This is a genomic window from Metabacillus sp. 113a (assembly GCF_050107635.1).
Taxonomy (GTDB): domain Bacteria; phylum Bacillota; class Bacilli; order Bacillales; family Bacillaceae; genus Metabacillus_B.
The window spans coordinates 284,390-399,732 of the sequence record NZ_JBNILJ010000001.1 but is presented as its reverse complement, the minus strand read 5'-3'; the positions used below and the strand labels follow the sequence as shown (position 1 = coordinate 399,732).

Here is a 115,343-nt window from a genome sequence, read left to right as displayed (position 1 = left end):
CCGCTTCGCCTGCATCATAGCAGTCCTGAAGCTTGTATTCTGACTCTGCCGGGTTTGAAGAACTGCCCGGCAGGCTCATGCCCAGAGCTTCGATAGCTGATGCCATTGTATTTGCTGTATACATGCCTCCGCAGGAACCTGCTCCCGGACAGGCATTGCATTCAATTTGATGAAGCTCTTCCCGGCTGATATCACCTTTATTGTATTGTCCGACTCCTTCAAACGCGGAAACGATATCGATGTCCTTCCCGTTCAGGGTGCCTGGCTTAATTGTTCCGCCATACACGAAAACAGACGGTACTTCGGATCTCGCCATTGCAATAAGGCAGCCGGGCATGTTTTTATCACATCCTCCAATAGCAACGTAGGCATCCAGATTTTCAGCTCCAGCTACAGTTTCGATTGAATCCGCAATAACATCCCTGCTCGGAAGGGAGTATCTCATTCCCGATGTCCCCATAGAGATCCCGTCCGAAACGGTTATGGTATTAAAAATCATTCCTGCGCCGCCTGCATCAGCTACTCCCTGTTTTGCCCGAACCGCCAATTGATCAATATGTATGTTGCACGGAGTTACCTCGCTCCACGTGCTCGCTACGCCGACCATTGGTTTTTGGAAATCTTCATCCTGAAATCCGACAGCGCGGAGCATAGCCCGGTTTGGAACTCTTTTAGCATCTTCACTTAAATGTCTGCTCTTTATTCTTAGATCTTTTTTCATTCCTTCTTCCCTCCTGCGATAATCGATTGTGTATTACTATAAAACGTTGATTTCCATATTGCAATAATATTCTAATAATTTTTAATAAAATGTTAATTTAATAACATAAAAAAAGAGGGCGTTCCAAAAGCTGTATTCTTTTGGACTCCCTCTTTTTCATAGTAAAGCAGCTGCATCGGACCGGCGGCTTAGGCTCCAGTCGTCTCGCTTACCTCTTCGCCCGCTGTTCCATGGGCTCTGCTGCACCTTTCCAGAAGCGTTCTATGCAGACGGGCAGATCAGCCCCTCTTCTCCCTTACGATTCGCTTGCTTTCCGGCTTTCGGTCATTTGCTTCCATACGGACCCCATAGCTTCTTCGCCGCCTTCAATTCGTTCGATGGCAAGCTTGATTTGCATGCTTACTTCAAATTCCGGGTCATCCTGGGCTGCTCTCAATGCCGGCAAAGCCTGCTCATCCCCCACTTCATATAAGAACATAGCCGCTCGCCAGCGGACGAGCTTGTTTTTATCCTGAAGAGATTTGATGACGGCCGGCATTGCTTTAGGATCTCCAATATCAGAAAGGCAGTCCCCCGCCGTCCTTCTTACCGTCACTGACTTGTCCTCCAAAGCCCGATATAAAAGAGGCAGCACAGCCGGATCCTCTATCATGCCAAGATAAACGACTGCCAGCCTTCTGATCGAGGCTTTTTCGTCACCGAGGGCTTTTTCCAGTACATTTAAGTCATCCGCAGAAGGATTCATCTGCTCCAAGTGTGCATACCGGGAAGTCCATTCAGGTTCCTCCATCATCTCAATCGTTACTTTGTAAGCTGTGCGGCTGATTGGCTGCACTCCTTCTTCTTTATTAAGCATTTGCTGAGCCATTCTTTTAAGCCGGTCATCCTGATATGCAGCGGAAAGCTCTTCGACAATGTCCCCGCCAATTTCATCCATATCTCCATAACGGACACCATGGTCTTTCCAAACCCGATCCAGCACCACATTGGATGATTGCTGCTGAACACTGAAAATAGCCTCCTGGAAACGCTGCGGGAGTGCGAAACGTTTCTCTTCCATACCATCTGTCAGCTTTACCTGCATCGGGATGCCATTGAACATCTGCACAGATGCTTTTATTTCTCCAAATCCTTCCGCTGCTTCACCAGCTTGAACGGTTTTTTCAGAATCTTCACCAAAGCAGGACCTTACTGAAAATAAGATGTCTTTCCAATCAAATCTGGAATTCCGTTCGACTGCGAGAAAATCAGCCACATGATAGACCCCTTTGACTCCGTCAACCTGGAGAATATCCTGAATTACTTTAGGCGCGTTCTCTTCTCCGCCTTTTTTATAGTTATTGCTTGTCCCTTTTGGAAGCTCCTCTGTAAGGATGATCTTCATCGTGTTCGGACTCGGTGTCGGTTCAATCGTTTTTATATTCATCCTGGTAACCCTCCTAGCTGAAATTTTCCTCTATTTTAACATAAGCGATCCGGTGAAGCGGACCTTAACGCCCCCGTTTTCAATTCACGGAAAAACGTTTCAAGATAAAGCTCCATAAAAGCATGCCTTGCTTCCGCTTCTTTTCTTCCAGCTTCTGTATTCATCAGATTCTTCAGTTTTAAAAGCTTATCATAAAAATGCTGAATGGCTGAATCAGGCTTGCCGGGATCGAAAATCGGATTGCCTCTGCTTCCGGCATACACAAATGTCCTTGCAATTCCGATTGCACCGATTGCATCAAGCCGGTCTGCATCCTGAACAAGCTTTCCTTCTTCTGTAGAAGGCACATCAGTTCCTGATCCGTTGAAAGAAATTTTATCAAGTATATGAAAGATATGGCTGATTTCCTTTTCTTCGACGCTGTATGAATTCAGCCACTCTCTGATTTCTAAACCACTCATCCTTCTGGCTTCTTCCAATTTCCGGTCCGGCAAATCGTGAAAGAGGGCTGTCATCTCAATAATAAACCGATCAGTTTCTGTTCCACAGGCCAGTTGCAGCGCCAGGTCCCTGACTCTCTCTATATGCCGCCAGTCATGGCCTGAACCTTCGTCCCCTAGCAGCTCTTTGACCATCAAACGGGCTTCTGACAGGATATATTGCTTATCCATAACGGTTCCTCCAATTCCCTTAATGCACTTTAAGGCTCTTAATTAAGCGGAGCCGGCTCGTCAGCGAGCAGTTCCTTTATACGCCCTTCGATGTCCTTAGGATTTGTATTTGGTGAATACCGTTTGACAGGCTTTCCGCTCCGGTCAACGAGGAACTTTGTAAAATTCCACTTAACTCCCTCTGAGCCGAGCATTCCCGGAAGCTCGCCCGTCAAGTATGTAAAGAGCGGATGCGCATTTTTCCCATTTACATCAACTTTCGCAAACATAGGAAATGTTACTCCATAGTTCAGTTTACAGAAGGATTCGATTTCCTGCCCGCTCCCGGGATCCTGATTCATAAACTGGTTGCAGGGGAATCCGAGAACTTCCAGCCCTGCTTCGGAAAAGCTGGAGTAAAGGTTTTGTAGCCCTTCAAATTGAGGGGTAAATCCGCATTTGCTCGCCGTATTGACAATTAAAAGCACTTTTCCTTCATAGTCGGATAGCTGCTGTTCTTTTCCGCTAATCGTCTCAGCCTGGAAATGATATACGTTCAACCTTTACCGCCCTCTCTCATCATTAATCACCTGGATCGTTCGAAGTACTGTTTCCACAAATCTGGTCAAATCTCCTGCATGTTCCTCGGTCAACAGGCGGCCGAAACGAAGAGTGGCCGTTTGTTTATATTCCCTGATGCCGCTAAGCGGGTCATAGGCTATTCTCATTGATATTTGAAAATCTTCCTCCCAGAGCTGTCTAAACTTCTCTGTTTCCTTTAAAGGATTTTTTTCTTCCTGCACATTCTGGATAAAACGAAGTTCAAGTGAACACCCTGCTGATGGTGATTGGCGGAGGAGCTCTGCTTCCAGCTGATCCAAATGAATAGAAAGATGAATGACAGCGATGGCCTCTGATTGCATGCCTGCTTCAGCGAACGTGATGCTCCATGATCTGGACATATCCGCGAGATTTACAAGATCTTTTCTGGACGTTACCTCAACCATTCCATCCAGATCCAAATCATAGACCGCCCCTTCAAGCAAGAACTTCAGGTTATCGAATACAGTCGGATCAAACATTAGAATAATCCTCTTGCACGCCCTGAGGAATCTACGTCCATTTCCAGCGCAGCCGGACGTTTGGGGAGGCCGGGCATTGTCATGATATCTCCGGTCAGAGCTACAATAAAACCCGCACCTGCTGAAAGCTTTAGCTCCCTGATGGTAACCGTGAATTGTTCAGGCCTTCCGCGTTTTTCCGGATCATCCGATAATGAGTATTGGGTTTTAGCGATGCAAACCGGAAGATGGCCGTACCCGGCTGCTTCTATTTCCGCAAGCTGCTTTTCTGCTTTTGATGTCAGTACAGCATCTTCTGCACCATATACTTTAAGGGCAATTTGCTGAACCTTCTTTTTAAATGGATCTTCCGCCTTGTACAGGAATGACAGATTTGAATCCTGGTCCGCAAGGGCTGTCACAAGGGATGCAAGCTCAACTCCGCCTTCCCCCCCTTTTTCCCAAACTTCAGCAGGCGCGCACGGATGTCCGTTATCCGAGCACCATTTAATAAGCAAATTCAGTTCTTCCTGTGTATCAGATGTAAACTTATTGATCGCAACAGCATAAGGAAGACCAAAATCTTTTACCGTTTCGATATGTTTTTCGAGGTTTTTGCATCCTTCAAGGACCGCAGCAGGATCGGACTTTCCGAGTTCATCCTTTTTTACGCCGCCATGCATTTTAAGAGCTCTTACCGTTGCAACAATCACAACGGCAGCGGGCTTCAGTCCTCCTGCAGCAGATTTAATATGCAGAAATTTTTCTGCACCAAGATCCGCCCCGAATCCTGCCTCTGTGACAGCGTAATCCCCAAGCTTAAGAGCAGCTTTTGTCGCAATAAGGCTGTTGCATCCATGTGCAATATTGGCAAAAGGCCCTCCATGAATCAATGCAGGTGTATGTTCAATTGTCTGAACAAGATTGGGCTTGACGGCATCTTTTAAAAGGAGCGAGAGGACACCCTCAAAGCCAAGATCCCCTACAGTAACTGGTTCTTTAGCTGCCGTATAGCCGGCTATTATTTTTGAGAGACGCTCTTTCAAATCCTCCGGGTTACGGGCCAGGCATAAAACAGCCATGACCTCTGAGGCAGCCGTTATATCAAATTGGTCTTCTCTCACTGTTCCATTCATAGCTCCGCCAAGTCCGGTAACGACGTTTCTAAGCGCCCGGTCATTCAGATCGAGCGCCCGCTTCCAAACAATTCTGCCAGGATCGAGGCCAAGATCATTTCCTTGATGAATATGATTGTCAATAAGCGCAGATAGGGCGTTATTGGCAGATGTAATTGCGTGCATGTCCCCAGTAAAATGCAAGTTGATTTCATCCATCGGCAGCACCTGGGAATATCCCCCTCCCGCGGCGCCTCCCTTCATTCCCATTACAGGGCCCATCGAAGGCTCCCTCATGGCAATTACCGCTTTCTTTCCAAGCAGGCAAAGCGCCTGGCCTAAGCCTGCCGTCACTGTTGACTTGCCTTCTCCGGCGGGTGTAGGATTAATGGATGTAACGAGAATAAGCTTGCCTTCTTTTTTGGCCTCAAGCTTTTTAAGAAGAGAGTCCGAGAGCTTTGCTTTGTATTTTCCGTATAATTCGAGATCATCCTCATCGATTCCGAGTGAATGAGCAATTTCACGTATCGGTTTCATCGCTGCCCTGGAAGCGATCTCCAGGTCCGTTAAGCTTTTTTCCTTGCCAGTCATACCTTCAACTCCATTTCAGCGTACTTGCATCATTTTATCATTAGTCATTTTTGATCACAAAGCATTGTACATTGAAACATAACCTGCAGCCATTTCTCTGTGATGAAGGTTTATCACTATTGAAACCGCTTTTTGAAAAGCAGCATGCATTTCGCAAGAATTCCTATAGATCGGAGTGTTTCAGTTGCCCATTAATATCCCTTCTAATCTGCCTGCAAAAGCCATTCTTGAGAATGAGAATATTTTCGTTATGGATGAACGCCGCGCTGCTTCCCAGGATATACGACCGCTTGATATCCTCATTTTGAATCTTATGCCCCAGAAAGAAAAGACAGAAACACAGCTTCTCAGGCTTTTGGGGAATACTCCGCTGCAGGTGAACATCACGTTTTTGCATATGAAAACCCATAAGTCGAAAAACGTAAAACCACAGCACCTCAAAGAGTTTTATACCACATTTGATCATATTAAGCATCGCAGCTTTGACGGGTTGATCATTACCGGAGCTCCGGTAGAACTTTTGCCTTTTGAAGAGGTCTCCTACTGGAATGAGCTTCAGCAGATCCTCAAATGGAGTACCGGCCGCGTGACCTCAACTCTGCACATATGCTGGGGAGCACAGGCCGGACTGTACTATCATTATGGAGTTGAAAAAATTCTGCTTGAAAGCAAATGCTTCGGCGTTTTCCCCCACATTGTAAAAGCTCCTTCGGAAAAACTTGTCCGGGGATTTGATGAGGAATTCTATGTTCCTCATTCGAGGCATACAGATATATCAAAAGAACAAGCTGCACGGCAGGGTGACCTTATTGTTTTATCCGAATCGGAAGAAGCCGGTGTATGCCTGCTGATGTCGAAAGATGGCAGGCGGGTGTTTCTAACCGGCCATCCTGAATATGATGCCGGTACTCTTGACGAGGAATACAGGAGGGATTTGGAACGGGGGATGTCTATCTCAAAACCGCTGCATTATTATAAAGAAGATAATCCTGAAAAGGGACCTTTGTTCAGATGGAAATCTCATGCAAGTCTGCTTTTCTCCAACTGGCTCAATTATTACGTTTATCAGGAGACGCCATTCAGCTGGGATGAACAAAATGGGAAATGATAGGAAAAAACAAAAATGTGTACCATCAAATTCCTGTATTTGTTAAAATGGATAACGAATAGCGCTGTGTAACCGAAAATAACAAACACTTTACATTATTTTTATAAAATTGGAATGGGGATATGGTACTCTATATAATAAATTAATAGTTAGAGAGATAAAGGCTCATTTCGTACGTACCCCTGAAAAACGGATAATGCCACGCCGCCAGCGGAACGGAGCAATCCTTAAAGCACAGGTACAGAGAATGCAGAAAGTTAAATGGTGAGTTTTTTATTTTTGATTGAGGTGAAAACGTTGAGATCTAAACAAAAAGTTTTGATTCTGACGGCCAAGTATGGAAACGGGCACGTTCAGGTAGCAAACACATTGGTGAATCATTGCAGAAATAAAGGGATTGAAGATGTCATCGTTTGTGACCTTTACAACGAATCACATCCTGTTTTTTCAGAGATCACCCAGTATCTGTATTTAAAGAGCTTCTCAATCGGAAAACAATTTTACCGTTTGTTCTATTACGGAGTAGACAAAATGTATAATAAGCGAATGATGAACCTTTATTATAAAATGGGCCATAAGCGGCTTCATGAAATCATTATGCGGGAAGACCCGGATGTGATCATTAACACATTTCCGATGATTGTCGTTCCGGAATACAGAAGACGGACCGGAACCGTCATTCCAACATTCAATGTGATAACAGATTTCTGCCTTCATAAAATCTGGGTTCATGAAAACATTGATAAATATTATGTAGCGAACCGGATTGTAAAAGAAAAGATTGTCCGCCTCGGAATTCAGCCATCCGCCGTCAAAGTGACAGGCATCCCCATCCGCCCTCAGTTTGAAGACAGGCTGAATGAAAAGGAGCTTGCGGAAAAGTACGGACTGGATCCTGATAAAAAAACCCTTCTGATCATGGCCGGTGCTCATGGAGTATTAAAAAATGTCAGAGAGCTGTGCCAGTCTTTTTTAAAGCATACTAATCTGCAGACCGTTGTTGTCTGCGGGAAAAACCAGGTGCTTAAAGACAGCCTTACACCTCTTGCTAATGCCTATCCTGATCAGATCAGAGCACTTGGATATGTAGAAAGAGTTGACGAACTGTTTCGGGTAGCCTCCTGCATGATTACAAAGCCTGGAGGAATCACGCTGAGTGAAGCCGCAGCCATCGGCCTTCCGGTTATTCTTTATAAACCGGTGCCCGGACAGGAAAAAGAGAACTCCATCTTTTTTGAAAACAGCGGTGCAGCCATCGTCGTAAACAAATATGAAGAAATTCAGGAAAGTGTAGATTACCTGCTTACTAACGGGCAATTGCTTTCCAATATGAAAGAAAATATTAAAAAGCTTCACCATGCTGCCTCTGCCGATGTCATCTTAGATGATATTATTGAAGAAGCATACAGAATTACAAAAGAGAACCAGAAAAAGATGGTTGGCTCGGTTAATTACTGACCGCAGTACGATCACAGTTGGAACTTAGGATGCCGGGGCAACGACTTGCTTCTCGGAGGGAAACAATGGATACAAGCACTCACATCGCAATGGGTGCCGGACTTGCAGGCTTATCTGCCCTTGATCCGGCAGTAGCAAATGACTCTGCACTCGCCCAGGCTGTTCTTGCAGGTACAATACTGGGCTCCAACGCACCCGATTTTGATTATGCCGTCAAGCTCTTTAAAGGAGAAGGCGCGTATTTGAGGCATCATAGAGCAGGCTCTCATTCCATTTTTGCATGGTTACTATGGACCCTCCTGCTGACCGTCTGCATCCTTCCCTTTTTTCAAGGGGTGCCTGTGCTTCATTTGTCCGCCTGGATTTTAGCAGCTGTTCTCATCCATGTTTTCGTGGACCTGTTTAATTCCTATGGGACCCAGGCAGGCAGACCCTTCTATAAAAAATGGATCACGTTTGATGCTGTTTATATTTTTGACCCCTTTATTATGGTTCTTCATATCATTGGCTTTGTCTTATGGGGAGCCGGGTTTTCCTCAGGGATCGTATTTGCTTTTGTTTATGCTATTATGCTTCTTTATATCATTCAAAGAGCCTTTGCCTCCAGGTCTGTACGCCATAAGGCAGCCAAAAGCCTGGAGTCTGACTTTTTCAAAACAAAAGCGATTCCGACTATTCGGTGGGGAATTTGGAATGTTTGCGCTGAATCTGATCGGGAGTTCCGGACAGGAGAATTTCGCAGAGGAAAAATAGAATGGGTTCATACGTTTAATAAGGTTGAAGAGGATGAGCCCATTGTCCAGTTTTCCCTTAGAGATCAAAATGTTCAGCACTTCCTTGTGAATGCGGAATGGGCCCACCCCATTCTTATTAAATCAAACAGCGGATACGAAGTAAGGTGGTTCGATGTCAGGTACAGAACGAAAAACCATTATCCGTTCATGACCATTGTCAGGCTGGATCACGATGGGACCATAAAGGCTTCCAAAACTGGATGGCTCCATCATGTAAAGACTTTTGACAATGCAGGATCCCTTTATGAGTCCGTTTCCCACTAGAGAAAAAACCATGCCGAACTGGCATGGTTTTTTAACATTTAACTTTGCTGGCTTAAATAAATTTCTTCGAAGGGCTGGACAACTACAAATCCTTCTCCTTCGAATTTCATCTGAATCGACTCTCCGCTGCCTCTTCCAAGAAAGGTTTTTAAGGACACATCTGTTACGAACTCCGGCTTAAGTCCTCCTGACCAGGCTACGGTTGCGTTAGGATCGGTATAAACCGGGCGTCCCGGCTCTGCAAACAATGTTAAAGGTTCATAATGTGAGGTGATCGCCACTAATCCGTTTCCTGATAAATGGATATTAAATAATCCTCCGGAAAGCATACCGGCCACTTTCCTCATCAATTTGATATCCCAGCTGACTGAAGGTTCGAATGCAAGCAAATCGTTGCCGTTTACCGTAATGGATTCGTTCTGAAGCGATAGAATGGTGATCTTTTTCCCTTGATCCGCTAAGTAAAGCTTGCCGTTCCCATTGGCTTTCATCAGAGAGGACCCTTCGCCTGTAAATGCTTTTTTCAAAAACTTGCCAACGCCATGCTCCAGGACCCCCTCTCTCTCAAATTTAACCTGCCCATTGTAGGCAATCATCGCACCGGCTTTTGACCAGACCTGACCATTTAAATTCACTTCCAGCATACGCGGAGTTTCCAGCTCGAAAAAGCCCTGTTTTTTTTCTGATTGTTTCGTGCTCTCTACAAACTCCCTGATTGAGTAGCGATCGTCCATTATTTTCTCCCCTTTTCGTTTTGAAGCATAAATAATGTTAAAAATGATAGTGCCTGGCGCAATTCAAAGCTTAAAGAACCCGTGAGTCCGCTCGTAACTCCATCTTTATATACGTGGTGCTCAGCCAATGGTTTCAAATTGTTTTCTTCTGCCAGCCTTACAAATTCCCATGGCATCATCGTATTGCATACGGATGGTTCGCTGTTGAGCCTCGGGTAGCTCTTCACTCTCGGACCCGCTGTCGGCCCCAGGATCCCGATGCATGCATATCCTCCCGGCTTCAGCACTCTCCCCAGCTCATGGACCGCCTGCCTTGGATCATCTGTCCACTCCAGGCAGTTAATGACCATCAATGCATCTGCAGCATTTTCCTTTAAAGGCAGGTTCATAACATCCCCCATAATGAATGAAAGATTATCCATTTCGCCTGAACCCTTTGCTATGGAAATCATTTCACTCGAGAAATCAACCCCTGTTACTGAATAACCGTGCTGCGCAAGCTTCATTGACCCATAGCCGTCTCCACATCCGATGTCAAGCACTTCAGCCGGTGGGGATAAATGTTTTTCAAAGAATGGGATAATTTCTTTTCTGCTTCCGTTCTCCCACATATCCATGCTGCGTGCGTGCCAATTTGCTGAATGACCATTCCATAGCTGCTCTGCCTCCCGGCTCCAGTTGAATCCGCTCATTTTTTTCATATGTAGTTTATTCCCCGCCCTTCCCTTACCACTTCTCCGTATGGGCACAAATCCCCTGCAAAAATGAACCATAAAAAAAAGGAGCCTACTGCTGCTCCTTTTTGGGCTCCTCGTTTATAACTAATGGTGCTGCTTCGACATTATACATTCCTGCAGTACAGACTTTTGTATCATTTTTCAAAGCTTCTTCCAGTTCTTTGTTCGCTATATAGGATTCCTCTTGGTATCCTTTAGCCATTTCTGATCGCCTCCCTATATTAACGATTTAAGAATAGCCCGGTTTGAAATTAACATGCCCGGAAGTCAATATTTTATGAGTTCACTGCTGTTCTTACCAATTCAGAAAATTTCGCGAAAATCTCCTTCCCGCTTCTTGACTGCCCGCTTTTTTTTTTGTATATTAAAAGCATCATTAGGCTGGGTGTGCAAAAAAAGGTATAAAAGCATTTGGCATAATGGTGAATACTTTTTTTAGCGCTGTTACTGCGCTACAGAAATTAGGAGGATTATGTAATATGCAAAACGGTAAAGTAAAATGGTTCAACAATGAAAAAGGCTTCGGATTTATTGAAATGGAAGGCGGAGACGATGTTTTCGTTCACTTCACTGCTATTCAGGGAGACGGCTTCAAGTCGCTTGAAGAAGGTCAGGAAGTTTCTTTTGAAATTGTTGAAGGGAACCGCGGACCTCAAGCAGCAAACGTAACAAAACTATAATCCATGAGACTGACCAATAGATCAAAAGAGACCGGGTATCCGGTCTCTTTTTATTTGCTGTTAACCATTAAATATTCAATAGCCTTCACATTTTGCTTGATCTTCTTTTCAACACGCGTAATTTCTAAATGATTAAATACGTTGGCATGGTTTGCAATATATACAAGCTTATCCAGATCCTGATAGATCTCTGTGAACGCCTGTTTAATATGTTCTTCAAGGTGTTTATTTTTCACGCTCCCTAATTGCTCCCTTCTGGGTCAGGTTAAAAACTGTTCCTGATCATCCCTTCTTTTTACAAAAAGTCGTTCTTATGAACTATTTTTATCCGTTATAACGAATATACCAGTAAATTCATCTTTTTGCACCCTTTAAGTCACGATTTCGCATATTTTTTTTCCATCAGCCTCATATTATTATTGGAGGTGCATCAAAATGAACCAAAACAGCGAATACAATGGCTACAATGATTTAGCACAGGTTAAGCTCGCGATTGAGGCTTCCCAGAAAATGACGGGGGCCGGAACGATGAGCATGGACCCAGAAGCCTTAAAGCATGCACAGCAATCCATTGAAAATGCAAAAACCCAGCTGGAGCAGGTTAAGCTGACAGGGGTCGATCAATTATTTCTCGATAATCAGCGAAAATTACTCGATCAGTGCGAACATCAGCTGAATGAAGCACAGAAAAAAGGGACTGACCAGTAAGCCCGTTTAACTCTTTTTTGATTTTACATTTCACTTTTTCAGCTCTGCAGGCAGTGATACTCAATCTTTACGCAAGGTCTTGCCGCTGCCCGCTGCACATGCATCCGTACATGACCTTTCGCTTCAATCAGCCTGACGAGACATTACCACAAAGAAAACCCCCGGTTTCCGGGGGTTTTGTTACGCCTATTTTCTCTCGGCAGGACTAATAAGAACGCCCCCCGTATCGTCAATCAGGAAAGTTTTTCTCCCAGCTCTTTCAATTTCAGCCCGACTGTGCATTGACTGATGCAAAAAGAGTGAGCGTATGTTTTTCCTTGCTCTTTTCGAAAATGCTGCTTTAAGAGGCAGTCCACACAGTACGTATCAAGAAGTTCTCCGATTTCATCCAGTTTTTGTTTCCTCTTCATTTTGTTCACTCCAATTAATCCAGTTTAATTTGGCTGCTGACTTCTACACCAAGGACTGCCTGTTTGGCAAGCTGATCTGCCTCTTTGTTCTCTTTTCTGGGAACAGATTGGAAATCCCCCGTTATATGAGCGGCAGACAGGACTGCCTCAATGCGGCCGATCCACATCTGATGCTGCTCTTCATAGCAGGGCCATTCACCGGAGAGCTGGTTTATTACAACCAGTGAGTCTCCTTTAAACGATACATCCTGACCCTTTACACCAAGATCAGCCAATCCATTTGCGGCAAGCAGCAGTGCAGCAAATTCTGCTTCATTGTTTGATGATAATTCATCTATTTTCCGGTTCATTCTTATCCTGAATTTTTCTTTTTCTAACGTATAATAAATAGCAGCACCCGCGCCGCTATTGCCCGTTTCCTTCTCATAGCTTCCGTCAAAAAATACAGTTACGGAAGAAGGCTCGCTCTCAAGCTCCTCCATAAGTTTTCCCAATTCCTTTTTGCTCCAGGCTGTTCCTCTGGAATCCAAAAACTCCAATGTTTTCGTCCTGCCTGTCTTTTCCAGATCGTGCGAAAGCATGAGAGCCGAATCTGCTTCCAATTCGTCGGATTGAAATAACACGGTTTGTTTCGCTTTAGGGGACTGGTAGGTCCAATTTATTCTGACTCTCATCGCATTTGCCTCCTTGAGACATGAAAATCTTAAGACTTATTGTATATTCTTATGCTACACTATGGAAGTGTTTTGCATGCCGCATTTTTACATTTTAACATGCTTTTTCATTAAATGCAGACCGGCATAGTTTTTAAAGAAAGGCTGACTTGCATGATCGAAGTTTACATTGATGGAGCCAGTGCAGGCGATCCCGGCCCTTCAGGAGCCGGCATTATCATTAAAAACAGCGGAAAAACTGAATCTTTTTCCTTTCCATTAGGCGAAATGTCCAATCATGAGGCTGAGTTCCACGCGCTTGTTTTAGCTCTAAGATTGTGTATGGAACGGGAATTCAACACTGTTTCTTTCCGGACAGACTCACAGATTGTAGAAAGAGCCGCAGAAAACCGATATGTCAAAAACAAACGCTTTACCCCTTTGCTGGAAGAGGCCTTGCTGATGATAGACCGGCTTGATCTGTTTTTTATTAAATGGATTCCGTCCAAACATAATCCAGCTGACCGTGCGGCGAAGGAAGGGATACAAAAAAACAAAAAATAGCCAGCTGCCGCTGGCTTTGATTTTCTTAGTTATGCCTGGTATACGGGCCATTATAAAAGCTTGAGGGATTGGACTTTCCGCAGCGCTTCGGCCTTGGTCCGAACCTGCCCTTCCACAAAAGCCTCCAGAAGAGACAAGTAGAAGGAGCCTTCAAAAGATTTCTGTATCTTTAAGGTATGCTCAATTGCAGAAATGACCTGGCTGTCTTTAGCTCCGGTAAAGCTTTTGCCGAAGTAAATAAAACCGATTGCTTCATCTCCGAATTTAAACCCTTTCCAGTACATTTGATCCAGATACTCTGCCAGATCGTTAGCCATATCAGACATCCGCCTCCAGAAAGGAAATAACTGCCCTCTAGAATAGTACGTCAAATTTCGCAAAACTACCAGATTTTTTTATTAAAAACTGTCGAAGATTGGCGCCTTTGTCCTGATCATGGACTGATTGATTCTATTTAAACGATAACTGGAGTGCGGGGAGATCCATTTCACGCCATCCCTGTCCTTGGCTGTTTAAACGGCTTCTCTTTCTGCCGCCCTTTTGATGAGCCCGTCCATCCCTCTGATTTCCGCATTAAGCAGCCACGCTTGAGCCATATTAAGGTTAATGCTGAGCATGGCTTCTTCTAAAGCATAGTCCAGCGGAACCTGACAGTGAATTTCAGCGAGCGATCTTGATAAATGGAGCATCTCCATGTCTTCTTCGATTTTCTTTCTTTGCGAAGGAGTGAGCATATGGAGGCTTTCAAGAAGCTGATCAACGGACTGATGCTCCTTGATCAGCTTGTACGCTGTTTTCTCTCCGATTCCTCTAACTCCCGGATAATTGTCGCTTGAGTCTCCCATCAGGCCTTTTACATCAATCAGCTTAGAGGGGTGGATGCCTTTTTCCACCTGAAACGATTCCACACTGTACGGGAGGTATTGCCCCATGCCTTTCTGGAGAAGGATGACCTCAACATTCTCATCAAGCAGCTGAAGAAGATCCCGATCCCCCGTCAGAATTTTGATGCTCATCGTATCTTTTAATTGGGAAGCAATTGTCCCGATGCAATCGTCCGCTTCATACCCCTTGACCCCGATGTTCGGAATTCCCAGGGAAGCAGCCGCTTCCTTTGCCATATCAAACTGGGGAAGCAATTCAATTGGCGGTTCATTTCGGTTTGCTTTGTAATGCTGAAAGGACTCCGTTCTGAACGTTTTGCTTCCCATATCCCAGCAGCAGATGACCTTAGAAGGCTTAAAGGCATCAATGCCCATAAGCAAATGCTTCAAAAAGCCGCTCACTGCATTTGTAGGCACACCTTTGCTGTTTACCATAAAATTGCCGTGGACGGATGTCGCAAAAAACGCCCTGAATAGCAGGGCCATTCCGTCTACAAGCAGTATATCTGTTTTTCGTTCCATTTTAATCCGCTCCTTTGCTCTCGTATTGCAATTTTACCACAAATCCTTAGAAGGCGCGAAATGACTATCCATTTCCGGGAATAGCATTCAGGAAGGTGAGGATAATTTTACCAGACATTCCTCTAAGGTTTTGTTCTGCTCGGAATCACGTTGCGTTCAAAAGAGTGAGTGGACTTTCATGGTTCCCGTCAAACAGAAAAAAAAACCAAACCCGGTCAGGATTTGGTCTTTTTTGTATTGCTGAGCTTTGCTGCTTCTGCTTCAGCGTAGGAAGCAAATTCATGATGCAAGCCATTTTTCTTTTTTGCATTATTATTGGCCATTGCATTTGAGTTGGCTGCTTTTGTTTTGCCCACTGCGTAACCCCCCTTTCAAAGGGAATTAACTCTATTGTGTGCAAAATCAGCCTGTATGGACCGGTTATTTCCTCGTTTCCACAAACTCCCTGACCATTTCAACCGTGATTAAACGACGTGGCGGGAGATTTACTTTACGAGCGAGGGCATTCATTTTCTTGGATAGTTCATTAATTTCAGTAACGGTAAAAGGCTCCTGCTTCTCGCATTTGACGATTGCTTCTTCAATTTTTTCTTCCCGCATAGCATCTAACTGTGCAAAATAGCGCACTTCCTCATGCTGGGTTTGTGAATGCCTGCTGATTGCTTTATGAACTTCTTCCATTTAGGATTCCCCTCTTTTTTTCATTAAATTTATGACGGATGGCTTAGGTTCCCAGCATGCGAACGAATAGTGAGGCTTCGTTTCATATCCGAGTCTGCTGCAGAAATAGTTCATGCCGCCTCCTGTCATTTTTACAGGCTGGAAATGCACACATGCTGCACAGCACTGATAGTCTGTTTTTTTTACAGTCATAGATCCTCCATTATGGCAACCGCCCTGCTGTGGATCTCCTTCATCGTTTCGGGCTTGGAACTATCCGAATACAAATCCTCAAAACCTCTGCAATGGGATTCAGCATCCTTTTTAAATTTTTCTTTGACCATATTTGCCATTTCTTCAAGCTTTATCTCATAAAAATTTGCAAAGCCGGTTTCGGTTTCCGCCAGCCTGTCAGTCAGTTCTCTGTGAATTTTCTCCCATACTGCAACGCTCATCGCTGCCCGCTCATTTTTTTCAAAAAAGGCTTTTGTGCTTGTGAATAAGCTGATTTCCTTCTTAAAGGCAGATGCGTTCCCTTCGAGTATATTTCCAAGAGGGGGCGTTTCCATCTCTTTAAATTCCGGAGAGGTCAAGCGGGAAAGATTCATAATGGAAGCCAGTCCTGCTGAGAGTTTTTCTGTCATTTCCCCTATCAGCTGTCCAGATTTCTTTTCCATTCTCAGAGTGATTGCCTGAAGTTCCTGCATTAACCGGTGATTAAGTACTTGAAGCAGTTCTTCCATCTGCTCTGCCAGAATCAGCTTGGCAGCGCCCTCCTGATTGAAAATACCAGGATGGAAGTGGGCTTTGAACAAATCTGGAAATTGCAGGCCGAGCCGCTGAATCAAATAGTAAAGCTGCTCCTTTATTTCCTGCCCGGACCTCCTGCTGTATGGAAGAATGCTCACAGATTCAAGGTACCGGACACCGTCTACAAGCTCCATTTGCTTTTGTGCAAATGCCGCCTTCTTTTCATCACTGCTTTTATCTGCTTCTTTCTTATATTCCTGCAGCTGGCTTACTGCCCCGTTCATTTCGTCTTTTAGAGAGGTAACTGCAGTCTCTACGAGATCGTGTTCAATAAAGCCCGACAATTCGTTTTGAAAGCGTTCAAAATCGGACGGTACAGAAAGCTTTTTTCCTGCAAGTTCATATAGGCTGGAAATCCCGAACATTCTCGGAGTTCGGACTCCCTCGAAAGCAAGCTGGGATTCAATGTATTCTTTCACTTCGGCAGCCTCTTGACCGTTTTTAGCCAAATCAATGGCATTGATCAGGAAAAACATTTTATCGAGGGAAAAAGCGTCTTTTACCCGGCCAAGCTGCTGAACGAATTCACGGTCCCCTTTTGAAAAAGGATGGTTGTAGTAGGTTACATAGAGAAGCGCGTCACACTGCTTTATGAATTGGAAAGCAACTTTTGTATGCCGCTTGTTAAGTGAATCCGCACCAGGCGTATCAACAAGGGAAACCCCTCTTCTCGTAAGGGGGCAGTCATAATAAATAACCGCTTCTTCCACAAGTGCAGCTAATTTTTCGTCTGATACGTATGGACTAAAATGGGTAAGATCCGTCCAGAGTACAGATTCGTCTCCCCACTGCTCTTGCTGCAATCCTGCTTCATATACCGCTAGTTTGTCTTTCCTTTTTGAGTCCAGCGCCCCTCCGGCAAGCAAGGCTCGGATATCCTCCAGTAAAGATGAAAACGAAGGCTGGTCCGTGAAGGGCCCCGCCGGGTGAATTTCCTTTAATTCTTCCATTAGCTGCAAAGGAGTCTTTCTTTTGATGGCAACACGGCCATGGACATGTTCATCCGTTACCGGCACGATCCTGTTGATGGCTGCAGTCGTCGGATTAGGGGAGGATGGCAGAATCTTTTCGCCAAGCAGCGCGTTTGCCGCTGCCGATTTTCCGGCACTGAATGCCCCGAACAATGCGATTGTAAAGGTCCTTTGCTCTACCCGGCCCGACTTTTCTTTAATCAGCCTGATTCTTTCCTCTAGCCCTTTTACCCCTTCTGTTACAGCCGTTAATGCACGTGCGCGGTCTAAGACTTTGTTCGTCTGAATGGACTTGCTGATTAGCGGAGCCCGTTCCTCCCTGCCGTTCTTGACAGCATCTGTTCCCTTGACCGTGGAACGAAGGGGGGAATACCGGGCCATGTCCTTGTTCTTTCTGCTTTGAATCCACTCTTTGGCATCGGCAGCAGCCGGAATCTCCCGATGCAGCACTTTCAGCATATACTCCTTTTTCTCAAGAAGCTTTAAAATGGCCAGCAGCTTTTGATCATTTTCTGCCGCTTCCGTAAGGAGAGAACCCATCCGGGCAGCAGACTCTGGATTACTTGACCTTTCCACAGCTTTGATCTCTATGTTTTCAAGGATGGAAAGCGCCTGTTTCTTTGCTTCGTTTTTAATGATATCTGCTGTTTGCTTTGAATAGTTCATCACAAATTCTGGTGTAGGATCTGCTCCCGGCAAAAGTCCTTTAGCCGCCGCTGTTTCCATATGGGGTGTGACGAATTCGGAAATGTCAGTCCCCGACTGCTCTTTTACACCGAGGAGCCCAGCCGTTTTCAAAAGCAATTCCTTAAGATGCCAATCGATTTGAGAAGCAGTAAGCTCCTTTAAGGACGCAATAAATTCATCTTGCCTTGCTTTGATTGCCTCTTCGGTCTTTTTTTTCGAGAAAAACAACCCGGCCTTAAAACCGGGCCGCTTGGATTCAATATACCGTTTAGCCTGCTCCCTCACTTCAAAAGGGGTAATATTGGCATTCGACAGAACCTGAGCCAGTTCAGATTTCGCCTGACGTACAGCAGCCGCAATCTTTTGCTTTTGATCCGTTTCGCTGTCTTTAATCCGCTGAATTTCCGCTGCCAGCTGATTGCCTCTTTCTTCAAGGGAACGTCTTTCTTCTGTACTGACGTTTTCACGATCTTCCAGAACCCGGATATGCTCGGTTATTACGAGCTCAGCCTGGCTCGTTTCGCTTCTTACTTTAGAATCGGCCAGCTGCTCCTGAAGCGTTTGCTTTACTCTTTTTAATTCATTGTGCTTATGGCCGGGTTCTTTCATGGTGGTGTAATAGATGCGGCTCTCTCCCAAACCGATAGCTGCAAAGCTACCGGCAATCCTCTCTTTAAATTGAGAAAATGAAAGCTCCTGCTCCTGATGCTTATCAATCTGGTTCACGATTAGAGCCGCTTCCTGGCCATCATCTATGAGCCTTTTTACAAATTCAATCGTTCCTGCTGACTGAACGTGATTATAATCGGTTACATAAAAAATAAAATCTGCTGCATGCAAGGCAGATAGAGTGGACTCCATATGGGATGAATCATTTGAATCAACCCCTGGCGTGTCAATAAGAGCTACCGACTGGGGCAGCTCCTCCGATGGCTTCCATAGATGAATTCTTGCAATCTCTTCCCCTTCCCTGCAATAGCGCTGCAGTTCGTCAAGCTCAAGCTCCGGATTCGCTTCAGCCTGTTCGCCGGAGTGCAAGTCAAGTAAAATCCTATTTTGCCCGTTCCGGACGTAAACAAGATTTGCACTTGTAGGAATCGGGCTTGCAGGCAAAATTTCTTCCTGAAGCAATGTGTTTATGAGAGTGGATTTTCCTGCTGAAAAATGACCGGTAAACGCTACTTGCTTTTCACCGCTCATGGCTTTTAAAATCAGATCGTCCAACTTAGCTGCCGATTTTACATCCTGTGAGCCGCTCATTTCATTTTGAATTGATACTAGCGGCTTTAGTGCTGAATCCTGCTGATAGACTGCCATGAAACATACCCCTTTGAATGTTCATTTCCTTCTATTTTACAGAAAAGTTCGCATATAGGCACCTGTTTTATGCGTTTTCCGAAAGAAGTATTCCTCTCCAAACGGAAGAAGGGCTCAAATTCGCCGTGCGGAATCCGGACAGGCCTGCTTTCAGGTTGGCTCCGGCTGCTTTTTAAGTCCTGATTTCCGGTTGAGGGGCGGCAGAAACCATGCACAGATAGACTTTAGCCTGAAGGTTCTTAGCGGGTCTTTTCAAGACAAATTTGGCGGCCTGAAAGCAAAAAAAAACTGCCTGCAGGCAGCCATACTTTTATCATGCAGTGAATACTTTCTTTAAAATAAATCGGGTTAATCCTGTGTACAAAAATGCTAAAAAGGCTATAGCTGCCACAATCATAATGACCCCCCAATTGAGAACGATTTTCAACCTGCTTTTACAGTATCACGGATTTTCAATGCAAGCAATCATGATTCAGATTCCGGCTGGCTGTTGTTCAGCCTGAAAGCAGCTGTATAATCTGTATGCTCCTTTAATGCCTGCTCTTCTGCAGGGATTCTGACGGAAAGCATCAGCGCATTTAGAGCTGTAAACAGGATGGCTGTGCCATATGCCTGAAAAAGGAGCGGAAATAATAGGATTTCGGCTGTTACTGCCACATAATTTGGATGGCGAAAATAGTGGTAAGGCCCCTTTACGACGACGTTTTCCTCCGGCATGAGGATAATCTTCGTATTCCATCTTGTTCCGAGGGTGGCAATGGCCCAATACCGTATGACCTGTGTGATCAAAATTAACGGGACGATGATGCCCCATAACGGAGAAATGGTCCTGCTGAAAAGAAAAATTTCCCCTGCAAGCGTAAGCAAAAAGGCAGCATGCAGAATGACCATATACGGATAGTGGTTTTGCCCATATTCTACACCGCCCAGGCCTTTGAGCTTCTTTTCATTGCTACTGGCGATAACCAGTTCCGACAAACGCTGCAAAACCATCACCGTTAACAGCAGTATTACCGTCATTCCATTTCCTCCCATTTAATCAGAAGCAGCTCAGCGCAAAATCCGGGTCCGAGGGCTCCGGATAAGGAAAGCGCCGGCCGCGAAGATTGTTTCTCCTTCATTGCCCTTTGAATGACATAAAAAACGGTCGCCGAAGACATATTTCCATGCTTTCTTAAAATTTCCCTGCTGTGCAGGAGTGCATCGTCGTTCAGATTCAGTGTTTTTGTATAGGCATCCAGTACCTTTTTTCCTCCGGGATGAGCGAGAAACATGCCAATCTGCTCCTGAGAAACCCCCTGGTCCTCTAAAAAGGTCCGGACGTTTGGACCAAGCCAGTTTTGGATAATCGCCGGGATATCCCTGGAAAAAACAACATGCAGCCCGTCATTTTTGACATCCCAGCCCATTACCTCTTCTGAATTCCTCATAAAAACAGACTTTGAGGCTTTAAGGTTTGGCATAAACCTGAGCTTAGAAAGCTCCAGCAGGTGTGACTCGCTGCCTGCTACAAGCATACAGGCAATGCCATCGGCAAATAAGGAGGTTCCGATCAGATTGCTTTTGGACAGGTCCCCTCTTTGAAAAGTGAGACTGCATAATTCTACGGACAGCACAAGAACACAAGCATCAGGGTATGCTTTGCAGTAATCAAGCGCCCTTGCAAGCCCTGAAGCGCCTCCAGCACATCCCAGCCCCCACACCGGAATTCTTTTAACGCTTTCCTTGAAGGGCAGATGATTGATTATTTTCGCATCGATGCTCGGTGTGGAAAGCCCTGTGCTTGAAATGAAAAAAATCGCATCTATCTCTGAGCAGCTGACACCGGAATAAAGGAAGTCCGGATTGTTGAGCGCACGGTCGACAGCCACAGTTCCATGCTGAACAGCATGCGTGCAATAGCGGCTGTTTTTCTCCTCCAATGAATGTTCTGATGAATACCATTCCATCGGCTCCACAAATTGCCTGGATTCAATTTCTCCATTTTGAAACGCTTTAAGAAGTCTTGGGAGATCTTTAAAGGACCCACGGAACATTTCTTCCGCAAATTTCGCTCCAGTCTCCTGGTTTATTTCATAAGCAGGCGTTGAAGTTCCGCAGGAAAGTATGTATCCCATATATGCACAACCTTTGATTAGAATAAGGATACTATTTCCATTCACTCCCCTTCTCATTCAAAATAAAAATCCGGTTCTCTCATCTGTCAGATGAAAGAACCGGATCAATATCTGGTCACTGCCCTTTAAAAAAAATAAGCCATAAAAATTTCGTCATCATACCGTCCATTCAGGTATACTTGTTCCTTCTGTATCCCTTCTACTGAAAACCCTGCTTTTTCATAAAGCTTCGCGGCAATTTCATTGCTTTTAAAAACAGTAAGGCACAATTTGTGAAGATTATGAAGTCTGCACCACTCCAAAGTATAAGCCATGGCCTCTTTTCCAAGGCCCAGGCCCTGTGCAGAACCCGCAAGCCACGTCCGGAACAGGCCTGTATGACGCTTCATTTTTAAATCTCCCCGGATGACTCTCGCTATCCCCGCTATTTCTCCGTCCAGTTCGATTACAGCATACATATTATCTTTCGCTTTCATTTCTGCAATAAACGCGCGCTCTTCGTCAAGAGACCGCACTTTTTCTTTCTGTATGTAAACACCGGATTGAACGACTTCTATTGCAGCCGCAATGATACCGGATGCATCTTCTTCATGAACCGGGCGAATCGTGGCCGTCCGGCCGTCTTTTACGTTAATCTGTTTTATTGGAATTTCCATCAGCATTGCCGATCAGCTCCTTACTCAATCTTATATTTGCCCTGCAAGAACACAATTATGAAACAATTTTCGACAAATTTCAAGCGAAAGCAGTGTTCGAATTATCCGGAACTATGGTATGATGAAAACGAAGAAAATAAGTCGGAGGAACTATTTTAATGACAACTACCGCTTATGATATGATCATTTCTAGTACGTTTGATTCAATTAAAACCATGATTCCCGGCACGTTTCTTGATTTGGAGATCAGCCGTTTTGCTGCGGTTGAAGTTGGGATTATCGGGGAAGTAAAAGGCAGTCTGCTTATTGAAGGCGACGAGGAAATTTTTAAAGATTTTGGTTTAAAATTATATGGGATGGCACTTGAAGGTGAAATGCTTCATTCTTTTATTGGGGAATTTGCCAATATGGCCGCCGGCCAAATGGCGACTTCTCTATCTTCAAAAGGCATTAAGCTCGACATCACAACGCCAAGACTTGTTGGAAAATCGGATGCCCACCAGTCACAAGCTGAAAAACAGGAAGGCTCTCTGAAGGTTTCATTTACAGCGGAAAACAGCCTATTTGCATAGGATATGGGGCAACCCTAAATGCGGAAAATTCTGCAGAGCAGGTGAAACAGTGAGGCCATCTGACTATGCAAATGGCAGCCTGGCATACTATCATACGAGCTTACATGGAAAAAGCATCCGCATTGTTCCGAACGGATGCCTTTTTTTATTAGCTCTGTTAAACTTGGCTGTTGATTTCCGCTGCAGGCGCTCGCTTATCCTTGGGCGGGGTCTTACCTGTCCCGCTGCTCTTAGCTCGGAGTCTCACGCCTTCTGCTCCAATCAACAGGTGTGAAAAATCAACACCATGCTTTAACATAGCCTTTATATTGAAAACTCATCGCTTAGCTTATTATCGTTCTTATTTAAAGCCGTCTCTTTGGTCATGAATATCACGAGACTCTGGTATTATCCATGCGGTTTGATTCAAACCGGCTTTTGCTTTTGTCATCAGGCCGCATATTCAGCAGCAAATTCAGTAAAATGGCGGCTGTACTTCCAGCCACAATCCCATTGCTAGTCAAGATTTTCACTGCTTCAGGCAGCTGGGCAAACATGTCCGGAACGGCTGTAACCCCCATGCCAATCCCGATTGAGCATGCAATGATCAATAGATTCTCCTGGGAAGTAAAATCAACTTGGGACAGCATTTTAATGCCGTAGGCAATGACCATTCCAAACATAGCGACCATCGCTCCTCCAAGGACAGGAGCTGGTATAACCGTAGTAAGCGCCGCAATTTTGGGGACTAGCCCGAGAAGGACCAGCATCATGGCGGCAGTAAAGATTACCTTTTTTGTCTTAATGCCTGAAAGCTGAATGAGGCCTACATTTTGAGAGTATGCCGTATAGGGAAATGCATTAAACACTGCGCCAAGGATATAAGCCGCTCCTTCTGCCCTGTATCCCCTGGCAAGATCCTTTTCACCGATTTTTTTCCCGCAAATATCTGCTACTGCCGCATACACTCCTGTTGATTCAATCATGCTGACGATTGCTACAAGAATCATCGTAAGGATGGGGGCCCATTCAAAGGATGGAGCTCCGAAGTAAAACGGCTTTATTCCGGACAGCCACGAAGCGTCCTGCACCGCCTGGAAATCAGCTTTTCCCATCCATGCACCCGCTATCGTTCCAGCGGCCAGGCCAATCAGAATGGAGATGGAACGGATAAACCCTTTTGTAAATTTGAACAAAAGGATGATGGAAAAAAGAACACCAAAGGCAAGCGCAAGGTTAGAAGCCGCACCAAAATCGCTGCTTCCCTCTCCCCCTGCCATGTTCCCCATCGCAACGGGAATCAGGGTGATTCCGATAATTGTTACAACAGAGCCAGTTACTACCGGCGGGAAAAACTTTGCGATTTTGCTGAAGACACCTGCCATCAAAAGAACAAAAAGTCCGGAAGCGAGAATAGCCCCGTATACAGAGGAGAGGCCGTATTCCGAGCCGATGGCAATCATCGGCCCTACCGCGGTAAAGGTGCAGCCGAGGACAACGGGCAGGCCGATTCCAAAAAACCTGTTCGTGTAAATCTGCAGCAAGGTCGCAGCCCCGCACATGAAAATATCGATGGATACGAGATAGGTCAGCTGCTCGCCATTTAACCCGAGAGAACTGCCGACGATGAGGGGAACAATCATCGCTCCTGCATACATGGCTAACACATGCTGAATCGCGAGGGAAGCCGTTTTTCCTGCCGTCAGTTTCATAGCGCCGCTTCCTCCTCTGCAAAGGATACCTTTCCGTTTTCAAGGGATTCAATACGAGCCAGTGATTCGACTCTGACGCCGCCCTCTCTCAAGGCTCTTCCCCCCTCCTGGAAAGCTTTTTCAATCACGATGCCAATCCCTGCAAGCTTGGCTCCTGCTAGTTCCGTGATCTGTGCCAGTCCTTTTGCTGCTTGTCCATTGGCCAGAAAATCATCGATAATCAACACACAATCCTTTTCATTCAAATGTGAACCGGAAACAGCGATCACGTTCTCTTCCTGTTTTGTAAAAGAATACACAGATGCTGTTAATAGCTGGTCAGTCAGAGTCAGGGACTTTCTTTTTCTTGCAAAAACAATGGGAACGCCAAGGTGTAAGCCTGCCATAACCGACGGTGCAATGCCGGATGATTCAAGGGTAACTATTTTGGTGATTCCTGCATCTTGAAACCGGTTTGCAAATTCCTTGCCGATCTCGTGCATCAGCAAAGGGTCAATTTGGTGATTTAAGAAGGAGTCTACCTTCAGAACCTGTTCGTTTAAAACAGTTCCATCCATTATGATTTTCTCTTTTAGCAGCTGCATGTGTAAAACTCCTTTTCCATTCATTTTGCCAACAGAACAAAGGCACTCGATGGATAATGAAGACCCGCCTGCCTTACACTTTTCCACCAGGTCCTCTTTGACGGTTTCCCGGGCATCAAAAAAGGCATCGCCTACTATGAAGTAAGCAATGCCTTTAGAGACCTGAATAAAATCCAGGCCGGTCCGCACTTAAGCTTACTCATAGTCAGATCGTTTGCGGCAATCCGGTAGAAACTTGCAGGCCATATTCCTGCGATTATATGAGTGCTGTTCTGTTTAAGTTAACTAGGATTATAGCATTGATTGCAGCTGTTGGAAAGATATCCGAACAAATTTATACTATCAAACTTAAATCGTTCGGATTTTTGATCATAAAACGACCATTATTGGATCGAATATAACGCAGTATATTTTTCTTTTAAATAATCAATCAGGTAGTCAGGATTGAGATTCTCTCCGGTTACTTCCCAAAGCAGGTCAAGAGGTTTCTTCGTTTTTCCGTACTGATGAATCCGGTTTGTAAGCCATGATAAAATCTGCTGCAGCTCTCCTTTTTCGATCAGTTCCTCGAGATTCGGCAAATCCCTCAGCATGGCTTGACGGATTTGTGCTGCATAGAGGAGACCCAGCGCATAGGAAGGAAAATATCCAAAGCTTCCTCCGGACCAGTGGACATCCTGAAGCACCCCTTTTGCATCATCCGGCGGAGTTACTCCGAGATACTCCTCATATTTTTTATTCCAGACTCCAGGCAGATCCGATACGGCAAGTGTTCCGTTAAACAGTTCTTTTTCAATCTCATAGCGGATCATAATATGAAGCGGATACGTCAGTTCATCCGCCTCAATCCGGATTAAAGAAGGCTTGGATTCATTTATAGCGAAATAAAAATCCTCCAGGGACACATGTTCAAGCTGCTCCGGAGAAAACTCTTTCAGCTTCGGGTAATATCTTTTCCAGAATCCAAAACTTCTTCCTACAAAATTCTCATAAAACAAGGATTGGGATTCGTGGATCCCGTAGGACGTCCCGCTGCAAAGAAGCGTTCCTTCCAGATCCGGGGAAATGTTTTGTTCATATAGGGCATGGCCGCATTCATGAATGGTTCCGAAAACCGCTGTCCGGAAATCATATTCATCATACTTTGTCGTCACCCGCACATCGTTTCGGTTAAGTGAAATCTGAAATGGATGAACCGTTTCATCCAGCCGCCCGGCAGAAAAATCATAGCCCAGCTCTTTCAGGAAAAATCCGCTGGCTTTCTTCTGCCCTTCAGCTGGAAAAGACTGAGACACAAACCCTGTGTCCGGCTGTTTATCCGCTGCTCCAATTTTTTGGACTAGCGGGACTATATTTTCCCGCAAGCTTTTAAATACCCGGTCCAGGACATCCGTCGTCATCCCCGGTTCATAAAAATCCAGCAGTGTATTATATGGAGTCCCCTCATAGCCCCAATACTGGAGAAATTTTTTGTTCATATCTACCAGTTTTTCTAAGTAGGGGGCAAATAGAAGAAAATCAGACGTCTCTTTAGCTGTTTCCCACACAGATTCAGCCTTTGTTTGAAGCATTACGTATTCTTCATATTCCTTTTCCGGAATTTTTTTGAATTTGTCATATTCTTTTTGCGACTGTTCCACAGCAGCCGCGGTTTTAATGGATAACCCCTGCTGATGGCTAAGCTCTTCAAGGAGTTCTTTCATTTCCGGGGAGGTTTTTAAGCGAAAGACCTCGGATGAGATCACCCCGATCGTTTTTGAGCGCTGATCTACTGCTTTTTTGGGCGCTCCTGTGCGTAAATCCCAGAACATGACGTTCAAGGCTTCATTGTAGCTCTCTATTTTCTGCAGCAGGTCGTAAAAACGGTTTTCAATACTGGTCCTCTCCACGTATGTAACCCCCTCTTTTATTGCGGGAAAATTCCCACTATCAGCTTAATCCAATGAAGAAACAGGTGTCAATCTATTCTTGGCGCTTGATTAAACAGTGAGAGAAGAAAACATTCACCTTCAGCTCGAAGCAATTCCCCCTCTACGCTATTTCTAACAAATGCAAAAAAAGCCCGGGAACGCTGTACGAGCAATCCCGGGCTTTTTTAGAGCGGTTTATAAATCCCTATAAGGGATGCCTTTACTCAGGCCTCAACTTATAGTCTCTTCTGTTACAGGGGCAACTGGTAAAACAGCCTGAACCGCTGAAAGGGTTTCTTGGCTTAATCCGCTGTCAATAAAGATCAGCGCAGTTCCTGAATCTGCTCCTGAGCGGATTAATCGGCCAAGTCCCTGGCGCAGCCTTAAAATCATATAGGGAAGATCCACCTGGCTGAATGGTTCTTTCGAATGATTCCGTTTGGAATTAAAAACCGGATCAGCCGGAGGGAATGGGAGCGACCATATGATCAGATTGGATAATGATTCACCGGGAACATCGAGTCCTTCCCAAAGATTGACCGCGCATAGTACAGAATGGGTTTCTCTTTGAAACTTTGAAACCGTTTCACTAATCTCCCGATCCCCCTCAAAATAAACAGGGAATTCAAACCCTTCCTGATCCATTTGAAGCCTGAACCAGTTCATTTCTTTGAATGAAGGGAAAAGAATGAGCGTTTTACCGGCAGCTTTGTTTAATGAAGCTTTTAGCTTTTCAAGCTTTGCTTCCTGTGTCTCAGTATGGCAGACAGACAGCTCCATCTGATTATCATAATCAAAGGGTGAGTCCACTGTAAAGGATAAGTAATCCGAAATTCCAAGACTGCTTGCCATGTAATCAAACGATTTCGCGCTTGATAGTGTAGCGGATGAAAAGATAACGGGCTTGTCGCTGCTGAATACTTTATCTTTTAAAACTTCTTCAACTGTTCTCGGCATAATTACCAGACAAAGATCGCCTTCCTGGCTTTCTGTCCAGGATACAGCATGGCCTCCTTTATTAAAAAGCTGAAAGGAGTATTCCATCTGCTCAAGCGTCTCCTCCGCAATTTTCAGTTCAAAAGGATCAATCGTATACAATTCCCCTTCAAAAACAAGTGCTTCTCCAATTTTTTCAAGGGCAGACTGAAGGCTCGCAGCTATTCGGCTAAGCTTCGGACCTGTCAGGATTTCATACCGGTCTGAGTCCTCTCCTTTAAGGGACGATTCTTCCAGCAGGCTGAAAAATTCATCATTGATCATTAGGGCCTCTTCCACTAAATTCGCAAATTCCTCCCGGATCTCATTTTGCAGAAGTCTTTCTAAACTTGCTTCCAGTGTGCTTTTTCTCACTCGGTATGTTAATGCTTTCTGGGCTGCGAATTCAAGAAGATGGCCTTCGTCAAAAACCACACTGCTGTGTTCAGGTAAAAAGGGCAGATGCCCTTCCCTCTTTCTGGATTCGGCGCTCCAAATATGCTCCATGTAAAAATCATGGGAGCAAATAATCAAATCCGCAGATTTACGGTAATGATCCCTTGAAAGGGTCAGACCGCAACGCTGACGCAATTCACAGCTCTGGCAGTCCTGAAAGGGGTCCCAGGAAATGCGCTTCCACTCATCATCCGATACTCCGGGGTAAAGCTTCCGGTCGCCATAAGGCGTATAACGCTGCATACCGCCTGGCTGATGAACAAAGTCAGGCAGCTCCTCATGGATCTGATCGAAGACTTCAACGTCTTCTTTCTTCACCGCTTCTTCAAGTTTTTTCACACATAAATACTGCTCCTGAGACTTGCTTAATCTAGCATCTACCGTTAAATCAAGGTGCCTGGAGATTTTACGGATATCGCCTTCCTCTTTAACAAGCTGCTCAATCAATGTCTCATCTGCACAGGCAATGACAGCAGGCTTTCCAGTATATCGGGCATAAGCAATGGTAAAAAGAAGATACACCAGGGTTTTCCCTGTACCGACTCCCGCTTCAGCGAATATGGTTTTCTTTTCTTTGAACGCTCTTTCCAGCTGAAATGCCATAAAAATCTGCTCATCTCTTAAGTCAAAGCCTTTTTCAGGCAGGATATCGTAAAAAACGTCTCCAATCCAGTTGGACAGTCCTTCATAGAATGTTTCGTCTTTGGAAATAGGAAAAGGCAATCGGGCAGTTGTCATGTATTTCACACCGTTCCTCAATATAAATTCAGATTTTTAATTTTATCATGATGCGGTTCAAGCTGCAATAGTTACGCAAGATAAAAAGAGGAACCATCATCCGGTTCCTCTTCTTTAACAAGAGCCTTGTCTTATTGCTCAACACCGATTATATAGTGTATGCATGATCAGCTTCTTTTCAACAGAGGAAGCATGGGCCATAGCCTGCAGCAGCTCTTCTTTCGCTATCCCGATTGACTGCATGCCAGCTGCCCCGCCCTCCTCCTGTCCGGAGAGCTGCTCATATGAACGATCGAGTGCTCTTGTAATTAATTGGAACTCTTCATTGCCCAGCATAAACGGCTCCTCCCCTTTTTGCACAGTTACTGCCAGTTTATGCAGGCGGGGCACTTTTTATACTCTCTTTGGGGGTCTTTGCCCCCAGAACTGATAATAATCCGTCCGGATAAAGCCATTAAAGAGCTTCCGCTTTTTCGTCGCTTTTTTTCCATAAAATTGTTCAAATTCAGGATGGGAGGTAAGCATGTATACAGACCATGTATCCAATGCCGCAAACGCCTGACCCATCTCCTTGTACATATGTTCGACCTGCTTCTTATCTCCAAGCCTCTCCCCGTAGGGCGGGTTCCCTACAATCACACCGTAATCAGAGGATGAAGTGAAATCACGGACCTGCATCTGCTTAAAATGGATAAGGTCAGCCATCCCGGCTTCCTCTGCATTTTCTTTAGCAATTTCGACCATTCTGTGATCAATGTCACTCCCGCGAATTTCAAGCTGCTGATCATAGCGGGCAAGATCTTCCGCTTCCATTCTGGCTTCATCCCATACACTTTTGCCGATCCAGCCCCACTTTTCTGAAGCGAAGTCACGATTAAACCCGGGTGCGATGTTTTGTCCGATCAGGGCAGCTTCAAGAGGAATGGTTCCTGAGCCGCAGAAAGGGTCTGCAAAAGGTTTATCAGGATTCCAGTTCGTCAGCATAACGAGAGCAGCTGCCAGCGTTTCTTTTATCGGCGCCTCTCCCTGGCCTACTCTAAATCCCCGGCGGTGAAGACCTGTGCCGGAAGTATCAAGGGTTAATGTACAAATATCTTTATGAAGCGCCACTTCAATTCGGTATAGCGGCCCTTTTTCTTCAAACCAGCCTGACTGGTTTTTATAATGCCTTTTTAAATTTTCAACAACCGCCTTTTTGACAATGCTCTGACAGTCCGGCACTGAGAAAAGTTTGGACTTTACAGACTTCCCGATTACAGGAAACTCAGCATCTTCCGGTATGTAATCTCCCCAGTTCAGGGATTTTGTCTTTTCAAAAAGCTCATCAAAGGTCTCCGCTTTAAATTCCCCGACTCTGATTTTAATCCGGTCGGCCGTTCTCAGCCATAAATTGGAGCGCGCTATCGCTTTTGCATCCCCTTTAAAAATCACTTTTCCATTTTCCGTTTCATATTCATATCCAAGAGTGCCCACTTCTTTTGCCACCAGGGATTCAAGGCCCATAGCGGAAGTAGCAATCAGGGTAACATCCTTCATTGTTCCAGCTCCCATTCCTTTGAAATGGCGGTCCCGTCCAGCCAGGGACCCGTTCATATTGTAACGAAAAAGCTCTCCTGTAACAAGGAGAGCCGAATCCATACATGATATAGTGGATAACTGTTACTAAATAACGTTCGATAAGCCATGTTTTGTTCCTTTGTACTGCAAACGGCTGTCACCTCGTACTCAGGCGGCAATCATCTATCTACAGAGGCCGTTGCCCCTGTCTTTCCCATTGTTCAGTTTCTCCGGGAAAATGCCCCTACCATTATTTGGGTTTCTCGCTCGAGGGGTTTACCGCGTTCCACTCCTGCAATTTCTTGCAGGACTACGTCACTGTGGCACTTTCAGAGTAGTAGAGCCATATTCCATGATGAAACTTAGGCTCGTTCCCCGCCGTTAGCCCAGTCTAGACCGGGCTACCCTGGCTTATGAATTCGCCAGGCACGAACACTACGGGCATCTCAGCACCGTGCGAGCATGGACTTTCCTCTGCAGCCCTGAAGACTGCAGCGATTACCTGAACGTTATTATTTAGTTAGCCGCTGTTAACAGCATAGTAAAGTATAACCGTTTTTACCCCGCAAAGCAATAGTTTGTTTTGGAAGGGAAGGAAATGTATGTATTAATCGTAAAGCTTGCTTCCAAAAACGTGCTTTTCCAGGTTTGAAAGTCTTTTTAAAATATCAAAGTTTGTTGTATTGCTTTGAGCCGGCTGTTTTTTGTAGGCTTCTTCCAGCTGTTTTTTCAGCCTGAGATTTTCCTGCTGCAGTTCTTCAATTTCCTGATGGAATGTTTCATAATCTTTAATGATAAGATCAAGGTATTTATCCACATCTTCTTGTCTATAGCCTCTTACAGAGGTTTTAAATTCTTTTTCAAGTATTTCCTTGGCAGTCAGCTTCACTTTGTCAGAAAGCATCTCTTTCACCCCGTTCGAAATGGTTACTTCATATTTTTTCAGAAATCCTTCCAATTGTCAATTTCCCCATAAGCGCATTTTTTTAAACAAATGCTTTATTCATCGTTTTGAAGTTCTTCGACAATCATCTGTAAATCAAAAAAAGAAAAGGCTCTAATGGTATATTCGTGCTGAGTGCTCATTTTCCGGGCGGTGTCGTATAAAAATTTTGGAGAACCCGGCTTTTCTTCGTCATAAATGAGCAGCAAACCATCGGTTTTTTGGATAATAAACTGATTTTTCAGGATGAACTGCTTCGGACTCTCATACGGACGCTTCGTGATGCTGTCTGTAAAATCGGCCTCCATCAGAATGCTTTCATACTGCTCTTTATTTGCAGGATTCCATTTCTCTTCCTGCCCCAGAAAGGGAGTCAGCACTGCGAGCTGCAGCTCAGGGTATTCAAGTCTCAGTTCAATAACCACTTCAGCAGCCCAAAGCTCAACACCTAATTGTCCGCTGATCACAACCCACTCCAGCCCTTCTTCAACAAGGACTCTTAATTCTTTTTCAATCAGTTTTTTTATGTAAAAGACAGCCGGATGGCTCTTTGAAAAAACGCCAATCTCATGAGGCTTATACCCCGTTACGGCAATGGTTTTCATATAATCACCTGCATGCATAAGTGAAGGAGCTGAGTCTTTCAGCTCCTTCCTGGTCTTTAGCGCGGTCCCGGGCCGCTGCAGTTAAAGTGCTGATGGGAAACTTGATTCTCAGCAGATTGCGTTTGCGGGTAATAGTGCAGATGCTGGTACATCTGGTGGTTAACAGTTGTAGTGTGCTGAGGATGAATATGGGGTACTGCCGTCGTAGAATAGGTATTTTGCACACAGCATTGAGTTGGGTGAATAATAGCTGGCATCATACAAGGTCTTCTTCCGAACATTTTCTCCACTCCTTATAGTGACTTATCTTGCTTTCCATACAAGTTATGCCAAAAGGAGGGTACATGTACTATTATAAACACCTATTTTTCTGTACAAATTAAAGGTATGCGTAAAACGTTTCCTTAAAAGCAGTAAAAACATACACCGTAATGATTAGCACGACAAAGAACAGGTAGAAAACACCTTTATGCATTTTTGCATTCTCCTAACAGATGATTGGCTTACAGTCATCTATTTTACATGGTTCAGCAAAAATCTACAATTACTGTTTAGACTTGTTCGAAAATGTCACAAAAACGTCAAAAATTTGGCGGAATTTCTCATTTCCTGCGCTTGCCCGGGGAATAATTCCCGAGTAATTTCCCTTCAATCCTCAGTTTCCTTTTGTTCAGGGCAGCCATTATGAGAGCACTTTTCTTGGCATTGCCAGGGTCTGTCACGTCATCTGCAGCAGTCATGGCCTCCTCTGTCCATTCTAGAGCTGTCTCCAATTCCCGGACAGTATGTTCAAAATACATGGCCAGCTGGACACAAGCTTCGGTTTTTAATTTCCCGGATCCTTTTGCTGAAATGTCTTTCCAAATGGAAGCAGCTTTCTCCCACTGTTTTTCTTTTTTTAGATGATCTGCCACTTTGAGCTTAGCTTCCAATGACCATTCAGATCCTTTTTCTGCAATGTCTTCATACTCGTTTAATGCGGTTTCTTTTTCTCCGGCATTTTCATACCATCTTGCCACTTCATACTGTTCTCCTTCATCCATGCTGCTCCGGGTGCCTGCACTTAAAAGTTTCCTTGATAGATGTGTATAAAGGGTAATCAATGTCAATACGTCCAGCTCGTTATGCTTCATAATGCCTTCCAGGACAGCTTCATCTCCGGTTTGGACGTAATGCTGGTAGATGATTGGCGCCAGATACCCCGGAACATCATCTTCTCGATAGATCCCGAGAATTTCTGATTCAACGTTAACCAGCTTCAGGGGATAATTTCGATGCTTCCAAAGCCTTCTTGAAGCATGGTATAAATCAAAATGGCCGAATGAAGGAAGCTCGGGGACCAGGTTGCGCAGCATCGTATGGCGTGTCTTAACCTGCGGCCAATCGAAGGATTTGCCATTATACGTTACAAGCGTAGAAATATCTGCGCAGCCCAGGAAGCTTTTATAAAAAGCAGCCTCGTTCCCCGGTTTAGGCAGTAAATGCTGTCGGACGATCACTCCCGTTTCCGTAAAGGACGCATGTCCGAGGAGGAAAATCATGTTCCCCGTTCCCCCGCCAAGTCCTGTCGTCTCCGTATCAAAAAAGAATAAGTCCTCAGGCCGGTGTCCTGCAGCGGAAAGAGGATGGTTCAGCTTGCTTTTATTCCATTCTCTAACAGCTTCTGCACAATCCTCTAACCGGTAAATCCCGTGGAGGTGATCCAGTGGATAAACCACTTCCCGTAGAAGGCAAAAATCGTCTCCGTATCTGACTGCCTTAAATGGTGAACCTTCCCCCTCTGAACCGGTTTTGGGACGGTCAGTGCTTACTTCCGTCATTTGAACCCCGGCTGCGGATTCAGTTACTATATGGTTCTTCAAACGGTTCAGTTTGTTTTTTATCGACATGCGTTTCCCTCAATTCATTTAAAAGAATGAGTGTATCCCGTTTTTGGGATTCCATGCTTCCATCGGTTCCAATGCACGATGGACAGCCCTGTTCGCAGGGACAGCCAGTGATTAAATCATAGCTCTCGGCCACTAGACTGCTGAATTGCTCATAAATTTTTTTAGAGAGCCCTACACCTCCCGGATACCGGTCATACAAAAATACAGTTGGACGCTCATTATGGGAGGCCTTTACCTGTGGTACAACATAGAGATCGGAAGGATCGCACATCACTTTTAAAGGAGCAATATGCCGAAATACATTCGCCATCCCCATGAGTGCCTCTTCCACGCGATCTTCACCCCAGTCGTTCTCCTCCGTCTCCAGGCTGATCCACGCCGCGTTCGTATGCAAAATTTCTTCTGGCAGTGAAATCGGTCCTGAACCAATATTCTCGTGGGTATCAAATTTAATCTTTTTAAAAATAGTCGCCATCGCCTGAACAGCAACATCGCCAAAGCCTGTCTGGAACCGGGCGGTGCGGCTCTCCAAATCCGTTTCCAGCACTTTGAGCTGCACGGCCAGGTTTGCATCTGTATAGTAATCGGTTTTCACTTCGCGTACGAATGCCTTTTTTTCATCCCAATCCAGAAACTCTACCTGGAAGGTAATCCCTTGATGAAGATAAATCGCTTCGTCATGAAGAAGCGTCATTGCACTGAACCGGTCCATTTCACCGATTACCTTTACTGCAGAAAGGTCCGATTGGTCAATGATCACAACGTTTTCCTGGGATGCCGAACGAAGGGATATGTTGTGAGCAGGGAAGGATGCATTCATCCAATGATAGTGCCCTCTGTTCCGGACAAGCACCTGTTCCTCTGCCAGGAATTCAAGAATTTCGGTAATATCTGCCTCGCCATAGGTTTCCTGCTCACCGAAAGGAAGCTCAAAAGCTGCACATTTGATATGGTCGACGAGCACAATTAAATTATCTGGGTCGATAACTGCCGTTTCAGGATTTTGATTGAAAAAGTAATCCGGGTTCTGAATAATATACTGATCAAGAGGATTTGAGCTTGCTACCATTACAATGAAAGCCTCTCCGTGACGTCTTCCCGCTCTCCCGGCCTGCTGCCATGCACTGGCGATCGTTCCGGGATATCCTGTCATTATGCACGTCTGCAGCTGGCCGATGTCGACTCCAAGCTCCAGCGCATTTGTGCTGACTACTCCAATCACATCTCCTGTTCTCAGGCCTTTTTCAATCTCCCTTCGCTGCTGCGGCAAATATCCTCCCCTGTAACCCCTGATCGTTTTGGGGCCGAGCTTCTTTTTGATCAGCTCCTGAAGATAGGTCAGAATGATTTCAACCCTTACCCGGCTCCGGGCAAACACAATCGTCTGGATCCCATTGCTTAAAAACCGGCCGGCCAGGTCCCTCACTTCCAGAGTAGCACTTTTCCTGATATTCATTGCTTTGTTGACAATAGGAGGATTATAAAATACAAAATGCTTTTTGCCGGCAGGGGCCCCGTTATTGTCAATCAGCTTCATGCCCGCCCCGGTAAGCCGCTCCCCCAGCTCTTTCGGATTCGCAATAGTAGCCGAAGTGCAGATAAATACCGGTTCGCTTCCGTAATATTTGCATATCCTGAGGAGTCTGCGGATGACATTGGCTACGTGGCTGCCGAAAATCCCCCTGTACGTATGAAGCTCATCGATGACGATGTATTTTAAATTCTCGAACAAGGATACCCATTTTGTATGATGAGGCAGAATAGCCGAATGAAGCATATCCGGATTGGTCATGACGATGTGCCCGGCCTTCCTTATAGCCTGCCTGATTGCAGGCGATGTGTCTCCATCATAGGTATAGGAATTGATGGATACGCCCATCGCTTCAATAAGTTCGTTTAACTCGCTCTTTTGATCCTGGGCTAATGCTTTTGTAGGGAATAAATACAATGCCCGGCTTTCGGGGTTTTCCATTACGGTCTGGAGAACAGGAAGATTATAGCAGAGCGTTTTCCCAGAGGCTGTAGGTGTAACAGCAACAAAACTTTGATGGCTTTTAGCTGTTTCATAAGCTGTTTTTTGATGCGTATATAGCTTATGGATGCCTCGTTCACCGAGGGCTTCCTTTAGCTTAGGGTGGAGATGTTCAGGCATTTCTGCCATTTTAGCCTCACGCGGTTCAATCGTCTTCCAATGGACAATTTTCTCCTTATAAGCTTCATCATGCTTCAGCAAATCGATCAGCTGATCCATACTCTTTTTCTTAAACAAAACGATCACCTCTTTCATGCTATTGTATCGAATGCGTGTTCGTTTATAAAGAGTTTTTTAATCCGGGAGGGCAGGAATGAAAAAGAGCGCTCTTTTCGAGCACTCTCAGCCAGCAAACTTATTTGTGTTCTGTTATTTAGCTTTAACCTGAAAAATTTCCGTTTTACCCAAATCGGTTTCCTGAGGCTCTGCTTTTTCTACAGATTCCAGGATATCACCGTTTGTGATTACGATCGGAGTGATGATGCTGGAGGCTTTCTCAGAAATCAGGGTAAGGTCGCACGTAAGCAATGCATCTCCAACTGAGACTTTGTCTCCTTCTTTGACATGAGCCTCGAAGCCCTCTCCATTCATTCCTACTGTTTCCAGTCCAACATGGATAAGCAATTCCATGCCTGTTTCAGAACGCAGTCCAATCGCATGCTTCGTATGGAAAAGCTGAATGATTTCTCCGTTTACCGGCGAAACTACTTTCCCTTCAGATGGGATGATCGCTGCTCCGTCCCCCATCATTTTTTGAGAGAACACCGGATCCGGTACTTCTTCAAGAGAAACGAGCTTTCCTTTCATCGGAGCAAATACAGATTCTTCTTTAGAAACCTCTTCTTTTTTTCCAAATAACTTTTTGAACATCGCAATTCCTCCTACGGAGTGGTCATTATTAAACATACCCGTGTTTCATGAAGCTAAACCACGGCAGAAAGCAAAGCATGTATGTACAAATTCATTAAAGCATAAAAACGGAGCATGTTACAATTGATAACCATTTTGTGAACGGTGCATATTGTATAGTAGCCCAATTTTGAAAGGCGGGAAACGAATGAATGATAAAAACAAAAAAGAGCGTCCTTCAGAGCTGTTCGATTTTAACGGGGATCTCTCTAATGCCATTGATTATTTTTTCCACTCATCCCCAGTCAGACATTTCTTAAAGCAATTTGAAGAGGTTATGGTTCAAAATGCTGCCTTTCCTTATATGGATTTGCAGGCATATGAATTAGAGGATGAAGTGCTCGTAGAGGCCCATCTTCCTGATACGGCAATGCAGGATATTGATATCGATGTAACAGGGCGTACACTCACGCTTGAAATTGACCGAAAAGTACAGCATTCCTCTGAGCAAACCGGCCCCTATTATGCCCAATCTACGACATACAGCCATTTTTCAAGGTCCGTTTACCTCCCTTCTGAAGTGGAGAGCAGCAGAATGATTACGTTTCTAAAGGATGGAAATCTAATTATAAGGATGCCCAAAAAATGACGCGGCTGCCGCGTCTTTTTTCGATAATCCGGGGGTGCTTCGATCATACTAATCGAAGGAGGTGCTTTATATGACAAAATATAATCAAAACATGCCGGATTTTAAGCAGCTCAATGACCGGGTTATTGTCCAGCCTTCCACTTCCCCTTCCATCGGAGCGGCTCTGCCCGGAGAAGAGAAGAAAAAGGAAAGCAAACAATGAACAGGCCTTCTATGCTGAAGCAATAGTCTAATACAGACGCTGAATAAATGAATGCGCTTTGCACGGTTAGCGGATTTTGCTGAGAAGTAAAGATATTGGAAGTACGGATAATAAAACAAATTCCTTACTGGAACTGGACCAAAATCTGTGATGTTCAACGCCAAGGTGCAGCTTTCAGACTCAAAATCGGCGGACCGGTAAAAATACCACTGCACGGTTTAGCGGATTTTGTCGAAAAGTAATTATATTGGAAGTACGGACAATAAAACAAATCCCTTACTGGAACTGGACCAAAATCTGTGAGGTTCAACGCCAAGGTGCAGCTTTCAGACTCAAAATCGGCGGACCGGATAAAATACCACTGCACGGTTTAGCGGATTTTGTCGAAAAGTAATTATATTGGAAGTACGGACAATAAAATTGGAGTACGGACAATAAAACGAAAGTACGGACAATAAAACAAAAAGTACGGACAATAAATCAGGAATTCGGACAATAAAACAAATCCCTTACTGGAACTGGACCAAGATTTGTGAGGTCCAACGCCAAGGTGCAGCTTTCAGGCTCAAAACCGGCGGGCCGGATAAAATGCCCCTGCACGGTTTAGCGGATTCTGTCGAAAAGTAATTATATTGGAAGTACGGACAATAAAATTGGAGTACGGACAATAAAACGAAAGTACGGACAATAAATCAGGAATTCGGACAATAAAATTGTAGTACGGACAATAGAACAAATCCCTTACTGGAACTGGACCAAAATCTTTGAGGTTCAACGCCAAGGTGCAGCTTTCAGACTCAAAATCGGCAGACCGGTAAAAATACCACTGCACGTTTTGGCGTATTTTGTCGAAAAGTAATTATATTGGAAGTACGGACAATAAAATTGGAGTACGGACAATAAAACAAAAGTACGGACAATAAATCAGGAATACGGACAATAAAAAATTTCCGGACCGTAACGTACACCAAAATCCGGACCGTTTTAACGCCTAATTACGGTTTTAGCCTAAAAAAAGCAGTCCAGTATACAATGTGCCTGTCCAACCTAGCTGATTTTGCAAAAAACCGGTTAATCAACAATGCCTGGGCCAAAAATCAATGACCACTAAATAAACATACAAACCAGCATCCAGATTATTCTTTCCCGCCGCCAAACAAGAAAAAGGCGCCTAATAGGAATCAGCGCCACCGCTTGTTCATCTGCCGAAAACCGAAGAAAATGATCAAAACCGAAAAAGCGCGTCCCAAATAGCTCCCCCACCCCGCCCGGTATTCAATCGGAAAGTGATGGACCAACTAGGTTCAGCTTCTCCTGAAAACGTACTGTGATTAAAAATAAAAAAAAAACTGGCTCTTGCCTCCAGACAGCAAAAATACAATAAACGGCTCCGGCTCTTTTTAGTAAAAGAGCCGGCTTTTCTTTCAATAATCATGCTTTTTAAAACAGGCATGCATCTTTATGGAGCTTCTCTTTCGGAGGCGTACCCTATTGCGGGCGGTTTTGCAGACCGGGTGGCCACTTTTGCAGACGAGTGGCCGCTATTGAAAGCGGAACCTGGCCTAAGAGGCAAATTTTTCAGAAACTCTGCAGATCATCCTCAAGCCAAAAACAGCCTCCTGTTATTTAAAGAATCCCGTTACTCCTTTGAATAAAGAGCTCATCTGATTTACAGCACTCATCATCTGACCGGCTGTATCCATCATTTTATTATAATCCATTTGGCCATTGGATTTTTTAAATTGCGACATGAAGGAAGACATGGCTGGTGTTTGCTGATTTTGGACCGGTCCGGGTTTCGGATAGGGGTATGGGTAAGGGGTTGAAGGCTGGAAAGCTGTATTAGGTGTATATTGGGAAAGGTTCTGAAGATATGGCAAGGTTGGCTGGATGGGCTGATACTGATAAAGCGTCTGATTGAAATAGGGATTCCCCTGCTGATATGCTTCATATGGATAGGCATGCTGATAGCCTTGATGAATCTGATTTCCCCACTGCGCATTTCTGCTGCCCCGCCTCCGCTTTACCCTGGAATTCTGATATTCTGACCCTTCACTCCCATATGGATAAAACATCGTTATATCCCCCTTCTTAAAGATTGTTTCTGTCCGCGCTGCCGAACGGTTTAGGCTAGTAACCATCTTATTCAAGGCTGCCTAAATGGTTCATGATCACATGATTTTGTACGGAATAATCCGGGTTGAAAATCAACATATTAATGAAGAAGGAGGGGTTGAGCATGGGTAGAGGCCAGCATTTTAATCATAAACAAAAAGGACATGAGCCCGAACTGCCGAAGCATGGCATGAATGTTCCGGCTAAAAATCATAAAGAAGCAGGCTATGTGATCGAGCCGGTTGCAAGCGAAGGCGACCGTCCGGTTGAAATAAAATCTGAATAGCAGGTAAAAAGGGATGAAAAAGATTCTTTCTGCGGGTCACTGCAGCATCGTTTTCCGTTATCAAACGTGCAGCCGTCCTGCCGAAAACACATTAAGAAAGCTGGCAAACGCCAGCTTTCTTATTTGTGTTCAAGCCACTCGATCACTGAATTGACTACATAATCAATGGACTCTTTTGTATTTTTAAACCGAAGGGATTTTGCTTTCGGATCAAATGACTGGAGAATCTGCTGTTCAAGATTCGATACCGTAGAATCCAGCTGGGATGGGTGGATATGTTTGGGGCGGTCGGTTTTATAGCGTTCTTCCAGGAGAGTTTTCCAATCAGCTGCTAATTTAGACCCCTTTTCAAAAGCAGGCTTAATATCTGAATAAAAGTCGAAGTCTTTTGCTTCTTCTTTTCCTTTTAAAAATCTGTTCAAAGACTCTTCGTTTATTTTTTTCAGGCTGTAGGATAATTCTAGCTCTTTAATCAACAGGTTCACCTCCTAACCATCATAACAAAACTGGTTTATGATTGAAATGGAGAATGAAATGCAAGAGCACGATCCATCGGCCAAGTTTTCCCGGATGCTGCAAATTGCGCAGTGCGTTCAATTTTTTCCATCAGGATGACAGCTGTACTTGCTTTGGCACTGAGAACCTGTTCCTTGTTCAAACCTTCTGAAAGAATGGCAGAACCCATTTTCTCCTCCAGCTTGTCGAGCTCTTCTTCAATCTCCTGAAGAAGCTTTTGTATTTCATTGCGGCTAATTATTTTTTCCATGAACGTTCACTCCTTTCATGTAAATACCATTCTCCCTCATTTCCCTCCTCCCTTCCTTGATGACAAAACTAGAAGGGTTTCGCCAAACATAGAATGTGACTGTCTTCTTTCGACATTCAAACTTCGGCAGCAAGAATGAAATTTCTTTGAAGGAGAACAATAGATATCAGGAGGTGCGAAGATGAAAAATCAAAAACCAGCCAATCAGCCTAAACCGGAACCGGGCAAACGTGAAACCGGAAATAAAAAACTAAACGGTCCAAACCGTCCTTCTGTATAACGTGGAGGGCAGGGTTATCTCCCTGCCCCCTTTTGCTTGTCCATAAACTCTTTCACATAGGAGATCATCTGAAGCTCATTGCGTTTTTTTCTGAACCAGTCTGTCAGCTCTGCCCGATGATCCATTGCAGGTTCTTTATAATAAGCTGACAAGTTTTGTCCGTGAAACCATTTTCGTTTTGCTTCGTCTATATGATGGGGAACAGCGGGGCAAACCATTCTGAGCATTGGGGTCTGCCTTTTTCTCTTCTCATGAAAAAATTGTTCATAATCATACCTTGACCCTGTATGCGGTACTGAACACGCAAACCGATAGAAGGCTTGATTCCATCTGCTGTCGAATAAAAGCCGGGCAAGTTTTTTCCCAAGATTGATTCTTGAACCGATATTTTTAAACCGATAAACAGAAAATCCATACAGCTCTCCTTTTCGGGTGGGAAAAAGAACCGTCGAAAAATGGAACAAATCCTGGAAGCGGTATGCGAATGATGTAAAGACTCTTGTTTTAAATACGGGGTGGCCAATAACAGGGACGTCTATCAAATGCTGCTCGTTAATGATCAGAGACACCATGAGCCGGTTTTGATCGCGGGTTGCCCAGAATTTCTCCCATTCCCGGACCATAAAGGGGGAAATATCGAATGCTTCAAGCAGGGGAAAAAGCGGGAGCCCTAAATATTTGGAGTATTCATAGATTAAAAGCTGCGGATACGCATCGGAAAAGATCAGCCAGTTTGCGGCTTCGTAAGTTAAAAACAGCTCTTCTCTTAAATGGCTGCCGAGAGCTGCGGCAAAGCAGGAAGAATGAAGATCCGTCATATTGTAGCCGGCATTTCTCGAAACCATGCTGGCAAGAAAAGGCCACTTGATTTCAGGATGCCGTTTGTAGAAGCGGAAATAAGCATCTGTCCGGGAGATATTATCCAAATTCCAGTACGCTGTTTTCCTGCTGACCTGGGCTATGACCCAGCTCTGCTGCTTCATTGTCAGTACTATTACGCGCATGGCCCTCACCTCGGTTAATAGCCTTCCCCGCAAATACAGAGGTATGAATGGGAAATATCTCATTTTTTTAGGCTATAGGACAATTTTCTGATATGATAAGGTATAGTCTTTGCCATGGGAGGGGAAATATGACTTATCGATATCCTAACGGTAAAATCTATACGCCGGAAAAAAAAGAAATGGCAGCTGCTAAAAAGAGCAATCCTATATACAGCAACCGCGGAATGACTCTTGAAGAGGATTTAAATGAAACCAATCAATATTATCTTAATAGAGGCATTGCCGTCATTCACAAAAAACCTACACCTGTCCAGATTGTCAACGTCGACTATCCCCGCAGAAGCGCGGCCGTCATTAAGGAAGCCTACTTTAAACAGTCTTCTACAACGGACTACAACGGGATCTATAAAGGAAGGTATCTTGATTTTGAAGCAAAGGAAACGAAAAACACATCTTCCTTTCCGCTTCAGAATTTTCATGGCCATCAAATTAACCATATGAAGCAAATCCTGGACCAGGACGGAATCTGCTTTGTCATTTTATCAGCCTTCAGCGGCATTTTCCTAATGCCTGCACCTTATTTGATCGAATACTGGGAGCGAAAAGAAGGCGGAGGCCGAAAGTCCATCAAACGAAGCGAAGTGGAAGAACATTCAGTCCGCATTCCGCTCGGCTACCAGCCGAGAATTGATTACATTAAAGTGCTGGAATCCCTTTATTTTTAACTAACTACGTACATGATTGCGATACGATCATGTTTTTGCAGCGAAAGGTAGAGATCAAATGTCAGAAAATTATTCAAGCCGTGAAGAACGGCGAAGGGCTTCAAAACCTTCTAAGCAGCCGAAGAGCCGTAAAGGCGGATCACTGTGGAAAAAAATCATTGTTGGCATATTAGCCGCATGTGTTGTTCTTATGATTGCCGGAGGCGTTGCTTTCGGAGTAATTGTGTCCAAATCCCCTTCCCTTGACCCGGAAAAACTGAAATCCATTTATACATCCAAAGTTTATGACAAGGACAACAATGAACTATTTGAGATCGGCGGGGAAGAAAAACGGACTTATGTCCCTTACAAAGAAATCCCTGAAAATGTCGAAAATGCATTTCTGGCAACAGAGGATGCCCGCTTTTATGAACATAGCGGTGTGGACTTCATCCGGCTCGGCGGCGCCGTGATCGCCAATGTTAAAGAAGGCTTTGGCTCTGAAGGCGCGAGCACAATCAGTCAGCAGGTTATCAAAAATTACCTGCTTACGAGTGAAAAATCGGTTGAGCGGAAAGTTCAGGAAGCATGGCTGGCTTTTCAGCTGGAACGCAAATTTTCCAAGCAGGAAATAATGGAGCTTTATTTAAATAAGCTCTACTACACAGGCAATACGTACGGCATCGGCAAAGCAGCAGAGAACTTTTACGGGAAAGATGTGAAAGATCTGTCGCTTGACCAGGCTGCGATGCTCGCAGGAATGGTCAAGGCTCCGAACAATTATAACCCGCGTGTTGATCCCGAGCGGGCTACACAGCGCCGGAACACCGTGCTTAACCTGATGGTGCAGCATGAATTTATCTCTCAGGAAGAAGCAGATAAGGCGAAGCAGACAGATGTCACTGCCGGATTGGTCGCCCCGAAGGAAGACAGCAATCCATATAAAGCCTTCGTCAACCAGATTACAGATGAAATCAAGGCAAAAACGGATGTGGAGGTCAGCTCGTCCGGCCTTAAAATTTATACGAGCATCGACCCCGATGCGCAAAAATACATGAATTCAGTCGTGAAAGGCGAAGTCGTCAAGATTCCGGATAAACCGGATTTCGCAGCCAGTATGACCATGCTCGACACTCAGACGGGCGAGATTAAGGCTTTAGGCTCCCTGGGATCGCAAACCGAATGGAATTATGCTACTCAAGAAAAAAGACAGCCGGGTTCTACAATCAAACCTATACTTGATTATGGCCCAGCCGTGGAACACCTTAAATGGTCCACCTATCAGCAGGTGGTGGATGAAAAATACGAGTATTCAAATGGAACTCCGTTCAGAAATTACGGGGATACTTATCACGGAAAAGTCTCGATCCGTGAGGCACTTAAGGAATCGTATAACGTACCTGCCGTTAAAGCGCTTCAGGAAGTCGGACTGGATCGGGCAAAGGAATTTGCTCTGGGTCTTGGAATGCCTGATGGCGATTATCAAGAGGCATACGCCCTTGGAGGGTTTGAGAATGGTGTATCCAGCGCACAGATGGCGGGAGCCTACAGCGCCTTTGGAAACAGCGGGATCTATATTGAACCCCATGTCGTTAAATCCGTTGAATTCCAGGATGGAAGCAAAATGGATGTCGCTCCTGAGCCTAAAGCGGCGATGAGCGATTCTACCGCGTTTATCATTACGGATATGCTTCGCTCAGTGATGGAGCAAGGCGGGACCGGGGCGGCAGCCAATGTGCCGGGACTGGATATTGCCGGAAAAACAGGAACGACCAATAATTCGAAGGATTCCTGGTTCGTCGGCTACACCCCTTCCACGACTCTTTCAATCTGGACTGGGACCAGCAATAAATCTGGACTGACTGATACAGAGGATGATACCGCAAAAAAAATCTTTAAAGCGGTCATGTCTCAGCCAGGCTTCAGCAACGATACAACATTCAAGAAGCCGGGGAGCGTATCAGAAGTGGAAGTGCTGAAAGGCTCGGATCCTGCAGTAGAGGCTGGACCATATACGCCTGCCAGCGAAAAGTCAAAAGAGTATTTCGTGAAGGGCACTGAACCTTCTGAACAATCCAGCAAATACCAAAAACCTGAAGAAGAAGAAAAGCCTGAAGAAAAGGCTGTTCAGAAACCGTCCGGATTATCGGTCAATTTCGATCAGGAAGCCAATTCCATTTCTTTATCATGGGGCTATGATGAGGAGAAACGGGAAGGCATCGCGTTTGAAGTTAGCGTATCCCAGGATGGAGGACCATCTCAAGCTCTTACAACGACCGGTGATACTTCGTTAACAATACCAAATCCGCAGCCCGGGGCCTCTTACCGATTCCAGGTAACAGCTGTCAGAAGCAGCGACAACACGAAGAGTGCACCTGCTGCGGCGGCCATTACGATACCTGCAGAAGAACAGGCGCCTCCTGCAGAGGAAGAGCCGCCTCCTGCAGAGGAAGAACCGCCTGCTGGCGAAGAACCGCCTGCCGGTGAGGAGCCCCCTGGACAGGAACCTCCTCCAGCAGAACCGCCTTCAGATGGCGGCGGCCAGGACGGTGAAGGCGATAGCGGCCAGCAGCCCGGCCAGCCTGGTACGACTCCAGGTCAGGGCGGCCAGGGAGGGCAAGGCGGAAATGGCGGCCAAGGCGGCGGAAATGGAAATGAAGATGAGGATGATGATGGTGAGGATGATTAACCACCTCAAGTAATCATAGAGGCTGACTCTTAGGCCGAGTATATTTGGTCTAAGGGTCACCTCTTCTTTTAATCCCCGCTCCCGGAATTTTTTCTTTTTTCATTAGATCGATGCGCTTTTTAAAGCACCATTCCTTACGAAAAAGAGGGTGCCCAAAGATTTTATCTTTGGGCACCCTCTTTCTTTTCATTTCTGCTGAGAATCATCAATTTGACATGCAGCTTTTCAATTTCCTCAAGAAGCTGAACGATCTGGACGAAGGAATGATATTGGACTGGCTGACGATGAATGTACTGAAGCCTTTCCAAGCTGTTCACCGGTTTATATTGCAGCTCCATGACCTCCGGCAGCTCCTCAACTCTTAAAGACGGCACATATCTGCCATTTACCCAATAAAGGATGCCTAAACAGATGCAGAATGCTTTTCCCATCAGCTTCGGGTCGGCTTTTCCTTTTTTGCTCCTGAAGTTCTCTGTCTGTTCGTGCTTAAGCTTGCTCCACACTTTAAGCACTGCTTGTACGGCTTCCTGCTGGTCTTCCCAAGGCTTATATGGAATTGAAGCTCCCGCTGCTTTCAGCATATCGTATACTAGAGGTTCTCTCTCAAGCCTTGCCAGCGGGTCCTCTGATTCGCTTAAAGTCAAATACGAATGGGAGACAAATGGCTGAACATCAAAGGAGGAAGGGATGGGTACTTGGCTATTTTCCATACTTAATAAGACCTTTTTTCATTCTTTTTGCGCCTTCCCGGCACATGGGAAACAGCGGGCATTCGGCACATTTTGGAGCTTGAGCCTTGCAGTGATAGCGGCCAAAGAAAATCAGCCTGTGGTGGGCCACGGACCACTCTTCAGCTGGAAGTTTTTTCATTAAAGCTTTTTCCACTTCAAGGACTGAATCCTTCCAGCGGCAGAACCCCAGCCGCTTCGAAACTCTTTCTACATGGGTATCCACTGCAATAGCAGGAACGCCAAAAGCGACAGAAACGACAACGTTGGCTGTTTTTCTTCCCACCCCGGGAAGCTTTATCAGCTCATCTCTGTCTTTCGGAACTTCCCCGTTATATTGTTCAAGCAGCATTGTGCACAAATTGCGGATATTTTTGGCTTTGTTTCTGAACAGTCCGATTGAACGGATATCCCCCTGCAGCTCTTCTAATGATACGGCCAAATAATCCTCAGGTGTTTTGTATTTTTCAAAAAGACTTTTCGTTACTTTATTAACGAGTGCGTCGGTACACTGAGCGGAGAGAGCGACAGCGATGACAAGCTCAAATGGATTGTCATGAACCAATTCACAATGTGCATCAGGGAATAGCTCTCCTATCGTATCAAGCGCTTCTCGTATTTGAACCTTCGTAAGCATGATGTCCCCCTCTATTCAGCAAGCAGCTGCCCAATCAATTTTCTAGCCAATTATAGAAAGGAACCTTGCGCTGATAAGAGCCGGGTTCCGGCTGGTCCTGGTCCCTGCTCTTCCCCTGTCCCTGACGAAATTGCCTGGAGTGGTTTTTTGCCTCTTGAATCGTTTTGATCCCGTTGCGTTTCCACTCGAAAAGAATTCTGTCAATGTACCTGAAATTCAGCTTCCCGGAAATGACGGATTCTCTCAATGCGGCTTTAATGATGTCATGATCATGGTGATCCTGGTCCATCCAAATCCCTAGCGTCTCGCATTCGAATGGCGATAAGGGACGCCCGAATTCCTGTTCAAATACCGTATAAAGGCTTTCTTCTGTTTTCTCGGGTTCGCATACTTCTTCCTTTGCCTCTGTTACGAACCGGTAAAGCCTTTCCCAAAGCGGTTCAAGTGAGTACTTTTCAAACCGGACCTGCTGTATTTCTTCATCTTCTATTTTTAAAAAACCTCTTTGAATCAGGCTTCTAAGCATCATGGAGCAATCTGGAGATGTAGCGGACATTCTTCCGGCCAGCTCATCAGGAGTCGGGAATGGCTTTCCCTGCTGGATAAACAGCTGAACCTGAAAGAGCAGCATCATCTCTGATTCAGTTAAGCCAAGCTTGGGATAATGAAGAAATAGAACGCCGGGCACAGACAGCGCCCCTTCCATTTGAATGGATATGAATTGTTCTTTTCTCATTTAACTCCCTCCTTTCTTTCTGTCTTTTTGGCAGTCTGAGGCTAAATCCAGGGCTACAGCCTTCGTCTGCCATAAAGCGTAATCAAGCCGGCAGCAAGCCGCGGTGCGGGAACGATGATCAGCCGGCCTGAAAAAAGTCTCCACTGCTGGAGACTTTCAGTTGCTTCTTTTATGGGTAAAGACGGTTGAGCAGTCTAGGGAATGGAATGGTCTCACGGACGTGCTCCACTCCGCTGATCCAGGCCACGGTCCGTTCAAGTCCCAGCCCAAAGCCTGAATGAGGGACAGAGCCGTATTTCCGAAGCTCCAGGTACCATTTGTACGCTTCGCTATCTAGGCCGTGTTCTTCAAGGCGCTTTTGAAGAAGCTCATGATCATGGATTCTCTCAGAGCCCCCAATAATTTCTCCATATCCCTCCGGAGCAATCATGTCCGCACACAGCACAACATCCTCGCGGTCTTTCGCAGGCTGCATATAAAACGGCTTCAGTGATGTCGGGTAGCGGGTGATGAATACCGGCTTCTCATAGCTTTCGGCAATTGCCGTTTCATGCGGCGCTCCGAAGTCATCGCCCCAGGTAATATCCCCGAACCCTTTCTCATGCAGCATCTTTAATGCATCATCATAAGAGATCCGCGGGAAAGGAGCTTTGATTTTTTCAAGCTTTGAGGTATCCCGTCCCAATGTTTTCAGCTCAAGAGCACAATTTTCCAATACGCTTTGAACAACATATGAAACATAATTTTCCTGAACTACGAGGTTGTCTTCGAATTCATAAAAAGCCATCTCGGGTTCGATCATCCAGAATTCGATCAAATGTCTGCGTGTCTTGGATTTTTCAGCGCGGAAAGTTGGACCGAATGAGAACACTTTGCCGAGAGCCATCGCTGCAGCTTCCATATATAATTGTCCGCTTTGCGAAAGATAAGCATCTTCCTCAAAGTATTTAGTGTGAAACAGCTCGGAAGTTCCTTCGGGAGCACTTCCTGTAAGGATTGGAGGATCCACTTTTGTGAAACCCTCTTTATTAAAGAACTCATATGTTGCTCTGATGATCTCATTTCTGATTTTCATCACACTGTGCTGTCTCTTTGAACGGAGCCACAGATGACGGTGATCCATTAAAAACTCTGTGCCGTGTTCTTTAGGGGTAATCGGATAGTCCGTTGCTTCGTGAATGATTTCAACATTTGTCACACCCATCTCAAACCCGAAAGGCGAGCGCTCGTCCTCACGAATGATGCCTGTGACATAAACGGACGTTTCCTGTGTGATGGATTTTGCCTTTTGAAATACTTCCTCGGGAACTTCTGCTTTCACGACGACTCCCTGAATGAAGCCTGTCCCGTCACGAAGCTGCAGGAAAGCAATCTTTCCGCTAGATCGTTTGTTGGCAATCCATGCTCCAATGGTAACTTCTTTTCCTGTGTATTGATGTACTTGAGAAATAGTTGTTTTCAATTCAATATTCCCTCCACGGACCTTTGTCCGAATATGTATGTGCTCTATTATACTAAGGCCGTTTGCAGCAGGTCAATATGAGCGGCTGAAGATAAATGGGCGGCACGGCCGCCGCCCTTCTTTTATCCTTTATTTTTCTCCACATACCTCTTTATTCTGTGCATCGCTTTGGACAACAGTTCCTGTGACGTCGCATATGACAACCTGACATGCTCAGGCGATCCAAATCCCGATCCGGGTACAAGAGCCACTTTTTCCTCTTCAAGAAGGGCTTCTACAAACGCATCCACTGAGTCGTGGCCTGTCATTTTCGCCGCTTCGCTGGCATTTGCAAAAAGATAGAAAGCACCTTGAGGCTTGATGCAGGTAAAACCAGGGATTCCTGTAAGCTGCTTATAGGTTTCATCCAGACGGCTGCTGAAGGCGTTTCTCATTTCTTCTACCGGTGCCTGTGATCCCCGATAGGCTTCAATCGCCCCATACTGAGCCATCGCCGCCGGATTAGAGGTGCTGTGGCTTGCGAGATTTGTCATCGCTTCAATGACCGCTTTCGGTCCTGCAGCATATCCGATTCTCCACCCGGTCATCGAGTGGGATTTTGAGACACCGTTAATGATGACGGTGCGTTCTTTCAAAGGCTGTGATAACTGAGCTATAGAAACATGACGCGCTTCCCCGTAAATGAGCTTCTCATAAATTTCATCTGAAACAATCAGCAAATTGAGCTTCCCGCAAATTTCGCCAATCGCTTCAAGCTCTTCCTTCGAGTAAATCATCCCTGTAGGGTTGCTCGGAGAGTTCAGGATCAAAGCTTTTGTTTTCGGTGTAGCCGCTCTTTCTATTTGTTCAGGAGTCACCTTAAACTCATTTTCCTCTGTTCCATGAATGATGAGTGGGACGCCGCCCGCAAGCTTGACCTGCTCCGGGTAACTGACCCAATACGGGGATGGAACGATGACCTCGTCCCCCTCATTCAGCAATACCTGAAAAAGTGTGTATAATGCATGTTTTGCACCGGTGCAGACAATGACTTCTCCAGGCGTATAGCTGAGATTCTGGTCTGCCTGTAATTTCGCTATGATTGCCTCTTTCAGCTCTTTCAGTCCGCCGGAAGGCGTGTACTTTGTGTAGCCTTCTTCCATAGAAGCGGCTGCTGCCTTAATAATGGCTTCAGGTGTATTAAAGTCAGGCTCCCCTGCTCCAAGGCCGATCACATCATGACCGGAAGCTTTCAGTTCTTTCGCTTTTGCTGTAATGGCAAGTGTTGATGAAGGTGTTAATGAAGCTGCTCTTTTAGCTAATTCCATAAGAATGCCCTCCTATTTTATTGCAATGTGTGTGAGAATATTTCCTGATTTAAAATCTATATAATCATATGTATACCGGTCGTAGCTGTCGATGTATTTCACTTCCCATACCGGGACCTGCCTGCCTGCCCGCAGGAGAACGCCCAGCTTAACAGAAAACATTTTCTTCGGGGAATGCTCTTTTCCGGAAATTTCCGCTGCTTTTTCTTCTGTTATGCCATCAGCTAAAACCACCGTAACCGGTTCTTGATTTAAATCGCCTGCCGACATAAGCGCTGCAGCAGGGCGTCCGCTTTCGTCTTTTCCATGCACAGCATAAAAGGGAACCGGCTTATTCTTCGAATCGGTATTCGGGCCGTTAAAAAGGGTGGCTTTTTCCGCAGTGGCAAGAAACTTATTATCAACCGCCGCTGCCATCGCTGCGTCATGCTCTTTTTTCAGAACAGCGGTGCCTGCCTGGAAGGAAGAGAGTACGTACCAGCCAAGACCGGCGGCTGCCAGGATCATGGTTAGAATAATCAGCCATTTTCTGCTCATACTGCCGGCTCCATTATGTACGGTAAATCGTGAAGACAGCTTTGCTCTTGTTCTCTTCATCAAGGGCAAGGCCAAACATCAGATTATCCCTTTTCAGTGTCCGGTTCAAAGAATCGACGATTTTATACAAATCATCAGAATGGTCTACTTTTACGGTTGAAAGGATTTCTATTTTGCTTTCCATTACAAATTCCTCCTGCACGCCGCAAATATTGTCACTCATTATGTACCTAAAGCAAGGACACAATAACAATACAACAGCATTGATTGTTGTGCTTGTTCCCATTATAACAAGAACCGTTGAGAACAGTGAAAATAAATTTCTCCTTACCCCACACCTGATAACAGCTGGATAAGCGGCAGCATGAATATGCCACCTTCCAGCCTTTTTTTATTCACTAAACCATTGAGATGCCTGCGCAGCAAGCTCCCGTACGGGTTTATAATGAACATCCAAGCCCGGGATGGCTTTTATAAAATACTGACCGTATCTTGATGTAAGGATGCGCCGGTCCAGCACGATTAACAGGCCTTTATCCCGCTCCGTTCTAATCAGCCTTCCGAATCCCTGCTTGAACCGTAATATAGCCTCAGGCAAAGAGTATTCATAAAAGGCATTTTTCCCCTCAAGGTCAAGCTTTTTTAGTTTGGCAGACATGACCGGCTGATCCGGGGGCGCAAAAGGAAGCCGGATCATGATGATTGCTTTCAGTTCTTCTCCTGGGAAATCAATTCCTTCCCAAAAACTGTTTGTTCCAAGAAGAATGGCATTTCCCGTTTGCCTGAAGGATTTAATAAGTTTCCCTTTGCTTCCGGAACTTACACCCTGTCCAAGGATCGTATACTCCTCCATAGCCGGCATTGATTTCAAATGCTGATACGTGTTTTTGAGCATATCATATGAAGTGAACAGGACGAGTATTTTGCCGTTTATCATGGGAGCAAACTCACTTATGGAAAAAGCAACAGAGGTTGTATAGGTCTCCAGGGAGACTTCCCTGATTGCCGGGATATCGGATGGCACAAACAGCTGTGCCTGCTTTTTCATATCAAAAGGAGACGGCAGGATTAGCTGTTTTGGGTAAAAATCATGCAGGCCCAGCTGACTGACCGCATGCTGAAATGATCCATTTACCGTTAACGTCGCCGAAACAAGAATAACCGAGCGCTTCTTCTCAAAAAGGGAGGATGCAAGCTTTTCGGAAACATCTACAGGTCTGCCGCAGATGACGGCGGCATTTTTTGCCCCCTTTGCTTCAGCCTCAATCCAGCACGCATTTTCAGAATCTGCGCCTTTAAACAGCGACTGAATGGCTTCACCAGCCTGTCTGAAACGGTCAGCATATGAGAAGTATTCATTCATTTTAACTTGGAAAGCCATAGGAAGATTGTCCGTATCCAGGAGCCTTTTTTGCTTTTCCATAATGGTGATAATGTCCAGCATATAAAATCTGATCCGGTCTGCAAGCTCTTCGATCGCTGACCAGAACAGATTCTCATTCTCATCATGCTCGATTACGATGGAAATTCGATTGGCTTCTTCTGATTTTTTCCTTAGGACATAAGAATGCAGACTTGTATAAAAATCATTAAGCTCCTCATAAAACTCTTTAAGGAGAACATCCAGCTCAAGGCAATAATCATAGCCTTTTTCATTCTCCCGCTCAAACCACCCTGCCGCATAAGCAAGCAAATCACCAGAATACATGTGGCCCAGTCTCTGCAGCCAGGAGTGAATGGTCACATATTCCAGCCTGAAGCCCCACTGATCGCCGGCAGCACGTTCCAGATGATGGGCTTCATCAATCATAACAGCATCGAATTCCGGAAGCTGCTTTTTACCTGCTGCAGCATCGTTCAAAAGAAGCGCATGATTCACGATGATGATGGTGCTTTTTTCTGCTCTTTCCCTCGCTAAATGATAAAAAGAGCGGTCCCGGTAAGGGTTTTTTGGATGGCCGGATGTCCGGTCATGGTGAATCCTCTGCCAGAGGTTTCTTCCTCCGGACGGAAGATTTAATTCATCTGCGTCCCCTGTACGGGTCTTTAAAAGCCAGATTAAAATTTGTGCTTTCGCCAGATTTGAGTCGTAATTTTCATCTGTCTCCATCAGCGCCATTTCAAATTTATGCGGGCAAATATAGTGGGATTCGCCTTTTAATATGCAGGCGGACAAATCAGCAGATAATATCTCCCCCGCTATTTTTGTATCCCGTTCCAGAAGCTGATGCTGCAGCGCAGTCGTGTGAGTACTATAAACAACCTTCGATTGATTTTCCGTGGCGTATACGAGTGCCGGAAGCAATAATGCCAGTGACTTGCCGCTTCCTGCCGGTGCCTCCGCTACCATATGCTCATGGCTCGCCAGCGATTGATACACTTCCTTCATCAGCTTTTGCTGCTGAGGCCTGTCCTCATAATCCGCCATCTTTTCTTCCATAAGCCTGTTTAAGGGCAGAAGGCCGGAAACCTCGTTTTCCGCCTGTGGACCGGGTTCCGGATCAGGCTCTGTGAAGACCTTTGAAAAAGCAAGTGAGCCAAACAATTCGCAGTTTGCATCCTTTTCTGCTGCGGGTACGGATAACGCATTTTCTATAAGGTCATCCAGTATTTCGTGCAGATCGCTTATGAATACATCTGAAAGCTTTCTGAGGCTTTTCAGGGTTTCAGCAGGAAGTTCCTCAAGACGGCTAAGAATGACTGTAAGGATTTCAGCAGTAGCCTCTGCATCACTGTCGGCCTGATGGGGCCGGTCATGCTCTATATTAAGTTCTTTGCAGAGATCGGATAATTTGTAGCTTTCAAGCGAAGGAAACATCATTCGAGAAAGCTCTACCGTATCCATAAGCCCGCCGATAAAGCGCGGAAATCCGGCATTCACCAGTTCTGCCTGGACAAAGGACAAATCAAAATGCACATTATGAGCCACAAACCATGCCCCGTCGAGGAGGCTGAATACCTTTTCTGCAATTTCCGAAAATACCGGTGCCTGATTCACCATCTCATCATTAATGCCTGTTAGAGCTTCTATAAAAGCAGGAATTGGCTGCAGTGGGTTTACATAACTCATAAAACGTTCGGATATTGCCCCATTTTCAATGACCACTGCACCAAATTGGATAATTTTTTCCCCTTTTTTTGGAGAATTGCCTGTTGTTTCAACGTCCAATACAACAAAACGGCGTTGTTCCATTCATGACACCTCAATCAGCTTGCATTCTCGTCCATTGTACCATTAACCCTTAATAATCGCGCAAGCAGAATGGCGGCTTTGCGGAAATTTCAAAGGAAGCGGAATCCCTTTAGCTCTGTAAAGAAAAAAACCGGCTCAGCGCCGGCCGTCATTTTATCCGTCATTACATGCGGATGGTGGCTGCAGGCTCTGTTCCGAGCATTTCTGCAATCCGGTTATGCTCATCCATAATAGCAACCTTCGGAACATGTCTGCGGACGTTTTCCTCAGCGATCAGGGCATAGGAAATGATGATCACGACATCCCCTTCCTGGACGAGCCTAGCCGCTGCACCGTTCAGGCATACTACCCCAGTTTCTCTCGGACCTGGAATAATATACGTCTCAAATCGGGCACCATTATTATTGTTTACGATCTGGACCTTTTCATTAGCCGTCATTCCGACAGCATCCAAAATATCTTCATCAATCGTAATGCTGCCTACATAGTTCAGGTTGGCTTCTGTAACACGGGCGCGATGGATTTTCGCATTCATCATGGTGCGAAACATTGGATTCCCTCCGTTTTTTTATTTTTCTTCCAGGTTCCAGATGATATTATCAATCAGTCTGGCGCCTGAGAATTTCACAGCAGCGGCCGCAATCATTTGCTTGCTTTGTCCGGCAGCGGGGATCAGTTCAGGATATGGAAGAACTTCCATATAATCTACTTCCGCCCCTTGTATTTCGTTCAAAAGAGAAAGGATATATTCTTTGGTTTCTTCAGCGGACAGCTTTTCTTCCATAAACAAATTTTTGCCCGCGAGCAGGCTTTTGTATATTTTAGGAGCTTCCTGCCGTTCAGTGTCCGTCAAATAAACATTTCTGGAGCTTTTCGCAAGTCCGTCCTTTTCCCTTACAGTTTCCACAGGAACGATTTCGATCGGAAAAAACAGATCATCCACCAGACCTTTAACGACCGCAGCCTGCTGTGCATCCTTTTTGCCGAAGTAGGCTCTGGCAGGCTGAATAATGTTGAAGAGTTTGGTCAGAACCGTTACAACCCCATCAAAATGGCCTGGTCTGGACTTTCCGCAGAGAACATCCGTCCGGGCCGAAGCCTTCAAGGAAACAGCCGGGACAGGACCGTACATCTCAGAGGCATCAGGAGTAAACACCAGATCCGCTCCTGCCTCCTGGGCAAGCTTAAGATCCCTGTCAAGATTTCTTGGATACGATTCATAATCTTCATTCGGTCCGAATTGGGCGGGATTCACAAAGATGCTGACCACTACTTTATCGTTTTCAGTCCTGGCTTTTTTGATCAGCTCTAAATGTCCCTCATGCAAGAAACCCATCGTTGGGACAAAGCCGATAGAAAGTTGGTGAAATTCTTTCCATGCTGCAATTTCTTTTCTGGCTTCACTCACCTTGCTGACGACGTTCATTTTGAAACTCCTCCATATAAACCGCCGAGCAGTTCCTCATTCATCGTAAACGTATGCTCGTCTGCCGGAAATTTCTTTTCTCTTACATCCGCTGCATATTGAGCTAATGCACGCTCCATCTCAAGGTCACTGTTTCCGTATTGTTTGACAAATTTCGGAACCCGGCTGACCCCGTAGCCTGTTACATCATGGTAAACGAGGACCTGGCCATCTGTTCCAGCTCCTGCGCCTATTCCGATGACCGGAATGGATAGCTGATCCGCTATTAGTGCAGCCAGCTGCCGCGGCACGCATTCAAGCACAAGGGCAACTGCACCTGCTTTTTCACACGATTTCGCATCTTCTATCAGCTTTGACGCTGCTTCGGCCGTTTTTCCCTGCACCTTGTAGCCGCCAAGAATTCCAACTGATTGGGGTGTCAGCCCCAGATGGGCTACTACCGGAATTCCGCTGTTCGACAACGCCTCAATCATCACAGCCACTTCATCCGCACCTTCTACCTTTAATGCGTCACTGCCCGCTTCCTGCATAAGTCTTGCACCATTGCGGAGTGTTTCTTCTTTTGACAGGTGATAGCTCATGAACGGCATATCCGTGACGATAAATGTGTTTGGAGCTCCGCGCCTCACCGCTTTTGTGTGATGGATCATATCCTCCATTGTGACTGGAATGGTGGAATCATAGCCCAGAACGACCATCCCTAAAGAATCTCCTACAAGAATGATATCCGCTCCGGTCTTTTCGGCTTGCTTAGCTGATGGATAATCATAGGCAGTAAGCATCACAATCGGCTGGGCTTCGCTTTTCATTTTCTGAAAATCCGTTCTGCTTTTCATTTTCTTCCCTCCTCATTATTTGAGGAACAAAGGGATCCACAATATAAAAATTCCTTCTTCATAAACAGGAAGAAGGAATGGGCATAGCAATACCGAAGGATCATTCCTCTGTCCCAGTCCTTTGGATCAAGGCAGACTTTTTCATTGCGCAGCATTTGGTTTTAAAATTTCGCGGTGCAGTTCCGTGAAAACGGATACTACCCGATTCAAGTATATCAAATACCGGCTAATTATCAATTTATTTCGCTTCTAGGACAGTTCAATGTCAGCAGAATAAATTTTTTCAATCTTTCCTTCCGCGGTTTCAAGCAAAAGCACACCCTCATCATTAATCCCGAGGGCTTTTCCTGATAAGGTTCCCTGTAGGGTCCTGGCTTTAATTTCTCTGCCGAGGCTAATGGAATAGGATTCCCAGAGAAGCTTAACAGGATGGAAGCCCGAAGCCAGATACGTTGTGTAAAGCTGCTCCAGTTTTTGAAGGATGGCTTGGATGAGTGCGGCTCTGGAAACTTCCCTGCCGGCCTCCAATTTAAGTGAAGTGGCAATCGGTTTTAATTCATCCGGAAAGTCGGCTCCCTCCTGGTTGACATTAATGCCGGTCCCTATGATTACAGAATGAACAGAATCCGCTTCAGCCTGCAATTCGGTTAAAATTCCTACTGCTTTTTTCCCGTTGATTAAAATATCATTCGGCCACTTTATGAACGGATGCACTCCTGCTGTTTCTTCAATGGCTTGAACGACAGCCACCGCTGTAAGCAAAGTTAGCTGGGGGGTCTGGCTAAGAGGTATTTTCGGCTTTAGAATGCAGCTCATCCAGATACCCGTATTGATCGGCGAATGCCACACCCGTGCCAGTCTGCCTCTTCCCTCTGTCTGCTCATCCGCAATAACGACCGTTCCTTCCGATGCTCCCTCTGAAGCAAGCGTGTGGGCAATTTTCTGGGTGGAGGGCACTGATTTTTCGTGATAAATAGATTGTCCCATAAAAGAAGTGGCTAGGCCTGATTGGATTTCGGCTGCACTTAACGTGTCAGGCTTTTTTGTCAGCCGGTACCCCAATCTGCGGACGGCCTCCACTTCATATCCTTCTTTTCGGAGCAGCTCAATGTGCTTCCATACAGCCGTACGGGAACATCCGAGCATTTCACTGATCTTTTGCCCGGATACGTATTCCTCGCTTGAACGGGCAAAAGCTTCTAAAAGTTTTCGCTTTACATTTCTGCTCGATTGCTCCATTGGAGAAACCACCTCTCAATGTCTTTTGCTGAATTGGCAAGCCTTCCTGCAAGCACTTCCTCTTCGATTTTGGTCAGTGCACTGGCGATCCAGGGACCAGGATCTTTTTTGGCAAGACAGACAAGATCATCCCCATTGATCCTAAGGTCATTTCTTGAATGAATGTTCAAATCCCGGTAACGACGGACGGCTTCTTCCGGTCCAATAGAAGATTTCCAGTCCGGCTGTGAGGAGCAAATACTCTCTGTATAGAATACTGTTTTCTCATCAGCTTTATAAAGGAGCTCCTCATTCCAGCTCTTTTTCAATCTTTCGTTTAAAAAAAACAGGATGTTTAGGATTTCTTTCATGGTTTTGCCCGGCATTTTCCATTGTTTTAGAAATTTTTCAGGTTCTTCGGGGTGCAAATCAAAAAGCAGGAGTGCCCATCTTTGTGCCGTTCCGAAGGAGGCAGAGAGTGTTCGGGCCAAAAATTGATCCATCCTGTTTGATGGCATGGCTAACCCCGGCATATAATCGATCAGGCCGGTATCGCGAAGCAAATGGAGGGCGGACACTGCGGATTTTCCTGAAAGCAGTTTATCAAATTCTGAGAGCTTTCGTTCTACGGAAATATGCTTCAATAATCCTGAAAGCTTACAAATAGCCTCCAATGTGTCTTCAGATAGAGAAAATTGGAGCTGACTGGAAAAACGCAGGGCTCTGAGCATCCTCAAAGCGTCCTCTGAAAACCGCTCTTCGGGACTTCCAACCGTTTGTATCAATTTTAATGAAAGAGCTTCACGGCCTTGAAAATAATCGTATAGGTTTCCGTTTTTATCCATAGCGATTGCGTTTATTGTAAAATCTCTTCGTTTTAAATCCTCTGTAAGAGATGTAACAAACTGAACATTTTCGGGTCTTCGGAAATTTTCATATGCAGATTCCGTTCTGAATGTCGTCACTTCAAAGGGTTCCCCCTCCATCAAAACAAGAATCGTTCCGTGCGCAGCTCCGACGTCTGCCGTCTTCGGAAATATCCGTTCTATTTCTTCCGGTGGCGCGGAAGTTGCGATATCCACATCCCGGATCTCCCGTCCGAGGAGCAAATCCCTTACTGAACCTCCAACAAAATACGCCTCATATCCATTTTTCTCAAGTTCCTCAATTACTGGAAGGGCCCGCAGAAATTCACTCTTCAATGGTTTATTCTCCATCGCGGATCAGTCCGTAATAAATTTGCTCATATTGTTCAACAATCTGATCTGTTTTAAAGGCTGTTCTTGCTGTTATCACTGCTTGTTCAGAAAGGCGGGTATGCAAGCCCCCGTCTTCAAGCATTCTGATGATATGGGAAGCAGCGGCCTCCGTATCGCCTACGCTGACAATAAATCCGTTCTCCCCATTCGAAATGACTTCGGGAATTCCTCCGATATTTGTGCCGATACAAGGAACACCGCATGCCATCGCTTCGAGCAAAACAAGGCCAAAGCTTTCTTTTTCAGACATGAGCAGCTTAATATCACTAATTGAATAAAGTTCGTCCAGATTTTCCTGCTTTCCTAAGAACAGGACCTTATCCTTCAGCCCAAGCTCCTGAACAAGGCTGCATATACCCGACATCTCAGGTCCGTCCCCTACGAGAAGCAGTTTGGCGGATGCTCTCCCGGCAACGCGTGCGAAGGTTTGGACAACATCTTGCACCCGTTTGACCTTTCTGAAGTTCGATACATGAATCAATACCTTTTCATGCTCCTCAATTTTGTACGCCTTTTTCAGCTGAGCGGCATCTTTCTTAAAATAAACCCGCTCATCAATGAAATTGTAAACGGTTTCGATATGCTTGTCGGGGGCTATTAAGTCATATGTCTGCCTGACGAGTGCGTTGGAAACAGCCGTCACACGGTCTGAAGCTTCAATCCCGAACCGGATCAGCTGAGCCATAGATGGATCGAATCCGAGTACCGTAATATCGGTCCCATGAAGTGTGGTGACGATTTTGAGATTGTCCCCTGTCATCTGTTTAGCCAAAAACGCGCAGATGGCGTGAGGAATCGCATAGTGTACGTGAAGAAGATCCAAATCCTCACGCTGGGCAACCTCTGCCATTTTACTTGAGAGGGCAAGGTCATAGGGGGGGTTTTTAAACACAGAGTACTGATTGACCTCCACCCCATGAAAATAAATATTGCTGTAGACCTTGTTCAGCCTAAACGGGATACTTGATGTGATGAAGTGAATCTCATGGCCTTTTTCAGCTAAAAGCTTTCCAAGTTCCGTTGCGACAACTCCTGAACCGCCTACAGACGGGTAGCACGTAATTCCTATTTTTAATTTCTTTTTCATTAATAATCACCTGGCATTTCTTTCAATACGATTTGTCTCCCGAAAATACGGCCTTTTAAAAAGGGTTCTTCAGCAGTCGGAGATGCGGATTTTATGTAAGGGCCCTCATTGCAGAGGGTGTGAAGGCTGCCTATTGGCTTAAAAGGGAAAATATTTGAAACAAGCCGGTTTATGCGGGAACAGCCTGTATCGGTCCCCGTTATACTGCAGCCGGGCTTCCGCTCAGGATTCATGAGAATCTCCCCGCTGTTTGTGAATGACCTTTCTCCATGTAAGATCTCCCCTGTTCAGCCCATGAATCAAAATCTCCGCTGTTCCCATATTCGTTGCCAAAGGGATGGCATAGACATCACACAGCCGAATCAGAGCGGAAACGTCTGGTTCATGCGGCTGGGCGGTGAGAGGATCGCGGAAGAAGATAACCGCATCCATTTCATTCCTGGCAATCATCGCTCCTATTTCCTGGTCCCCTCCGAGGGGCCCGGATTGGCATCTGGTAATCTTCAGCCCGGTCGCTTCCGTAATCCGGAGGCCGGTCGTGCCGGTTGCATAAAGTTCATGGTCCTCTAAAATGCTTTTGTATGCCGTTGAAAATTGAACAATATCATTTTTCTTTTTATCATGGGCAATGAGTGCAATCTTCATGACCTTTCCCCCTTATTCAATGATATTTTCAAGACCGTAAACAAGCGTATCGAGCTTCATCACCTGTTCTGCACAGAGCCTGACACCGGACATGAACGATTTGCGGTCATAGGAATCATGGCGGATTTTCAGCGTCTGCCCTTCTCCGCCGAACAGCACCTCCTGATGGGCAACCAATCCGGGCAGCCTGACGCTGTGGATCCTGATGCCGTTATAGGAAGCCCCTCTTGCACCATCCAGCACTTCTTTTTCAGAAGGATGACCCTGACTTTTATCTTCTCTTACAGCGGATATCATCTCCGCGGTTTTTATCCCGGTCCCGGACGGGGCATCAAGTTTTTGATCGTGATGCTGCTCAATAATCTCAATATCCGGGAAATACCTGGCTGCCATTTGCGAAAATTTCATCATCAGCACGGCGCCGACGGCAAAATTAGGAGCAATGATGATGCCAAGATGCTTCGTTTCTGCAAGCTCTTTTAATTCCGCCAGGTTGGCTTCTGTAAACCCCGTTGTTCCCACGACAGGGCGCACGCCCATTTCAAGAGCGGTCCTGGCATGAAGCATGCCTGTTTCCGGAACGGTCAAGTCGATAAGCACATCGGGATTGCTTTCGAACAGGCATGTTTGAACGTCTGTATAAATCATGGCATCGCTCGTAAAGCCATCTCCTGTTTCGTTCAGTCTTTTCCCCCCGTTGATCCGGTCCAGCACACCCGCTAATTCAAAGTGAGGGGTTTCCTCAACAAGGGCAACCGCTTCCTTTCCCATTCTGCCGCGCGGTCCAGCTATTGCGATTTTGATGGATTCCATATTCACTTCTCCTCTTTCTTCGTCCAGCGGTGTTGGTCGCGGACAGCAAATTTTTTCATAACAGCATCATGAGCATCAGTCAGATCAATCTGCAAAGAGTTGGCCATGCAGACAAGCACAAACAGCACGTCGCCTAGCTCTTCTTCGATCGCCTTTTCTGCTTCTGTTTCTTTTTTGGGTTTTTCTCCGTATCTGTGGTTGATTTCCCTGGCAAGCTCCCCTAGCTCCTCCGTCAGCCGTGCCGTCATGGCAAGCGGGCTGAAATACCCTTCTTTAAATTGTCCTATGTACTCGTCCACTTCTATTTGAATATCCTTCATGGATTTTCCGCTCATTGTGTTCCCTGCTTTCGTTATGTATTCGTCTGTTTTTAATTATAGCATCTGATGGGCTCCTGCGCGCTGATTTGCCGTTTTGCCCCGGTTGAACTATACTATTATCGCTGTGATTAGCTGATACGGAGTTGATTTTCATTGAACGGATTAAAAATACGCAATATTCTATTTATCCTGCTTGGCTCTTCCATCTTTGCTTTCGGTCTTGTTCATTTTAACATGCAAAATAAGCTGGCTGAAGGCGGTTTTACCGGCATTACTCTGCTCCTCTATTTTATTTTTACCATTGATCCATCCATCTCTAATCTCGTCCTGAATATTCCGCTGTTTATCATCGGGTGGAAGCTTCTCGGGAGAATCTCGTTTATTTACACGATGATCGGCACGATCAGCCTTTCCGTGTTTTTGTGGATTTTCCAGAGGTATCAGGTGGCTTTGAATCTGTCGGGCGATCTGCTGCTTGTTGCCCTGTTTGCCGGTGTCTTTATCGGAGTGGGGCTGGGCATTATTTTCCGGTACGGCGGTACAACCGGAGGGGTGGATATTATCGCCAGGCTTATCCAAAAATACAAAGGCATCAGCATGGGGAAAACGATGTTTCTCTTTGACGCTGGCGTCATAGGCCTATCTTTGCTTACCTATCTTGAATTAAGGGAAGCGATGTACACGCTCGTCGCAGTCTTTGTAGGTGCCCGGGTCATTGATTTTATGCAGGACGGTGCATATGGCGCAAAAGGAGCGACCATTATTTCTTCCCATCATGATAAAATATCCAGAAAAATCCTGGAAGAAATGGATCGGGGGGTAACTATTCTAAAAGGGCAGGGTTCATACTCCGGCAATGCTATGAATGTATTATACTGCGTTGTCGATAAGAATGAAATTGTCCGGCTCAAGCAAGTCATTACATCCGTGGATCCCCATGCGTTTGTTGCGGTCACTGATGTGCATGATGTTCTGGGGGAAGGCTTTACACTCGACAGTGAGAAAAATCCGATCGCAAGGTAAAATGGCGAGTCCTTTTGCCTATTTCAGCTAAAACCCCGGATGGCTCGCAGCCATCCGGGGTCTCTTATTGCTTTTCCATATCAAGTTTTCCGGCAGCTGCGCCTGTTTATCATCCGGCTGTTCAGGTTTTAAAGCCTGCATTTGCTGGTCCTGGGACTAAGGCTTCATCTATTGGGACAGGATATCGGCTTCGACTTTCTTTAACTCATAAAAATATCCTTTTCTCTCCATGAGATCTGAAAAAGAGCCCGCCTCTACTACTGTCCCTTCATCCATTACAAGAATCTGATCCATGTTTTCCAGTCCTGACAGACGATGGCTTATAAAAATGACAGTCGCTTCCTGCGTTTTATTAAAAATCCGCTGCACCATATTCTTTTCCGTCAGCAGGTCCATGGAAGAAAAAGGCTCGTCAAGCAGCCAGATCCGGCCTTTTTTCAAAAAGGCGCGGGCCAGTGCCAGTTTTTGGCGCTCTCCTCCTGACAGGTTTTCTCCTTTTTCCAGTACACGGTCATCTAATCGATGCGTATCGAGTTCAGCTTCCTGCAAAGCGCGCTCCAGCTCTTCCTCAGTGGCATGCCCGTCAGCAAGCAGTAAATTTTCCCTGATGGTGCCGTAGAAAAAATGATTTTCCTGAAGAACCGCATTAGCCGCCTGCCATATATCTTCCTTCCGGAGCCTGTGGATGGGCGCACCGTTCACATACAGCTCCCCGCTCTTGGCCTCTGCCATCTTTAAAATCAGCTGAACAAGGGTTGATTTTCCGGAACCGGAAGGCCCCACGATGGCTGTTTTTGATCCTTTAGGAAAGGTGACAGAGATGCTGTGAAGAGTGTCCCTCCCTTCATCCGGGAAGGCAAAGGTTAAATCCCTCACCTTCACTTCTATTGAACCATGCTTAGATAACTCCAGCGGCTCCTCTTTCTCCTGCACACCAAAATTTCCGGAGACGGCCGAAAAAAGCTGCTTGGACGATTGCTTGCTGTCTGCGTAATAAGATGGAAAAACAGCCATAGGAATCGCATATTCAAACACATTTAACCCGATCATGATCAGCATAGCCAGATAAATCCCGTCCATACGGCCATGCGTCACTTCGTAGACACCCGCTATGGCAATGCCCCAGCAGACAATCATTGATAGGAGCAGATTCAAGGATTGACTTCTGTTTTCATCAGCAAGCCTCGCCTCCTGTTCCTTGAGATAACGCTCTGACTTTTCCAGCAGCGCTGCCTCTTTTTCATCTGCCTTCTGGTGAATTTTCAGTTCACGGAATCCATACAGAAACTCGGCTGCTTCTGCAGAAAGCTCCCTCCTGAGCATTTGAACGGTATTTTTCCTGCGCTGCTGCTGCCATGCAAAAAAGGCAGGTACAGCGATTCCGGTAAGAATCATACCCGCTGCAATGATTAAACAGATCCAAACGGAATAAAACGAACTGAAAAAAAACGTACTCAAAAACACAAAAAAGAAAACGACCGGAGGATAGAAAACCCTCAGAAAAAAGTTTTGCAGACTCTCTACATCTCCCACAATTCGCGCGAGCAGGTCTCCGCTCCGCCAGCGCTGCAGGAGGGCAGGTGACATGGGCTCCAGCCTCTCAAAAAAGGCAGCCCTCATATTCCCTAGAATGGTAAAGGTTGCTTTATGGGAAAAATACCGTTCTCCATAACGGCTGACCGCACGTGCAATGCCGAATAATTTTAAAAGGGCAAGCATGACGGTCAGTGTATAAAGCGGAGGGATAAGCGCTGCTTTTGAGATGACATATCCGCTGGCACCAAATAGCGCGGTCCCGATCAGAGCAGCAGACACTCCTAATAAAGCTGTGAGCATAATGTCTTTTTTTTCTCTCATTGCAATCTGGCTGATGGCAAACAAACTTTTCATAGTTTAACCGCTCCCCGCTGCTCTTGCACCATATTTTGATAGGCTGGCACAGCCTTTAAAAGCTGTTCATGAGTTCCAGAGGCAAGCACCTTTCCCCCGCTCATATAAATTAGCAGATCCGCCTCTCTGATCGTATAGAGCCGATGGGCCACCGTAATCATGCTCGCCCTTTCACTCAGCTCACGTATGGAGGATTGCAATATTCGTTCTGTATACAAATCAAGTCCTGTCGTCGGTTCATCAAAAAGGATGAGAGACGGCTTTTTAACAAACGCCCTCGCCAGAGCGATCCTCTGCTTCTCTCCGCCTGACAGACCGCGCCCGCCCTCACCGATCCGGGTGTCGATTCCTTGATCGAGCGACTCAATCAGTTTGATCAAACCGGATTTTTCAACAGCAGCTATCAATTCCTGCTCGTCCACCTCATCCGTTGCTCCGAGGCAGATGTTTTCTTTGATCGTTCCTGAGAATAGGTAAGGATGCTGGGAAATATAGGTCATTTTTCGAAACCATCCCTGCTCACTAAATTCACCCCGGGGGCGGCCGTTTACAAAAATGGTTCCATCTGAAGGATCCACAAGGCCTGATAGCAATCGCAGCATTGTCGTTTTCCCGGAACCATTCGGACCGATAATAGCCGCCTTTTGGAACGGTTTGATTGCAATTGTGACATCACGTAATGAAAATGAGCCGTCCGTGTACGAGAAGTGAACGTGATCAAAGGAAATTTCAGGCGGTGCTTCAAATGTCCACTCTGAGCTTCCCCACTCCACGTCTTTCCCGGTGTCTTCCAGTTCCTCAGCTATTTTTCCAGCTGCTCCCATGCTTCCGCGCCCGGCGTGAAACGCGCTCCCCAGATCCCGCAAGGCTAAATAAAAATCGGGGGCCAGTATAAGAATAAAAAACGCTCCAAAGAATGTCATATTTTCAAAGACGACCAGCTGCAGACCGAGTTCAAACGCAATCAGCCCTACGCTTAGCATCGCGATAAATTCAAGGGCCAAAGAGGATGAGAAGGCCGTTTTTAGAACGTCCATCGTTGCATCCCGGAACTCAAAGCTCTTTTGGCGGATTAACTGCTTTTGCTCCTTGGATTTACCCAGCAGTTTGAGAGTGGGCAAACCTTGCAGCACATCCAGGAAATGTCCTGAGAAAGCAGTCATTTTCTCCATTTGCCTATCGGCTTTTTTTTGCGTTTTTAATCCGATGACAATCATATAAATCGGAAAAAACGGGGCCGTAACAAGCATCAGCAGGCCTGAATAGAGGTGCTCGGTGAAAACGGCAATCAAAATAATCAGCGGAAGGATGCTCGTCTGAATCAGCTGCGGGATATAAAAACTGAAGTAAGGGTCAATTTCATCCACTGCATCCATGACCACCCCAGCTTTCTTCCCTGTCTGGCCGCTCAGCGAAGACTGAAGGGGATTGCCGGCGTATTTGCGGATCAATTCCCTGCGGATTTCCCCCTTGACCTTTGTTCCAATCCTGATGCCTAATTTTCTTGATAGAAAAATAAACCATACGCGGGCAGTGAGTGTTAGCAGCAATAGTATAAAGGCCGGAAAAACGTCCTGTAATGCCGCCTCCTTAAGAAAGACCTGATCAACGATATAGACGAATCCATATGCCTGTCCGACCAGCAAGACCCCATTCATAACCGATGAGAGGAAAAGAGGGATCATCCATTTTTTGTGGGCCAGTGCTCTTTTTCTCAGCTGTTCCATAAGCTGTGGATCTCCTCACTTTCTGTTTGGTCTTTTTTAAAGGGCTTTTGCACTGCGTCAGAGTCATGTGCTGCCGGAAAGAATACTAAGCTTGCATACTTTGCCAAGCAGTCAGCTATTAAGCTTTTGCCTTAAGAAAGATCCTTGCCTTTAGCCCCCCATATAAACAAGAAGACAATGGCTCCGGCAACAAGCAATACCGGCGCAATCATGATCAGGAATGTATTCATAGTCCTTCCCTCCCCTATTTTTTTCCCTGTACGTATTCGTTATTGAATAAAAACAGTTTCATTAATAAATAGAGCGATGGAACGAGCAGGCAAAAACCTGCTATAAAGGAACCAATCAGCGTAAGTGCCATCGTTTCATTCGTAAAACTGTCATAGATTGTTAAATGAGGGTACAGCAGGTACGGTAAATGCGCTGATCCATACCCGTAAAATGCTGCTGCAAACTGCAGCATGACGAGAATAAATGATATTCCCGGACGTTTTTTCTTCCAAATTAAATACACAGCTCCTAAAAAGAACAAAATTGAAAGGCCGAAGAGCCAGCCTGCGTCCAGCATTTTCTCAAAGTGAACCCTGTTATGGACATACATCGCCCAAAATACGAGAAAGCTTGCAAGAATCGTAGGGCCGCTCCAAAACAGGGCATACTTTCTTAAAACGGTATACGCCCCGTTATCCCCTGCTTTATGTGCATAAAAGGTAAGGAAACAAGCTGAAATATACAGCACGCTTACAATTGCAAGAAAGACAACAGCCCATGAATAGGAGCTTGTAAACAATGTGCCATAGTTCAATGAAAGCTCTGACCCATTTATCTCGATGTAGCCTCCCTCAGAAATCGTTAAAACCGTTGAAAGGGATGCAGGGATTAAAAGACCGGTTGCTCCATAGAGAAGCTGATACCGATGGCGCTCTTTATGTCCATAGTGATGAAAGGCATAATAGGACCCGCGGATGGCGATCAGGATCACAGCAATGCTCCCGGGGACGAGCAGAGCTGTTCCATAGTAATACGACACATTTGGAAAAAAGCCGATCAGCCCTACGTAAAAGAAAATCAGAAATACATTTGTCACTTCCCACACAGGTGATAGGTACCGGTTGATGACCTTCTGGACAACGTGTCCTTTTCCCGTTGCAGAAGCATAATAGTTGAAAAAACCGGCTCCGAAATCTATGGAAGCTACAATGAGATAGCCATATAAAAAGGTCCATAGCACCGTTATGCCGAGTACTTCATAGCTCATAATCTCCCCCCTATTCCATTCCGCGTTTTTTTAATTCTTTTTCAACTGGATTTGCTTTAAACGTCCTGAACAGCACAGTCGCTGCAGATACGATTAATACGGCATAAAGTGCGGCAAATAAATACAGCATAATGTCTACATGCTGTGAGGAGGTTGCCCCGTCTGCCGTCCGCATCACTCCTCTGATGATCCACGGCTGCCTGCCTTCCTCTGCAAAAAACCAGCCGGCTTCAATCGCAAGCATTGCGAGCGGTCCACCTGCAGCAATCAGTATAAGCAGCGGCTTGTTATAAGGATTCCAGTTCTTTTTCTTTTTAAAAACGACATACAGAAAGGAGATTGCAGCAAGACTCATCCCGATCCCAACCATCAGGTCAAACATGTAATGAACCATTAATGGCGGCCAATCCTCCTCTGGGAATTCTTCAAGGCCGGTAACTTCAGCATCAGGTGTTCCATGTGCTAAGATACTGAGCGCGTATGGAATCTCCAGCGCATATTTAACCTCACGATCTTCATCCAGAATCCCTCCCAATACCAAGGAAGCTTCCTCGACCGTTTCAAAATGCCATTCGGCAGCTGCAAGTTTCTCAGGCTGATAGTTTGCTAAATATTTTCCGGATAAATCGCCAATCAGCGCGGTTGTAATGGCGAAAACAAATGCCGTCATCATAGACAGATGAAGCGCCTTTTTATGGTAAATATGATGTTTCCCACGTAATATGGCAACAGCTGAAATAGCTGCAAGGATAAATGCTGCTGTTAAGTAAGCAGATGATAGCACATGGGATACTTTTGTCGGTGTTGCCGGATTAAACATAGCTGCAAATGGATTAATGTTGGAAAGAACCCCGTTCTCATAAGTAAATCCCAGAGGTGCATTCATAAACGAATTGACTGTCGTGATAAAAAAGCCGGATGCTGTTGCGCCAAGCGCTGCTGGGATTAACAGCATTAAATGATACATTTTGTTTTTAAAGCGGTCCCATGTATATAAATAAATACCAAGAAAGATTGCTTCAAAGAAGAAGGCAAAGGTTTCAAGGAAAAGCGGAAAACTGATTGTCTGACCAGCCACCTGCATAAATTTGGGCCATAATAAACTCAGCTGCAAAGCAATCGCGGTGCCTGTAACGACTCCGACTGCTACTGTGATGATGTAGCCGCGGGCCCATCTTCTTGCAAGCAAGTGATAATGTTCATCATTTTTTTTAATTCCCATCCACTCGGCAAGTGCAATTAAAAGGGGTACCCCCACTCCCAAAGTAGAAAAAATGGTATGCACCGCAAGCGTAAGTCCTGTCAGGATGCGGCTGTACAAAACCGGATCATACTCAAACAATGTCGGCTCCTCCTTTTTGGGGAAGAGACGCGTCTCTTCCATTAAATATATACCCACAGTCTATAATTTCTTTTAACCTATTTCTATACCATTCACGATATCTCCACACATTGTTCACATTTTCACAATCTTTTTTTGGACACATTTATGAATGGCTTTATTTATTTTAGGATAGGGGGAGCTTTAATACCTTCTGGACAAAAAAAAACCCTAAGGCGCTTGCTTAAAATAGGGGAACATTGAGTACTGTGCAAGGGAAGATCTCTGTCTCCCCTCCTGGCTGAATGAATGAAAGGAACCCGGCATAAAAAAAGCAGCCGTGCAGGCCACTTTTCCTTTTACCATTCCCGTTCCCGTTCCACCTGTTTTTCCTTTTCGCCTTTAAATTTTCTCCAGGCGGCATACGTTAAAGTCAGAATAATCATCCCGCCTGTCGAAATAATGACCCAAATCAGCGAGGGGTCTGCTTCATCTTCTTTTACCCCTTTAAAGAGGTTTTTAAATTCTGTTTCCATTGAAGTCAGCTGGCTGATTCGGGCTTCCTGTGAAACATTTTCCGACAAATCATCTTCTACAGATGATATCAGCGCTTGCACCTTACGAATCTGGCCGGGCGTGACATCAACGGAAACGGAGGGGTAAATCGTTTCATACAAGCTTAAAAATTCATTCCAGTCCTGTTCGAAGGAAGTGGTATTCCCTCCTGCTGCGTCCTCCTTCAAATGCTGAAAGGAAGCCATCATGGTATCCTCCATCGAGCTCCAGAGAGGCTCATTTTCTGTAAACGCCGCATCTACCACCATATGAAACTGGGTGACAGCACGCATTTTCGCATCAGGATCCCGGGTCTGTTCACTAAGCGTTTCGACTGCCTTGCTGTGAACAGCCGATATGGTCCTGATCGTCCGGCTGGAAACGGATTGCCCAGAGACCGGATGTTTTTCAAATTGCCTTGAAAAATAGTTGAGCATTTGAAGGCAATCAGCTGTTCTTCCCTGCTTTGCCAGCTGGAAAGCGCTGTAAGAGGTTTTCGAAAGGCTGTTCCATCTATCATTCTCATCTCCCTTTGCTTCCGAACTTGCGAAAAGAAGAAACAGGACTGTAAAGCAAATGATCCATCTCCCCATGATTGTCCCCCCCAAATCTTCTAGTAAAAAATATGTGAAGGGGGACAAGTTTAGACCATCCTGAAGAACCTTTAGAGAATTTCAAGCTTCATTCTTTTTTCTTTAATGACGAACCAGTAGCCAATCCCAATCGAGAGGACACTAAGCCAGAACGTAAAATAACCGATATTCGGCAAGTAATCCATCAGCGAATAGTAAATCGGCATCTGTCCAAACACATAGTCAATCACATCGTTGTGCAGGGTCCATCCTGCAGCTATAAGCAGATGGACAGCCCTGAAACGGTAAAAAGGAATGTAAAGGAGCCCCTGGACAGCCATGGCAAGATGGGAGGCCATCAGCATATACCCTGCCGGAGCGAGATCCCCGGTTGTGATCAAAACAAGCATATTCATGACCGTTGCCCAAATCCCGTATTTAAACAGCGTCACGACAGCAAGTGCTTCCATCAGCTTTGACCTTCTTCCAAATAAGAAGAGCAGAATGACAATTGTAAAAAACAGGCTGGCCGTCGGGCTGTCGGGAACAAAAATCAGGAAATGCGGTTCGGTCACCGCCAGCTGGCCTGTATACCAATAATATCCGTACAGAGTGCCCAGCAGATTAACGGCAAACAGCACAAACAAAAAAGGTTTCCCGGCTAAAATCAAATAGATCGTCTTCATATACCGCTCTCATTTCTTTTAAAATTTCTTCCAGCTCTGCAGAAAAGGGACTGGATAAAACAGCCCTCGGATCTGCATCCTTTTAATCATATAAAAAAGCTGACAAAATGTCAGCTTTTACTTGGACGAAACGGTCGATACAAATTCAGAAAGCACCTTAAGCTCTTCATCCGTCCCTTTAAACACACCGGCAGGCATTGTGCCCTGTCCTTCTTTCGCAATCTTGGCGATTTCTTCAGGCTTTAATCCGCTGTCGACAAGCGAAGGCCCTGCTGCGCCGCCCTGAAGATTATCCCCATGACAAGAGACACACGTTTGCTCCTGAAACACTTTATATCCTTCAGAACTTGTATCAATTTCAGCCTCTGCCGTAATTTTTCCCTGCTCCCCGATTTTCTTCCAGTCTGTAGTAGCTACAGATTCCCATGTAAGAAAGATGATGGCCGCTGTCGCAAGAAGCATCATACCGACAGTCACTGGCCGTTTAGCCGGTCTGCGTTCAGGTCCCTGGTCAAGAAAAGGGACAAGCAGCAGAGCTCCCGCTGCAATGCCCGGCATAATCATTGCTCCGATAACCGTATATGGTCCGGCAGCGTATGAATATTTTAAGAGCTGATACAAAAACAGAAAGTACCAGTCAGGCAGCGGAATGTATCCCGTGTCCGTAGGGTCTGCAACCCTTTCGAGCGGAGATGGATGAGCGACTGTCAGACACAAAAACCCTATCAGGAATACCGCTCCAACCATCCATTCCCTTAGCAGAAAATTTGGCCAGAATGCTTCGGTTTTGCCAGGAAACTCTGAATAATCTTTCGGAATGTTCGGTTTTCTTTCTGCAGGGACACGAGAATCCCCGACAAATTTCATGCCTTTTCCGCGATGCATGATTCCCCCTCCTTTTTAGATGGTGCTGTATAAAATGGTCGATTTTACAAAGGCCCGGAAATTCCCTGTTTCCGAATCATTAGGAAATGAGCCGCCATCAGACCGAATAAAGCGGCCGGAAGGAAGAATACATGGATGGCGAAGAAGCGTGTAAGAGTCTGGGCACCGACGATTTCCGGATGTCCGGAAAGGAGGGTTTTGACCTGGGTGCCTATAAATGGTGTAGCCTCTGCAATCTGAAGCCCGACTTTCGTGGCGAAAAGCGCTTTCATATCCCATGGCAGCAAATAACCTGTAAAGCCAAGGCCGAGCATGACAAAGAAAATCAGCACACCGACAATCCAGTTTAATTCACGCGGTTTCTTATACGCTCCCTGGAAAAAGACTCGAAGGGTATGAAGAAACATCATGACAATGACAAGACTCGCTCCCCAGTGATGCATCCCTCTGACGATTTGGCCGAATGCCACTTCATTCTGCAAATAATAAACAGATTCCCAGGCATTTTTAATGTCAGGCACATAGTACATCGTCAAAAACATACCGGATAACACCTGAATGACTGTGACGAAAAAAGTGAGTCCCCCAAAGCAGTAGACGAATGCAGAAAAATGATGGGCCGGATTCACATGCTCCGGTACTTCGTGATCCGCTATATCCCGCCACAAAGGAGTAATATCCAGACGCTCATCCACCCAGTCGTAAATTTTATTCAGCATTGGCTATGCTCCCTTCTTCTTGGCTTTTCCGAGATACAGGTAGCCGTCCTTCACCTGCTGTTCGAATACGTCAAGCGGAGCAAGCGGCGGTGTACCTGGAATATTATCACCGTTTTTCTCGTAACGGCCGTAATGGCATGGACAGAAAAACTGGTTCTGATTCTCCGGATCTCCGTTCCAGCTGACCGTGCATCCCAAGTGCTTGCATACAGGAGACAGGGCGACGATTTCGCCCTTTTCATCCTTAAATACCCAGGCTGAACGGGGCTCATCGGATTCATACCATGCATCCACCTGTTTAATCTTAAAATTGAACCGCTTTGGTTCAGCTGTAATTTCGTCCACCTTAACCACCTGGACTAAATCCTGGCCTGCTACGGGACGCAGAACAGGGTCAAGGGCAAAGCGGACCATCGGCATTATCATCCCTGCGGCCATAAAGCCGCCAACGCCGGTAAGCGTGTAATTAAGGAATTGCCTTCTGGATACCCCATGCTTTCTCTCGCTCATCTTTCTCCCCCTTCTATCCCCTATAGATGAAGTCTGGATGCAACGCGTAAAAAAATTTATAGTACTAGGACATTCTAATGATATATCAATCTCATAAACGGGTCAATATCATCCTTTTATGGAAAAAAGTATAATGACAGGGTTTTCATTTACATTTCCAAAATTGTAATAGAATGTTCATAATTTGCTGCAAATGACTATCGAGCACCTGTCCTGCGGCATTGCGGTCAATATTCTCCATCGGGATTGATGGGATCCATATTAGTTCGTTCCCGAGCACACCGGATGTTGTTTTCCAATTTGGATCTGAAGTAAGCAAGAGAATATATGGAAACCTGCTTAACGATTCTTTCCATTCTAAAATTCTCTCCGCCGCATTTTTTTCCCCCGGCAGATACGTGAATGGAGGACTCAAAACCAGCCTGCCCCTAAATTGCCTTTCCAGTTCCTCAGACAGCAGGGTGATAAATTCTCCGTTATACACATTTTGAAGAATGGAAGGATCAGCACCTGCAGGAATCAGCGGGACAACGATCGTATCTATGTATTCTTTTTCTTTCTCTAACGCGATTGCATCTGCCGCAGCCCATTTCATGCTGAATACACCTCCTAAGCGGTAAATTGAAAAAGAAGACAATGAAGATTAAGCTCCATTGTCTATATTTTACATGATTATTGAATTATTTTCAGAAGATTTTTATTACTTCCATCTTTTTATGATAACAGTGCCTCCTTCAGAGCGGCCAGGTATGGTAACTGCTGCCTTGCCGTCTTTTTGAATCTTATAATCCTTGCCGGAATAGAGATCCTTTGCAGACGACCCTTTACCTGCAGGAATGACGGCCTCCTTAGCTTCATCGGTCGTATTTATCCCGATCAGCAGCTCTTGTCCTTCATATTTTCTTGAGAATACAAGATAGCCGTCCTTGTTGCTTCCGGCAACGAGCTTTCTATCCCCTTTTGAGAAGACTTCGGAATAGTGCTTTCTCGTTTGCAGCAAACGGGCATAGTGGGCAGCCATCTTATTGCCGCTAATCTGATCCCATGCCATATCATAACGGTTCTCATTGAACTCACCTTTATCGAAGTCTCCCCCGTGTTTGCCTGACAGGCCAATTTCTTCCCCATAGTATATGACCGGCTGTCCTTTTGCTGTAATCTGGAGGCTTGCAGCGATCATTTGCTTAGAAAGGTCCCCATCAGCAAAAGCAGTAAGAAAACCATCTTCATCGTGGCTGCTTAAAAATTGCCCGAGCATCGCCGTGTTGTTTAGCTGGGCATTCCGTTTTTCAAGATTCGCCTCGGTTTGTTCAATGCTGCCGTTTATGAACGCCGCAGCCTCTTGCTTAAATCCAAAATCAAGCAGGGAATCCATCTGCCCGCTATTAAGATAGCCGCCTGTATTCTCCGGACTGGCTCCATAATTTTCGCCTATCAGCTTAAAATCAGGCTTTATTTTAGTCAGCTCGTTTTTAAATGCATTCCACGCAGTAGAGTCCACGTGCTTAACGGTATCTACACGGAAATAGTCGATGGTGTCACCGCGCTTAGTTTTTGCTTTTTTCAGCCAGTCTGTCTGCCACTTGATAATCTGATTGCGCACTTCCGGTTCTTCCGTCTTAAAGTCTGGCAGACCAGCAAGCTCACCCTTGATCACATCCGTCCCCCCATCGCGGAACATACCTTTGAAACGAAGGGAATCTTCAATGGCCGGATAATTCGGAATATCCTGCTGGCCGCCGTCCTTCAGGCCGTAGCCGCCATGATTCAAGACGACATCAACCATGATTTTCATGCCTTTATCATGCGCTTTGTCTATCAGTTTCTGGAAGGTCTTTAAATCGCCCAGATGCTCATCCAGCTTCGTAAAGTCCTTGGCCCAATATCCGTGGTACCCATATTGAGCGCCTTTCTTTCCGCTCCGGATATTCCAGTCAACATTATCGACAATGGGGGTTATCCATATAGTATTGATGCCCATATCTTCCAGGTAATCCAGCTTCTTGAGAATTCCCGCGAAATCACCGCCGTGGTAGCTTTCCGGATGCTTCTTATCGTAATTTTCACCGTTCGGATCATTGTTGGCCGGATCCCCGTCATAGAACCGGTCCGTAAGCATAAAATAGATTCTGGCTTCATCCCAGTCAAACTCATCCTTGGCTGAGCCTGCTGACGGAACGGATTTGATTTCAAGCTTTGCCATTCCTTTATGGGTGTTTCCATACTGGTCCTTTACCGTAATTGGCAGCTTTTTTACACCTGCGGCTACCGTGTCCTTCACGGAAACACTTATTTCATTCAGAGCGGGATCTACCCTCGTGTGTTCCATCCCACCGAGCGGCCGCAAATCTATGTGCATGTCGGATAGCTCCGCTTCAGCCTCTGAATCCGTATTCACCGTTATGACTGCATTTTCTCTGGATGAGATTTCCTTTGGGTAAGCAGAAGCCGTCACATTAATTTCCGGTACGGAATAGGTCATGACAGATTTGCCGTTTTCATCCGTATTATACGGATCACTCATTTCTGTTGTTTGTCCGTTTTTCGTTACAAGAAATGTATATTCATAGGTGCCTTCCTTTAAATTCTCCAGAGTGAAAGCAAAGTACTGATTTTTCTGATCGTATTGCATCTCTTCCGTATTGCCGTTAATTTTCACCTGGACCTTATCTATCTGCTCCTGTGAACCCGTTTCATACAGCTCCTGATCCCGGTAAATAAACGTCAGCTTTCCGTCTCCAAGAATTGGCCCCTTAACAGGCGGAACGGTTTCAAAAGGTCCAACACCGCTCGTTACCATTACTTTCGTTACCGGCTGAGATAGATCTGCTTCAATGTACCGGTCTTGACCGTAAGCATCCTTTTCAGCCCAATCTGTACCTTTTCTTAGGACAAACCCTATTTTCGTTGTATCCGGGCCGATAGGAAACTTCGCTACCGCTCCGTTTTCCGTTACTTTGGAAAAGCGCTTTTCTCCATCCTCTGCTCCCGTTTGCCATGTCCAGATATTCCACCCTTCATAGTCTCCTGAAGGTCTTTTATAAGTGAATTCTACGTATCTTTGAACATATTTTTTAACCTCAACCTGCTTTTGCGCAGTGACTGAACCGCTCCTGGCAGTAATGACTGTTTTTCCCGGAGCCAGCCCGGTTACTTCACCCGAGGAGGAAACAGACGCCGCTTTTGGATTAGAGGACGTCCATTCTACAGAAGCTTCTTCCATCACCTGTCCGAATTGATCCTTCACAGTGCTTAGCAGCTGGATGGAGCTGGATTCATAGACGGCCTCTTTTCCTTGCAAAGTTATTGAAGCAGGATTGCGATCAGCCACTGTAACGGAAACAGATTGTTTAACTGCACCGCTTGATACCGTAACGGTTGTTTTTCCCGTTTGTTTTGCCCTCAGTTTTCCTCTGGAATCGGTCTGGACGATCTTTTCGTCTGCACTGGACCATTGGAGTGGCTGATTTTTCATGCTTGCTCCAAATTGATCTTTTACAGAAGCCTGAATCATCCTTGAGGCTCCAGGTTCCATATAAAGCTGAGCAGCTGGAAGAGAGATAGAGGCCGGCACGGACTCCTCTGTTCTTTCTTCATCATATAAGACCATCATGGATAGCGGCTGAACCTCAGCTGCTCCCTTGGCTTTCCCCAATACAGAAGTACCTGCCTGACGATCATTCACCACAATCTTCCATTCGTTTTCGGAAGCTGGCAGGCTGACCTTTTGTACCGAGGAATCAGCGTTATAGATAACGATAGCGTTTTTCCATTTATCCCCGTTCGCGTGATTTTTCAACTGATAAGCGACGACATTGTTTTGCTGCTGCAGAACTTCCACGTGTGCTTCTACCTGCTGTTTTTCTGTCATTTTAAATGCTGGATGTGCACTCCGAAGCTTATACAGCCCCTGATAATACTTATTCACGAGGTCAAAATCCGTTAAATCGCTCCAATCCAATTGATTGATGGCATCCGGACTTTTATAGCTGTTATGGTCTCCGTATTTGGTGCGGAGCATTTCATCTCCGGCATGAATAAACGGGATTCCTTGAGAAGTTATGGCAATTCCATTTGCAAGCAGTGAGCGTTTGACTGTTTCATTGGAAAGCTCATCTTCTGAGCTGACAGCGTGATGGGGCGTCGCAGCCGCTACAGCTTCTTCCACCGTTTTATAGGCTGCTGCATCTTCTCCCTGCAGCTTGCCGTCTTTAATCTGAACAAACCCCTCTTTTTCCTCGAGGCCCTGAGTTTTAATGATTTTATCCCACATGTTTAAATTGTCGTGAGCCGTCACGTAATTGATTGATTCGAGAGGGGAATTTGTAAAATCAGTGATGGATCCTTTTACTCCGGTCACAATCGCTTCTTCCCGGTCATTCTCCCCAGTGGCAAAACCCTTTGACGCATCATCGCTCCCGCCTTTGATTGCCCCGCGGATGTTATCATTGAAAACGGCAAAACCTTTATCTTTTTGTGCGCCTTTAGTCGTCTGAAGACTTTCTGCGAGAGGTGACCCTCCAGCTTGCCATGGCTCACCATATATTAGCAGGGTCGGATCGACTTGCTCTTTCAGTTCCTTTGTCAGCTGTTCCATCATGTGCACGTCAATCAAACCCATAAGATCAAACCTGAAGCCATCCACCCCATACTCTTCAGCCCAGTATTTCACAGAGTCTTTAATGTATTTGCGCACCATCGGTCTTTCAGTGGCGACCTCATTCCCTGTTCCGCTTCCATTGGTATACGTTCCACTGTCATTCGTTCGGTAGAAGTAGCCGGGAACAATTTTATTAAACGGTCCGTTCTCCGTTTCGAATGTATGGTTGTATACCACATCCATTACAACCCGGATTCCTTTATTGTGCATTGCCTGGACCATTTCTTTAAATTCTTTAATCCGCACATCCGGATCTGCCGGGTCTGTTGAATAGGACCCTTCGGGAACATTAAAATTCTGCGGATCATAGCCCCAGTTAAATTTCGGATCAGATGAGGCCGGATCATCTGCCTTTAATTCGTTGACGGTTTTGAAATCATAGGAGGGCAGCAAATGGACATAATTGATTCCTAAATCCGCAAGGTGATCAATTCCGGTAGACGTTCCACTGCTGTTTTTTGTTCCCGTTTCTGTAAACGCTTTAAATTTCCCCCGGTATTTCATTCCGGAATCCGGATCCTGTGAGAAGTCTCTTACATGAAGTTCATAAAGAGAAGCATCTGCAGCAGAAGCTACAGAAGGCTTGTCCATTGGATTCCAGCCGGATGGATCTGTGGCCTCCAGACTTACAATAGCGGATCTTTGACCGTTTGCGCTTACTGCCTTTGCGTACGGATCGACTGCGTAATTCACCTTGCCGTCAGAAAACTCTATTTTATACATATAGAATTTTCCGTTCAAATCTCCTTTACCTGATCCTGACCAAACCCCATTATCTTCTCTTCTCATCACCTGTTCCGTACCATCTGCATGGTCATTTACCGTACCTTGCTCCGTATATGTACCGGCGCTGTCGTAAAGAACGAGGCTCACTTTTTCGGCTGTCGGCGCCCAAACCTTAAAATCTGTCTGTCCTGGCTTGTAGACTGCACCGAGATCGTCACCTCCATAAAAAAATTTCTTATCATCAAGGGCTTTCCTGACCGTCACCTTCTTTTCTCCAAAACGGTCGCTTTTCACGATATACGTATTTCTAACGTCAATGGACCCTGAATCTTCAACCAGAAGCATCACTTGATTATCTTTTACTTTTTTAACGGAAGCATCTATTTCTTTATTTGCTGCTTTGTCCATTAGTTTAAAGCCGTTTATATCCTCATTCTTTAAAGAGTGCGAAGAGGTGATGCTGACCCGTTCCAGCGAGTCCATCATAGCAGAGGAAATTTGTTCTCCAACATCCGTTTCGTCTTTGCTTGCATAAACCGATGAATCACCTTCAACAATCCATCCTTCCCCGCTCGTTTCTCCATCCGGGATGACCATTGTACGGGTCATTTCTTGGGTCGTCCAGTTTCCAGGCCTCGCAATGACATTGACTTTACTGGAAGAAGCTTCAAATACTGCTTTTGCGAACCCTTCAGATTCTTCTGCGAAATCCACCTCACGGCCGTCTTTCCCATCCTCCCAAATCCACAGGTCCCAGTCCTTTGCTTTTCCGTCATACCGGTAATAATTGATGGTGTAGCTGTATTTCTGTTCAGCCTTCTCCGCATTTAACCCTTTTGATGCAACCGTTTGCAAATCAGCTGATGCCGATGCTGCAGGAATACCTGCCAATGTACTGAGCACTAATAGGACAGCAGCAAAAGATGAGAACAATCCCCTTATTTTCCCCTTCATACTCTTCCCCCTAAGATCGTTTGTGAAATCGCTTGCACTTGCAAACGTTTTCATTTTCATTTTTACACGTTAATGGGATAAAAGCAATCGCTAGCAGAAAATTGAGAATATTTTACCGCCCACTAAAAAAAGCAAGATAAAAAGCCCTCAAAAATCGAGGACTTTCACCCTATTTTAGCGCGTTAAGCCTGCCGGTCAGTTCTTTAAACGCTTCTTCGTCATGACGGTCCAGTGCTTCATCTATCATGAGCAAAAGCTTATCCTTCTGATAATTTTGAATGGCACTCTCAAGGACGCGTTCTGCAATGATCCGGTCTTTCTCATTCCCGTTTAAATGCTTCGGCATAAAGGGGTTGGCTTCCATAACGGCTGCATATTGCGGAGATTGATAGGAAGACCGGAAATTTATCTGGATATAAAGTTCTTCATCACGGTTCAGGCGGATGTCATGGAAAGATTTCTCAGCATCCGTAGTCATGACATTTTCTTTGTAAAACCTGAACGGCACCTCCTCTACACAATGGGTAGACATGATGATCCCGCGCGGGCAGTATTGGGCCTGTTCAACAAAATGAACCTTTTCCATCAGAGCATCATGGCTCATCAGGTAATTCAGAATCCAGACACACTCTCTCCGCTTCAGCTGATAGTGATTTAAAAACCATCTGATAAAATCCTTCTTCTCATGGACAGAAACAGGGGTCATCATCGTAGTTCCCTCCTCTGCTAAACATTTCTTTATATGAAAATTTCAACATTATGAATTCAAAATCCTGCCTGATCAGCTCTTAAATTCGTCTTCTAATTGCATCAATAATGCTTCGATTTCGACATTAGCCGGATCAATCATGAGGATTCTTCTGAATAATTCAATCGCTTTTTGGCGATTCCCTTCCTCGATAAGGAAGCGGCCGTACTCTTCAAGGAAATCTGTCTGGTCCTTAAAAAATTTATATGCGCGTTCATAATAGTCTGATGCCTGTGAAAATTTTTCCGTTTCGTTGTAGCTTTTACCAAGAAGCCAGAAATACTGCGGATCTTCTTCTTCAAATTTCATAACCTCTGTAAGCAAGTCGATGATTTCCTCATACTGCTCCTGATGCTGATAAAGATTAGCCAGGGTGAGAACCGCTTCCGCATGGCCTGGATCTATGGCTGCTGCTTCCTTTAATAAAGAAGCCGCTTGATCCGGCTGGTTGTTCTTAAGAGCAGCTTTCCCTGCATACAAAAAGAGCTCTTTGTTCATTTCGTCCTGTCTGATTCCTTCAAGCGCTGCTTCAAGGCTTTCCTGCACCATTTCCTCTTCTTCATAGGCTCTGGCTAGAGGCAAATACAGGGACGAAAATTCCGGGTCAAGCTCTTTTAGCTTCTCCAGCTGATGAATGGCTGTTTTTGCTTGCCCTGCCCTTAGTGCGGCGATACCGAAACCAAACAATGCATGCAAATCCAGTTTGTCAGATAACGCTTTTTCGTAGTAGGGCAAAGCAGCTTCAAACTCACCTGACCCGCTCAGGGCATCGGCAAGCCGCTGGTTAATGTCCACTCCGGCAAATGAGTCTCCGGCAGAAGCAGCCTGCTTGTAATAGGCAACGGAAGAGTGGTCATCACCGCTGTGAAAATAAAATTCTCCAAGTGCGAAATCGATCAGGGGTTCATCAGGAAGCAGTTTTTTGGCCTCCTTAAGCTTCCTCTCACTGACCTCCTGCAAGCCCTGCAGCTGATAAAGATCGGCTTGAAGCAGCAGCGCCTGAGGATAAGCATCGTCTCCTTTATCGATCTGATCGAGAATGGCAATCGCTTCATCCTCCTGCTCCAGATCAATATAGGCTTCTGCCATGAGCAATGAAATGTCTGTTTCCCGGGGATAAAGAAGATGAAGATCAGAAAGCAGATTCAGAGCTTTGTCGGGCAAACCCCACTCATAATATTTATCTGCCAGAAGAAATTTTTCCTCATCATGTAACGTACCTTCAAGGATCGTAAGCTGTTCGAGCCCTTTTTCGGCATCTCCGTTTTCAACTAGGGTAATTGCATCGGTTAAAGTTACTGCCAAGGTCCATGTTCCTTTCTATATGAGGGACAGGGGGCTTGAATACGAGGAGCGTATCACAATATGCTTTTCCTCACCGAATCCCGGCTTAAAAAATACAGCCTGTCCGGCCTTCAGCACCCTGCCTCTTTGAATTGATATGGTTGGAATATGATTATCATAATCGAGATGCGGCTTTGTTTCAACCGAATCGCTTAAGGTGTTTTTTGTAAAGAGGTTATAGTCCGCGTCCCCATTCAGCCGGACCCTCCCTTTTTCAGGATCAATACCGAGAGTCCTGAGGTCTGCTATCTTTAGAGGCTGGAGTGGATGGATGGAGTGCGGGAGCACCGGAATGCCTGTCCTGCCCATAAATGCGCTCCATTGCCTGTCAAGCTTAGGATTAGGTTCCCGATGATTCCAGAAAGGAATAAAGGTGACAGGATGCAGGTAAAGAGCATCTCTAAGCCATGGCCATGTGAAGGATTGATAGACTGATTCATTGTTCAGCTCTGCAAAAATCAGTGAAATCTGCTGTTTTTTCGCTTCATAGATGAAGGAGGGGGTCAATGATTTGATTGGACATTTTAAAGCGAGGTAATGGTCTGCAGGGGCATTAATCAGAATCTGCCTTCTTTTTGCCGTTTTGACTGCTATTTCTTTTGACCTGTTGACGGGGATGATGGAAATAAAGCAGGTGCACCCCCTTCCAAGTACATTGTTTTTCATATGCTCCTTAAAACTTGCAAATGACTGATCCTCTTCTGTACAGGAATCCAGCATCACCTGCCCTCCCGTCATGACATAATCTTCTAAATTGACTTTCATACAGTGGAAGCGGTCTAATTGACTCCTAATCATTCTAAAGCGGTCTGCTTCTATCAGAATGGACGCCGGCTTGGTTTTCCCTTCCCTCCACAGCAAAACATGATCCAGAATATATGCCATCTTTTCCTCCCGGGGTCCCTTTTAAGACAAGCTATGCGGATCCGGAAGAAATTATGAATGACAAACACTGCCATTAAACGTTTTTTAAAAGAGCTCCACATGAAATCTTTCCGGGTTGCTTCCCGGGAATTCCGACGTTCTGGCGAGCTTGCCAGGAATTCTTCCGACCATTCACACGGCAAGAGAAAGGCCCGGCTTTTTCTGCAAGCCAGGCCTTTCAATTCTTTTATAACGCCTTCTGTCCTCATCACCGCAAATTTATTTTCCGGTTCCTTTTCTATCCGCCTCTTTAATTTGTGGGATGTCCTTACTGCTGGACCCTATCCAAATCACTGAAGAAGCCTGGATAAGAGACATTTATTGCCTCAGAACCTTCGAGCTCCAGAGGATTTTCAGTCAAGCAGGAGGCGATGGCGAGCATCATCCCGATCCGGTGGTCGCCGTGGCTTGACACCTTTACTCCGCCTTTAAGCTTCGTCTTCCCATGGATGATCATTCCGTCATCCGTTGCTTCTATATCTGCGCCGATCTTTTTCAGCTCGTTTACCACTGTATCAATCCGGTTCGTCTCTTTTACTTTCAGTTCCTCAGCATCCTTGATTACCGTTTTTCCTTCTGCTTGCGTTGCCATCAGAGCAATGATTGGAATTTCATCTATCAGCTTTGGAATTAAGTTTCCTTCAATAACCGTCCCTTTGAGCCTGGACGTTTCAATCTCTAAGTCTGCAATTGGTTCATAGGAGTCCGTTTTATGCTCTGTTACCTTCAACGACGCTCCCATATTTTTTAGCACATCCAGGATTCCATCTCTTGTAGGATTCGTGCCGACTCTCTTCAGGAGCAGCCTGCTGTCAGGTACGGACGCTCCCGCAGCGAGGAAAAATGCAGCAGATGAAATATCTCCGGGTACTTCGATGTTTGCGCCTTTCAAGGTTTGACCGCCTTTGACCGATACAGTAAGCCCTTCCTCTATCACCTCTGCCCCAAACGACTTCAGCATGCGTTCCGTATGGTCTCTTGATTTATGCGGCTCTGTCACTTTAGTCCATTCCCCGTCCGTGCTCAGCCCTGCCAAAAGAATCGCTGACTTCACCTGGGCACTCGCCACTTTTGATTCAAAATCGATACCTTTTAACGTTCCGCCTCTAACAGACAGCGGAGTAAAGTTCCCTCCTGCCCTGCCATCAATTGCAGCCCCCATTTGTTTCAGCGGCTCTGTCACCCGTTTCATCGGGCGCTTCGCAATCGATTCATCCCCCGTAAGGCAAGTATGAAAAGAAGTGCCTGCCAGCAGGCCTAATATCAGCCTTGTTGTCGTACCGGAATTTCCCGTATCCAAAAAGCTTTCTGGCTCTTTCAGCCCGTTTATGCCGCTGCCTGAAACAGACACGTTCGTACCATTTATTTCGATGTCCGCTCCCATTTTGCGGAAACAGGAAATGGTGCTCAAACAGTCAGCACCGTTTAAGAAGTTGCTGATTTCTGTTTTCCCCTCCGCAATCGAGCCGAACATAACAGCGCGATGAGATATGGATTTATCGCCGGGTATAGATATTTCTCCTTGAAGGCCTCTGCCTGATTGAAGTATCATCTCGTTTCCTCCTAGCCGAAAAACGTCCCATAGGTTGTGTATTTTTCCATGCATTCTTTGGCGCGCTCCCGGTCCGCTTCTCTTTGAAAGCTGATCCGGAGTACGCCGTTAATGTCTTCCCTCGTCTCAATGATCCGGATATTTGTTATGCTGATTTTTTCCTTTGCAAGATAACCTGTAATTTCGGAAATGACCCCTGGGTAATCCGGAACATCAATGTATAAATCATAAAATGAAGGAATCGCGCCTTGCTGTTTGACCGGCAGACCGTCACGGAACTCCTTCGCTCTGTGGAAATATTGATGGATGGCGCCTTTATCTTCTTCTCTTATGAAATTCCGGATCTCTTCCATTTCGGCAAGCCAGCTGTCAAAGAGAGTCAGCATGTGTTCTTTATTTTGAAGAAGAATATCCCTCCACATACCGGGACTGCTTGATGCGATCCTTGTGATGTCCCTGAATCCGCCGGCAGCAAGTCTCCTTGTCATCGGCTGGTCTTCTTCATGTTTTACAGCCTGATGGACGAGGCCTGCCGCTATAATATGGGGAAAGTGGCTGATCACTCCCGTTACCAAATCATGCTCATCAGGCTTCATCAATACAAAATTGGCTTTCGTCCCATTTAATAAGTGCTTCAGTTGTTCTATGTAGGGCTGCTGTCCATCACTTACCGGACAAAGCACATAAAAGGCATTTTCAAATAGATGTGATTTTGCCGCAGCAACTCCGGATTTATGAGATCCGGCCATCGGATGGCCTCCTATAAAAATGATGCTTTCCGGAAAAATCCGGCTGGCATGGCGCCCGATCTTCTCTTTTGTGCTCCCTGAATCTGTAACAATGACCCCCTTTTTCAGAGGGAGCCTGCTTAATTCATCCATAATCAGCAAAGTTTGCTCAACAGGTGCTGAAAGGATAATAACATCTGCTTCAGATGCTCCTTCCTGAATGGAGGGAACAGTGCGGTCGATCACTCCAAGTGTCACGGCAAGTCTTGCCTGTTCGTCATTGATGTCATAGCCGGTAACTGTACAGGCGGGATGCTCCTTTTTAACAGCCAAACCTAAGGAGCCGCCTATCAGTCCCAGCCCGATTAAGAAAATGTGGTTGTTCATTAAGGCACTTCCCATCATCAAGTAAAAAAAGTGTATATAAAAGAGTTTCCTACAATTCAGCTTCCTATTGAAGAAACGTTTTTAATAAATCAATAATTTCCTGATTCTGCTCCCTCGACCCTACCGTTATGCGCAAAGAAGTAGGAAAGCCGAGGGCTGCACCTGATCTGACAATATATCCGCGCTCCAAAAGCCGCTGGAACAGGTGGTTGGCATCCATGCTGAAATCAATGAGAATAAAGTTTCCTTCCGACGGATAATAGGAAAGATTCATCTCTTTACAAAATGTATAGTATTGCTGCAATCCTTCTTTATTCTGCTCCCTGCACGCCTTGATGAACTCCTGATCATCCAGCGCAGCAAGCGCAGCAGCCTGAGCAATTCTACTGGTGTTGAACGGTTCTCTGGCCGGTTCAATTTTTCGGATAAATGCTTTGCTTCCGATGCCGAAGCCGATTCTCAATGCCGCAAGCCCATAGGCTTTCGAAAAGGTCCGAAGAATCATAACGTTCTCATGCGTATCCAGATACTGCAGAGATTCCGGGAAGTCCTCCGCTGTTACATACTCGTAATAGGCTTCATCCAAAACCACAAGGATTGATGGGGGAATCTGCTTAAGAAAGTTCTCCAGTCTGGTTTTGTTCACATAATTGCCTGTCGGATTATTTGGACTGCAAATCCAGACTACTTTTGTGTATTCGTCGATGGCATCCAGCATGGCATCCAGGTCATGCTCTCCCGCTTTTAGCGGGACTTCCCGGATTTCAGCATTTTCAATCACTGCATTGTGCCTGTATTGGGGGAAGGTTGGAGTGGCCATAACCGTGTTGGATTGATGGTCAAGCAATGATCTGCAAATAATCTGCACCACTTCATCTGAACCATTCCCAAAAATGAGCTGGTCTTTGTCTACGCCGAGGCTCTCTGAAAGTTTTTCTCTTAATGCAGCGCTGTATCCGTCCGGATAAAGCGCAAGCTGGCTGATTTCTCTTTCAATCGCTGCTTTTGCATCGGGAGAGCAGCCGTAGGGATTTTCATTTGAAGCCAGTTTTATAATCCGTTCCAGTCCATACTCTTTTTTCACTTCATCAATCGGCTTACCGGGCTGATATGGTTTTAAATCAAGAAGCTGGCTTTTCACTTCCATTGCAAACACCCTTCCCTAAACAGTTTGTGCAAATAATCCCGCAAATTCCTTCACCTGCTGAAGTGCTGTTTTTCGTCCATGTTCAGACAGAAGGTCTTCATGAAGTTCCTCCAGCTTTCGGATCAGAGCACTTCCTACAACGACTCCGTCCCCTATTTCATTCATCTTCAGCGCCTGCTCACCGGAGGAAATTCCAAATCCGACGGCTACAGGAATCGGGGAAATGGCTTTTACTTCTTTAATAAAACGGAAGACCTCTTCATCAAATTCTTTTCTCTCTCCCGTGACCCCAAGGGAGGATACACAGTAAAGAAACCCATCCGAAGCTTCAGCAATTTTCTTCAGTCTCGATGAAGAAGTCGGTGCCACCATAGAAATAAAATAGATATTTTCTTCTTTGCAGCGGCTTCTAAGCTGCTCATTTTCTTCATATGGGAGATCCGGGACAAGCAGTCCATCCACGCTATTTTCGCGCATTAAAGCGAAAAAGTTTTCTTTTCCCAATTGTAACACAGGATTATAATATGTGAATAGAATGACTGGGATTTTCACTCCATTTTCTCTCATGACCGGGACAAGCTCCATGGCTTTTACAATGTTCATTCCTTGCTTTAAGGCTCTCGCCGAAGCACGCTGAATGACAGGTCCATCCGCTAAAGGATCTGAATAGGGGATGCCAAGTTCAATTGCCGCTGCGCCCGCCTCCTGCAGGGCAAGCGCAATGTCAACTGTCGCCTCAGGTGAAGGATCTCCCGCTGTGATAAATGGGATAAAAAGCTTGTTATTTTGCTCCAATTGAGTCTGAAAGTAATTCATCCTGATCCACTTCTCCTTTCAATGCTTTCATTAGCGTGTGAACATCTTTATCCCCGCGTCCTGAAAGACAGACAAGCACGGATTCGTCCGGACTCATTTCCGCTGCTGCCGTAAATGCTTGAGCCAGCGCATGGGCTGATTCGATGGCCGCCAGCAAACCTTCTTCCTTCGCCGTTTTATGAAGGGCATCGAGTGCCTCCTGATCTGTCGCAGACACGTATTTCACTCTGCCGGTTTGGGCTAGATGAGCGTGCTCGGGTCCAACCCCTGGATAATCCAGTCCGGCTGATATGGAATAAGGTTCAATGATTTGCCCGAATTCATCCTGAATTAAATAAGTGAGGGAACCGTGTATAACCCCGCTCGTCCCTTTCGTAATCGTGGCCGCGTGAAGCGGTGTATCGATTCCTTTACCGGCTGCTTCCACACCGATCAGTTCGACCTCATCATGAAGAAATGGATGGAACATCCCAATCGCATTGCTCCCCCCTCCTACACAGGCAATCACTTTATCCGGAAGTCCGCCGGTAACCGCGGCAAACTGCTTTTTAGCTTCCTCGCCGATTACTTTCTGGAAATCCCGGACCATCAAAGGATAAGGATGAGGACCTACGACAGAACCAATCATATAGAAATGATCCTCACAATGCTGCACCCAGTAGCGTATCGCCTCATTTGTTGCATCTTTAAGTGTTTTGCTTCCGGAGTGAACCGGGACCACCTCTGCACCGAGGAGTTCCATTCTAAAGACATTCAGCTGCTGCCGTTCTACATCCTCAGCCCCCATAAATACTTTGCACTCCATTCCAAACTTGGCGGCTACTGTAGCTGCAGCAACACCGTGCTGGCCGGCTCCGGTTTCTGCAATCAGCCGGGTTTTTCCCATTCGTTTTGCAAGGAGCGCCTGACCAATCGCATTATTGATCTTATGGGCACCGGTGTGATTCAAATCTTCCCTTTTCAAATAAATGGCAGCTCCGCCTACTGACTTGGTCAGATTCCCTGCGTAAGTGAGTGCGGTGGGCCTGCCGGAGTATTCTTTTAATAACCTTACATACTCCTGGCTGAATTCTGGATCCTGCTTCGCCTCCCTGTATGCGGTCTCCAGCTCTTCCAGCGGTTCCATCAGCGTTTCCGGAACAAATTTTCCGCCAAAGTCTCCGTATCTGCCTCTACTGTCCGGATACATAATCATCCACCCTTTTCTCGAAATTTTTGATCATTTCAGCGTCCTTGCTGCCGTTCCGTTCTAAACCGCTGGCAAGATCTATGCCACCTGGCTTCCTGTCTAATAGCTCTTTTACATTCGCCTCATGAATTCCTCCTGCAATAAAGCAGAATTTCCCCAATTTTTCAGCTTGCCGGACGTAATCTCCGCAAGCAGACCAGTCAAACGCAATGCCTGTTCCTCCCCACGCCCCCTGTACTTTGCTGTCTATTAAAAATCCGTCTGTATATGGGGCGTAGTGCTCCATTTTTTTACATGCATCCGCATCATGGCGGATAGCCTTCCAAACTTTTGTTTGGCTTGAACCCTTGAATGCTTCCAAAAATTCCGCAGATTCTTCGCCATGGAATTGAACTGTGTCCAAGTTAAGGGTTTTACAGGCTAGAATTGTCTCCTCCAAGGAAGGATTCACAAACACCCCGACCAGCTTCTTTCCGCCGCGGCCACATTCACTGATCCATTTCCTGACCTCTTCAGGCTCTGTTCTCCTCTTGCTTTCAGCAAAAATAAAACCAATATAATCTGCTCCGGAGCCAAGAGAAAGTCTGTAATCTGCTTTGCTTTTATTTCCGCAGTACTTCAGGAGCGGCCGCTTCATCCCTGAACACCAAATAATTCCCGCACTGCAGCCTCCTGATTGCTTTGCCTCATAAGCGATTCGCCTACAAGAACAGCATCGGCGCCGTGACTGCGGACCAGTTCAAGGTCAGAAGGCGAATGAATGCCGCTCTCACTTACGAGAAGCGCTCCATCCGGGATATACCCTTTAAACTCCCCCGCTTTCTTGATATCCGTTTGGAAAGTGGCTAGATCGCGATTGTTAATCCCGATCAGATCAGGAGTTATTTGCTTTAAAATTTTTTCCAGAACAGGAACGGAGTGAACCTCTACCAATGCATCCATTCCAAGTTCGGCTGCATGTGCGAATAGCTCGGCAAGCAGGGCAGGATCCAGGGCTTCACCGATCAGCAGAATCGCATCTGCACCAATCAGGCCCGACTCTTCAACCTGAAGGTGATCCAGGATAAAGTCCTTTCTTAAAACAGGGAGCGCTGTTTCCCGTTTCGCTTCGGATAGATAATGGTTCGCTCCCTTAAAGAACGCAGAGTCTGTCAGGACGGATAAACAGTCAGCTCCTCCGGCTTCGTACTGCTTTGCGTGAACGGCGGGAAAGAAATCCTCTTTAATGATCCCCTTTGAAGGCGATGCCTTTTTCACCTCGGCAATGAGTCCCAATTTCCGGTTCGGATTTTTGAGAGCCTCATAGAATGAACGCTTCGGCAGCTTTTCGTCATCAGGTTTCTGATAGTTTTGTATTTCTGTCTTTTTATGTTCAAGAATCCTGCTAAGCATACTTTTCCTCCTTTTTCATCTGCAACCGCTCCAGCTGAGCAAATGCCCTGCCTGATACAAGCGCTTGCCCGGACAGGCTTACACCTTCCTCTATTGTTCCTGTATATCCGGCTGTGTAGAGAGCTGCTCCGGCGTTTAGTGAAATAATATCTTTTACTGCCTGCGGACCCCTGTTAAGAAACGCCTCCCGGATCATTGAGGCACTTTCTGCCGGGTTATCTGCTTTCAATTCCAAAGGGTTGCCTCTGCTCAAACCAAATTGCTCCGGCTGAATCCGGTAGCGGCTGATCGAGCCGTTTTTCACTTCCACTACTTTTGTTTCACCCGTAACGGTTATTTCATCAAGGCCATCCAAGCCGGTCACAAGCAGCGCATGGTCTGTTCCCAGGTGTGTTAAGGCTTCTGCCATCAGCTCGGCATACCTCTCAGAAAAAACACCTATTACCTGTTTTTTTGCATTTGCAGGATTCGCGAGCGGACCAAGGACATTGAATGCGGTCCTGAACCCGATTTCCTTTCTTGGATTTACTGCATGCTTCATAGATGAGTGGAACAATGGGGCAAACAGAAAGCCCATATGGTTTTCCTTTATTGACTCCGCCGCCTGCTGCGCTGTCCCGGCTGCACGGATTCCGAGTGCTTCCAATACGTCAGCGCTCCCGCTGCTTGACGTAAATGAGCGATTCCCGTGTTTAGCCACCTTCACTCCAAAAGAGGAAGCAACGATTGCTGCCGATGTTGAGATATTAAAAGTAGAGGCGTGGTCACCACCGGTTCCGCACGTATCGACTGCGTTTTCAAGTCCTTCTATTCCAATCATTTTTTCTTTCATCGCTTCTGTAAACCCGACGATTTCCTCTGCCGTCTCTCCGCGGAGCCTCAAAATAGATAAGAAGCTGGCAATCTGGCTCGGAGTTGCGCGGCCGCCCATTATTTCAAGCATCGCTTCTTTCGCTTCCCCTCTTGAAAGGAGGGAGCCTTCAACGGCTTTGGATAGGATGATTTTCATAATTTGCCTCCTTGCCGAATTGCTCGTTAGCCAATTCGATTGCTTTAATCAGCGCGCTTGCTTTACTGCGTGTTTCTTCCCACTCATTTTCAGGGATTGAATCCGCCACAATGCCTGCTCCGGCCTGAACATAGGCTGTTTGATTTTTTACAACGGCTGTCCGGATTGTAATGCATGAATCAATATTTCCATCAAACCCGATATAAGCAATACTGCCGGCATACTGATTTCTCGCTGTTGGCTCTAGCTCCTGCAGAATTTCCATCGCCCTGATTTTAGGAGCTCCTGAAACAGTGCCGGCAGGAAAGGAAGCGAGCAGGGCTTCGGTTGGGTGAATTCCTTCTCTGATATTCCCGGTCACTTTTGAAAGCAGATGCATCACATGTGAGAAGTAAGTCAGCTCCATATAATTTTCCGTTTTAACAGAATGATAGGCAGCCACACGGCCAACATCGTTTCTGGCGAGATCGACGAGCATGAGGTGTTCGGCTTTTTCCTTTTCGTCTGCGAGGAGGCTCTCAGCCAGCTCCAAATCCTCCTGTCTGTTCCTGCCCCTCTTTCGGGTTCCGGCAATCGGATGAATTTCCAGATGGCCATTCTGTACATGGATCAGCCTTTCTGGAGAACTGCCGACGATTTCAGTTTCTCCGAACTTTAAGTAAAACAGGTACGGGGAAGGATTAACCTTCCTCAAAATCCGGTAAAGTTCAAAGCCATCCGCATACAAGGGGATTTCAAAGCGCTGGGATAAAACAGCCTGAAAAACATCTCCAGATGATATATAGCCTTTGATTTTTTTCGTTTTTTCAATAAATTCACTCTTCGTCATATTCGTTTTCACTCGCTCGAAACTGACGTCTCCCCGTTGATCAAAGGCAAGGAACAGCTCTTTAACCGGGTCAAAATGTTCCAGCTGAGCGAGCAAGCCGCTTATACTGTTTTTCGCTCGTTCAAAGCTTTCCTCGAGCTCCTGTCTTTGCTCCTTGCCATTTAAAAAGCTGAATTCTACAAAATAAAGCTGATTATTCTTATGATCCATTGCGATATAGGTGCTGCAGACAGCGAGCCTGCACATTGGATCAGCAGGACGAGAATCCGGATGCCTCGGGATTTTTTCAAATAAACTGATCGAGTCGTATCCAATGTAGCCAACGGCCCCGCCCCTGAATGGAATAGGCAGTTCAGGAAGTTTAATCTGCAAGGATTGATCCAGATGCCGGAATATGTCCGGGAGATCTGATGAAGTGAATCTGACTGTTCCATCCTTCTCCTTGATGACAAATAAGCTGTTTTCCTCTTCGATCGTCATGAGAGGATTCAAGCCGATAAAGGAGTAGTTTGACCAGTCGGATTCCCGGTCACTGCTCTCCAGAATATAAACAGCCTGCTTCTTTAATGCGCTGAATACTTGAATAGGGGTTAAGGTATCGATTTTGTAGGACTGGACAACCGGAATGGTGCGGTAGTCCACTGCATCTTGTAAAAATGAGGGTAAATCTGTATGGTTCACTCCTGGTTCCTCCTCTTTTTGCAGAGGAGAATGGGTTGAGCATATAGAAGGTAAAACGTATTTGTCCGGGGAGGATGCGGTACATGCTAGAACAAAATAAGCCCAAAGGCACACATTTGTGTGACTTTGGGCAGCATAGTCCGTATCTTGGACAAGAAAAAGTATTCCTCAGCTATACTCACTCATTCTCTGCTACCCTAAACTCTGCTCTGGTCTTGCTCTCTCTGCTCTAACTCTTTCTTGTATCTTACTGAATATTTTAGTATGTTACCTCTCTGATGTCAATCCGAAGAGCCTGAAGCTAAGGATGCTGTAAATCAGGTCTTAAGACAACAGCCCCCTCAAGGTATATGTGGTGAATGCTTTGAGGCTCGGCATCCGTCTCAACGTGCATCATCACTCTTATGCATTTTTCAAGTGCATGGGGCACATCAATTTCTGCCATGCACATGACCGGAACATGCTTCCACCCTTTTAATTCTCTAAGGGATTTAGCCGGGAAAGCGGCATTCAAATCCTTTGTGGACGTAATGATGACGCTGGAAACTTGGTCCGCTTCAATGTTGTTTTCGGCAGCCATCTTTTTAAATAGGATTTCAGCGGCGGTCCAGATGGATTGCTCTGAATTATCCGCTGCTGTGGTAGCACCCCTGATCCCTCGTATCATGCAGCCTCCCCCTTTCGGAACGCTTCCAGCAGACTTTTTAGTTTTTCAGGAAGAAAGGACTTGATAACTGGCGATCCGATTTCATTAAGCAAAACCATCCGGATCGCACCGGAATCCGCTTTCTTGTCCGCTGCCATTAAAGTAAGCAACTGTTCGGAAGAAAGCCCCCCGGGAATATTGGAAGGAAAGCCGATGGCCTGAAACCAGCTTGTATATTTCGCATAGTTTATTCCGAGGCCGAGCTCCTTTTTGCTAAGCCACAGGGCAAAAAGCATTCCTGCAGCGACTGCATCTCCATGAGTCATTTTCCCGTAGCCCAGAGCTGCTTCGATTGCATGGCCCAGCGTATGGCCAAAATTCAAATATGCCCGGATGCCGGTTTCTTTTTCGTCATCTGCCACAACACTCGCCTTTATTCTGATTCCCGCTGTTATGATCTTAACCAGCTGATCTTCAGTCGGGCTTTCGATAGCGGAAGGATTTTCCTCAAGCCAAGAAAGAAAGGACGCATCCGCAATTAATGCATGCTTGATTACCTCTGCCATTCCTGAACGTAATTCACTTTTAGGCAGGGTGGCGAGAAATTGAGGATTGAAAAAAACCGCTGCCGGCTGATGGAAGGCACCGATCATGTTCTTGCCTTCCGGGTGATTTATGCCCGTCTTCCCCCCTACCGCACTGTCATGGGCAAGCAGAGTCGTCGGAATTTGAATAAAGGGAATGCCGCGCATATAAGTCGCTGCAGCAAATCCGGCAAGATCACCGATCACCCCTCCGCCAAGTGCCGCAATCATGCTTTTACGGTTAAGACCCTTTTCAAGCGCAAAAGTTATGATGGAATGATACTGTTCGAAGGATTTAGCCTGTTCACCGCTGTCAACGGTAAACACCACTACCTCCCCCAGCTCTTGAAGCTGCTCGGTCACACGCTCACCATACAGCCTGAAGACGGTCTTATCTGAGATAAGAAGGATTTTCCTGGAAACCGCTGATTCAGCTGATAATACTTCTTTCATTTGCGCCAACGCTTCCCTGCCAACGAAAACAGGATAGGAGCCGGTCCCTGTTTGTACAGTTACTGTTTCCATTTAAAACTCCCTCGCGCGCTGCCGCATTAGTTCTGCATTCTCCCGTATGAGATCCATTCGATCCTGACCGAATTGCTCTGTAATAGCCGCTGCCAGCTCCCAGGCAACAACTGCCTCGGCGACAACGCTCGCTGCAGGTACAGCACAGCTGTCAGATCGCTCAATGCTTGCTGAAAAGGGTTCTTTTGTTTCAATGTCAACACTTTGAAGAGGCTTATACAAGGTCGGGATCGGCTTCATCACTCCGCGGGCAATAATCGGCATCCCTGTCGTCATTCCGCCTTCCAAGCCGCCCAGCCGATTCGTCTTCCGATAGTAGCCCCGCTCTTTATCCCATGCAATTTCGTCATGAACTTCACTGCCGAATCTTCTTCCAGCTTCAAACCCAATTCCGATTTCCGCTCCTTTGAACGCATTGATGCTCATGATGGCCGCTGCAATTTTCGCATCCAGCTTCCGGTCATAATGCACGTAGCTTCCTACTCCGGGAGGCATGCCTTCCGCCACCACTTCCACGATTCCGCCGATGGAATCGCCATTTTCCTTAGCCCGGTCAATAGCTGCCATCATCTCTGCAGCAGCCTCTTCATCCGCACAGCGGACAGGAGAATCCTCAGTTTTAGCTTTCAGCTCCCCGACATTAGAAATAGAAGCATGCTTAGAGCGGATGCCGCCAATTTCAAGAACGTGTCCGGCTATTTGAATGCCGCACTCTTCCAGAATTCTTTTAGCCACTGCCCCGGCAGCAACCCGGACCGTCGTTTCTCTTGCAGAAGATCGCTCCAGAACATTTCTCATGTCGCGGTGGCCGTATTTTATGGCTCCGTTTAAATCAGCGTGCCCGGGTCTCGGACGGCTGATTTGCCTTTTCACTTCGGCTTCCTCATTTTCGTCTAAAGGCTCTGAACCCATTATTTTGGTCCAATGCTTCCAGTCTTTATTTTCTACAGTCAGGGCGATCGGTGAACCAAGCGTTTTTCCATGCCTCACTCCCCCGGTTATCAACACCTGATCCTTTTCGATCTGCATTCTGCGGCCTCTGCCGTATCCCTTTTGTCTTCTGGCCAAATCCAGGTTTATATCTTCGGCTGTCAGCGGCAATCCGGCTGGAACGCCTTCGAGAATAGCCGTCAGCTGCGGCCCGTGCGACTCTCCGGAAGTTAAATATCTCATACTCTGCAGACTCCCCCTTCAACGCGTTAACGCTTTTATGTATAAATTAATTATTAAACACTATATCACAGTTTTCTTAGAAAATGTAGGTATCAATTAGTTTTTGCGGTAGAAAAAAGTCTCAGCTGATTCAAACCCATAGCGGTCCGGGTGAAAGATTTGTTCTGTACTTCCTACGAACAAGTACCCGCCGCTTTTTAGAGACTGGCTGAACTTGAGGTAAATACGTTCTTTTGCTTCTTCTGTAAAATAGATTAAAACGTTGCGGCAGACAATTAAATCGTACTCTTTCCCATATGAATCAGATAAAAGATTGTGCTTTTGAAACTGGACCATTTTTTTAATGTCTTCCTTCACTTCGTATGAGTCCGCCTGTATCTTAAAATATTGATTTTTAACATGCTCCGGCACTTCCTTGATGGAGCGCTCAGGATACAGACCGAGCCTGGCCCGGGCAATGACGTTCGAATCCAGATCGGTTGCAATCAGCTGAGGAGGCAAAAGACCGAGCTCTCTGGTAATCATTGCGAGAGTATAGGGCTCTTCCCCGGTAGAACAGGCAGCACTCCATATTTTAAGCTTATGGTTTTTTGATGCGAGCTCAGGCATAATCTTTTTCTCCAGAACCTCCCACCTCTTGCAGTTGCGGTAGAATTCAGAAACGTTAATCGTCATTCGATCCAAAAATTCAAGCAGCAGCAGATCATTCCTCTTCAATTCCTGAAAATAGCCATAGAATGAACCAAACCCCTTTTTTTCATACAAGGAGGTTAATCTTCTTTTCATTTGTGCCTCTTTATAGCTCGTTAAATCTATTCCAGTCAGCTGATAAATATCTTTCGCAAATTGAACGTATTCATTCATGTTGATTTCCCCTGTTCCTTCTATTCTGCTGCTTCAAAATAAGTATATAGTAAACGGCCCGGAAAAGTCAGGCGGTATTTACAGAGTAAGTCTGCTTTAATAGGGACTGAGGTGAGAGAGTGTGAAAAAGCAGCCGAGCTGCAGTCTGGTTTCATCTGTCTAAATAAAAAGCTCGGTTAAACTCGGCTGTTGATGGCAGGTAGCAGGCATTCGCTTATCCAAGGGCGGGAAAGGTGAGCCTCCTAACCGCTTTGCGCCTGCATGGTCTCACCTTTCCCGCAGCTCTTAGCTAGGAGTCTCATGCCTTCCACTCCAATCAACAGGTGTTAATAGATCAACATCATACATTTACAAAGCCAAATAAAAAGGACCAGCCTTGGCGGCTGGCCGGTACTAATTAATAAATGCAGCTGTTCATTAATTTTTCATATCCCACTAATTCTTCCTGTTTGAAAAAGAGGCCGATTTCTCTTTCGGCACTTTCGGGAGAGTCAGAACCATGAATAATGTTCTTTCCGACAATGACACCATAGTCTCCTCTTATTGTCCCTGGAAGAGCTTCTTTCGGATTGGTTTTCCCCATCATTTGGCGGGACGTCTCAATCACGTTTTCCCCTTGCCAGACCATAGCGAATACTGGACCTGACGTAATAAATTCGACTAGCTCGCTATAAAAACTTTTCCCCTTATGTTCGCCATAATGCTGTTCAGCAAGCTCGGGAGAAATTTGCATCAATTTAGCTCCCGCTAATTGAAAGCCTTTTCTTTCAAACCTCTGCAAAATTTCACCGATTAATTGGCGCTGAACACCGTCAGGCTTGACCATCAAAAATGTCTTTTCCATATACAATTCTCCACCCCGTCAAATTATGTATGGGTTTTCATTTCCCCTTTAAAAGCGTACCACTTCCAAAGGGAATATTCAATTAGAAGTGGAGAATTATCCTAAATTTTTCGTTTTCCGATATATTTAGCGATTGAGTGCAGCGTGCTGCGCGCCTTGTTGGAAGGGAGCTCGTTCAGCAGGTCAAATGCTTTACTCAAATAACGGTTGCTTACTTCATAGGATTTTTCGATAGCGCCTGACTTCAGTATGTGTTCGATAAGAGGATTAATCTCTTCCGGTTTTGTATCAGGGCCAACCTTTATAATCTGATTCCTTAATGAGGGATCCTCCATGGCAATGAGGACGGGCAAAGTGATATTTCCCTGAAGCAGGTCGCTTCCTACCGGTTTCCCCAGCTCTTTTTCAGAGGAGGTAAAGTCGAGTATGTCATCGATAATCTGAAAGGACATTCCTACATTGTAGCCGTACTGATAGAGCTTCTTATGCAGTTCAGGACTGACTCCTGCTGATATGGCGCCAAGCTGGCAGCTTGTAGCAATCAGAATGGCTGTTTTTCTTTTGATTCGTTTAAGATAGTCTTTCAGTGATTGCTCGTAACGGTACTTATCTTTCAGCTGTTCGATTTCACCAATGACCACATCAACAATTGTTTTGGATAAAATTTTGTGTGCCAGCGGATCTTCGAGCATCGTCATGAGTTCCAGTGATTTTGCAAAAAGATAGTCTCCTGTATACATCGCAATTCTGTTGTCCCATCTTGATTTAACCGTAGGCCTGCCTCTTCTCAATTCTGCGTCATCGATTACGTCGTCATGCACAAGCGTCGCCATATGGATAATCTCAAGGGCGACTGCTGTGTGCTTAATTCGATCAATGCTGTAATCGCCAAACATGCCTGAAAGCAGAACAAATACCGGACGAATCCTTTTTCCTCCTGCCTGAAGCATATCCAAACCCGCTTCACTGAGCATAGGATAATCGGATTGGACGGTTAATGCCAGTTCTTTTTCTATTAAATCCAGGTCTTTGTTCAAGAACGTATATATATTTTTGAATTTCATTCCATCCACCAACAATCAAGTGAGTTATTTAACAGGTTTAACGCCTTTATGCATTGCGGCTACTCCTCCTGTGAAAGCTTTTACTTCCACATCCTGCAGCCCGGCTGATCTGAACATCGCTGCAAGTTCCTTCATTCCGGGAAAATCCCGTGCTGATTCCTGAAGCCAGGAATATTCCTTGAAGCTTTTTGCGAAAATTTTGCCGAAAACCGGCATGATAAAACGAAAATACATATAATAGAGCTGCTTGAAACCCGGCATCTCAGGCTGTGAGGTTTCAAGGCACACTACCTGCCCACCTGGCTTTACGACCCGCTGCATTTCTTTTAGAACCGCCATATAATCAGGCACATTGCGAAGCCCGAATCCGATTGTGGCATAATCAAATGAATCATCCTCAAAAGGAAGCTCCATCGCATTGCCGTGCATAAGGGAGACGTGTTTCATTCCTGATTGCTTGACCTTTTCTTCTCCGACAGCAAGCATGTTCTGACTGAAATCCAGTCCGATTGCCTCACCGCTGCTGCCGACAGCGCTTCCCAGAGCAAGAGTCCAGTCTGCTGTTCCGCAGCAGACATCCAGAGCCTTTGCTCCTGGTTTTACGTCCATTCTTTTCATCGTTTCTTTTCGCCATGCAACATGCCGCTGAAAACTGATTAACGAATTCATCTTATCATAATGCGGCGAGATTTTTTCAAATACACCATGTACACGCTCTTCTTTTGACTGCTGCATTCTTAAAACCCTTCTTCCGCAAGCTTGTTAGTTAGCATATGTTCATGAAATCTTAGATTTTCCAGTCTTCCCAGCAGCGCACCCTTCATTGAGTGAGAGCCTTCAAGGCTTCTTTCTACGAGGGAAACAGCCTCATCAAAATAAAAATTGCATCTGTTCACCAAATCTGTTTTAAATGCGTCCATATCCTGAAAAGCCGTTTTGCCGGAGGAGAACCTTTCAATCATCGGCGAGCTGCCCGAGACCATTTTCGCTTTCTCAGCAGAGAGCCGCTTATAGGAAAGGAATTTATTGGAAACAGCCTTCCAGAGATCAATGCCAAAATGGTCGGATAAATGCTGGCATAACGCTGTTTCAATCACAATCATGCTTTTGACGGCATCCTCCATTTCCAAAGAAGATGCTTCGTAAAGCCGGATTTTGTGCTCATTAATTTCTTTTATTGCCGTTGCTAACGTTCGAACCATTTTGACATCATTCATCTCTGCCAGTAAAGAATAATAAAGGCCGCTATAGTAGTCCCCTGCCAGGACAGTAAGCTGCCGTTTAAACAACTGCCCTTTCTCTACATTGCCAGAAGTTGTAACATTATCGTGGGTATCAAGGGCAATCTGAACCAGCATAGCTGTGACCGTGTAATTTTTCTTTTCTTCTTCCGTTACAGGAGCTTCATCTAAAATTGCATAGAACAGAAGCAATTTGTCTTCATCCAGGACTGGAGAAGCCAAAAAGCGCGCCAAATAAGGATGGCTCAATTTTAGATTTAAACGCTCTTTTAATTCCGCCAATATTTCATAGATGTTCTGCAAAGAAATCACCCTTGTCCACTATTCATTTGATCGTCAATTCGACCTGCTAGCAAAGACATAAAAGCCCAAACCGGCAGATATAATTATATCATAATCTGTCGGTCTGTTCCCGTAATAAACCGGAGAGTGCCTTTACCAGTGAAAACAGGCGGTTTTCACTGGTAAGAGTCCGGGTTATTATCTTCTGGGGTCGCTCTCCATTTCTCCATGGCTTGTCATAATTTTTGCATTTCCCCGAACTTTTATCGCTGAAGTGTGCTCTGTGAACTGTGCAATCATGACCTCGCCCTTATCAAGTTTTTCAGAGTGATGGAATCTAGTGTCTGTCCCCCTGGTCAGACCGATTACATGAACTCCGTCTTCAATTGCTTTTATAACAACGTAATCATTAGCCGGATTTTTCATCTTATTCGACCGCCTTTTGTTTTAATTCAAACCTTAACCGCGTATGAGAGAAAGCACTTCCGCCCTGGCTGCCTGATCATGCTGCAGGACGCCTCTGACAGCTGAAGTAATCGTTTTAGATCCTGGCTTTTTCACACCGCGCATCGTCATGCACATATGTTCAGCTTCTACCACTACCATGACACCATGAGGTTCAAGGGAATCTACAATACTGTCAGCCACTGTTGAAGTGATTCTTTCCTGCAGCTGCGGGCGTTTTGCTACAGCTTCAACAGCACGTGCCATCTTGCTTAAACCGGTTACTTTACCGCCTTTGGGGATATAAGCTACGTGAGCATGTCCAAAGAATGGCACGAGATGATGTTCGCACATAGAATAGAAAGGAATATCTTTTATAAGGACAAGTTCTTCGTGGTCTTCCCCGAAGACCGTTTTGAAATGTTCGGAAGGGTCTTCATTTAAACCTGAGAAAATCTCTGCATACATCCTGGCTACTCTCTTAGGAGTATCGAGCAGTCCTTCACGGTTCGGGTCTTCACCGACGGCTTCGAGGATCAAGCGAACGGCTTCTTCAATCTGCCCTTGGTTAATCTTGTTCATTCAGCTGCCTCCTGCGCAAATTACTATAGTAAGTAACATTCATTTGATTCAGATTCTAGCACAACCACGAGTTTAAAAGCAAAAGCTAAAGCACGTGCCGATGCGTTTCGAAGGAGTTCTTCCATCAGAATTGCCATTATGTACATACAAATGAAAAGCCCCTAAAAAGGGGCTGTCTGTGAAGAAACGTGTATGTATTTAGTCATGCCATACACAACTGATGCTGATTATTTTCCAGCAACAGCGTCTTTAAGTGCTTTACCTGGTTTGAAAGCAGGCACTTTGCTTGCCGGAATCTCGATTTCTTCACCAGTTTGCGGGTTGCGTCCTTTGCGGGCCGCGCGCTCGCGAACTTCGAAGTTACCAAAACCGATCAGCTGTACTTTATCGCCGCTTTTTAATGCGTCGAGAATGGTGTCGAAAACGGATTCAACTGCTTTAGTAGCGTCTTTTTTAGATAATTCGCTAGCCTCAGCTACTGCATTGATTAGTTCAGTTTTGTTCATGCCTTTCACCTCCTCCCAAGATGGGTAGAATAACAGTTAAGCTGTTATTACATTTCTTCACAGAAATTGCCTGAAATATACGTTAAATCAAGCTTTTACTGTTAACACGCTTATCTTAACGGATAAACAATAAGAATTCAATGATTTTCCGCTGAAAACGCGCATATTTTAGGCAAATCTGACCATCTAAGAGAAATTATTCTCTTAAATGCTGATAGTAGATTATCATAATTGACCGCCCTTCGCAAGAAAATCCGCTGTCATTCCTTGATATAAAAGGGTTTTGGGGAATAAAATACAATGAACTGCATTCGTTATTACATTATGTAAACTACTTTGAAACCCTGCCATTACGGGGTTTGTCAGCTGCAGCCAATTTTTTCGGCTGGATGAAAGTGCGGGCTTCCGCAAAGTTTTACTATAATAAAAAAAACCCGCCTGTTTAGACGGGGAAAGCTTTTATAAGATAATGGCGATCAAACCGCCGGATCCTTCATTAATGATCCTCTCCAGTGTTTCTTTCAGCTTATACCGTGCATTTTCAGGCATGAGGGAGAGCTTAGCCTGAATCCCCTCTCTGACAATTGAGCTCAGGGAACGTCCGAAGATGTCGGAATTCCAGATCGATAGCGGATCGTCCTCAAAGTCCTGCATTAAATAGCGGACTAATTCCTCGCTCTGCTTTTCCGTGCCAATGATAGGCGAAAACTCTGATTCAACATCCACTTTAATCATATGAATGGAAGGGGCGACAGCTTTCAGCCTTACACCGAATCTTGACCCCTGCCGGATAATTTCCGGTTCATCCAGACTCATATCTGAAAGGGCGGGAGCTGCGACTCCGTAGCCTGTTTGCTTCACCATCCGCAGGGCATCAGACACTTGGTCATATTCTGCTTTCGCATACGCAAAGTCCTGCATTAGCTGAAGCAGGTGATCCTTTCCGCGGATTTCAACCCCTACGACCTCACGGAGGATGTCGTCATATAAGTAATCCGGAGCATAGAGATCAATTTCTGCGATTCCCTGCCCCATTTCAATTCCCGCAAGGCTCGCACGCTCAATGAACTCATATTCACTGAAGAAATTTACGACTCTGTCTACGTCCCTTAACCTTTTAATATCTTTTACCGTGTCCTTAACCGCTTCCTGGTAGCTTTCACGCAGCCAGTGATTTTCCCTGAGCACCATGACCCAGCTCGGGAGGTTCACGTTCACTTCGAGCACCGGGAATTCATAAAGTGCTTCTCTTAAAACGTTCATGACGTCACTGTCCCTCATGCTCTCAACGCTCATTGCCAGAACAGGAATATCATATTTTTCATTTAGCTGCTGCTTCAGCCTATCCGTTTCAGGGTGATAAGGCTGAACGGTATTAATGACCATAATGAACGGCTTTCCGACTTCCTTTAGTTCGTCGATTACCCGCTCTTCTGCCTCAATGTAATCTGTTCTCGGAATTTCGCCAATGGTTCCGTCTGTCGTAACGACGACACCGATGGTTGAGTGCTCCTGAATTACTTTCCTCGTTCCGATCTCAGCCGCTTCATGGAACGGAATCGGCTCTTCGTACCATGGAGTTGTGATCATACGAGGGCCATTTTCGTCTTCATACCCTTTTGCACCCGGCACTGTATACCCTACACAGTCTACAAGCCTGATGTTGACTTCCAAGCCTTCTTCCACATGGACACTAACAGCCTGGTTCGGTACAAATTTAGGTTCCGTTGTCATGATGGTTCTGCCGGCTGCACTTTGAGGCAGTTCGTCCTGGGCTCTCGCTTTGTCCGCCTCATTGCCGATGTTTGGCAGCACCACTAATTCCATGAATTTCTTAATGAATGTAGACTTCCCCGTTCTGACAGCTCCGACTACGCCCAGATAAATGTCGCCGCCGGTGCGTTCAGCAATATCTTTAAAAATATCTACCTTTTCCAAGCGATCCCCTCCCGGTTTAGCTATATTGGGATACCCCGATTTTTTTCACATTTGTTAAGGACACTATATGTGTATGATGTTGTCCTAATTGTTTATGCCTGTTTAAGAAAAATTTTCTGCCTTGAATCATTCAAAGTAAAAAACCCTTCTATCGGAGTGTATGGGTCTCCAGAAGGGTTCATTCCTTAATTCTTCATAAAAATGGGTTCGTTCTTTTCATTTACGGTATATGGTTTTGAAAATGCAGGGACAAAAACGGAGTCTTCAACGAGAAGGGCTCTGATATCCTCGTTTTGATCCGGCTTCTTATTTGTTTCTTTTAGCGCTTTATGTAAATCTATTCGGTAATCCGCAAAAATTTCTCCTTTGCTTCCAATTAAAAGCGGAAGCTGATTTTCCGAATAAGGGCTTGTTACTGCGGGTGGTTCTTTTAGCCCGAGTTTTTGATAGTCGAGCGTAAAAACTCCATCCTCCAGCACTTCTTTATAGGGCGGATACCGGTTTGATTGGATATAGGCGCTGATCCTGATGCGGAGATCCCTAATCTCTTCAGCCATCCTTAGATCAATCAGTTTAACCTCCGGCTTTGTTTCTGCATTTATCAGGACATATTGATATATTCCGCCGCTCTCATAGGCGGTTCCGGGAGCTTCCGGCAAAAAATCCGGTACGAGCTTTGCAAAATCCACTGGGTATTTCTCATAGATTGGAGTATTCATATCTTTGTTTTTAATCGGCAAAAGTCCATCTGTTTTTTCTTTATACTGATCAACGGCTTTTTGAACAAAATCGAGCTGGTCTTTGTAAGGGACTTGATTTTGAGCAAGCTCTGCCTGAGGATATAAACAGCCGCTCAGAAACAGGAAAGTGAAAAGCAATCCCGCTGCCGCTGATTTTTTCATCTGCTCCACCTCCGCTCATTTTGATACAGGTCCGCTGAATACGACAAAAATCATGAGCAGGCCCGCTGATATCATAAACAGGTACGCCACAGCAGACACTGTTATTTTCATAAACCCGCTTTTCATTTTGTACCTGCCCAAATAAATAGAGAAAACCGCCATAAACATAAACGCAATCGAAGACAATGCAATCCACATTTTTATAAGCCCTGGTGTCAAACCAATCCCTCCAATCCGAAATGTTAGCGGTTACAACTATGCTTGTCCCAATTTTCAAAAAATATAAACTGAAGTAAAGAGGGGGCTTCCTTACTTCAGCTTAAGGGGAAACTGACTAATGATCCCAGCCAAGAAAAACAACTCTGCAAATGCTTCGGTTTATTTTATGCGATTCAGTGATTGGCTGCATCCTCTAATGCCCATTTTCCTGAGTTTTTGCCGCTTTTTTTACAAATGGCGGTTCTCAAACGAGAGGAAGCGAATGAAGGATGAATCTTAGCATATTGTATGCACGAATGGCGAATAAGAGGCATGACTACTGCAAACGATTTTCCATAATATTCACAAGATCTTCCATCTCATGCGTTCTCCCGCGTCCCATTAATGAATCCACCGCTTCCTTTGGTGATTGATCATTAAAAAGCACACCATATAACGCTTCTGCTATCGGCATTTTAACCTGAAACTTTTGAGCCAGCTGATGGGCGGCTTTTGTAGTCCGCACTCCTTCAACCACCATTCCCATACTGTCCAGGACTTCCTCTAAAGCATGGCCTTTGCCCAGCATATTCCCGGCCCGCCAGTTGCGTGAATGAACACTTGTGCATGTCACAATTAAATCCCCAATTCCGGTCAGTCCTGAAAAGGTTAGAGGATTCCCGCCCATAACGCTTCCAAGCCTTGCAATCTCTGCAAGTCCCCTTGTGATGAGGGCAGCCTTGGCATTATCGCCGTAGCCAAGCCCGTCTGTTATACCGGCAGCAAGAGCAATCACGTTTTTTAGAGCTCCGCCGATTTCCACACCTATCACATCCGGATTTGTATACACCCGGAAATGCTGGTTCATAAATAACTCTTGTACATATTCTGCTGCTTTTAAGTCATCCGAAGACGATGTAACGGTTGTCGGATGTCTTAAGCTGACCTCTTCCGCATGGCTTGGACCCGATAGGACCACCAGACTCTTCAGGACTTCCGGTGGAAGCTCCTCTGAAATAATTTCCGAGATCCTTTTAAGTGAATCCGGCTCAATTCCTTTGCAGACATGAACAACTGTCACAGGGCGGCTGATCACTTTTTTTGCTTCAGCGAGCACTTCCCTGATTGCCTTTGCCGGCACTGCTGCGACGATGATGTCTGCATCATTTAAAGCCTCCAGCAGATTAGAATACCCGTTAATACCCTCAGGAAGCGAGATCCCGGGAAGGTACTTGCTGTTCTTCCTTGTCGTATTGATTTCTTCTGCAAGCTCGCCCCTATGGCTCCAAAGCCTTACATCGTGGCCGTTGTCAGCCAAAACCAAAGCGAGGGCGGTCCCCCAGCTTCCTGCGCCAAGTACTGCAATTTTCTCCATATTTATACCCCCAGCCGTTGTTTACTTGGTTTATTTCCGAGCCCGAGCAAAAATCTTGATCGGAGTTCCTTCAAACCCGAACGCTTCTCTGATTCGATTTTCTAAAAAACGTTCATACGAAAAATGCATCAGCTCAGGTTCGTTAACAAATACAGCAAATGCCGGAGGCTTCACTGCTACCTGGGTAGCATAATAAATTTTAAGCCTTTTCCCTTTATCGGATGGAGTCGGGTTCATCGCAACTGAATCCATAATCACTTCATTCAGGATATTCGTTTGAACTCTGAGTGAGTGGTTTTCGCTGACCTTAATAATTTCAGGTACAAGTGTGTGAATTCTCTTCTTTGTTTTAGCAGAAAGAAACACAACAGGGGCATAGCTGAGGAAAAGGAAATGCTCCCGGATATTCTGTTCGAAAGCTTTCATGGTTTTTTCGTCTTTCTCTACCGCATCCCATTTATTGACCACAATGATAATCGCTTTCCCTGCTTCATGAGCATACCCCGCGATTTTCTTATCCTGTTCAATGATTCCTTCTTCACCATTGATGACGACCAAAACGACATCAGACCGGTCAATTGCCTTCAATGCCCGGAGTACACTGTACTTCTCAGTCGATTCATAAACCTTTCCTCTTTTTCTCATCCCCGCCGTATCGATAATGACATACTCTTGTCCGTTATGTTTAAAAACCGTATCTACAGCATCTCTAGTTGTTCCTGCTATGTCACTGACAATAACACGTTCTTCACCGAGCATTGCATTTACCAGAGAGGACTTACCGACGTTCGGCCTTCCTATTAAACTGAACTTAATGATTTCCTCATCATAGTCGGCCTGGCTGATGCCGGCAAAATGCTTTATGACATCATCAAGCATGTCTCCCAATCCGATGCCGTGGGAACCGGAAATCGGGAACGGATCTCCGAATCCGAGCGCATAAAAGTCATACATCGATTCTCTCATGTCAGGATTATCAATTTTATTAACTGCAAGCACAACTGGTTTTTTAGTGCGGTAAAGGATCTTAGCTACTTCTTCATCAGCAGCCGTGACCCCCTCCCTGCCGTTGGTCATAAAAATAATAACGTCAGCTTCATCAATGGCAATTTCCGCCTGATGTCTGATCTGGGCTAGAAACGGTTCATCTCCAATATCGATTCCGCCCGTATCAATAATATTGAATTCATAGTTCAGCCATTCTCCTTTATTATAAATCCTGTCCCTCGTTACACCCGGTCGGTCTTCCACTATCGACACACGCTCTCCGACGATTCTGTTGAATATAGTGGATTTCCCCACGTTAGGTCTTCCTACAATTGCTACTACTGGTTTTGCCATTTAAATTTACATCCTTTCCAACACGATCCTGCACGTCAGCCTGTATAAAAGAAGACTGGTTCTGCCTGTATTAAACGAATTTATTATTAATACGATCATATCATTTCATTCTTCATTAAATAAACCCTTCCTGCAATTTCTAAGAAGGGTAACCAACCCTATCATATCAGCTTTCAGGGCAATAAACAATTTAATATCACACCCAATTATACAGGTTCAGAGATTTTTAAGCATTATTGCTCTGTTTTGCCTTGCCGGGCTTTTGTAAAAATGTACTGAACGATAAACCAATACCTTTCAGCAAGCCCCAAAAGGTGAAACCTGCTGCACCAAAAAGGATGAAATCCAGGAACGCCGGCTGGCCGATTTGAACGGAGCCTGATATCGGATAAATAATGATTTCATATAATAGCTCTCCGGTGCAGCATCCGATCAGAAAAACCGGCAGCTTTTCGAAAACCAGCTTCCCAAGAACCCCGGCTGCGCAAAAGCAGACAATTAACAAAATGCCTGCAGGACTGATTGTAAACCATACCGGATCGTATAACTGCATCAGTTTTAAACCAGCATATCCTGCTCCCAATCCCATCGAACAAAGCATTAGCTTAAGACCGTTCATTCTATAATGAGCTGCCATTCCGAATCCAGCCAGTAAAAGCATCAGATAAGCAGGAGACAGCTCTCCAATTGGAAGTTTAACAGCAAACCCTGCCCATATAATCAAAAGCAGGAGAAAATAGGATAAAAACGTCCGTCTGTTCGATTTTTGCATGATAAATGTGACCCCAATCCATAAACACCAGGCAATCCAATAAAAGTAGATTCCTTCCAATTCAAGCCCCTCCTTACTTTCTCATTATGGAAGGAAATGAAAATTTTTAATCGTTAATCGGAAAAGAAGGGATAGTTTAAGTGGAAACAGCCACACTATTCAAAAGACTGCTTTACGAAACCAATAAGCGGTCTGAAGCAAAACCTTACTCGAAAGAATGCGGCCGGCACGAGCACAGCCTCTCCCTCTTCGGATAAGGAGAACCCTGGGTTTATAGAAGTGTAAATAGCAGGCTTATTTAAAGCACAGTTGTGATCTTCACATCTGTTGATTGGAGCGGAACGCGTGAGACTCAGGGCTAACAGCTGCGGGCCAGGTGAGACCGAAGCCAGGAGGCGGCTCACCGGCCGCCACTGGATAAGCAAACACCTGGCAGCTGCAATCATCAGCCAAAGTTTAACAGAAAAAAATAAAGGGAGGCAAAAAGATGGGTAAAGACCGTCAGGAAAAGAAACTGAAGCAAAGCAAGCGTGTAGAGTCCGATCGCGATCAGTCACTGGAGAATAACGGGGCAGCCAGCATGGAAAGTCCGGAACAGTCAAGAAAAAGAAACCAATAGGAAAACCCTTGCCGGTGCTTTTGCATTAGGCAAGGGTTTTTCTGCTATCTGCGGCTGTACCGCTCTGTTTCAAAGCCTCTTTCTTTCAGCCAATGGTGGGTGGGTCCCGTTATAACAAGGGGCGCACGCTGAAGTTCAGAAATCGTGGCGGCACCCAGGGCGCACATAATCCATTTAAGCTCCTCGTGAAGCATTTCCAATTCCTTATGAAGCCCGCTCTCTCCAAGCTCGTCGTAAACAGCAAGCAAACTGCCGGCCATTCCTGCAGCCGACGCACCCAGCGCGATTGCTTTAGCTGCATCGAGGGCGTTTTGAATGCCTCCTGAGCCTAAGATGCTCACTTTGTCTTCTCCTGCATGAGCTCCCTCTGCAATGGAGACAGCAGAAGGAATGCCCCAGCCGTTAAATGACTGAAGGGCACGATCTCTTCTGGCATTTTCAATCCTGGAGAAATTCGTACCTCCGAAGCCTCCAACATCAATAGCGGCCGCTCCGGAATCTCTTAATTTTGCAATCGTTTCGTAATTCATTCCAAACCCGGTTTCTTTTACAATAACCGGAGTGCCGGTATGCTGAACAATTTTTTCAATCCGGCTTCGGGCACCTTTAAAATCCCTGTCACCTTCAGGCATTACCAGCTCCTGAATAACATTAAGATGAATTTGAATCGCATCCGCTTCAACCATATCAATGGCCCTCAAAGCCTGCTCAACTGTTGCCTCGCTTCCAAGATTGGCGAAGACCAGTCCTTTTGGATTGACTTTGCGGACAATCTCATAAGAAGGTCTCTCCGAAGAATCCCGAATGGCCGCCATCTGAGATCCCACTGCGATGGCCATGCCATGTGCTGCGGCTGCCTCGGACAGGATCCGGTTAATCTCTTCCGTTTTTTTGCCTCCGCCGCCCGTCATCGCGTTGATGAAAATAGGCGAACTTGATATAAGTCCGCCTATGTTTCCCGATATATTGATATCTTCAACGGATGAGTCAGGCAGGCTTTGGTGAACAAACGTTATATCATCAAATCCGTTTTCCCTGCTTTGGCCTGTGGACAAAGCATGATTAATATGATCTAGTTTGCGTTTCGCTCTGCTCAAGAATCATCACCATTATTTAAGTTTTTTTAATTGGTCGCCAATCATATCGCCCAAAGAGAATCCAGTGGATTCTTCCTTTTGCTGATAATTTTTATAATCGGATTCATCCGCTTTTTGAGGCTCTTGAAGCTCTTTCATGCTTAAAGAAATGCGCTGCTCATTTTCATTTACATCCAACACCTTTACCTCTGCGGTCTGGCCTTCCTCAAGCACTTCCTGTGGTGTGCCGATGTGCTTACTGGAAATTTGGGAAATGTGTACAAGTCCTTCTACACCGGGAAGGATTTCAACAAAGGCACCGAAGCTGACAAGTCTCTTAACCGTTCCCTCTTTAACATCGCCCGCTTTAACCTTCTCGGAAATACGGGACCATGGTCCTGGAAGAGTTTCTTTAATTGAAAGAGAGATTCTTTCATTATCACGGTCGACAGATAAAACTTTCACGGATACCTTCTGTCCTTCCTCTACCACATCTGAAGGCTTATCCACATGAGTATGGGAAAGCTGGGAGATATGAACAAGGCCGTCTACTCCGCCGATGTCAACAAAGGCGCCGAAATCTGTCAGACGCTGCACAGTACCCTCCAGAACCTGGTCCGCCTGCAGCGACTCAAGCAGCTGCTGTTTTTTGTCAGACGATTCTTTTTCAATAACAGCGCGGTGTGAAAGGATAACCCGGTTTTTCTCACGGTCGAGCTCTACAACCATAAGCGATAATGATTTTCCTTTGTAATCCGAGAAATCTTCAACGAAATGTGTTTCCACCAATGAAGCCGGGATGAACCCCCGTACACCTAAATCTACAACAAGTCCGCCTTTAACGACATCCTTGATTTCTGCTTCAAAAATACCTTTTTCTTCGTACTTTTTCTCAAGGTCATCCCATGCTTTATCAGCATCAACCGCACGTTTGGAAAGGATGATCGCTTCATCTTCCACCTTTGAAACTTTGAGCTCAAGCTCATCGTTCTCTTTAACCGCATCAGATGCTTTTTCAATGTGAAGGCTTGAAAGTTCACTGATTGGGATGATTCCTGTGTGCTTGCAATTTTCAATTTCCACAACTACCTGCTTCTCTTCCACCTTCGCTACAGTTCCTTTAACGATGTCTCCAACCTCTGGAACTGTCACTTCTACGTTATCCATTTCCCCATTGTTCATTTCATCTACCATTCCATTTACCTCCTTGGTCAAAACCTGCACGACTTTGATATATGTATGGTATTTCATTCAACAAGCGAATGAAATGAAAACCCCTCTTTGTACTAACTTCTAATAAATGCTACTTTTTGTCAAGTCATAACTGTCATTTAACGATGTTTTTCGAGCAGTTCTCCAATTTGATTCATAATAACCAGAGTCATCTCATCTGCTGAGACTTTTTTCTCTCTGTATTCACGGACATCCAATGGCTCGCCGAAGTAAATCCGCACTTTTTTAAAAGGCTTATAGGGCCCAACCACAGCACAAGGCATGACCAAGGCGTCTGAACGGAGAGCAAAGAATCCTGCTCCTGCAAGCCCTTTGCCAAGCTTGCCGTCTTTACTTCTAGTTCCCTCTGGAAACAATCCTAAAACCTCTCCATCCTTTAAAACTTTAAGGCCTTTCCGCAATGCTTCACGGTCACTAAGACCTCTTTTGACGGGAAATGCTCCGACCCTGCTTAAGATTTTCCCCAGAACAGGCACTTTAAACAGCTCTTCTTTTGCCATAAAATGAACCATTCTCGGAGTGCACGCTCCAACAATAGGGGGATCCAGATTATCAATATGATTGCAGCAGAGCAGAACCGATCCACTCTTAGGAAAGTTTTCCTTGCCATGGACTTCCATTCTGTAAATCGGTTTAAAAAGGACTAATATAAGGTTTTTGCCAAACTGGTATAAGGACATGTTAATCAGAGCCTTTCCTTCATCAATTCTTCAATTCGTTCCACAACCTGGTCAATGCTCAGTGAGGTTGTATCGATTTCCACTGCTCCATCCGCTTTTTTCAGAGGTGAAACTTCCCTCTCTGAATCCAGCTTATCCCTTCTTGCTATCTCTTCCTCAAGCTTTGTGATGCTTGAGTGATAGCCCCTGAGAAGGTTTTCCTCATATCTCCGTTTTGCTCGTTCCTCTACGGAAGCAAGCAAAAATACTTTTACATCTGCATCAGGAAGAACGTGCGTTCCAATATCCCGCCCATCCATGACCACACCGCCAGCTTCAGCCATTTTCTGCTGTCTTTTTACCATCTCTTCGCGGACCATGCGGTGCATCGAAACGGCTGATACCTGATTGCTGATTTCATCTGTACGGATGTCATCCGTTACGTTTTCCCCGTTGACGAAAACAAGCTGGCTGGGGCCTTCCGGCACAAGCGATATTTCCATAGTCCGGAGGATGTCCATCAGGGCCGATTCACTGCCGGGGTCGGCCTTTTCCTGTATTGCTCTTAAAGTCAAAGCTCTGTACATAGCCCCAGTGTCTATGTAAATATAGGAAAAATGCTCTGCTACTTGTTTAGCTACCGTGCTCTTGCCTGCTGCGGCAGGTCCATCTATTGCTACAGATAGTCTTTTTCTCATGTTCAGTCTCCTTTTAAGAGTAATAGATTTGTTGCTGTTCGCAGCATAAAAGAATGCAGACTGTTCATCTGCATGCAGAATTATTTAAATGTTTCCAGCCACTCGCTCACGGTTTGCCTGTTAACCCCTTCATACCGGATTGCTTTTGAAACATATGGTTTTACTGCAGGCTGCTGCATGATTGCTTGTGCAGCAATCAGTGCAGCCAGATGAAAAAGAATTACTTTCATTAACATTCTTTCTGCTCGCTTCACAGCTCCCCATCCTTCCACCCATTTTATAATGAGTATCGGTTTGGGAACTGTTTCTTATTCAGCAGCTGCTTCTTTTTTCCTTGTTAAGATCTGCTGATCAAAGCAGAACCGAATAATATTTTGCAGCGATAAATCATTCATATTTAAAAATTGAATGGTTGCTTTTTTCACACCGGATTCTTCATAAACCCTAATGGATTCCGAGTCCATTTTCACATAGCTAATCGTGCCATCCTGCAGCGGGAGAGAGAGCCAGACGGTTAAAGGCTGTCTTTCTTCTATCTCTATGTCTTCAGGGATGATAATGGCGGCTCCACCTGCACTTAAATCGGATGTAACGCTCACAAAAGCGGGAAAAACTCCATCAGGTGAGTGGACAGCCACGTTTACATCCGTATCAATGCGGACATACTGCCGTCTTTGGATTTTCAGAATATCATTTTTTTGGGGGAGTTTCAGAAGGATGACAGGGATATTCTCTTTTCTGCGGCCCATTACAGCCGTTTCAAACCGGTAAGGATTCTGGTCAGATCCTACAACCAGACAGGAAAGGAGGGTCCCGTTTACAAGAAATCCGGTTTTTCCAGTTGTTTCGCTAACCGGATAATCAATGGAAATCGTGGCTTCATCCATCGACACTAACTTGCATCTATACATATCACCCGGCTGATCAAGCGGTTCAAGCGTCATTACACTGCCGATTTCAAGCATTCCCATCACTCTTTTCAAATCGTGTTTTCTATATCATCTCATTCTTTATTAAATCATGTAATAAGAAAAAGGAAAAGCCTCGACTTTTCCTTTTTCATGCAAACTTATACTTCATTATAGATCGGTTCTGCATTTTTAAGCTTTTCGACTTTTTCTTCCATCCCGCTGCCTGCATTAATAAACATCCTGTACGTATCATCATCTATGGTGCCAAGGAATTCATAGCACAGCACTTCTTCACCCAGTTCATTTGTTATAATGGCAAGTCTGCTTTCCTGAACCATCACTTTCTGGTTGAGCTTTTCTTTTGCCTTAGCCTCGCTGATTCCGGGCTTAGGCACTTCGCGTTTCCTGTGGGAGGCAAGGAAATCTTTAGCCGAGAAACCAATGACCTGTCCATCATCAAGCGCCACCTTGATTTTCAGTGTGTCAGGATACAGAAGAATGCCATTCTCATTCGGAACATAAGAGAACACCCCAATGCTGTCATACTGGGCACTCTCATTCAGGACCAAATCCTCCGTTTCGAAACCGTGTTCCTTTAAGAAGCTGACTGCGTTATTTGAAGCATCATTTAGACTGATGTTTTCTTTTTTCACATCTCTGCTTTGGATCAGCCAGATCGGATATCCTCCTTTTTTCGTAATATCCATGTACAGGTCCGCTTTATGCTTTTTGTCATACATCGATACACTGTAAAATTCGAATCCTGCGCCTTTTCCGCTTTCAGTGACTTTCAGCTTTTCAACATCGGTAGAAGCAAATTCTTTAGCCCGCTGCTTTGCTTGTTCCGGTGTGATATCCTTGCCCTTTAACTGCTCAAATCCTTTTTCCTCTGTTTTCATAGAGGTAAAGCCCGGACCGAAATCCGTTTCCGAGTAGGCGCTGACATTATTTTCTACGGTTTTAAATCCATCAATAATCGTGTTATCCTGCTGCTTTTCTCCTGAGGCTAAAGCGAGCTCTACATCCATCCACCGCAGGTTTTTATCAAGAACCATATGCTGGACATTCCGCAATTCCTTCTGAATGTCCGCAGATTTTCCATAGAGGGCTTGCAGTGAAGCATATTCATCCTTTGACAGCGGCTTGTTCTCCAGATCGCGAATCGCAGCCCGATAGCTGAAGTCCCCAATGCTCGCTAGAAACTCTTCCGTTTTATTAAATGGCAGCAGCGTAAGGGGAAGCTGGCCGACGTCGTTATGTGCCTCAGATGATATTCTCCAGACCTCTGCAAGAGCCGGAGATAGTGATTCTCTTGAATTCATGGCCAGTGTCGTACCAATTTTGTCGTGCAGCTGGTCCATTTGATAGGATAAATCGTGAAATGCCCTCTGGTAGTTATTCTCAGCATGAATCAGAACTGCATTTTTTTCCTGGTGCTCTTTATAGCCCCAGTAGCCAGTCCCGATAACGCCGATTGCGAGAAATGCAATGATTATTCCGCGTATCACAGGAAATCCCCCTTCTTATTTACAGAAAATATGTTTTCCGATTTTTTTGATTTGAGGTCTGCCCCAAATCCATCCGCTCGTCGCTGTATCAGGATTGAAATAATACATAGCACTCTCGGTTGGATCCCATCCGTTAATCGCATCCAGCACTGCTTTTTTTGCCTGTTCGTTCGGTTCAAGCCATATTTGTCCGTCTGCGACAGCAGTAAATGCCCCAGGTTCAAAAATCACCCCTGCTGCCGTATCCGGGAATGTCGGACTTTCAATTCTATTTAAAATAACGGCGGCAACGGCTACCTGGCCTACATAAGATTCTCCGCGAGCCTCGCCATAGACTGCATTTGCCATTAATTGAAGATCATTTTGCGAATAGCCTGCCGGCATGTTGACCGCTGTATTTTTATTTTTCTGCTTTTCTGCCGTTCCCTTCCGGTTCTCCTCCGGAGCAGGCTGATCCCGGTCTCCGCCCTGCTGATCTTTCGCAAGCTTTTTGCCCTGGTTTTTCGCCCTCATCTGTGTCCGAAGCTTTTTCGATGGCCCGGTCTGCTTATCAAGCGGGATTCCGCCATAATGGGTAAAGTCTTTTCCATTAGCCAGCTGCAAATGAACGAAACGTGCATAAAACTTGGATTGGCCGGCAAGCTTCTGCTTGGTTGTCAGACCGACAAGACCATCAATGTCCTTTAAGCCGTAGTCATGCTGAAAGTTCCTGACAGCCCAATAGGTGCTCCACCCGTATACTCCGTCAATTTTACTGTGGTAATACCCTATATACTGGAGTCTGGACTGCAATTCAATGACATCATCTCCTACAGCTCCCCGCTGAATCACTTGCTGTGTAAAAGCATTTGCTTTCGGATGATCTCCGTACCCGTATGATGCCGTTAAAATTAAGGTAACTGAGAGCAGTACCATCCATGCGAAACGTAACCTGATCATGCTGCTGCCTCCTATGTTATGGATGATTTTTGTTACTTGTATTTTTTGTAGTGATTGGCATTTTATGCAGGAACTTTTTAAAACGCAAAAAAAGAGCCCTTTTTAGGACTCTCATTTATGACCCGATATTTCTCGCAAGCCTTGCCTGTCTCGCTTTATGAAGACCAAACCACCATAGGATGAGCATGA

General features: G+C 45.5%; 117 protein-coding genes, 1 other RNA gene, 1 pseudogene and 1 riboswitch (2 of these 120 running past the window's edge). Of the genes and pseudogenes, 14 read left to right on the top strand and 105 right to left on the bottom strand.

The annotated features are described in order from the left end of the window. The 6 genes from ilvD to ACQCVE_RS02055 all read right to left on the bottom strand — a co-directional run. Positions 1-721, bottom strand: partial view of a dihydroxy-acid dehydratase gene (gene ilvD, locus ACQCVE_RS02080; RefSeq protein ID WP_426861418.1) — the beginning only. The gene continues 986 nt to the left of window position 1, outside the view; the window shows 721 of its 1,707 coding nt (coding positions 1-721); its start codon is at positions 719-721; the stop codon falls past the left edge of the window. A 295-nt stretch (positions 722-1,016) separates the two neighbouring features. Beyond that, positions 1,017-2,147, bottom strand: a complete 1,131-nt coding sequence (locus ACQCVE_RS02075) for a conserved virulence factor C family protein (RefSeq protein ID WP_426861416.1) — start codon at positions 2,145-2,147, stop codon at positions 1,017-1,019. Positions 2,148-2,182: 35 nt separating this feature from the next. Next, a complete protein-coding gene (locus ACQCVE_RS02070; RefSeq protein WP_426844086.1) occupies positions 2,183-2,818 on the bottom strand; it encodes an HD domain-containing protein in 636 nt (211 codons plus the stop codon). A gap of 38 nt (positions 2,819-2,856) precedes the next feature. Further along, positions 2,857-3,357 (bottom strand): glutathione peroxidase, encoded by a 501-nt coding sequence (locus tag ACQCVE_RS02065; protein ID WP_426844085.1) that lies wholly within the window; start codon positions 3,355-3,357, stop codon positions 2,857-2,859. A 3-nt stretch (positions 3,358-3,360) separates the two neighbouring features. Continuing rightward, on the bottom strand, positions 3,361-3,879 hold the full coding sequence (locus ACQCVE_RS02060) for a hypothetical protein (protein WP_426844084.1): 519 nt from the start codon (positions 3,877-3,879) through the stop codon (positions 3,361-3,363). Beyond that, positions 3,879-5,564: a formate--tetrahydrofolate ligase gene (locus ACQCVE_RS02055; protein ID WP_426844083.1), complete on the bottom strand. Its 1,686-nt coding sequence runs from the start codon at positions 5,562-5,564 to the stop codon at positions 3,879-3,881. Before ACQCVE_RS02055 ends, ACQCVE_RS02060 begins: the two co-directional genes overlap by 1 nt. 184 nt (positions 5,565-5,748) lie before the next feature. On the opposite strand from ACQCVE_RS02055, the gene metA reads away from it, so the two are divergent. The 3 genes from metA (at position 5,749) to ACQCVE_RS02040 (ending at position 9,188) form a co-directional block, all read left to right on the top strand. Beyond that, entirely contained in the window at positions 5,749-6,672 is a 924-nt protein-coding gene (gene metA / locus ACQCVE_RS02050) for a homoserine O-acetyltransferase MetA (RefSeq protein WP_426844082.1), read from the top strand. A 297-nt stretch (positions 6,673-6,969) separates the two neighbouring features. Next, entirely contained in the window at positions 6,970-8,130 is a 1,161-nt protein-coding gene (locus ACQCVE_RS02045) for a diglucosyl diacylglycerol synthase (protein ID WP_426844081.1), read from the top strand. A 65-nt stretch (positions 8,131-8,195) separates the two neighbouring features. Next, positions 8,196-9,188, top strand: coding sequence for a metal-dependent hydrolase (locus ACQCVE_RS02040; protein ID WP_426844080.1), 993 nt, complete (start codon positions 8,196-8,198; stop codon positions 9,186-9,188). Positions 9,189-9,226: 38 nt separating this feature from the next. Here ACQCVE_RS02040 and ACQCVE_RS02035 read toward each other — a convergent pair whose 3' ends face one another. The 3 genes from ACQCVE_RS02035 to ACQCVE_RS02025 form a co-directional block, all read right to left on the bottom strand. Next, on the bottom strand, positions 9,227-9,922 hold the full coding sequence (locus ACQCVE_RS02035; RefSeq protein WP_426844079.1) for an AIM24 family protein: 696 nt from the start codon (positions 9,920-9,922) through the stop codon (positions 9,227-9,229). Further along, positions 9,922-10,614 (bottom strand): class I SAM-dependent methyltransferase, encoded by a 693-nt coding sequence (locus tag ACQCVE_RS02030; protein ID WP_426844255.1) that lies wholly within the window; start codon positions 10,612-10,614, stop codon positions 9,922-9,924. Before ACQCVE_RS02030 ends, ACQCVE_RS02035 begins: the two co-directional genes overlap by 1 nt. A 94-nt stretch (positions 10,615-10,708) precedes the next feature. Continuing rightward, complete coding sequence (locus tag ACQCVE_RS02025) at positions 10,709-10,861, bottom strand: hypothetical protein (protein WP_426844078.1); 153 nt, start codon at positions 10,859-10,861, stop codon at positions 10,709-10,711. A gap of 277 nt (positions 10,862-11,138) precedes the next feature. Here ACQCVE_RS02025 and cspD point away from each other — a divergent pair, with 277 nt between their 5' ends. Continuing rightward, positions 11,139-11,339 (top strand): cold-shock protein CspD, encoded by a 201-nt coding sequence (gene cspD / locus ACQCVE_RS02020; RefSeq protein WP_426844077.1) that lies wholly within the window; start codon positions 11,139-11,141, stop codon positions 11,337-11,339. Between the two features lie 50 nt (positions 11,340-11,389). On the opposite strand, the gene ACQCVE_RS02015 is transcribed toward cspD, so the two are convergent. Next, positions 11,390-11,575 carry a hypothetical protein gene (locus tag ACQCVE_RS02015; RefSeq protein ID WP_426844076.1) on the bottom strand — a complete coding sequence of 62 codons (186 nt, stop codon included), beginning with the start codon at positions 11,573-11,575 and terminating at the stop codon, positions 11,390-11,392. Between the two features lie 199 nt (positions 11,576-11,774). Here ACQCVE_RS02015 and ACQCVE_RS02010 point away from each other — a divergent pair, with 199 nt between their 5' ends. Further along, positions 11,775-12,047 (top strand): DUF2564 family protein, encoded by a 273-nt coding sequence (locus ACQCVE_RS02010; protein ID WP_426844075.1) that lies wholly within the window; start codon positions 11,775-11,777, stop codon positions 12,045-12,047. A gap of 233 nt (positions 12,048-12,280) precedes the next feature. Here ACQCVE_RS02010 and ACQCVE_RS02005 read toward each other — a convergent pair whose 3' ends face one another. Further along, positions 12,281-12,457, bottom strand: coding sequence for a zinc-finger domain-containing protein (locus ACQCVE_RS02005; RefSeq protein WP_426844074.1), 177 nt, complete (start codon positions 12,455-12,457; stop codon positions 12,281-12,283). A gap of 14 nt (positions 12,458-12,471) precedes the next feature. Then, a complete protein-coding gene (locus ACQCVE_RS02000; protein WP_426844073.1) occupies positions 12,472-13,131 on the bottom strand; it encodes a reverse transcriptase-like protein in 660 nt (219 codons plus the stop codon). 153 nt (positions 13,132-13,284) lie between these two features. Here ACQCVE_RS02000 and ACQCVE_RS01995 point away from each other — a divergent pair, with 153 nt between their 5' ends. Continuing rightward, positions 13,285-13,674: a reverse transcriptase-like protein gene (locus ACQCVE_RS01995; RefSeq protein ID WP_426844072.1), complete on the top strand. Its 390-nt coding sequence runs from the start codon at positions 13,285-13,287 to the stop codon at positions 13,672-13,674. A 50-nt stretch (positions 13,675-13,724) separates the two neighbouring features. On the opposite strand, the gene ACQCVE_RS01990 is transcribed toward ACQCVE_RS01995, so the two are convergent. The 9 genes from ACQCVE_RS01990 to ACQCVE_RS01950 form a co-directional block, all read right to left on the bottom strand. Further along, positions 13,725-13,991, bottom strand: a complete 267-nt coding sequence (locus ACQCVE_RS01990) for a DUF6123 family protein (protein WP_426844071.1) — start codon at positions 13,989-13,991, stop codon at positions 13,725-13,727. 195 nt (positions 13,992-14,186) lie between these two features. Then, positions 14,187-15,080, bottom strand: coding sequence for a 5'-3' exonuclease (locus ACQCVE_RS01985; protein ID WP_426844070.1), 894 nt, complete (start codon positions 15,078-15,080; stop codon positions 14,187-14,189). 215 nt (positions 15,081-15,295) lie between these two features. After that, positions 15,296-15,436, bottom strand: a complete 141-nt coding sequence (locus ACQCVE_RS01980) for a hypothetical protein (RefSeq protein ID WP_426844069.1) — start codon at positions 15,434-15,436, stop codon at positions 15,296-15,298. A gap of 64 nt (positions 15,437-15,500) precedes the next feature. Next, the gene (locus ACQCVE_RS01975; protein ID WP_426844068.1) at positions 15,501-15,761 is read right to left on the bottom strand and encodes a DUF2533 family protein; all 261 of its coding nucleotides are present in this window, start codon (positions 15,759-15,761) and stop codon (positions 15,501-15,503) included. Further along, positions 15,762-15,953: a hypothetical protein gene (locus tag ACQCVE_RS01970; protein WP_426844067.1), complete on the bottom strand. Its 192-nt coding sequence runs from the start codon at positions 15,951-15,953 to the stop codon at positions 15,762-15,764. It lies immediately after the preceding gene. Beyond that, positions 15,950-19,525 (bottom strand): dynamin family protein, encoded by a 3,576-nt coding sequence (locus ACQCVE_RS01965; protein ID WP_426861414.1) that lies wholly within the window; start codon positions 19,523-19,525, stop codon positions 15,950-15,952. The genes ACQCVE_RS01970 and ACQCVE_RS01965 overlap by 4 nt, the downstream gene beginning before the upstream one ends. A 465-nt stretch (positions 19,526-19,990) precedes the next feature. Beyond that, positions 19,991-20,545, bottom strand: coding sequence for an isoprenylcysteine carboxyl methyltransferase family protein (locus ACQCVE_RS01960; RefSeq protein WP_426844065.1), 555 nt, complete (start codon positions 20,543-20,545; stop codon positions 19,991-19,993). Further along, positions 20,542-21,642: a type III polyketide synthase gene (locus tag ACQCVE_RS01955; protein WP_426861412.1), complete on the bottom strand. Its 1,101-nt coding sequence runs from the start codon at positions 21,640-21,642 to the stop codon at positions 20,542-20,544. Before ACQCVE_RS01955 ends, ACQCVE_RS01960 begins: the two co-directional genes overlap by 4 nt. Before the next feature lie 125 nt (positions 21,643-21,767). Next, positions 21,768-22,304 carry an N-acetyltransferase family protein gene (locus ACQCVE_RS01950; RefSeq protein WP_426844063.1) on the bottom strand — a complete coding sequence of 179 codons (537 nt, stop codon included), beginning with the start codon at positions 22,302-22,304 and terminating at the stop codon, positions 21,768-21,770. 152 nt (positions 22,305-22,456) lie between these two features. Here ACQCVE_RS01950 and ACQCVE_RS01945 point away from each other — a divergent pair, with 152 nt between their 5' ends. Continuing rightward, positions 22,457-22,870 (top strand): chemotaxis protein CheX, encoded by a 414-nt coding sequence (locus tag ACQCVE_RS01945; RefSeq protein WP_426844062.1) that lies wholly within the window; start codon positions 22,457-22,459, stop codon positions 22,868-22,870. 371 nt (positions 22,871-23,241) lie between these two features. Here ACQCVE_RS01945 and ACQCVE_RS01940 read toward each other — a convergent pair whose 3' ends face one another. The 13 genes from ACQCVE_RS01940 to ACQCVE_RS01880 form a co-directional block, all read right to left on the bottom strand. Next, positions 23,242-24,561 carry a nucleobase:cation symporter-2 family protein gene (locus ACQCVE_RS01940; protein WP_426861411.1) on the bottom strand — a complete coding sequence of 440 codons (1,320 nt, stop codon included), beginning with the start codon at positions 24,559-24,561 and terminating at the stop codon, positions 23,242-23,244. Next, entirely contained in the window at positions 24,558-25,145 is a 588-nt protein-coding gene (locus tag ACQCVE_RS01935; protein ID WP_426844060.1) for a xanthine phosphoribosyltransferase, read from the bottom strand. Before ACQCVE_RS01935 ends, ACQCVE_RS01940 begins: the two co-directional genes overlap by 4 nt. Before the next feature lie 182 nt (positions 25,146-25,327). Then, positions 25,328-25,429, bottom strand: a riboswitch (purine riboswitch). Positions 25,430-25,528: 99 nt separating this feature from the next. Beyond that, positions 25,529-27,034, bottom strand: coding sequence for a carboxypeptidase M32 (locus ACQCVE_RS01930; protein ID WP_426861409.1), 1,506 nt, complete (start codon positions 27,032-27,034; stop codon positions 25,529-25,531). A 252-nt stretch (positions 27,035-27,286) separates the two neighbouring features. After that, on the bottom strand, positions 27,287-29,224 hold the full coding sequence (locus ACQCVE_RS01925) for an ATP-dependent DNA helicase (RefSeq protein WP_426844058.1): 1,938 nt from the start codon (positions 29,222-29,224) through the stop codon (positions 27,287-27,289). Between the two features lie 138 nt (positions 29,225-29,362). Beyond that, positions 29,363-29,560: a hypothetical protein gene (locus ACQCVE_RS01920; RefSeq protein ID WP_426844057.1), complete on the bottom strand. Its 198-nt coding sequence runs from the start codon at positions 29,558-29,560 to the stop codon at positions 29,363-29,365. Between the two features lie 57 nt (positions 29,561-29,617). Further along, positions 29,618-30,760 (bottom strand): THUMP domain-containing class I SAM-dependent RNA methyltransferase, encoded by a 1,143-nt coding sequence (locus tag ACQCVE_RS01915; RefSeq protein WP_426844056.1) that lies wholly within the window; start codon positions 30,758-30,760, stop codon positions 29,618-29,620. A 136-nt stretch (positions 30,761-30,896) separates the two neighbouring features. Further along, an RNA gene (gene rnpB, locus ACQCVE_RS01910) (RNase P RNA component class B) lies at positions 30,897-31,291 on the bottom strand. A 97-nt stretch (positions 31,292-31,388) separates the two neighbouring features. Further along, positions 31,389-31,685 carry a cell division regulator GpsB gene (gene gpsB / locus ACQCVE_RS01905; RefSeq protein WP_426844254.1) on the bottom strand — a complete coding sequence of 99 codons (297 nt, stop codon included), beginning with the start codon at positions 31,683-31,685 and terminating at the stop codon, positions 31,389-31,391. 95 nt (positions 31,686-31,780) lie between these two features. Further along, positions 31,781-32,329: a DUF1273 domain-containing protein gene (locus ACQCVE_RS01900; protein ID WP_426844055.1), complete on the bottom strand. Its 549-nt coding sequence runs from the start codon at positions 32,327-32,329 to the stop codon at positions 31,781-31,783. Between the two features lie 56 nt (positions 32,330-32,385). Beyond that, the gene (locus ACQCVE_RS01895) at positions 32,386-32,610 is read right to left on the bottom strand and encodes a CotD family spore coat protein (RefSeq protein WP_426844054.1); all 225 of its coding nucleotides are present in this window, start codon (positions 32,608-32,610) and stop codon (positions 32,386-32,388) included. A 321-nt stretch (positions 32,611-32,931) separates the two neighbouring features. Further along, positions 32,932-34,218: a ribonuclease H-like domain-containing protein gene (locus tag ACQCVE_RS01890; RefSeq protein WP_426861408.1), complete on the bottom strand. Its 1,287-nt coding sequence runs from the start codon at positions 34,216-34,218 to the stop codon at positions 32,932-32,934. After that, entirely contained in the window at positions 34,169-36,469 is a 2,301-nt protein-coding gene (locus ACQCVE_RS01885) for a DEAD/DEAH box helicase (RefSeq protein ID WP_426844253.1), read from the bottom strand. Before ACQCVE_RS01885 ends, ACQCVE_RS01890 begins: the two co-directional genes overlap by 50 nt. A 150-nt stretch (positions 36,470-36,619) precedes the next feature. Then, positions 36,620-37,120: a PTS sugar transporter subunit IIA gene (locus ACQCVE_RS01880; RefSeq protein WP_426844052.1), complete on the bottom strand. Its 501-nt coding sequence runs from the start codon at positions 37,118-37,120 to the stop codon at positions 36,620-36,622. A 187-nt stretch (positions 37,121-37,307) separates the two neighbouring features. Between ACQCVE_RS01880 and ACQCVE_RS01875 the strand changes: the two genes are divergently transcribed. After that, positions 37,308-37,748 (top strand): Hsp20/alpha crystallin family protein, encoded by a 441-nt coding sequence (locus ACQCVE_RS01875; protein ID WP_426861406.1) that lies wholly within the window; start codon positions 37,308-37,310, stop codon positions 37,746-37,748. 70 nt (positions 37,749-37,818) lie between these two features. Continuing rightward, positions 37,819-37,950 (top strand): hypothetical protein, encoded by a 132-nt coding sequence (locus ACQCVE_RS01870; RefSeq protein ID WP_426844050.1) that lies wholly within the window; start codon positions 37,819-37,821, stop codon positions 37,948-37,950. Between the two features lie 1,622 nt (positions 37,951-39,572). Here the strand turns inward: ACQCVE_RS01870 and ACQCVE_RS01865 are convergent. Beyond that, a complete protein-coding gene (locus tag ACQCVE_RS01865) occupies positions 39,573-40,025 on the bottom strand; it encodes a YppG family protein (protein WP_426861405.1) in 453 nt (150 codons plus the stop codon). A gap of 164 nt (positions 40,026-40,189) precedes the next feature. Between ACQCVE_RS01865 and ACQCVE_RS01860 the strand changes: the two genes are divergently transcribed. Continuing rightward, on the top strand, positions 40,190-40,351 hold the full coding sequence (locus tag ACQCVE_RS01860) for a hypothetical protein (protein WP_426861403.1): 162 nt from the start codon (positions 40,190-40,192) through the stop codon (positions 40,349-40,351). Between the two features lie 119 nt (positions 40,352-40,470). Here ACQCVE_RS01860 and ACQCVE_RS01855 read toward each other — a convergent pair whose 3' ends face one another. The 3 genes from ACQCVE_RS01855 to ACQCVE_RS01845 form a co-directional block, all read right to left on the bottom strand. Then, positions 40,471-40,827 carry a DUF1798 family protein gene (locus ACQCVE_RS01855; RefSeq protein ID WP_426844047.1) on the bottom strand — a complete coding sequence of 119 codons (357 nt, stop codon included), beginning with the start codon at positions 40,825-40,827 and terminating at the stop codon, positions 40,471-40,473. A 35-nt stretch (positions 40,828-40,862) separates the two neighbouring features. Continuing rightward, complete coding sequence (locus ACQCVE_RS01850) at positions 40,863-41,117, bottom strand: hypothetical protein (protein ID WP_426844046.1); 255 nt, start codon at positions 41,115-41,117, stop codon at positions 40,863-40,865. A gap of 294 nt (positions 41,118-41,411) precedes the next feature. Continuing rightward, a complete protein-coding gene (locus ACQCVE_RS01845) occupies positions 41,412-42,401 on the bottom strand; it encodes a DUF2515 family protein (RefSeq protein ID WP_426844045.1) in 990 nt (329 codons plus the stop codon). 128 nt (positions 42,402-42,529) lie between these two features. Here ACQCVE_RS01845 and recU point away from each other — a divergent pair, with 128 nt between their 5' ends. Together recU and ACQCVE_RS01835 are read left to right on the top strand one after the other, a co-directional pair. Further along, entirely contained in the window at positions 42,530-43,126 is a 597-nt protein-coding gene (gene recU, locus ACQCVE_RS01840) for a Holliday junction resolvase RecU (protein WP_426861402.1), read from the top strand. Positions 43,127-43,184: 58 nt separating this feature from the next. Continuing rightward, on the top strand, positions 43,185-45,794 hold the full coding sequence (locus tag ACQCVE_RS01835) for a PBP1A family penicillin-binding protein (protein ID WP_426861400.1): 2,610 nt from the start codon (positions 43,185-43,187) through the stop codon (positions 45,792-45,794). Between the two features lie 161 nt (positions 45,795-45,955). On the opposite strand, the gene ACQCVE_RS01830 is transcribed toward ACQCVE_RS01835, so the two are convergent. The 17 genes from ACQCVE_RS01830 to ACQCVE_RS01750 form a co-directional block, all read right to left on the bottom strand. Continuing rightward, a complete protein-coding gene (locus ACQCVE_RS01830) occupies positions 45,956-46,504 on the bottom strand; it encodes a YpoC family protein (protein ID WP_426844042.1) in 549 nt (182 codons plus the stop codon). Next, on the bottom strand, positions 46,494-47,159 hold the full coding sequence (gene nth / locus ACQCVE_RS01825) for an endonuclease III (protein ID WP_426844041.1): 666 nt from the start codon (positions 47,157-47,159) through the stop codon (positions 46,494-46,496). Before nth ends, ACQCVE_RS01830 begins: the two co-directional genes overlap by 11 nt. Positions 47,160-47,193: 34 nt before the next feature. Then, on the bottom strand, positions 47,194-47,895 hold the full coding sequence (locus tag ACQCVE_RS01820) for a DnaD domain-containing protein (RefSeq protein WP_426844040.1): 702 nt from the start codon (positions 47,893-47,895) through the stop codon (positions 47,194-47,196). Positions 47,896-48,064: 169 nt separating this feature from the next. Further along, entirely contained in the window at positions 48,065-49,357 is a 1,293-nt protein-coding gene (gene asnS / locus ACQCVE_RS01815; RefSeq protein ID WP_426844039.1) for an asparagine--tRNA ligase, read from the bottom strand. A gap of 122 nt (positions 49,358-49,479) precedes the next feature. After that, positions 49,480-50,664: a pyridoxal phosphate-dependent aminotransferase gene (locus ACQCVE_RS01810; protein WP_426844038.1), complete on the bottom strand. Its 1,185-nt coding sequence runs from the start codon at positions 50,662-50,664 to the stop codon at positions 49,480-49,482. A 12-nt stretch (positions 50,665-50,676) separates the two neighbouring features. Next, positions 50,677-51,201: a hypothetical protein gene (locus tag ACQCVE_RS01805; protein WP_426844037.1), complete on the bottom strand. Its 525-nt coding sequence runs from the start codon at positions 51,199-51,201 to the stop codon at positions 50,677-50,679. A gap of 13 nt (positions 51,202-51,214) precedes the next feature. Next, entirely contained in the window at positions 51,215-51,385 is a 171-nt protein-coding gene (locus ACQCVE_RS01800; RefSeq protein ID WP_426844036.1) for a YpmA family protein, read from the bottom strand. 207 nt (positions 51,386-51,592) lie between these two features. Next, the gene (gene dinG, locus ACQCVE_RS01795) at positions 51,593-54,394 is read right to left on the bottom strand and encodes an ATP-dependent DNA helicase DinG (protein ID WP_426844035.1); all 2,802 of its coding nucleotides are present in this window, start codon (positions 54,392-54,394) and stop codon (positions 51,593-51,595) included. A 163-nt stretch (positions 54,395-54,557) separates the two neighbouring features. Next, the gene (gene panD, locus ACQCVE_RS01790; RefSeq protein WP_426844034.1) at positions 54,558-54,944 is read right to left on the bottom strand and encodes an aspartate 1-decarboxylase; all 387 of its coding nucleotides are present in this window, start codon (positions 54,942-54,944) and stop codon (positions 54,558-54,560) included. Positions 54,945-54,962: 18 nt separating this feature from the next. After that, entirely contained in the window at positions 54,963-55,820 is an 858-nt protein-coding gene (panC, locus tag ACQCVE_RS01785; protein ID WP_426844033.1) for a pantoate--beta-alanine ligase, read from the bottom strand. Then, the gene (gene panB, locus ACQCVE_RS01780) at positions 55,817-56,656 is read right to left on the bottom strand and encodes a 3-methyl-2-oxobutanoate hydroxymethyltransferase (RefSeq protein ID WP_426844032.1); all 840 of its coding nucleotides are present in this window, start codon (positions 56,654-56,656) and stop codon (positions 55,817-55,819) included. The genes panC and panB overlap by 4 nt, the downstream gene beginning before the upstream one ends. A gap of 249 nt (positions 56,657-56,905) precedes the next feature. Next, the gene (locus ACQCVE_RS01775; protein WP_426861398.1) at positions 56,906-57,895 is read right to left on the bottom strand and encodes a biotin--[acetyl-CoA-carboxylase] ligase; all 990 of its coding nucleotides are present in this window, start codon (positions 57,893-57,895) and stop codon (positions 56,906-56,908) included. Then, complete coding sequence (locus ACQCVE_RS01770; protein WP_426861396.1) at positions 57,871-59,076, bottom strand: CCA tRNA nucleotidyltransferase; 1,206 nt, start codon at positions 59,074-59,076, stop codon at positions 57,871-57,873. Before ACQCVE_RS01770 ends, ACQCVE_RS01775 begins: the two co-directional genes overlap by 25 nt. Positions 59,077-59,080: 4 nt before the next feature. Further along, complete coding sequence (bshA, locus tag ACQCVE_RS01765; RefSeq protein ID WP_426844029.1) at positions 59,081-60,220, bottom strand: N-acetyl-alpha-D-glucosaminyl L-malate synthase BshA; 1,140 nt, start codon at positions 60,218-60,220, stop codon at positions 59,081-59,083. Positions 60,221-60,442: 222 nt separating this feature from the next. Then, the gene (mgsA, locus tag ACQCVE_RS01760; protein WP_426844028.1) at positions 60,443-60,865 is read right to left on the bottom strand and encodes a methylglyoxal synthase; all 423 of its coding nucleotides are present in this window, start codon (positions 60,863-60,865) and stop codon (positions 60,443-60,445) included. A gap of 12 nt (positions 60,866-60,877) precedes the next feature. Beyond that, entirely contained in the window at positions 60,878-61,684 is an 807-nt protein-coding gene (dapB, locus tag ACQCVE_RS01755; protein WP_426844027.1) for a 4-hydroxy-tetrahydrodipicolinate reductase, read from the bottom strand. After that, positions 61,681-62,013 carry a nucleotide pyrophosphohydrolase gene (locus ACQCVE_RS01750; protein WP_426844026.1) on the bottom strand — a complete coding sequence of 111 codons (333 nt, stop codon included), beginning with the start codon at positions 62,011-62,013 and terminating at the stop codon, positions 61,681-61,683. Before ACQCVE_RS01750 ends, dapB begins: the two co-directional genes overlap by 4 nt. Positions 62,014-62,151: 138 nt before the next feature. On the opposite strand from ACQCVE_RS01750, the gene ACQCVE_RS01745 reads away from it, so the two are divergent. Beyond that, on the top strand, positions 62,152-63,021 hold the full coding sequence (locus ACQCVE_RS01745) for a YitT family protein (protein ID WP_426844025.1): 870 nt from the start codon (positions 62,152-62,154) through the stop codon (positions 63,019-63,021). A gap of 168 nt (positions 63,022-63,189) precedes the next feature. Here ACQCVE_RS01745 and cydC read toward each other — a convergent pair whose 3' ends face one another. From cydC to ACQCVE_RS01540, 41 genes and pseudogenes are all read right to left on the bottom strand, one after another. Then, the gene (cydC, locus tag ACQCVE_RS01740; protein WP_426861394.1) at positions 63,190-64,911 is read right to left on the bottom strand and encodes a thiol reductant ABC exporter subunit CydC; all 1,722 of its coding nucleotides are present in this window, start codon (positions 64,909-64,911) and stop codon (positions 63,190-63,192) included. Then, positions 64,908-66,638 (bottom strand): thiol reductant ABC exporter subunit CydD, encoded by a 1,731-nt coding sequence (gene cydD / locus ACQCVE_RS01735; protein WP_426844023.1) that lies wholly within the window; start codon positions 66,636-66,638, stop codon positions 64,908-64,910. Before cydD ends, cydC begins: the two co-directional genes overlap by 4 nt. Positions 66,639-66,769: 131 nt before the next feature. Continuing rightward, positions 66,770-66,868, bottom strand: coding sequence for a cytochrome bd oxidase small subunit CydS (cydS, locus tag ACQCVE_RS01730; protein WP_426844022.1), 99 nt, complete (start codon positions 66,866-66,868; stop codon positions 66,770-66,772). A gap of 14 nt (positions 66,869-66,882) precedes the next feature. Continuing rightward, entirely contained in the window at positions 66,883-67,896 is a 1,014-nt protein-coding gene (locus ACQCVE_RS01725) for a cytochrome d ubiquinol oxidase subunit II (RefSeq protein ID WP_426861392.1), read from the bottom strand. 10 nt (positions 67,897-67,906) lie between these two features. After that, the gene (locus tag ACQCVE_RS01720; RefSeq protein ID WP_426844020.1) at positions 67,907-69,238 is read right to left on the bottom strand and encodes a cytochrome ubiquinol oxidase subunit I; all 1,332 of its coding nucleotides are present in this window, start codon (positions 69,236-69,238) and stop codon (positions 67,907-67,909) included. 338 nt (positions 69,239-69,576) lie between these two features. After that, positions 69,577-70,365, bottom strand: coding sequence for a sporulation protein YpjB (gene ypjB / locus ACQCVE_RS01715; RefSeq protein WP_426861391.1), 789 nt, complete (start codon positions 70,363-70,365; stop codon positions 69,577-69,579). A gap of 71 nt (positions 70,366-70,436) precedes the next feature. Then, the gene (locus tag ACQCVE_RS01710; protein ID WP_426844018.1) at positions 70,437-71,030 is read right to left on the bottom strand and encodes a DUF1405 domain-containing protein; all 594 of its coding nucleotides are present in this window, start codon (positions 71,028-71,030) and stop codon (positions 70,437-70,439) included. 117 nt (positions 71,031-71,147) lie between these two features. After that, on the bottom strand, positions 71,148-71,915 hold the full coding sequence (locus ACQCVE_RS01705) for a c-type cytochrome (RefSeq protein WP_426844017.1): 768 nt from the start codon (positions 71,913-71,915) through the stop codon (positions 71,148-71,150). Positions 71,916-71,959: 44 nt separating this feature from the next. Then, a complete protein-coding gene (qcrB, locus tag ACQCVE_RS01700; protein ID WP_426844016.1) occupies positions 71,960-72,634 on the bottom strand; it encodes a menaquinol-cytochrome c reductase cytochrome b subunit in 675 nt (224 codons plus the stop codon). 3 nt (positions 72,635-72,637) lie between these two features. After that, a complete protein-coding gene (locus ACQCVE_RS01695) occupies positions 72,638-73,144 on the bottom strand; it encodes a ubiquinol-cytochrome c reductase iron-sulfur subunit (RefSeq protein ID WP_426844015.1) in 507 nt (168 codons plus the stop codon). Positions 73,145-73,289: 145 nt separating this feature from the next. Continuing rightward, complete coding sequence (locus ACQCVE_RS01690; RefSeq protein ID WP_426844014.1) at positions 73,290-73,739, bottom strand: DUF2487 family protein; 450 nt, start codon at positions 73,737-73,739, stop codon at positions 73,290-73,292. A gap of 162 nt (positions 73,740-73,901) precedes the next feature. Beyond that, positions 73,902-79,316 (bottom strand): annotated as a pseudogene (gene pulA, locus ACQCVE_RS01685) (type I pullulanase); the annotation flags it as partial. Between the two features lie 337 nt (positions 79,317-79,653). Next, positions 79,654-80,193, bottom strand: a complete 540-nt coding sequence (locus ACQCVE_RS01680; protein WP_426844011.1) for a ReoY family proteolytic degradation factor — start codon at positions 80,191-80,193, stop codon at positions 79,654-79,656. Between the two features lie 72 nt (positions 80,194-80,265). Next, complete coding sequence (locus tag ACQCVE_RS01675; RefSeq protein WP_426861389.1) at positions 80,266-81,537, bottom strand: tetratricopeptide repeat protein; 1,272 nt, start codon at positions 81,535-81,537, stop codon at positions 80,266-80,268. Between the two features lie 15 nt (positions 81,538-81,552). Continuing rightward, on the bottom strand, positions 81,553-82,461 hold the full coding sequence (locus ACQCVE_RS01670) for a hypothetical protein (RefSeq protein WP_426861388.1): 909 nt from the start codon (positions 82,459-82,461) through the stop codon (positions 81,553-81,555). A 307-nt stretch (positions 82,462-82,768) separates the two neighbouring features. After that, positions 82,769-84,052: a 3-phosphoshikimate 1-carboxyvinyltransferase gene (gene aroA, locus ACQCVE_RS01665; protein ID WP_426861387.1), complete on the bottom strand. Its 1,284-nt coding sequence runs from the start codon at positions 84,050-84,052 to the stop codon at positions 82,769-82,771. Between the two features lie 11 nt (positions 84,053-84,063). Then, the gene (locus tag ACQCVE_RS01660; RefSeq protein WP_426844007.1) at positions 84,064-85,167 is read right to left on the bottom strand and encodes a prephenate dehydrogenase; all 1,104 of its coding nucleotides are present in this window, start codon (positions 85,165-85,167) and stop codon (positions 84,064-84,066) included. 64 nt (positions 85,168-85,231) lie between these two features. Further along, positions 85,232-86,314, bottom strand: a complete 1,083-nt coding sequence (hisC, locus tag ACQCVE_RS01655) for a histidinol-phosphate transaminase (RefSeq protein ID WP_426844006.1) — start codon at positions 86,312-86,314, stop codon at positions 85,232-85,234. Between the two features lie 15 nt (positions 86,315-86,329). After that, positions 86,330-87,130, bottom strand: coding sequence for a tryptophan synthase subunit alpha (gene trpA / locus ACQCVE_RS01650; protein ID WP_426844005.1), 801 nt, complete (start codon positions 87,128-87,130; stop codon positions 86,330-86,332). Continuing rightward, positions 87,096-88,325: a tryptophan synthase subunit beta gene (trpB, locus tag ACQCVE_RS01645; RefSeq protein WP_426844004.1), complete on the bottom strand. Its 1,230-nt coding sequence runs from the start codon at positions 88,323-88,325 to the stop codon at positions 87,096-87,098. Before trpB ends, trpA begins: the two co-directional genes overlap by 35 nt. Then, positions 88,303-88,956 (bottom strand): phosphoribosylanthranilate isomerase, encoded by a 654-nt coding sequence (locus tag ACQCVE_RS01640; RefSeq protein WP_426844003.1) that lies wholly within the window; start codon positions 88,954-88,956, stop codon positions 88,303-88,305. Before ACQCVE_RS01640 ends, trpB begins: the two co-directional genes overlap by 23 nt. After that, the gene (trpC, locus tag ACQCVE_RS01635) at positions 88,953-89,711 is read right to left on the bottom strand and encodes an indole-3-glycerol phosphate synthase TrpC (RefSeq protein ID WP_426844002.1); all 759 of its coding nucleotides are present in this window, start codon (positions 89,709-89,711) and stop codon (positions 88,953-88,955) included. Before trpC ends, ACQCVE_RS01640 begins: the two co-directional genes overlap by 4 nt. Next, a complete protein-coding gene (trpD, locus tag ACQCVE_RS01630) occupies positions 89,704-90,723 on the bottom strand; it encodes an anthranilate phosphoribosyltransferase (protein WP_426844252.1) in 1,020 nt (339 codons plus the stop codon). Before trpD ends, trpC begins: the two co-directional genes overlap by 8 nt. Continuing rightward, on the bottom strand, positions 90,692-92,230 hold the full coding sequence (gene trpE, locus ACQCVE_RS01625; protein ID WP_426844001.1) for an anthranilate synthase component I: 1,539 nt from the start codon (positions 92,228-92,230) through the stop codon (positions 90,692-90,694). The genes trpD and trpE overlap by 32 nt, the downstream gene beginning before the upstream one ends. 301 nt (positions 92,231-92,531) lie before the next feature. After that, positions 92,532-92,897: a chorismate mutase gene (aroH, locus tag ACQCVE_RS01620; RefSeq protein WP_426844000.1), complete on the bottom strand. Its 366-nt coding sequence runs from the start codon at positions 92,895-92,897 to the stop codon at positions 92,532-92,534. Beyond that, positions 92,894-93,985, bottom strand: a complete 1,092-nt coding sequence (gene aroB / locus ACQCVE_RS01615) for a 3-dehydroquinate synthase (RefSeq protein ID WP_426861386.1) — start codon at positions 93,983-93,985, stop codon at positions 92,894-92,896. The genes aroH and aroB overlap by 4 nt, the downstream gene beginning before the upstream one ends. Beyond that, positions 93,986-95,158: a chorismate synthase gene (aroC, locus tag ACQCVE_RS01610; protein WP_426861385.1), complete on the bottom strand. Its 1,173-nt coding sequence runs from the start codon at positions 95,156-95,158 to the stop codon at positions 93,986-93,988. It abuts the gene before it with no gap. 96 nt (positions 95,159-95,254) lie between these two features. Further along, positions 95,255-96,022, bottom strand: coding sequence for a CheR family methyltransferase (locus tag ACQCVE_RS01605; RefSeq protein WP_426861383.1), 768 nt, complete (start codon positions 96,020-96,022; stop codon positions 95,255-95,257). A gap of 397 nt (positions 96,023-96,419) precedes the next feature. Continuing rightward, positions 96,420-96,866, bottom strand: coding sequence for a nucleoside-diphosphate kinase (gene ndk / locus ACQCVE_RS01600; RefSeq protein WP_426843996.1), 447 nt, complete (start codon positions 96,864-96,866; stop codon positions 96,420-96,422). Positions 96,867-96,967: 101 nt separating this feature from the next. Next, complete coding sequence (hepT, locus tag ACQCVE_RS01595; protein ID WP_426843995.1) at positions 96,968-97,930, bottom strand: heptaprenyl diphosphate synthase component II; 963 nt, start codon at positions 97,928-97,930, stop codon at positions 96,968-96,970. A gap of 24 nt (positions 97,931-97,954) precedes the next feature. Further along, the gene (locus ACQCVE_RS01590) at positions 97,955-98,665 is read right to left on the bottom strand and encodes a demethylmenaquinone methyltransferase (RefSeq protein ID WP_426843994.1); all 711 of its coding nucleotides are present in this window, start codon (positions 98,663-98,665) and stop codon (positions 97,955-97,957) included. Between the two features lie 2 nt (positions 98,666-98,667). After that, positions 98,668-99,474 carry a heptaprenyl diphosphate synthase component 1 gene (locus ACQCVE_RS01585; protein WP_426843993.1) on the bottom strand — a complete coding sequence of 269 codons (807 nt, stop codon included), beginning with the start codon at positions 99,472-99,474 and terminating at the stop codon, positions 98,668-98,670. Between the two features lie 177 nt (positions 99,475-99,651). Further along, positions 99,652-99,879: a trp RNA-binding attenuation protein MtrB gene (gene mtrB / locus ACQCVE_RS01580; protein WP_426843992.1), complete on the bottom strand. Its 228-nt coding sequence runs from the start codon at positions 99,877-99,879 to the stop codon at positions 99,652-99,654. A 33-nt stretch (positions 99,880-99,912) separates the two neighbouring features. Next, positions 99,913-100,479: a GTP cyclohydrolase I FolE gene (folE, locus tag ACQCVE_RS01575; RefSeq protein ID WP_426843991.1), complete on the bottom strand. Its 567-nt coding sequence runs from the start codon at positions 100,477-100,479 to the stop codon at positions 99,913-99,915. A 227-nt stretch (positions 100,480-100,706) separates the two neighbouring features. Then, entirely contained in the window at positions 100,707-100,985 is a 279-nt protein-coding gene (gene hbs / locus ACQCVE_RS01570) for a non-specific DNA-binding protein Hbs (protein ID WP_426843990.1), read from the bottom strand. A 459-nt stretch (positions 100,986-101,444) separates the two neighbouring features. Further along, positions 101,445-102,923 (bottom strand): stage IV sporulation protein A, encoded by a 1,479-nt coding sequence (gene spoIVA, locus ACQCVE_RS01565; protein WP_426843989.1) that lies wholly within the window; start codon positions 102,921-102,923, stop codon positions 101,445-101,447. A 185-nt stretch (positions 102,924-103,108) separates the two neighbouring features. Beyond that, a complete protein-coding gene (locus ACQCVE_RS01560) occupies positions 103,109-103,825 on the bottom strand; it encodes a hypothetical protein (RefSeq protein WP_426861381.1) in 717 nt (238 codons plus the stop codon). Between the two features lie 15 nt (positions 103,826-103,840). Continuing rightward, a complete protein-coding gene (locus tag ACQCVE_RS01555; RefSeq protein ID WP_426843987.1) occupies positions 103,841-104,044 on the bottom strand; it encodes a DUF2768 domain-containing protein in 204 nt (67 codons plus the stop codon). 316 nt (positions 104,045-104,360) lie between these two features. After that, positions 104,361-105,398 carry an NAD(P)H-dependent glycerol-3-phosphate dehydrogenase gene (locus ACQCVE_RS01550; RefSeq protein WP_426861380.1) on the bottom strand — a complete coding sequence of 346 codons (1,038 nt, stop codon included), beginning with the start codon at positions 105,396-105,398 and terminating at the stop codon, positions 104,361-104,363. A gap of 30 nt (positions 105,399-105,428) precedes the next feature. Next, positions 105,429-106,739: a ribosome biogenesis GTPase Der gene (gene der, locus ACQCVE_RS01545; RefSeq protein ID WP_426843985.1), complete on the bottom strand. Its 1,311-nt coding sequence runs from the start codon at positions 106,737-106,739 to the stop codon at positions 105,429-105,431. A gap of 226 nt (positions 106,740-106,965) precedes the next feature. Further along, entirely contained in the window at positions 106,966-107,571 is a 606-nt protein-coding gene (locus ACQCVE_RS01540) for a YphA family membrane protein (protein ID WP_426861378.1), read from the bottom strand. A gap of 427 nt (positions 107,572-107,998) precedes the next feature. On the opposite strand from ACQCVE_RS01540, the gene ACQCVE_RS01535 reads away from it, so the two are divergent. Further along, entirely contained in the window at positions 107,999-108,130 is a 132-nt protein-coding gene (locus tag ACQCVE_RS01535; RefSeq protein ID WP_426843983.1) for a YpzI family protein, read from the top strand. Between the two features lie 44 nt (positions 108,131-108,174). Here the strand turns inward: ACQCVE_RS01535 and fni are convergent, their stop codons facing one another. The 9 genes from fni to prsW all read right to left on the bottom strand — a co-directional run. Then, positions 108,175-109,227 (bottom strand): type 2 isopentenyl-diphosphate Delta-isomerase, encoded by a 1,053-nt coding sequence (fni, locus tag ACQCVE_RS01530; protein ID WP_426843982.1) that lies wholly within the window; start codon positions 109,225-109,227, stop codon positions 108,175-108,177. 12 nt (positions 109,228-109,239) lie between these two features. Continuing rightward, complete coding sequence (rpsA, locus tag ACQCVE_RS01525; protein WP_426844251.1) at positions 109,240-110,373, bottom strand: 30S ribosomal protein S1; 1,134 nt, start codon at positions 110,371-110,373, stop codon at positions 109,240-109,242. Positions 110,374-110,537: 164 nt separating this feature from the next. Next, positions 110,538-111,119: a lysophospholipid acyltransferase family protein gene (locus ACQCVE_RS01520; protein WP_426843981.1), complete on the bottom strand. Its 582-nt coding sequence runs from the start codon at positions 111,117-111,119 to the stop codon at positions 110,538-110,540. Between the two features lie 5 nt (positions 111,120-111,124). After that, positions 111,125-111,796 (bottom strand): (d)CMP kinase, encoded by a 672-nt coding sequence (gene cmk / locus ACQCVE_RS01515; RefSeq protein ID WP_426843980.1) that lies wholly within the window; start codon positions 111,794-111,796, stop codon positions 111,125-111,127. Positions 111,797-111,876: 80 nt separating this feature from the next. Beyond that, positions 111,877-112,050, bottom strand: coding sequence for a DUF5359 family protein (locus tag ACQCVE_RS01510; RefSeq protein ID WP_426861377.1), 174 nt, complete (start codon positions 112,048-112,050; stop codon positions 111,877-111,879). A gap of 54 nt (positions 112,051-112,104) precedes the next feature. Beyond that, positions 112,105-112,761 carry a flagellar brake protein gene (locus ACQCVE_RS01505; protein WP_426861375.1) on the bottom strand — a complete coding sequence of 219 codons (657 nt, stop codon included), beginning with the start codon at positions 112,759-112,761 and terminating at the stop codon, positions 112,105-112,107. A gap of 104 nt (positions 112,762-112,865) precedes the next feature. Then, positions 112,866-114,215 carry a germination protein YpeB gene (gene ypeB, locus ACQCVE_RS01500; RefSeq protein WP_426861373.1) on the bottom strand — a complete coding sequence of 450 codons (1,350 nt, stop codon included), beginning with the start codon at positions 114,213-114,215 and terminating at the stop codon, positions 112,866-112,868. Between the two features lie 15 nt (positions 114,216-114,230). After that, complete coding sequence (gene sleB, locus ACQCVE_RS01495) at positions 114,231-115,154, bottom strand: spore cortex-lytic enzyme (RefSeq protein WP_426843976.1); 924 nt, start codon at positions 115,152-115,154, stop codon at positions 114,231-114,233. A 115-nt stretch (positions 115,155-115,269) separates the two neighbouring features. Continuing rightward, on the bottom strand, positions 115,270-115,343 hold the final stretch of the coding sequence (gene prsW, locus ACQCVE_RS01490) for a glutamic-type intramembrane protease PrsW (protein WP_426843975.1). The gene runs 586 nt beyond the window's last position; 74 of the gene's 660 nt are visible here — the last part of the coding sequence; its start codon lies beyond the right edge, outside the window — the gene reads right to left on this strand; the stop codon is at positions 115,270-115,272.

Coding starts and splice junctions, on each gene's coding strand:
- ACQCVE_RS02075 (WP_426861416.1), bottom strand. CDS start 2,147: ATGAATATAAAAACGATTGAACCGACACCGAGTCCGAACACGATGAAG.
- ACQCVE_RS02070 (WP_426844086.1), bottom strand. CDS start 2,818: ATGGATAAGCAATATATCCTGTCAGAAGCCCGTTTGATGGTCAAAGAG.
- ACQCVE_RS02060 (WP_426844084.1), bottom strand. CDS start 3,879: ATGTTTGATCCGACTGTATTCGATAACCTGAAGTTCTTGCTTGAAGGG.
- ACQCVE_RS02055 (WP_426844083.1), bottom strand. CDS start 5,564: ATGACTGGCAAGGAAAAAAGCTTAACGGACCTGGAGATCGCTTCCAGG.
- ACQCVE_RS02040 (WP_426844080.1), top strand. CDS start 8,196: ATGGATACAAGCACTCACATCGCAATGGGTGCCGGACTTGCAGGCTTA.
- ACQCVE_RS02035 (WP_426844079.1), bottom strand. CDS start 9,922: ATGGACGATCGCTACTCAATCAGGGAGTTTGTAGAGAGCACGAAACAA.
- ACQCVE_RS02030 (WP_426844255.1), bottom strand. CDS start 10,614: ATGAGCGGATTCAACTGGAGCCGGGAGGCAGAGCAGCTATGGAATGGT.
- ACQCVE_RS02025 (WP_426844078.1), bottom strand. CDS start 10,861: ATGGCTAAAGGATACCAAGAGGAATCCTATATAGCGAACAAAGAACTG.
- cspD (WP_426844077.1), top strand. CDS start 11,139: ATGCAAAACGGTAAAGTAAAATGGTTCAACAATGAAAAAGGCTTCGGA.
- ACQCVE_RS02010 (WP_426844075.1), top strand. CDS start 11,775: ATGAACCAAAACAGCGAATACAATGGCTACAATGATTTAGCACAGGTT.
- ACQCVE_RS02005 (WP_426844074.1), bottom strand. CDS start 12,457: ATGAAGAGGAAACAAAAACTGGATGAAATCGGAGAACTTCTTGATACG.
- ACQCVE_RS02000 (WP_426844073.1), bottom strand. CDS start 13,131: ATGAGAGTCAGAATAAATTGGACCTACCAGTCCCCTAAAGCGAAACAA.
- ACQCVE_RS01995 (WP_426844072.1), top strand. CDS start 13,285: ATGATCGAAGTTTACATTGATGGAGCCAGTGCAGGCGATCCCGGCCCT.
- ACQCVE_RS01990 (WP_426844071.1), bottom strand. CDS start 13,991: ATGGCTAACGATCTGGCAGAGTATCTGGATCAAATGTACTGGAAAGGG.
- ACQCVE_RS01985 (WP_426844070.1), bottom strand. CDS start 15,080: ATGGAACGAAAAACAGATATACTGCTTGTAGACGGAATGGCCCTGCTA.
- ACQCVE_RS01975 (WP_426844068.1), bottom strand. CDS start 15,761: ATGGAAGAAGTTCATAAAGCAATCAGCAGGCATTCACAAACCCAGCAT.
- ACQCVE_RS01970 (WP_426844067.1), bottom strand. CDS start 15,953: ATGACTGTAAAAAAAACAGACTATCAGTGCTGTGCAGCATGTGTGCAT.
- ACQCVE_RS01965 (WP_426861414.1), bottom strand. CDS start 19,525: ATGGCAGTCTATCAGCAGGATTCAGCACTAAAGCCGCTAGTATCAATT.
- ACQCVE_RS01960 (WP_426844065.1), bottom strand. CDS start 20,545: ATGACGGTAATACTGCTGTTAACGGTGATGGTTTTGCAGCGTTTGTCG.
- ACQCVE_RS01955 (WP_426861412.1), bottom strand. CDS start 21,642: ATGGGATACATACTTTCCTGCGGAACTTCAACGCCTGCTTATGAAATA.
- ACQCVE_RS01950 (WP_426844063.1), bottom strand. CDS start 22,304: ATGCTGATGGAAATTCCAATAAAACAGATTAACGTAAAAGACGGCCGG.
- ACQCVE_RS01945 (WP_426844062.1), top strand. CDS start 22,457: ATGACAACTACCGCTTATGATATGATCATTTCTAGTACGTTTGATTCA.
- ACQCVE_RS01940 (WP_426861411.1), bottom strand. CDS start 24,561: ATGAAACTGACGGCAGGAAAAACGGCTTCCCTCGCGATTCAGCATGTG.
- ACQCVE_RS01935 (WP_426844060.1), bottom strand. CDS start 25,145: ATGCAGCTGCTAAAAGAGAAAATCATAATGGATGGAACTGTTTTAAAC.
- ACQCVE_RS01925 (WP_426844058.1), bottom strand. CDS start 29,224: ATGACAACTGCCCGATTGCCTTTTCCTATTTCCAAAGACGAAACATTC.
- ACQCVE_RS01920 (WP_426844057.1), bottom strand. CDS start 29,560: ATGCTGGGCAATGAAGAGTTCCAATTAATTACAAGAGCACTCGATCGT.
- ACQCVE_RS01915 (WP_426844056.1), bottom strand. CDS start 30,760: ATGAAGGATGTTACCCTGATTGCTACTTCCGCTATGGGCCTTGAATCC.
- gpsB (WP_426844254.1), bottom strand. CDS start 31,685: ATGCTTTCTGACAAAGTGAAGCTGACTGCCAAGGAAATACTTGAAAAA.
- ACQCVE_RS01900 (WP_426844055.1), bottom strand. CDS start 32,329: ATGAAAACCATTGCCGTAACGGGGTATAAGCCTCATGAGATTGGCGTT.
- ACQCVE_RS01895 (WP_426844054.1), bottom strand. CDS start 32,610: ATGTTCGGAAGAAGACCTTGTATGATGCCAGCTATTATTCACCCAACT.
- ACQCVE_RS01890 (WP_426861408.1), bottom strand. CDS start 34,218: ATGTCGATAAAAAACAAACTGAACCGTTTGAAGAACCATATAGTAACT.
- ACQCVE_RS01885 (WP_426844253.1), bottom strand. CDS start 36,469: ATGGATCAGCTGATCGATTTGCTGAAGCATGATGAAGCTTATAAGGAG.
- ACQCVE_RS01880 (WP_426844052.1), bottom strand. CDS start 37,120: ATGTTCAAAAAGTTATTTGGAAAAAAAGAAGAGGTTTCTAAAGAAGAA.
- ACQCVE_RS01875 (WP_426861406.1), top strand. CDS start 37,308: ATGAATGATAAAAACAAAAAAGAGCGTCCTTCAGAGCTGTTCGATTTT.
- ACQCVE_RS01870 (WP_426844050.1), top strand. CDS start 37,819: ATGACAAAATATAATCAAAACATGCCGGATTTTAAGCAGCTCAATGAC.
- ACQCVE_RS01865 (WP_426861405.1), bottom strand. CDS start 40,025: ATGTTTTATCCATATGGGAGTGAAGGGTCAGAATATCAGAATTCCAGG.
- ACQCVE_RS01860 (WP_426861403.1), top strand. CDS start 40,190: ATGGGTAGAGGCCAGCATTTTAATCATAAACAAAAAGGACATGAGCCC.
- ACQCVE_RS01850 (WP_426844046.1), bottom strand. CDS start 41,117: ATGGAAAAAATAATTAGCCGCAATGAAATACAAAAGCTTCTTCAGGAG.
- ACQCVE_RS01845 (WP_426844045.1), bottom strand. CDS start 42,401: ATGCGCGTAATAGTACTGACAATGAAGCAGCAGAGCTGGGTCATAGCC.
- recU (WP_426861402.1), top strand. CDS start 42,530: ATGACTTATCGATATCCTAACGGTAAAATCTATACGCCGGAAAAAAAA.
- ACQCVE_RS01835 (WP_426861400.1), top strand. CDS start 43,185: ATGTCAGAAAATTATTCAAGCCGTGAAGAACGGCGAAGGGCTTCAAAA.
- ACQCVE_RS01830 (WP_426844042.1), bottom strand. CDS start 46,504: ATGGAAAATAGCCAAGTACCCATCCCTTCCTCCTTTGATGTTCAGCCA.
- nth (WP_426844041.1), bottom strand. CDS start 47,159: ATGCTTACGAAGGTTCAAATACGAGAAGCGCTTGATACGATAGGAGAG.
- ACQCVE_RS01820 (WP_426844040.1), bottom strand. CDS start 47,895: ATGAGAAAAGAACAATTCATATCCATTCAAATGGAAGGGGCGCTGTCT.
- ACQCVE_RS01810 (WP_426844038.1), bottom strand. CDS start 50,664: ATGGAATTAGCTAAAAGAGCAGCTTCATTAACACCTTCATCAACACTT.
- ACQCVE_RS01805 (WP_426844037.1), bottom strand. CDS start 51,201: ATGAGCAGAAAATGGCTGATTATTCTAACCATGATCCTGGCAGCCGCC.
- ACQCVE_RS01800 (WP_426844036.1), bottom strand. CDS start 51,385: ATGGAAAGCAAAATAGAAATCCTTTCAACCGTAAAAGTAGACCATTCT.
- dinG (WP_426844035.1), bottom strand. CDS start 54,394: ATGGAACAACGCCGTTTTGTTGTATTGGACGTTGAAACAACAGGCAAT.
- panD (WP_426844034.1), bottom strand. CDS start 54,944: ATGTTTCGCACCATGATGAATGCGAAAATCCATCGCGCCCGTGTTACA.
- panC (WP_426844033.1), bottom strand. CDS start 55,820: ATGAACGTCGTCAGCAAGGTGAGTGAAGCCAGAAAAGAAATTGCAGCA.
- panB (WP_426844032.1), bottom strand. CDS start 56,656: ATGAAAAGCAGAACGGATTTTCAGAAAATGAAAAGCGAAGCCCAGCCG.
- ACQCVE_RS01775 (WP_426861398.1), bottom strand. CDS start 57,895: ATGGAGCAATCGAGCAGAAATGTAAAGCGAAAACTTTTAGAAGCTTTT.
- bshA (WP_426844029.1), bottom strand. CDS start 60,220: ATGAAAAAGAAATTAAAAATAGGAATTACGTGCTACCCGTCTGTAGGC.
- mgsA (WP_426844028.1), bottom strand. CDS start 60,865: ATGAAGATTGCACTCATTGCCCATGATAAAAAGAAAAATGATATTGTT.
- ACQCVE_RS01750 (WP_426844026.1), bottom strand. CDS start 62,013: ATGAGCGGAAAATCCATGAAGGATATTCAAATAGAAGTGGACGAGTAC.
- cydC (WP_426861394.1), bottom strand. CDS start 64,911: ATGAAAAGTTTGTTTGCCATCAGCCAGATTGCAATGAGAGAAAAAAAA.
- cydD (WP_426844023.1), bottom strand. CDS start 66,638: ATGGAACAGCTGAGAAAAAGAGCACTGGCCCACAAAAAATGGATGATC.
- cydS (WP_426844022.1), bottom strand. CDS start 66,868: ATGAATACATTCCTGATCATGATTGCGCCGGTATTGCTTGTTGCCGGA.
- ACQCVE_RS01725 (WP_426861392.1), bottom strand. CDS start 67,896: ATGAGCTATGAAGTACTCGGCATAACGGTGCTATGGACCTTTTTATAT.
- ypjB (WP_426861391.1), bottom strand. CDS start 70,365: ATGGGGAGATGGATCATTTGCTTTACAGTCCTGTTTCTTCTTTTCGCA.
- ACQCVE_RS01710 (WP_426844018.1), bottom strand. CDS start 71,030: ATGAAGACGATCTATTTGATTTTAGCCGGGAAACCTTTTTTGTTTGTG.
- ACQCVE_RS01705 (WP_426844017.1), bottom strand. CDS start 71,915: ATGCATCGCGGAAAAGGCATGAAATTTGTCGGGGATTCTCGTGTCCCT.
- qcrB (WP_426844016.1), bottom strand. CDS start 72,634: ATGCTGAATAAAATTTACGACTGGGTGGATGAGCGTCTGGATATTACT.
- ACQCVE_RS01695 (WP_426844015.1), bottom strand. CDS start 73,144: ATGAGCGAGAGAAAGCATGGGGTATCCAGAAGGCAATTCCTTAATTAC.
- ACQCVE_RS01690 (WP_426844014.1), bottom strand. CDS start 73,739: ATGAAATGGGCTGCGGCAGATGCAATCGCGTTAGAGAAAGAAAAAGAA.
- ACQCVE_RS01680 (WP_426844011.1), bottom strand. CDS start 80,193: ATGATGACCCCTGTTTCTGTCCATGAGAAGAAGGATTTTATCAGATGG.
- ACQCVE_RS01670 (WP_426861388.1), bottom strand. CDS start 82,461: ATGGCATATATTCTGGATCATGTTTTGCTGTGGAGGGAAGGGAAAACC.
- aroA (WP_426861387.1), bottom strand. CDS start 84,052: ATGATACTTCAATCAGGCAGAGGCCTTCAAGGAGAAATATCTATACCC.
- ACQCVE_RS01660 (WP_426844007.1), bottom strand. CDS start 85,167: ATGAACAACCACATTTTCTTAATCGGGCTGGGACTGATAGGCGGCTCC.
- hisC (WP_426844006.1), bottom strand. CDS start 86,314: ATGGAAGTGAAAAGCCAGCTTCTTGATTTAAAACCATATCAGCCCGGT.
- trpA (WP_426844005.1), bottom strand. CDS start 87,130: ATGAATTACTTTCAGACTCAATTGGAGCAAAATAACAAGCTTTTTATC.
- trpB (WP_426844004.1), bottom strand. CDS start 88,325: ATGATTATGTATCCGGACAGTAGAGGCAGATACGGAGACTTTGGCGGA.
- ACQCVE_RS01640 (WP_426844003.1), bottom strand. CDS start 88,956: ATGAAGCGGCCGCTCCTGAAGTACTGCGGAAATAAAAGCAAAGCAGAT.
- trpC (WP_426844002.1), bottom strand. CDS start 89,711: ATGCTTAGCAGGATTCTTGAACATAAAAAGACAGAAATACAAAACTAT.
- aroH (WP_426844000.1), bottom strand. CDS start 92,897: ATGATACGAGGGATCAGGGGTGCTACCACAGCAGCGGATAATTCAGAG.
- aroB (WP_426861386.1), bottom strand. CDS start 93,985: ATGGAAACAGTAACTGTACAAACAGGGACCGGCTCCTATCCTGTTTTC.
- aroC (WP_426861385.1), bottom strand. CDS start 95,158: ATGAGATATTTAACTTCCGGAGAGTCGCACGGGCCGCAGCTGACGGCT.
- ACQCVE_RS01605 (WP_426861383.1), bottom strand. CDS start 96,022: ATGAATGAATACGTTCAATTTGCGAAAGATATTTATCAGCTGACTGGA.
- ndk (WP_426843996.1), bottom strand. CDS start 96,866: ATGGAAAAGACATTTTTGATGGTCAAGCCTGACGGTGTTCAGCGCCAA.
- hepT (WP_426843995.1), bottom strand. CDS start 97,930: ATGAAATTCAAAAATATATATACGTTCTTGAACAAAGACCTGGATTTA.
- ACQCVE_RS01590 (WP_426843994.1), bottom strand. CDS start 98,665: ATGCAGCAGTCAAAAGAAGAGCGTGTACATGGTGTATTTGAAAAAATC.
- mtrB (WP_426843992.1), bottom strand. CDS start 99,879: ATGAAAAATCCGGCTAATGATTACGTTGTTATAAAAGCAATTGAAGAC.
- folE (WP_426843991.1), bottom strand. CDS start 100,479: ATGAACAAGATTAACCAAGGGCAGATTGAAGAAGCCGTTCGCTTGATC.
- hbs (WP_426843990.1), bottom strand. CDS start 100,985: ATGAACAAAACTGAACTAATCAATGCAGTAGCTGAGGCTAGCGAATTA.
- ACQCVE_RS01560 (WP_426861381.1), bottom strand. CDS start 103,825: ATGAAAAAATCAGCGGCAGCGGGATTGCTTTTCACTTTCCTGTTTCTG.
- ACQCVE_RS01550 (WP_426861380.1), bottom strand. CDS start 105,398: ATGGAGAAAATTGCAGTACTTGGCGCAGGAAGCTGGGGGACCGCCCTC.
- der (WP_426843985.1), bottom strand. CDS start 106,739: ATGGCAAAACCAGTAGTAGCAATTGTAGGAAGACCTAACGTGGGGAAA.
- ACQCVE_RS01535 (WP_426843983.1), top strand. CDS start 107,999: ATGGGTAAAGACCGTCAGGAAAAGAAACTGAAGCAAAGCAAGCGTGTA.
- rpsA (WP_426844251.1), bottom strand. CDS start 110,373: ATGGATAACGTAGAAGTGACAGTTCCAGAGGTTGGAGACATCGTTAAA.
- ACQCVE_RS01520 (WP_426843981.1), bottom strand. CDS start 111,119: ATGTCCTTATACCAGTTTGGCAAAAACCTTATATTAGTCCTTTTTAAA.
- cmk (WP_426843980.1), bottom strand. CDS start 111,796: ATGAGAAAAAGACTATCTGTAGCAATAGATGGACCTGCCGCAGCAGGC.
- ACQCVE_RS01505 (WP_426861375.1), bottom strand. CDS start 112,761: ATGCTTGAAATCGGCAGTGTAATGACGCTTGAACCGCTTGATCAGCCG.
- sleB (WP_426843976.1), bottom strand. CDS start 115,154: ATGATCAGGTTACGTTTCGCATGGATGGTACTGCTCTCAGTTACCTTA.